The sequence below is a fragment of the Polynucleobacter sp. MWH-UH2A genome (genome assembly GCF_018687195.1).
Lineage (GTDB): Bacteria > Pseudomonadota > Gammaproteobacteria > Burkholderiales > Burkholderiaceae > Polynucleobacter.
This window is the reverse complement of the sequence record NZ_CP061321.1, coordinates 1,032,619-1,147,961: the sequence shown is the minus strand read 5'-3', so window position 1 is coordinate 1,147,961 and position 115,343 is coordinate 1,032,619. Positions and strand designations below refer to the sequence as shown.

Annotated in this window: 112 protein-coding genes, 5 tRNA genes and 1 riboswitch (2 of these 118 only partly in view); of the genes, 78 read left to right on the top strand and 39 right to left on the bottom strand. The window is 45.9% G+C overall.

Annotated elements, in window-relative coordinates:
- The 12 genes from soxA to mnmH form a co-directional block, all read left to right on the top strand.
- On the top strand, window positions 1–230 hold the final stretch of the coding sequence (soxA, locus tag IC571_RS06010; protein WP_215315436.1) for a sulfur oxidation c-type cytochrome SoxA. 583 nt of this gene lie to the left of the window's left edge; 230 of the gene's 813 nt are visible here — the last part of the coding sequence; the start codon falls outside the window, past its left edge; its stop codon occupies window positions 228–230.
- A gap of 19 nt (window positions 231–249) precedes the next feature.
- Complete coding sequence (soxX, locus tag IC571_RS06005; protein ID WP_215315435.1) at window positions 250–888, top strand: sulfur oxidation c-type cytochrome SoxX; 639 nt, start codon at window positions 250–252, stop codon at window positions 886–888.
- A gap of 44 nt (window positions 889–932) precedes the next feature.
- Window positions 933–2,663 carry a thiosulfohydrolase SoxB gene (gene soxB, locus IC571_RS06000; protein WP_215315434.1) on the top strand — a complete coding sequence of 577 codons (1,731 nt, stop codon included), beginning with the start codon at window positions 933–935 and terminating at the stop codon, window positions 2,661–2,663.
- A 19-nt stretch (window positions 2,664–2,682) separates the two neighbouring features.
- Window positions 2,683–3,123: a DsrE family protein gene (locus IC571_RS05995; protein ID WP_251373249.1), complete on the top strand. Its 441-nt coding sequence runs from the start codon at window positions 2,683–2,685 to the stop codon at window positions 3,121–3,123.
- Between the two features lie 8 nt (window positions 3,124–3,131).
- Complete coding sequence (locus IC571_RS05990) at window positions 3,132–4,100, top strand: MBL fold metallo-hydrolase (RefSeq protein WP_215315433.1); 969 nt, start codon at window positions 3,132–3,134, stop codon at window positions 4,098–4,100.
- A gap of 66 nt (window positions 4,101–4,166) precedes the next feature.
- Entirely contained in the window at window positions 4,167–4,484 is a 318-nt protein-coding gene (locus IC571_RS05985) for a hypothetical protein (protein WP_215315432.1), read from the top strand.
- A gap of 18 nt (window positions 4,485–4,502) precedes the next feature.
- A complete protein-coding gene (locus tag IC571_RS05980; RefSeq protein WP_215315431.1) occupies window positions 4,503–5,624 on the top strand; it encodes a YeeE/YedE family protein in 1,122 nt (373 codons plus the stop codon).
- A gap of 18 nt (window positions 5,625–5,642) precedes the next feature.
- Window positions 5,643–6,080, top strand: coding sequence for a YeeE/YedE family protein (locus tag IC571_RS05975; RefSeq protein WP_215315430.1), 438 nt, complete (start codon window positions 5,643–5,645; stop codon window positions 6,078–6,080).
- Window position 6,081: 1 nt separating this feature from the next.
- Window positions 6,082–6,522, top strand: a complete 441-nt coding sequence (locus IC571_RS05970; RefSeq protein WP_215315429.1) for a YeeE/YedE family protein — start codon at window positions 6,082–6,084, stop codon at window positions 6,520–6,522.
- An 82-nt stretch (window positions 6,523–6,604) separates the two neighbouring features.
- Complete coding sequence (locus IC571_RS05965) at window positions 6,605–6,949, top strand: TIGR01244 family sulfur transferase (RefSeq protein ID WP_215317836.1); 345 nt, start codon at window positions 6,605–6,607, stop codon at window positions 6,947–6,949.
- A 24-nt stretch (window positions 6,950–6,973) separates the two neighbouring features.
- Complete coding sequence (locus tag IC571_RS05960; RefSeq protein ID WP_215315428.1) at window positions 6,974–7,393, top strand: thioesterase family protein; 420 nt, start codon at window positions 6,974–6,976, stop codon at window positions 7,391–7,393.
- Between the two features lie 9 nt (window positions 7,394–7,402).
- The gene (gene mnmH, locus IC571_RS05955; RefSeq protein WP_215315427.1) at window positions 7,403–8,476 is read left to right on the top strand and encodes a tRNA 2-selenouridine(34) synthase MnmH; all 1,074 of its coding nucleotides are present in this window, start codon (window positions 7,403–7,405) and stop codon (window positions 8,474–8,476) included.
- Here the strand turns inward: mnmH and IC571_RS05950 are convergent, their stop codons facing one another.
- Window positions 8,477–9,655 (bottom strand): acyl-CoA dehydrogenase, encoded by a 1,179-nt coding sequence (locus tag IC571_RS05950; RefSeq protein ID WP_215315426.1) that lies wholly within the window; start codon window positions 9,653–9,655, stop codon window positions 8,477–8,479.
- 102 nt (window positions 9,656–9,757) lie between these two features.
- On the opposite strand from IC571_RS05950, the gene IC571_RS05945 reads away from it, so the two are divergent.
- Both IC571_RS05945 and IC571_RS05940 read left to right on the top strand, forming a co-directional pair.
- Complete coding sequence (locus IC571_RS05945) at window positions 9,758–10,468, top strand: queuosine precursor transporter (protein WP_215315425.1); 711 nt, start codon at window positions 9,758–9,760, stop codon at window positions 10,466–10,468.
- 140 nt (window positions 10,469–10,608) lie between these two features.
- Window positions 10,609–12,216, top strand: a complete 1,608-nt coding sequence (locus IC571_RS05940) for an ABC-F family ATPase (protein ID WP_215315424.1) — start codon at window positions 10,609–10,611, stop codon at window positions 12,214–12,216.
- A gap of 37 nt (window positions 12,217–12,253) precedes the next feature.
- Here the strand turns inward: IC571_RS05940 and IC571_RS05935 are convergent, their stop codons facing one another.
- The 3 genes from IC571_RS05935 to IC571_RS05925 are packed head-to-tail and all read right to left on the bottom strand — an operon-like array spanning window position 12,254 to window position 14,575.
- Window positions 12,254–12,508: a DUF1289 domain-containing protein gene (locus IC571_RS05935; protein WP_251373247.1), complete on the bottom strand. Its 255-nt coding sequence runs from the start codon at window positions 12,506–12,508 to the stop codon at window positions 12,254–12,256.
- 6 nt (window positions 12,509–12,514) lie between these two features.
- Window positions 12,515–12,901, bottom strand: a complete 387-nt coding sequence (gene gloA, locus IC571_RS05930; RefSeq protein WP_215315423.1) for a lactoylglutathione lyase — start codon at window positions 12,899–12,901, stop codon at window positions 12,515–12,517.
- A gap of 3 nt (window positions 12,902–12,904) precedes the next feature.
- Window positions 12,905–14,575 carry an electron transfer flavoprotein-ubiquinone oxidoreductase gene (locus IC571_RS05925; RefSeq protein WP_215315422.1) on the bottom strand — a complete coding sequence of 557 codons (1,671 nt, stop codon included), beginning with the start codon at window positions 14,573–14,575 and terminating at the stop codon, window positions 12,905–12,907.
- A 159-nt stretch (window positions 14,576–14,734) separates the two neighbouring features.
- On the opposite strand from IC571_RS05925, the gene IC571_RS05920 reads away from it, so the two are divergent.
- From IC571_RS05920 to IC571_RS05845, 16 genes are all read left to right on the top strand, one after another.
- Window positions 14,735–15,433, top strand: a complete 699-nt coding sequence (locus tag IC571_RS05920; RefSeq protein WP_215315421.1) for a CoA transferase subunit A — start codon at window positions 14,735–14,737, stop codon at window positions 15,431–15,433.
- Window positions 15,434–15,460: 27 nt separating this feature from the next.
- Window positions 15,461–16,111 (top strand): CoA transferase subunit B, encoded by a 651-nt coding sequence (locus IC571_RS05915; RefSeq protein WP_215315420.1) that lies wholly within the window; start codon window positions 15,461–15,463, stop codon window positions 16,109–16,111.
- Between the two features lie 35 nt (window positions 16,112–16,146).
- A complete protein-coding gene (locus IC571_RS10540) occupies window positions 16,147–18,015 on the top strand; it encodes an alpha/beta fold hydrolase (protein ID WP_215315419.1) in 1,869 nt (622 codons plus the stop codon).
- A gap of 21 nt (window positions 18,016–18,036) precedes the next feature.
- Complete coding sequence (locus tag IC571_RS05905) at window positions 18,037–20,061, top strand: bifunctional (p)ppGpp synthetase/guanosine-3',5'-bis(diphosphate) 3'-pyrophosphohydrolase (protein WP_215315417.1); 2,025 nt, start codon at window positions 18,037–18,039, stop codon at window positions 20,059–20,061.
- An 18-nt stretch (window positions 20,062–20,079) separates the two neighbouring features.
- A tRNA-Val gene (locus IC571_RS05900) sits at window positions 20,080–20,156 on the top strand.
- A gap of 101 nt (window positions 20,157–20,257) precedes the next feature.
- Window positions 20,258–22,180 carry a threonine--tRNA ligase gene (thrS, locus tag IC571_RS05895; RefSeq protein ID WP_215315415.1) on the top strand — a complete coding sequence of 641 codons (1,923 nt, stop codon included), beginning with the start codon at window positions 20,258–20,260 and terminating at the stop codon, window positions 22,178–22,180.
- Between the two features lie 55 nt (window positions 22,181–22,235).
- Entirely contained in the window at window positions 22,236–22,760 is a 525-nt protein-coding gene (infC, locus tag IC571_RS05890) for a translation initiation factor IF-3 (RefSeq protein WP_173956728.1), read from the top strand.
- A gap of 147 nt (window positions 22,761–22,907) precedes the next feature.
- Window positions 22,908–23,105, top strand: a complete 198-nt coding sequence (gene rpmI, locus IC571_RS05885; RefSeq protein WP_114691330.1) for a 50S ribosomal protein L35 — start codon at window positions 22,908–22,910, stop codon at window positions 23,103–23,105.
- Window positions 23,106–23,130: 25 nt separating this feature from the next.
- Window positions 23,131–23,496 (top strand): 50S ribosomal protein L20, encoded by a 366-nt coding sequence (gene rplT, locus IC571_RS05880; RefSeq protein WP_068948443.1) that lies wholly within the window; start codon window positions 23,131–23,133, stop codon window positions 23,494–23,496.
- A gap of 29 nt (window positions 23,497–23,525) precedes the next feature.
- Window positions 23,526–24,572: a phenylalanine--tRNA ligase subunit alpha gene (gene pheS / locus IC571_RS05875; protein ID WP_215315413.1), complete on the top strand. Its 1,047-nt coding sequence runs from the start codon at window positions 23,526–23,528 to the stop codon at window positions 24,570–24,572.
- A gap of 23 nt (window positions 24,573–24,595) precedes the next feature.
- Window positions 24,596–27,052, top strand: a complete 2,457-nt coding sequence (pheT, locus tag IC571_RS05870) for a phenylalanine--tRNA ligase subunit beta (RefSeq protein ID WP_215315412.1) — start codon at window positions 24,596–24,598, stop codon at window positions 27,050–27,052.
- A 58-nt stretch (window positions 27,053–27,110) separates the two neighbouring features.
- Window positions 27,111–27,434 (top strand): integration host factor subunit alpha, encoded by a 324-nt coding sequence (locus IC571_RS05865; protein ID WP_215315410.1) that lies wholly within the window; start codon window positions 27,111–27,113, stop codon window positions 27,432–27,434.
- A complete protein-coding gene (locus tag IC571_RS05860) occupies window positions 27,412–27,762 on the top strand; it encodes a MerR family transcriptional regulator (protein WP_215315409.1) in 351 nt (116 codons plus the stop codon). The genes IC571_RS05865 and IC571_RS05860 overlap by 23 nt, the downstream gene beginning before the upstream one ends.
- A 25-nt stretch (window positions 27,763–27,787) precedes the next feature.
- Window positions 27,788–27,864: transfer RNA gene (locus tag IC571_RS05855), tRNA-Pro, on the top strand.
- Between the two features lie 27 nt (window positions 27,865–27,891).
- A complete protein-coding gene (locus IC571_RS05850; protein ID WP_215315408.1) occupies window positions 27,892–28,311 on the top strand; it encodes a PaaI family thioesterase in 420 nt (139 codons plus the stop codon).
- A gap of 209 nt (window positions 28,312–28,520) precedes the next feature.
- A complete protein-coding gene (locus IC571_RS05845) occupies window positions 28,521–28,805 on the top strand; it encodes an H-NS family nucleoid-associated regulatory protein (protein ID WP_173955829.1) in 285 nt (94 codons plus the stop codon).
- 61 nt (window positions 28,806–28,866) lie between these two features.
- Here IC571_RS05845 and IC571_RS05840 read toward each other — a convergent pair whose 3' ends face one another.
- On the bottom strand, window positions 28,867–29,565 hold the full coding sequence (locus IC571_RS05840) for an excisionase family DNA-binding protein (protein WP_215315407.1): 699 nt from the start codon (window positions 29,563–29,565) through the stop codon (window positions 28,867–28,869).
- Between the two features lie 300 nt (window positions 29,566–29,865).
- Between IC571_RS05840 and IC571_RS05835 the strand changes: the two genes are divergently transcribed.
- The 9 genes from IC571_RS05835 to bamC all read left to right on the top strand — a co-directional run bounded on the left by IC571_RS05835 (window position 29,866) and on the right by bamC (window position 41,291).
- Window positions 29,866–32,721: a 2-oxoglutarate dehydrogenase E1 component gene (locus tag IC571_RS05835; RefSeq protein ID WP_215315406.1), complete on the top strand. Its 2,856-nt coding sequence runs from the start codon at window positions 29,866–29,868 to the stop codon at window positions 32,719–32,721.
- 43 nt (window positions 32,722–32,764) lie between these two features.
- On the top strand, window positions 32,765–33,979 hold the full coding sequence (odhB, locus tag IC571_RS05830; protein ID WP_215315405.1) for a 2-oxoglutarate dehydrogenase complex dihydrolipoyllysine-residue succinyltransferase: 1,215 nt from the start codon (window positions 32,765–32,767) through the stop codon (window positions 33,977–33,979).
- Window positions 33,980–33,991: 12 nt separating this feature from the next.
- Window positions 33,992–35,428: a dihydrolipoyl dehydrogenase gene (lpdA, locus tag IC571_RS05825; RefSeq protein WP_215315404.1), complete on the top strand. Its 1,437-nt coding sequence runs from the start codon at window positions 33,992–33,994 to the stop codon at window positions 35,426–35,428.
- Window positions 35,429–36,532: a cell division protein ZapE gene (gene zapE, locus IC571_RS05820; protein WP_215315403.1), complete on the top strand. Its 1,104-nt coding sequence runs from the start codon at window positions 35,429–35,431 to the stop codon at window positions 36,530–36,532.
- Between the two features lie 9 nt (window positions 36,533–36,541).
- Window positions 36,542–37,390: a 3',5'-nucleoside bisphosphate phosphatase gene (locus IC571_RS05815; RefSeq protein ID WP_215315402.1), complete on the top strand. Its 849-nt coding sequence runs from the start codon at window positions 36,542–36,544 to the stop codon at window positions 37,388–37,390.
- Window positions 37,391–37,419: 29 nt separating this feature from the next.
- Window positions 37,420–38,622: a tryptophan--tRNA ligase gene (locus IC571_RS05810; protein ID WP_215315401.1), complete on the top strand. Its 1,203-nt coding sequence runs from the start codon at window positions 37,420–37,422 to the stop codon at window positions 38,620–38,622.
- Window positions 38,594–39,163 (top strand): class I SAM-dependent methyltransferase, encoded by a 570-nt coding sequence (locus IC571_RS05805; protein WP_371742882.1) that lies wholly within the window; start codon window positions 38,594–38,596, stop codon window positions 39,161–39,163. The genes IC571_RS05810 and IC571_RS05805 overlap by 29 nt, the downstream gene beginning before the upstream one ends.
- Before the next feature lie 110 nt (window positions 39,164–39,273).
- Entirely contained in the window at window positions 39,274–40,146 is an 873-nt protein-coding gene (dapA, locus tag IC571_RS05800) for a 4-hydroxy-tetrahydrodipicolinate synthase (protein WP_215317833.1), read from the top strand.
- On the top strand, window positions 40,143–41,291 hold the full coding sequence (bamC, locus tag IC571_RS05795; protein ID WP_215315400.1) for an outer membrane protein assembly factor BamC: 1,149 nt from the start codon (window positions 40,143–40,145) through the stop codon (window positions 41,289–41,291). The genes dapA and bamC overlap by 4 nt, the downstream gene beginning before the upstream one ends.
- Before the next feature lie 78 nt (window positions 41,292–41,369).
- Here bamC and IC571_RS05790 read toward each other — a convergent pair whose 3' ends face one another.
- Both IC571_RS05790 and IC571_RS05785 read right to left on the bottom strand, forming a co-directional pair.
- Window positions 41,370–41,555, bottom strand: coding sequence for a hypothetical protein (locus IC571_RS05790; RefSeq protein WP_215315399.1), 186 nt, complete (start codon window positions 41,553–41,555; stop codon window positions 41,370–41,372).
- Between the two features lie 111 nt (window positions 41,556–41,666).
- Complete coding sequence (locus IC571_RS05785) at window positions 41,667–42,887, bottom strand: cupin domain-containing protein (RefSeq protein WP_215315398.1); 1,221 nt, start codon at window positions 42,885–42,887, stop codon at window positions 41,667–41,669.
- Window positions 42,888–42,983: 96 nt separating this feature from the next.
- On the opposite strand from IC571_RS05785, the gene IC571_RS05780 reads away from it, so the two are divergent.
- Window positions 42,984–43,607: a peptidylprolyl isomerase gene (locus IC571_RS05780; RefSeq protein ID WP_215315397.1), complete on the top strand. Its 624-nt coding sequence runs from the start codon at window positions 42,984–42,986 to the stop codon at window positions 43,605–43,607.
- Here the strand turns inward: IC571_RS05780 and cysE are convergent, their stop codons facing one another.
- The gene (gene cysE, locus IC571_RS05775) at window positions 43,608–44,366 is read right to left on the bottom strand and encodes a serine O-acetyltransferase (protein ID WP_215315396.1); all 759 of its coding nucleotides are present in this window, start codon (window positions 44,364–44,366) and stop codon (window positions 43,608–43,610) included.
- Window positions 44,367–44,389: 23 nt separating this feature from the next.
- The gene (locus tag IC571_RS05770) at window positions 44,390–45,139 is read right to left on the bottom strand and encodes an RNA methyltransferase (RefSeq protein WP_215315395.1); all 750 of its coding nucleotides are present in this window, start codon (window positions 45,137–45,139) and stop codon (window positions 44,390–44,392) included.
- A 120-nt stretch (window positions 45,140–45,259) separates the two neighbouring features.
- Between IC571_RS05770 and IC571_RS05765 the strand changes: the two genes are divergently transcribed.
- The gene (locus IC571_RS05765) at window positions 45,260–46,048 is read left to right on the top strand and encodes an inositol monophosphatase family protein (RefSeq protein WP_215315393.1); all 789 of its coding nucleotides are present in this window, start codon (window positions 45,260–45,262) and stop codon (window positions 46,046–46,048) included.
- Here IC571_RS05765 and IC571_RS05760 read toward each other — a convergent pair.
- Genes IC571_RS05760 through IC571_RS05750 form a run of 3 tightly spaced genes read right to left on the bottom strand, consistent with a single transcriptional unit; the run spans window position 46,045 to window position 48,198 of the window.
- Window positions 46,045–46,833 carry a UDP-2,3-diacylglucosamine diphosphatase gene (locus IC571_RS05760; protein ID WP_215315391.1) on the bottom strand — a complete coding sequence of 263 codons (789 nt, stop codon included), beginning with the start codon at window positions 46,831–46,833 and terminating at the stop codon, window positions 46,045–46,047. The two genes, IC571_RS05765 and IC571_RS05760, sit on opposite strands and share 4 nt — an antisense overlap.
- Complete coding sequence (locus IC571_RS05755; RefSeq protein ID WP_215315390.1) at window positions 46,830–47,333, bottom strand: peptidylprolyl isomerase; 504 nt, start codon at window positions 47,331–47,333, stop codon at window positions 46,830–46,832. The genes IC571_RS05760 and IC571_RS05755 overlap by 4 nt, the downstream gene beginning before the upstream one ends.
- Window positions 47,305–48,198: a M48 family metallopeptidase gene (locus IC571_RS05750; RefSeq protein ID WP_251373245.1), complete on the bottom strand. Its 894-nt coding sequence runs from the start codon at window positions 48,196–48,198 to the stop codon at window positions 47,305–47,307. The genes IC571_RS05755 and IC571_RS05750 overlap by 29 nt, the downstream gene beginning before the upstream one ends.
- Window positions 48,199–48,259: 61 nt before the next feature.
- Here IC571_RS05750 and cysS point away from each other — a divergent pair, with 61 nt between their 5' ends.
- From cysS to IC571_RS05715, 7 genes are all read left to right on the top strand, one after another.
- Window positions 48,260–49,681 (top strand): cysteine--tRNA ligase, encoded by a 1,422-nt coding sequence (gene cysS, locus IC571_RS05745; RefSeq protein ID WP_215315388.1) that lies wholly within the window; start codon window positions 48,260–48,262, stop codon window positions 49,679–49,681.
- On the top strand, window positions 49,666–50,337 hold the full coding sequence (locus tag IC571_RS05740) for a DNA-3-methyladenine glycosylase (RefSeq protein ID WP_215315386.1): 672 nt from the start codon (window positions 49,666–49,668) through the stop codon (window positions 50,335–50,337). The genes cysS and IC571_RS05740 overlap by 16 nt, the downstream gene beginning before the upstream one ends.
- Window positions 50,338–50,346: 9 nt before the next feature.
- On the top strand, window positions 50,347–51,318 hold the full coding sequence (locus IC571_RS05735; RefSeq protein WP_215315384.1) for an acetyl-CoA carboxylase carboxyltransferase subunit alpha: 972 nt from the start codon (window positions 50,347–50,349) through the stop codon (window positions 51,316–51,318).
- Window positions 51,284–52,591 (top strand): tRNA lysidine(34) synthetase TilS, encoded by a 1,308-nt coding sequence (gene tilS / locus IC571_RS05730; protein WP_215315382.1) that lies wholly within the window; start codon window positions 51,284–51,286, stop codon window positions 52,589–52,591. The genes IC571_RS05735 and tilS overlap by 35 nt, the downstream gene beginning before the upstream one ends.
- An 82-nt stretch (window positions 52,592–52,673) precedes the next feature.
- Window positions 52,674–53,924 (top strand): aspartate kinase, encoded by a 1,251-nt coding sequence (locus IC571_RS05725; protein WP_215315380.1) that lies wholly within the window; start codon window positions 52,674–52,676, stop codon window positions 53,922–53,924.
- A gap of 87 nt (window positions 53,925–54,011) precedes the next feature.
- A tRNA-Ser gene (locus tag IC571_RS05720) sits at window positions 54,012–54,106 on the top strand.
- 212 nt (window positions 54,107–54,318) lie between these two features.
- Window positions 54,319–54,891 carry a phasin family protein gene (locus IC571_RS05715; protein WP_215315378.1) on the top strand — a complete coding sequence of 191 codons (573 nt, stop codon included), beginning with the start codon at window positions 54,319–54,321 and terminating at the stop codon, window positions 54,889–54,891.
- A 95-nt stretch (window positions 54,892–54,986) separates the two neighbouring features.
- On the opposite strand, the gene IC571_RS05710 is transcribed toward IC571_RS05715, so the two are convergent.
- Window positions 54,987–55,526, bottom strand: coding sequence for a hypothetical protein (locus IC571_RS05710; protein ID WP_215315377.1), 540 nt, complete (start codon window positions 55,524–55,526; stop codon window positions 54,987–54,989).
- A gap of 372 nt (window positions 55,527–55,898) precedes the next feature.
- On the opposite strand from IC571_RS05710, the gene IC571_RS05705 reads away from it, so the two are divergent.
- Window positions 55,899–56,195: a hypothetical protein gene (locus IC571_RS05705; protein WP_215315375.1), complete on the top strand. Its 297-nt coding sequence runs from the start codon at window positions 55,899–55,901 to the stop codon at window positions 56,193–56,195.
- Between the two features lie 64 nt (window positions 56,196–56,259).
- Here IC571_RS05705 and IC571_RS05700 read toward each other — a convergent pair whose 3' ends face one another.
- Complete coding sequence (locus tag IC571_RS05700; protein ID WP_215315373.1) at window positions 56,260–57,354, bottom strand: alpha/beta fold hydrolase; 1,095 nt, start codon at window positions 57,352–57,354, stop codon at window positions 56,260–56,262.
- Between the two features lie 89 nt (window positions 57,355–57,443).
- Here IC571_RS05700 and IC571_RS05695 point away from each other — a divergent pair, with 89 nt between their 5' ends.
- Genes IC571_RS05695 through IC571_RS05675 form a run of 5 tightly spaced genes read left to right on the top strand, consistent with a single transcriptional unit; the run spans window position 57,444 to window position 60,568 of the window.
- Window positions 57,444–57,860 carry a Smr/MutS family protein gene (locus IC571_RS05695; RefSeq protein WP_251373243.1) on the top strand — a complete coding sequence of 139 codons (417 nt, stop codon included), beginning with the start codon at window positions 57,444–57,446 and terminating at the stop codon, window positions 57,858–57,860.
- A 26-nt stretch (window positions 57,861–57,886) separates the two neighbouring features.
- Entirely contained in the window at window positions 57,887–58,198 is a 312-nt protein-coding gene (locus tag IC571_RS05690) for a YqjD family protein (RefSeq protein ID WP_215315369.1), read from the top strand.
- Between the two features lie 6 nt (window positions 58,199–58,204).
- Entirely contained in the window at window positions 58,205–58,573 is a 369-nt protein-coding gene (locus tag IC571_RS05685; RefSeq protein WP_215315368.1) for a phage holin family protein, read from the top strand.
- A gap of 51 nt (window positions 58,574–58,624) precedes the next feature.
- Window positions 58,625–58,858 (top strand): YqjK-like family protein, encoded by a 234-nt coding sequence (locus tag IC571_RS05680; RefSeq protein WP_251373240.1) that lies wholly within the window; start codon window positions 58,625–58,627, stop codon window positions 58,856–58,858.
- Between the two features lie 42 nt (window positions 58,859–58,900).
- Entirely contained in the window at window positions 58,901–60,568 is a 1,668-nt protein-coding gene (locus IC571_RS05675) for an AMP-binding protein (RefSeq protein WP_215315364.1), read from the top strand.
- A 30-nt stretch (window positions 60,569–60,598) separates the two neighbouring features.
- Here the strand turns inward: IC571_RS05675 and IC571_RS05670 are convergent, their stop codons facing one another.
- The 5 genes from IC571_RS05670 to IC571_RS05650 form a co-directional block, all read right to left on the bottom strand.
- On the bottom strand, window positions 60,599–62,347 hold the full coding sequence (locus tag IC571_RS05670) for an IlvD/Edd family dehydratase (protein WP_215315362.1): 1,749 nt from the start codon (window positions 62,345–62,347) through the stop codon (window positions 60,599–60,601).
- Between the two features lie 89 nt (window positions 62,348–62,436).
- Entirely contained in the window at window positions 62,437–63,351 is a 915-nt protein-coding gene (locus tag IC571_RS05665) for a transporter (protein ID WP_215315360.1), read from the bottom strand.
- A 4-nt stretch (window positions 63,352–63,355) separates the two neighbouring features.
- Complete coding sequence (locus IC571_RS05660) at window positions 63,356–63,895, bottom strand: hypothetical protein (RefSeq protein WP_215315358.1); 540 nt, start codon at window positions 63,893–63,895, stop codon at window positions 63,356–63,358.
- 23 nt (window positions 63,896–63,918) lie between these two features.
- The gene (locus IC571_RS05655; RefSeq protein WP_215315356.1) at window positions 63,919–65,238 is read right to left on the bottom strand and encodes a U32 family peptidase; all 1,320 of its coding nucleotides are present in this window, start codon (window positions 65,236–65,238) and stop codon (window positions 63,919–63,921) included.
- A 110-nt stretch (window positions 65,239–65,348) separates the two neighbouring features.
- Window positions 65,349–66,218, bottom strand: a complete 870-nt coding sequence (locus tag IC571_RS05650; RefSeq protein ID WP_215315354.1) for a fumarylacetoacetate hydrolase family protein — start codon at window positions 66,216–66,218, stop codon at window positions 65,349–65,351.
- Window positions 66,219–66,383: 165 nt separating this feature from the next.
- Here IC571_RS05650 and IC571_RS05645 point away from each other — a divergent pair, with 165 nt between their 5' ends.
- Window positions 66,384–68,042, top strand: a complete 1,659-nt coding sequence (locus IC571_RS05645) for a thiamine pyrophosphate-binding protein (RefSeq protein ID WP_215315352.1) — start codon at window positions 66,384–66,386, stop codon at window positions 68,040–68,042.
- Between the two features lie 87 nt (window positions 68,043–68,129).
- Here the strand turns inward: IC571_RS05645 and IC571_RS05640 are convergent, their stop codons facing one another.
- A complete protein-coding gene (locus IC571_RS05640) occupies window positions 68,130–69,158 on the bottom strand; it encodes a tripartite tricarboxylate transporter substrate binding protein (RefSeq protein WP_215315350.1) in 1,029 nt (342 codons plus the stop codon).
- Window positions 69,159–69,281: 123 nt separating this feature from the next.
- Window positions 69,282–69,357: transfer RNA gene (locus tag IC571_RS05635), tRNA-Asn, on the bottom strand.
- Between the two features lie 21 nt (window positions 69,358–69,378).
- On the opposite strand from IC571_RS05635, the gene thiD reads away from it, so the two are divergent.
- On the top strand, window positions 69,379–70,263 hold the full coding sequence (gene thiD, locus IC571_RS05630) for a bifunctional hydroxymethylpyrimidine kinase/phosphomethylpyrimidine kinase (RefSeq protein WP_215315349.1): 885 nt from the start codon (window positions 69,379–69,381) through the stop codon (window positions 70,261–70,263).
- Between the two features lie 35 nt (window positions 70,264–70,298).
- Here the strand turns inward: thiD and thiE are convergent, their stop codons facing one another.
- The 9 genes from thiE to IC571_RS05585 all read right to left on the bottom strand — a co-directional run bounded on the left by thiE (window position 70,299) and on the right by IC571_RS05585 (window position 79,363).
- On the bottom strand, window positions 70,299–71,225 hold the full coding sequence (thiE, locus tag IC571_RS05625; RefSeq protein ID WP_215315347.1) for a thiamine phosphate synthase: 927 nt from the start codon (window positions 71,223–71,225) through the stop codon (window positions 70,299–70,301).
- Between the two features lie 26 nt (window positions 71,226–71,251).
- Complete coding sequence (locus IC571_RS05620) at window positions 71,252–72,070, bottom strand: thiazole synthase (RefSeq protein ID WP_371742881.1); 819 nt, start codon at window positions 72,068–72,070, stop codon at window positions 71,252–71,254.
- A 6-nt stretch (window positions 72,071–72,076) separates the two neighbouring features.
- A complete protein-coding gene (gene thiS, locus IC571_RS05615) occupies window positions 72,077–72,274 on the bottom strand; it encodes a sulfur carrier protein ThiS (protein ID WP_215315345.1) in 198 nt (65 codons plus the stop codon).
- The gene (locus IC571_RS05610) at window positions 72,265–73,404 is read right to left on the bottom strand and encodes an FAD-dependent oxidoreductase (RefSeq protein WP_215315343.1); all 1,140 of its coding nucleotides are present in this window, start codon (window positions 73,402–73,404) and stop codon (window positions 72,265–72,267) included. The genes thiS and IC571_RS05610 overlap by 10 nt, the downstream gene beginning before the upstream one ends.
- Before the next feature lie 9 nt (window positions 73,405–73,413).
- Window positions 73,414–75,336, bottom strand: coding sequence for a phosphomethylpyrimidine synthase ThiC (gene thiC, locus IC571_RS05605; RefSeq protein ID WP_251373238.1), 1,923 nt, complete (start codon window positions 75,334–75,336; stop codon window positions 73,414–73,416).
- 37 nt (window positions 75,337–75,373) lie between these two features.
- Window positions 75,374–75,482, bottom strand: a riboswitch (TPP riboswitch).
- A 74-nt stretch (window positions 75,483–75,556) separates the two neighbouring features.
- Window positions 75,557–76,390: an NUDIX hydrolase family protein gene (locus IC571_RS05600; RefSeq protein ID WP_215315341.1), complete on the bottom strand. Its 834-nt coding sequence runs from the start codon at window positions 76,388–76,390 to the stop codon at window positions 75,557–75,559.
- Window positions 76,391–76,626: 236 nt separating this feature from the next.
- Window positions 76,627–76,701, bottom strand: a tRNA-Arg gene (locus IC571_RS05595).
- A 212-nt stretch (window positions 76,702–76,913) separates the two neighbouring features.
- Window positions 76,914–78,143, bottom strand: coding sequence for an MFS transporter (locus IC571_RS05590; protein ID WP_215315339.1), 1,230 nt, complete (start codon window positions 78,141–78,143; stop codon window positions 76,914–76,916).
- Window positions 78,143–79,363 carry a CaiB/BaiF CoA-transferase family protein gene (locus IC571_RS05585; RefSeq protein ID WP_215317829.1) on the bottom strand — a complete coding sequence of 407 codons (1,221 nt, stop codon included), beginning with the start codon at window positions 79,361–79,363 and terminating at the stop codon, window positions 78,143–78,145. Before IC571_RS05585 ends, IC571_RS05590 begins: the two co-directional genes overlap by 1 nt.
- Before the next feature lie 77 nt (window positions 79,364–79,440).
- Here IC571_RS05585 and IC571_RS05580 point away from each other — a divergent pair, with 77 nt between their 5' ends.
- Both IC571_RS05580 and parC read left to right on the top strand, forming a co-directional pair.
- The gene (locus IC571_RS05580) at window positions 79,441–81,429 is read left to right on the top strand and encodes a DNA topoisomerase IV subunit B (protein WP_215315337.1); all 1,989 of its coding nucleotides are present in this window, start codon (window positions 79,441–79,443) and stop codon (window positions 81,427–81,429) included.
- 164 nt (window positions 81,430–81,593) lie between these two features.
- Complete coding sequence (gene parC, locus IC571_RS05575) at window positions 81,594–83,888, top strand: DNA topoisomerase IV subunit A (protein ID WP_215317828.1); 2,295 nt, start codon at window positions 81,594–81,596, stop codon at window positions 83,886–83,888.
- A gap of 30 nt (window positions 83,889–83,918) precedes the next feature.
- On the opposite strand, the gene IC571_RS05570 is transcribed toward parC, so the two are convergent.
- Complete coding sequence (locus IC571_RS05570) at window positions 83,919–84,878, bottom strand: XdhC family protein (RefSeq protein WP_215315335.1); 960 nt, start codon at window positions 84,876–84,878, stop codon at window positions 83,919–83,921.
- A 41-nt stretch (window positions 84,879–84,919) separates the two neighbouring features.
- Between IC571_RS05570 and IC571_RS05565 the strand changes: the two genes are divergently transcribed.
- Complete coding sequence (locus IC571_RS05565) at window positions 84,920–85,561, top strand: NTP transferase domain-containing protein (RefSeq protein WP_215315333.1); 642 nt, start codon at window positions 84,920–84,922, stop codon at window positions 85,559–85,561.
- Here IC571_RS05565 and IC571_RS05560 read toward each other — a convergent pair.
- The 3 genes from IC571_RS05560 to IC571_RS05550 are packed head-to-tail and all read right to left on the bottom strand — an operon-like array spanning window position 85,558 to window position 88,165.
- On the bottom strand, window positions 85,558–86,013 hold the full coding sequence (locus tag IC571_RS05560; RefSeq protein ID WP_371742911.1) for a RidA family protein: 456 nt from the start codon (window positions 86,011–86,013) through the stop codon (window positions 85,558–85,560). The genes IC571_RS05565 and IC571_RS05560 overlap by 4 nt on opposite strands.
- 60 nt (window positions 86,014–86,073) lie before the next feature.
- Window positions 86,074–87,249, bottom strand: a complete 1,176-nt coding sequence (locus IC571_RS05555) for a VWA domain-containing protein (RefSeq protein WP_215315329.1) — start codon at window positions 87,247–87,249, stop codon at window positions 86,074–86,076.
- 34 nt (window positions 87,250–87,283) lie between these two features.
- Window positions 87,284–88,165: a MoxR family ATPase gene (locus tag IC571_RS05550; protein ID WP_215315327.1), complete on the bottom strand. Its 882-nt coding sequence runs from the start codon at window positions 88,163–88,165 to the stop codon at window positions 87,284–87,286.
- 185 nt (window positions 88,166–88,350) lie between these two features.
- Between IC571_RS05550 and IC571_RS05545 the strand changes: the two genes are divergently transcribed.
- Both IC571_RS05545 and IC571_RS05540 read left to right on the top strand, forming a co-directional pair.
- Entirely contained in the window at window positions 88,351–88,716 is a 366-nt protein-coding gene (locus tag IC571_RS05545) for a cytochrome c (RefSeq protein ID WP_251373236.1), read from the top strand.
- 11 nt (window positions 88,717–88,727) lie between these two features.
- Window positions 88,728–89,081 carry a cytochrome c gene (locus IC571_RS05540; RefSeq protein ID WP_215315326.1) on the top strand — a complete coding sequence of 118 codons (354 nt, stop codon included), beginning with the start codon at window positions 88,728–88,730 and terminating at the stop codon, window positions 89,079–89,081.
- 119 nt (window positions 89,082–89,200) lie between these two features.
- Here the strand turns inward: IC571_RS05540 and IC571_RS05535 are convergent, their stop codons facing one another.
- The gene (locus tag IC571_RS05535; RefSeq protein WP_215315324.1) at window positions 89,201–89,839 is read right to left on the bottom strand and encodes a GntR family transcriptional regulator; all 639 of its coding nucleotides are present in this window, start codon (window positions 89,837–89,839) and stop codon (window positions 89,201–89,203) included.
- 67 nt (window positions 89,840–89,906) lie between these two features.
- Here IC571_RS05535 and scpA point away from each other — a divergent pair, with 67 nt between their 5' ends.
- Genes scpA through IC571_RS05495 form a run of 8 tightly spaced genes read left to right on the top strand, consistent with a single transcriptional unit; the run spans window position 89,907 to window position 99,054 of the window.
- A complete protein-coding gene (scpA, locus tag IC571_RS05530) occupies window positions 89,907–92,120 on the top strand; it encodes a methylmalonyl-CoA mutase (protein ID WP_371742880.1) in 2,214 nt (737 codons plus the stop codon).
- A 24-nt stretch (window positions 92,121–92,144) separates the two neighbouring features.
- A complete protein-coding gene (gene meaB, locus IC571_RS05525; RefSeq protein WP_215315320.1) occupies window positions 92,145–93,170 on the top strand; it encodes a methylmalonyl Co-A mutase-associated GTPase MeaB in 1,026 nt (341 codons plus the stop codon).
- A gap of 10 nt (window positions 93,171–93,180) precedes the next feature.
- Window positions 93,181–94,713 (top strand): acyl-CoA carboxylase subunit beta, encoded by a 1,533-nt coding sequence (locus IC571_RS05520; protein WP_215315318.1) that lies wholly within the window; start codon window positions 93,181–93,183, stop codon window positions 94,711–94,713.
- Window positions 94,714–94,739: 26 nt separating this feature from the next.
- Complete coding sequence (accC, locus tag IC571_RS05515) at window positions 94,740–96,764, top strand: acetyl-CoA carboxylase biotin carboxylase subunit (RefSeq protein WP_215317826.1); 2,025 nt, start codon at window positions 94,740–94,742, stop codon at window positions 96,762–96,764.
- 12 nt (window positions 96,765–96,776) lie between these two features.
- Window positions 96,777–97,244, top strand: a complete 468-nt coding sequence (locus tag IC571_RS05510; RefSeq protein WP_215315316.1) for a VOC family protein — start codon at window positions 96,777–96,779, stop codon at window positions 97,242–97,244.
- 33 nt (window positions 97,245–97,277) lie between these two features.
- Entirely contained in the window at window positions 97,278–98,006 is a 729-nt protein-coding gene (tsaB, locus tag IC571_RS05505) for a tRNA (adenosine(37)-N6)-threonylcarbamoyltransferase complex dimerization subunit type 1 TsaB (RefSeq protein WP_251373234.1), read from the top strand.
- 2 nt (window positions 98,007–98,008) lie between these two features.
- The gene (gene rimI, locus IC571_RS05500) at window positions 98,009–98,536 is read left to right on the top strand and encodes a ribosomal protein S18-alanine N-acetyltransferase (protein ID WP_215315314.1); all 528 of its coding nucleotides are present in this window, start codon (window positions 98,009–98,011) and stop codon (window positions 98,534–98,536) included.
- Window positions 98,533–99,054 (top strand): DNA polymerase III subunit psi, encoded by a 522-nt coding sequence (locus IC571_RS05495; protein ID WP_215315312.1) that lies wholly within the window; start codon window positions 98,533–98,535, stop codon window positions 99,052–99,054. Before rimI ends, IC571_RS05495 begins: the two co-directional genes overlap by 4 nt.
- 44 nt (window positions 99,055–99,098) lie before the next feature.
- On the opposite strand, the gene lplT is transcribed toward IC571_RS05495, so the two are convergent.
- On the bottom strand, window positions 99,099–100,418 hold the full coding sequence (gene lplT / locus IC571_RS05490) for a lysophospholipid transporter LplT (RefSeq protein ID WP_215315310.1): 1,320 nt from the start codon (window positions 100,416–100,418) through the stop codon (window positions 99,099–99,101).
- A 74-nt stretch (window positions 100,419–100,492) separates the two neighbouring features.
- On the opposite strand from lplT, the gene alr reads away from it, so the two are divergent.
- Window positions 100,493–101,593, top strand: a complete 1,101-nt coding sequence (gene alr, locus IC571_RS05485; protein ID WP_215317824.1) for an alanine racemase — start codon at window positions 100,493–100,495, stop codon at window positions 101,591–101,593.
- A 108-nt stretch (window positions 101,594–101,701) separates the two neighbouring features.
- Here the strand turns inward: alr and IC571_RS05480 are convergent, their stop codons facing one another.
- Window positions 101,702–102,547 (bottom strand): outer membrane protein assembly factor BamD, encoded by an 846-nt coding sequence (locus IC571_RS05480; RefSeq protein WP_215317823.1) that lies wholly within the window; start codon window positions 102,545–102,547, stop codon window positions 101,702–101,704.
- 20 nt (window positions 102,548–102,567) lie between these two features.
- Here IC571_RS05480 and IC571_RS05475 point away from each other — a divergent pair, with 20 nt between their 5' ends.
- The 7 genes from IC571_RS05475 (at window position 102,568) to IC571_RS05445 (ending at window position 110,237) form a co-directional block, all read left to right on the top strand.
- On the top strand, window positions 102,568–103,611 hold the full coding sequence (locus IC571_RS05475) for an RluA family pseudouridine synthase (RefSeq protein ID WP_251373232.1): 1,044 nt from the start codon (window positions 102,568–102,570) through the stop codon (window positions 103,609–103,611).
- On the top strand, window positions 103,608–104,369 hold the full coding sequence (pgeF, locus tag IC571_RS05470) for a peptidoglycan editing factor PgeF (protein ID WP_215315308.1): 762 nt from the start codon (window positions 103,608–103,610) through the stop codon (window positions 104,367–104,369). Before IC571_RS05475 ends, pgeF begins: the two co-directional genes overlap by 4 nt.
- A 153-nt stretch (window positions 104,370–104,522) precedes the next feature.
- Window positions 104,523–106,148, top strand: a complete 1,626-nt coding sequence (gene phaC / locus IC571_RS05465; RefSeq protein ID WP_215315306.1) for a class I poly(R)-hydroxyalkanoic acid synthase — start codon at window positions 104,523–104,525, stop codon at window positions 106,146–106,148.
- 48 nt (window positions 106,149–106,196) lie between these two features.
- Window positions 106,197–106,937: a 3-ketoacyl-ACP reductase gene (locus tag IC571_RS05460; protein ID WP_215315304.1), complete on the top strand. Its 741-nt coding sequence runs from the start codon at window positions 106,197–106,199 to the stop codon at window positions 106,935–106,937.
- A gap of 110 nt (window positions 106,938–107,047) precedes the next feature.
- The gene (gene phaR / locus IC571_RS05455; RefSeq protein WP_215315302.1) at window positions 107,048–107,608 is read left to right on the top strand and encodes a polyhydroxyalkanoate synthesis repressor PhaR; all 561 of its coding nucleotides are present in this window, start codon (window positions 107,048–107,050) and stop codon (window positions 107,606–107,608) included.
- A 2-nt stretch (window positions 107,609–107,610) separates the two neighbouring features.
- On the top strand, window positions 107,611–108,969 hold the full coding sequence (gene rimO / locus IC571_RS05450) for a 30S ribosomal protein S12 methylthiotransferase RimO (protein WP_215315300.1): 1,359 nt from the start codon (window positions 107,611–107,613) through the stop codon (window positions 108,967–108,969).
- An 83-nt stretch (window positions 108,970–109,052) separates the two neighbouring features.
- On the top strand, window positions 109,053–110,237 hold the full coding sequence (locus IC571_RS05445; RefSeq protein WP_215315298.1) for an acetyl-CoA C-acyltransferase family protein: 1,185 nt from the start codon (window positions 109,053–109,055) through the stop codon (window positions 110,235–110,237).
- Window positions 110,238–110,253: 16 nt separating this feature from the next.
- Here IC571_RS05445 and serB read toward each other — a convergent pair whose 3' ends face one another.
- The gene (serB, locus tag IC571_RS05440; protein WP_215315296.1) at window positions 110,254–111,144 is read right to left on the bottom strand and encodes a phosphoserine phosphatase SerB; all 891 of its coding nucleotides are present in this window, start codon (window positions 111,142–111,144) and stop codon (window positions 110,254–110,256) included.
- Between the two features lie 29 nt (window positions 111,145–111,173).
- Window positions 111,174–114,725 carry a transcription-repair coupling factor gene (gene mfd / locus IC571_RS05435; RefSeq protein WP_215315294.1) on the bottom strand — a complete coding sequence of 1,184 codons (3,552 nt, stop codon included), beginning with the start codon at window positions 114,723–114,725 and terminating at the stop codon, window positions 111,174–111,176.
- A gap of 23 nt (window positions 114,726–114,748) precedes the next feature.
- Here mfd and ispD point away from each other — a divergent pair, with 23 nt between their 5' ends.
- A protein-coding gene (ispD, locus tag IC571_RS05430; protein WP_215315292.1) for a 2-C-methyl-D-erythritol 4-phosphate cytidylyltransferase crosses the window boundary here: on the top strand, window positions 114,749–115,343 show its 5' portion. Its footprint extends 152 nt past the window's final position; only the first 595 of its 747 coding nucleotides appear in the window; its start codon is at window positions 114,749–114,751; its stop codon lies off the right edge, out of view.

The following is a 115,343-nucleotide window of genomic DNA, read 5'->3' as shown; positions in this document are numbered from 1 at the left end:
TGCCGAATTTGACCACGCAAAAAGGCGCAGCCTTGGGTTGGGGTTATTGGCCTGCATATCGTGTATCTAGCGGCCAGTTTTGGACAATGCAACAACGTTTAAATGATTGCTATCGCCAACAGCGCTTCCCGTTCCCTATTTACGGATCTGATCTGACTGTAGCCTTGTCAATGTATATGGCAAAGAATGCCAATGGCGGTACGGTTGAAACCCCAGGTTTAAAGCGTTAATGGATAAGAGACAGAGAATATGCATATGAAAAACATTAAATCCCTCTTAGCCCTTAGCGCGATTGCTATTTCAGTAATTGGTTTTCAAGGTTCTGTTCTTGCCCAGCAAGCGAATGATCCGAAATTTAACAAAATGATGAAGGATGGTTTCCGGGCAGAAGGTATTGCCGGCCTAGATCGCATCGATCAAGATGAAACCCAAAAGTTCTGCTCTGACCCTGTCTTTGCGAATAGCGATAAAGGTCAAGCGATGCGCGAAAAGATCCAGAAGATTAATATGGATAGCATCAAGCAGCCCTCAGATGGCAAATACATGGGGGATTGGAAGAAGGGTGAGGCGATTGCACAAAGTGGTCGTGGTGCCACTTGGACAGATAAAGCGGATACCCCGATTGGTGGTGGTTGCTATAACTGCCATCAAATCGATAAGAAGGAAATTTCTTATGGCACGATCGGGCCATCTCTTTGGAATTACGGCAAGTTGCGTGGAAACTCGCAGGAGTTGGTGGTCTACACCTGGAACCGTATCAATAATTCCAAGGCGTATAACGCTTGTAGCAATATGCCACGCTTTGCACACTTTAAGTTGCTGAATGAACAGCAGATTCAGGACTTAATGGCTCTATTACTGGATCCCGCCTCACCAGTAAATCAATAAAACAAAAGCAGGCCGTAAGGCCTGTTTTTTATCAGGGGAAATATATGTCTTTAAGTCGTCGCGATTTCTTGCAAGCGCTAGCTTTTGCTTCAGCGGGCGGAATGAGTTTGCAGTCTAATTTTGCTGGCGCACAAGTTGCGGCTCAAAAATTTTACGACCTGCCAAAGTTTGGCAATGTTCATCTGCTGCACTTTACTGATTGCCATGCGCAATTATTACCAATCTATTTTCGTGAGCCCAATGTCAATCTAGGCATTGGTGCGCAAGAAGGCAAAACACCGCATTTGGTTGGAGAGTATTTTCTAAAGGCAAATGGTATCGCTCCAGGTACACGTGATGCCCATGCCTTTACCTATTTGGACTTTGTTGCGGCAGCTCAAAACTACGGAAAGATGGGCGGCTTTGCGCATATGGCAACGCTCATCAAGCAATTAAAAGCAGGACGTCCTGGCGCGCAACTATTAGATGGCGGTGATACCTGGCAGGGATCAGGTACAGCACTATGGACTAATGGCCAAGATATGGTGGATGCAGCGCTTGCGTTAGGCGTGGATGTGATGACGCCTCACTGGGAAATGACGCTAGGTGAGAAGCGTGTGATGGAAATTGTGAATGGCGATTTCAAAGGAAAAGTGTCATTCATTGCGCAAAATATTAAAACATCCGATTTTGGCGATATGGTATTCAACCCATATGTCATGAAGAATATGAATGGCGTTCAAGTTGCCATCATCGGTCAAGCATTTCCATATACGCCAATCGCAAACCCAAGATATTTCACGCCAGATTGGACCTTTGGTATTCAAGAGGAAAATCTTCAAAAGACGATTGATGAGGTGAAATCAAAAGGCGCGAAAGTAGTGGTACTACTCTCGCACAATGGTATGGATGTGGACTTAAAAATGGCGTCACGTGTTAGTGGATTACATGCCATTTTGGGTGGCCATACGCATGATGGAGTACCTGTTCCAGTGCAGGTCAAGAATCGCGGTGGCATGACGCTCGTTACCAATGCTGGCTCAAATGGAAAATTTTTGGGTGTGCTCGATTTTGATGTTAAGGGCGGTAAGCCAGTTGATTTCCGATACAAGCTTTTACCAATCTTCTCAAATATGATTCCGGCTGATCCAACGATGTCGAAATTGATTGCGAAGGTAAGGGCGCCATTTGAGGCTAAGTTGGGAGAAAAATTGGCCACCACCGATGGGCTTCTGTATCGTCGCGGCAACTTCAACGGCAGCTTTGATCAATTAATCTTGGATGGATTAATGTCACAGAAAAATGCGGAGATTGCGTTCTCTCCTGGTTTCCGCTGGGGAACCAGCTTGTTACCTGGTCAGGCGATTACGCGTGAGAACCTCATGGATCAAACGGCAATTACCTATCCATACACCACCGTAACCAACATGACTGGTGAGACGATTAAAACCATCCTGGAAGACGTGGCGGATAACTTATTTAACCCAGACCCGTATTATCAGCAGGGCGGTGACATGGTTCGCGTTGGGGGCATGCAATACACAATTGATCCAGCACAGACTGCCGGTAATCGCATATCGGAAATGCGCCTTAACGGCAAGTCAATTGAAGCTGGAAAAACTTATAAAGTTGCGGGTTGGGCGCCGGTTAGTGAAGACGCCAAAAATGCAGGCGGCGAAGCAATTTGGGACGTGATCGAGCGCCACTTGAAAGAGGTGAAGACGGTCAAGGCTGTTAAGCTCAATGAGCCTGTAATCAAAGGCGTTGCTAATAATCCTGGCATGGTGTCAATTTAATCGGCTGACTAAGGTATATATGATTAAAAAAATCTTTCAATCAATGATTTGTTTTGCAATAGCAGTCGGTTGTATTGCGATTGCTTCTGCGCAGACTTCAGCTGGTTCAAAAGTGGTTTACCACATCGACGATGCTGAGTTACAGGGTATCAAAGGATTGCGCAATATTCGTAATCACTTGGATACCGCTCCAAACACCACCATTATTGTGGTCACCCATGCGAATGGCGTTGATATGTTGATCGAAGGCGCTAAGGATAAAAAGAACAATATCGAATATGCACCATTGGTTTCTGCGCTGAAATCACGTGGCGTTAAATTTGAGGTCTGTGAAATTACTCTGAAGAATCGCAAGCTCAATAAAGACCAATTCATATTGGATGCTGATTTCACGCCATCCGGCGTGGTACGGGTTGCCGATCTTCAATATAAAGATGGCTTTGCTTATATCAAGCCTTAATTTCTGAAATGGTAACTTGTATTCGCCTTATCCAGCTTCGCCTTGGGATCCTGATTGGGTCCTTTGTTTTCTGTGGGCTAGTCTTTGCTCAAAACACACTATTAGCTGATGAGGTTCTTGTCAAACCCGTTCAGGTGGCGGCTCATACCTATTTTGTTCAGGGTCGCCCAGAAATGGGTAGCAGTTCAAATCAAAACTTTATTTCGAATGCGGGTTTTGTTGTCACGCTTGGTGGAGTCGTTGTTGTAGATGCTCTTGGTTCTCCAGTGCTAGCAAAAAAATTAATCGCTGAAATTAAGAAGGTGACTAATCAGAAGATTGTTGCTGTTATTGTGAGTCACTACCACGCAGATCATATTTATGGATTGCAAGAATTTAAAAAGATCGGCGCAACCATTTACGCTCAGGGTGAAGGTCGGAACTATCTTTCTTCTGAGACGGCTATGCAACGATTAATTGCCTCGAGGGTGGATTTTGCGCCATGGGTTAACGAGAAGACGAGACTGGTTCCTGCGGATATTTGGATTGATAAAACATTTGTCCTCAAGGTTGGTGGGGTGAATTTCTTCATTACTAGGGTAGGTCCAGCACATGCACCTGAAGACTTAATGGTTTACGTGCCTTTAGAAAAAGTACTTTTTGCAGGAGATCTGGTTTTCCGCGGACGTATCCCATTTGTTGGAAATGCAGATAGTAAAGGTTGGTTGCAGGCTTTGGATGAAATTGAGAGGCTGAATCCGGATATAGTAATTCCAGGTCACGGCACATACTCTATCAAGCCAATTGAAGATATTGCATTTACACGAAGTTACTTGAAGTATTTGCGAGAATCTATGAGTGCCGCTGCTCTTAATTTAGATCCGTTCGAGGGGGTCTATCAGTCGACAGATTGGTCTGAATACGAAGGAATGCCATTATTTAGGGCCGCCAATCGAATGAATGCTTATAACGTCTACTTATCAATTCAGGCCGAGTAGGGCTTGAGGGCGAAATTGGCAAGAAGGCTCTAAAATAGCCTTTTGCCCGCGTAATGCCAATTTGTAATGAAATTTATCGTATTTTCTCGTCAGGTTTTTGCTTGCGCCATGATTGGTTTGAGCGCTAGCGCTATGGCGAACATCAATATTGAGAATGGCAGGCAAATTGACCAGAACAAGTGCTACGCTTGCCATGCCAAGAAAACTGGCTTTGGAAATGGGGACATGATTTATACCCGATCCGATAGCAAGGTGAACTCACTTGCGAAATTAAAAACGATGGTGGAGCGCTGTAATACTGAGTTACGTCTTGATTTATTTCCTGAAGACGAGGTAGATGTTGCTGCTTATTTAAATAAGCAGTTCTATAAATTTAAACAATAATTTTTTAATAAGTTTTCTATGGAAGCAGTAGATATACCTCTTTTAAGCAAAACGGTCCTTTGGGCAACGTTTGCAATTACGTTTGCTTTAGGTATGGTGATGCAAAAAACAGGATTTTGCAGCATGGGCGCTGTATCAGATGTTTTTATCATTTCCAACTGGAATCGTTTTAGACAATGGTTCTTAGCGATCGGTACTGCGATTCTTGGATTCACTTTTTTGGCGCACCTTGGATTGATTGATTCGCTTAAAACAATTTATACGGGTAATAAGTTTCTGTGGCTTTCGACTCTTTTAGGAAGCATTTTGTTCGGTTTTGGAATGGTGTTGGCTTCTGGATGTGGCAGCAAAACCTTAATACGTATTGGTGGGGGCAACCTAAAGTCAGTAATGGTCTTTATGGTTTTGGGCTTAACGGCTTACATGACATTGCGTGGATTTTTGGGGGTCATTCGTACAAATACTGTGGATCTCGTATTTGTCAGCTTTGCAACCCCGCAAGACTTGCCAAGTCTACTTGCTGGTCCCTTGGGGGTTGAGAGGGCGAATTTGCATTTAGCCCTTGGACTTTTTATTGGATGTGCATTTATTGTGTTTGCATTGGCTGATAAAGCATTCCGAAACTTTGAAAATCTCTTTGCTGGCATTTCAGTTGGTTTAGCAATTACCGCTGTATGGTGGGTTTCTGGTGCCTTGGGCCATGTTGCTGAGGATCCCAATACATTAGAAGAAGTATTTTTAGTAACAAATTCTGGTCGCATGGAAAGTTTATCTTTTGTAGCGCCATATGCCTATTCGTTGGATTGGCTGATGATGTACAGCGATACTTCGAAAGTGCTGACCGTTGGCATAGTAGCTGTTATAGGCATGATTTTGGGCTCTGCTGTAGTTGCCATTTCAAGCAAGACCTTTCGTTGGGAAACCTTCAGAAATGCAGAAGATACCGCCAATCATTTGGTGGGTGCGGCACTAATGGGATTTGGTGGCATCACAGCTTTGGGTTGCACGGTAGGTCAGGGTTTGAGTGGTATATCAACCTTGGCTTTGAGTTCTTTATTAGCATTACCCGGCTTTATTTTTGGTGGCTATCTCGGTGTTCGTTATCTTCAATTGCGATTAGCGCCTAATCCCTGCGCATAATTCCTCATAGGCATTTACATGCAAATTAATTGGCTCTCCTTTACACCCATTCCATCCTTATTGGGTGGAGTGATATTGGGCATTGCTGCAGCCCTATATGTTCTGCTTCATGGCAGGATTCTAGGTATCAGTGGAATTGTCTCGGGCCTGCTTCACCCCAAGCCAAATGATGTTGTGTGGCGCTTAAGTTTGGTGCTTGGGTTGCTGTCTGCGCCACTTTGGGCCGCCTTATTTTTCGATATTCGTCCAATTGTGCAAATCGATACAGATTGGTATGCAGTATTGGTGGCTGGATTACTTGTGGGTTTTGGTGCCCAGTATGGATCTGGTTGTACTAGTGGTCATGGAATCTGCGGTTTATCAAGATTATCCCCTCGTTCATTGGTAGCAACATTGACTTTCATGGGCGCAGGATTTTTGACGGTATTTGTTATGCGTCATTTGATAGGGGGTTGATATGAAAAAACATTTCGGCCTACTTAGTCAGTACGCTATTGGGGTGCTTTTTGGCTTTGGTTTAATTATTTCTGGAATGAGCAATCCCCAAAAGGTATTGGGCTTTTTAGATCTGGCTGGCCTATGGGACCCATCTTTGATTTTTGTAATGCTAGGCGCAATCCTGGTAGGCCTTGCAGGCTTCTATCTGGTTAAAAAGCGCAGCGAAGCATTTTTTGGTGGCGCTTTACATATTCCGACTAGAAGAGATATATCAAGAGCCTTAGTGATTGGCAGTTTTATTTTTGGTATTGGCTGGGGAATTGCTGGTATTTGCCCTGGCCCCGCGCTGGTAGCTTTGGGCGCTGGATACTTAAAGGCTTTAGCGTTTGTTGTGGCAATGCTGGTTGGTATGCGAGTTTGCGAGCGATTTTTTACCGCACATAAACAAGCGCCAAAGTAATCCATAGATGAATCGTTATTAAAATAGCGCCATACAGATTCAAATGAATTTTTTTAAAAACCTATTTAAATCAGAGGATGTCATGAGTCTTCCTATCGCATGTCATAACGACCAATTTGGTACTTTAGGCCAAATTGAACCAGCCCACTTGGCTGAAATCGTTAAGCAGGGATACAAAAGCGTTATCAACAATCGCCCAGATGGCGAGGGTGGTCCTGATCAGCCTAAAAACGCTGACATACAAGCAGAGGCAGAAAAATTAGGATTGAATTATGTATATCTGCCAGTTGTTTCTGGTGCTATCACGCCAGATCAAGTGATTGAGATGGCACGTTTGCTAAAAACCTTGCCTGGTCCTGTACTGGCTTTTTGTCGCTCTGGTGCGCGTTCAACAAATCTGTATCAACTTGCTTTGCAAGTAAAGTAAACGATCCATTAAGTCGACATACCAATGCGTATCGTCATCCCTGAAGATCGAAAACTAGTTCATGAAATGGTCGCACCAATTCGGTGGGGCGACATGGATGCATATGGGCATGTCAACAATACGATCTACTTTCGTTATATGGAGCAGGCTCGAGTAGAGTGGATCACTTCCTTGGGTTATCAGGTTGCGCCAGGTCGAGAATCGATGCTGATGATGAATGGCTTTTGCAATTTCTATAAACAACTCTCATATCCTGGGGATTTAATTCTGAAAACTTCAATTGGTGCTATCGGTCGCACCAGTATGGATGTCTATACCAGTATGGCTTTGACAACTACGCCTGATGAAGAGGTAGCCATTGGCGGTGCAACCATGGTCTGGGTTGATCTCACCACAAATAAATCAGCACCGTGGCCTGATCATATTTTGCAAAAGATTGGCTAACTGCGAGATATGCAGCCAAGCAATCCACAGATCTTAGCGCGAGATAAATTTGTAGCTGAGTTAGATTCTTTTGATTGCATCATTGATGTACGTTCGCCGGCTGAATTCGCTCAAGATCACATTCCTGGTGCAGTGAATTATCCCGTTCTAAATAACGAAGAGCGCGCTCAAATCGGTACTTTATATAAACAAGACTCACCATTTGCCGCTAAAAAACTGGGCGCTGCATTAGTCTCTCGCAATATTGCAAATCACCTAGAAAAACATTTTCAAGGCTTTCCACGCACCTGGCGTCCATTGATTTACTGCTGGCGTGGTGGCGAGCGTAGTGGGGCATTCACCCATATATTGAATCGTATTGGTTGGAAAGCCATGCAGTTAGAGGGTGGCTATCAATGTTTCCGGCGCACGGTGATTGATAGCTTGGACGAGGCTGCCAAACTTTTTTCTTTTCAGGTTATCTGTGGCATGACAGGAAGTGGAAAGACTCGGGTTCTGCAAGAGGCGAAAAATTATGGCGCCCAAATATTAGATCTAGAAGCTTTGGCGATACATCGAGGGTCTGTCTTAGGTAACGAGCCCAATATTGAGCAGCCAAGCCAAAAGGGATTTGAGACAGCTCTGTGGAATGCATTGCGAAATCTTGATCCGACCAAGCCTGTGTTAGTGGAATCGGAAAGCAAGAAAGTAGGCGGGCTTCACATACCTGATGCCCTAATGGAAAAGATTCGTGGTGGCGCTTGCATTGAGTTGAGATCAAGTCCGCAAACACGCGTTTCTTGGTTAATACGTGAATACCATCATTTTTTAACCGACACCAATAACTTTAAAAGTAAGTTAGCACTATTAACGGCCCATTACGGAAAAGTGCAAATAGCAAAATGGAATGAGGCTATTGATGCTGGGCAGTTCCCAAGCCTGGTGGAAGAGCTATTAATAAAGCACTACGACCCATCGTATCAATCTTCGATTGTGCGTAATTTTCCCGAGTATCGTGCTGATAATTATGTACAGCTAGAAAATGATAGCGACGAGGCCTTTGCAAAAGCAGCTAAGGCCATCGTCAATCAGCTTCAGTGCTGATTAACTGAAAGCTTGAATTCCCGTTTGAGCGCGACCTAAGATGAGAGCGTGAATATCATGTGTGCCCTCGTAGGTGTTAACAACTTCCAGATTCATCATATGACGCACAACGCCGTATTCATCGGAAATGCCGTTACCGCCATGCATATCACGTGCCATACGCGCAATATCTAATGATTTTCCGCAGGAGTTTCGTTTCATGATGGAGGTAATTTCAGGTGCAGCAATGCCTTCATCTTTCATGCGTCCTAAACGCAAGCAACCTTGCAGTGCGAGTGCGATTTCCGTTTGCATGTCTGCCAACTTTTTTTGAATCAGTTGATTGGACGCCAGCGGTTTGCCAAACTGCTTGCGATCCATGGTGTATTGGCGAGCTGCATGCCAGCACCATTCAGCAGCACCTAATGCGCCCCAAGAAATGCCATAGCGAGCTGAATTAAGGCAGGTGAATGGGCCTTTGAGGCCAGAAATTTCAGGGAATTCATTTTCATCAGGAACAAAGACCTCATCCATCACGATCTCACCAGTAATCGAGGCTCTTAAACCCATCTTGCCGCTGATCTTCGGAGCGCTTAAACCCTTCATGCCTTTCTCAAGAATGTAGCCGCGAATCACGCCTTCATCATTTTTGGCCCACACCACAAATACATCAGCAATCGGGGCATTAGAGATCCACATTTTTGAACCGGTTAGCGAGAAGCCTCCAGGCACTTTCTTGGCCCTGGTGATCATTCCGCCGGCATCGGAGCCGTAGTTAGGCTCTGTTAAACCAAAGCAGCCAATCCATTCGCCACTTGCAAGTTTTGGAAGATACTTTTGTTTTTGCGCTTCGCTGCCAAACTCATTGATGGGAATCATGACCAAAGAGGATTGAACGCTCATCATGGAGCGATAGCCAGAGTCGACTCGTTCGATTTCGCGGGCGATCAATCCATAAGAAACGTAATTGAGATTGGCTCCACCGTATTGTTCTGGAATCGTGATGCCTAACAGGCCCAGTTCACCCATTTCGCGGAAGATAGCGGGATCGGTGGTCTCATTGCGGTAGGCATCCAAAATGCGCGGCATCAGACGGCCTTGAGCGTATTCTGCTGCTGCATCACGCACCATGCGCTCATCTTCACTCAGTTGTGTATCCAGTAGAAGGGGGTCTTCCCAATTAAAGCTCGCTTTGCTCATCGTCTTTAGTCATCCTATTAATTGCTGGTATTCATTTATCCCACTTTCTGCGTACTTTGCTGAAAGGGGATATTCTTTCTCTATTATCCATTTTTTAAGCTTATGGACAGCCCGAGACGACACCATCGCTATTACGACTTGATTCTGGCATCTTTTGTAGTTGTCTTGCTGTGCTCGAACTTCATTGGCGCTGGTAAAGCCGCAGTAGTTGCCTTGCCTTATTTCGGTGAGTTGCCTTTTGGGGGCGGGATCTTATTTTTCCCCATCTCTTATTTCTTTGGCGATATTTTGACTGAGGTGTATGGCTATGCCTATGACCGGAGGGCGGTTTGGGTGGGATTTGCGGCGCTGCTATTTGCTGCAATCATGGCGCAAATTGTGATTGCTTTGCCTGTCGCACCTGGCGAGTACATGGCTAACTATCAACAGGGCTTAGAAACAGTGTTTGGAAACTCATGGCGTATCGCTTTGGCTTCGATGTTTTCATTCTGGTGCGGCAGTTTTACTAATAGCTTTGTTTTGGCCAAAATGAAAATTTGGACGCAAGGTCGTTATCTTTGGATGCGAACTATTGCTTCTACAGCGGTAGGTGAATTGGTCGACTCCTCTTTTTTCTATATGCTGGCCTTCTATGGCATTTGGCCGACACAGGAAGTGATTGCTGTGGCTTTGGCTCAATATGCTCTAAAAACTGGCTGGGAAGTATTGGCTACACCCGTAACGTATTGGGTCGTGAATTTCCTCAAACGCAAGGAAAACGAGGATTACTACGATATTCATACGAATTTCACGCCATTTCGGGTCAAAGTTTAAGCGGGCTACGTCCTTAGCCTTTTACCCCTTTAAACCGTTAAAATAACAGTCTTTGCCTCATATCCTCATATGGGGCCGCATTGCCAATGTGCTGTGCGCATTCGTTCCATTTGAATTTTTAGAAAGTTAGAGAAACATCCGTGCTGTCCGCATCTAATATCACCATGCAGTTTGGGGCGAAGCCTCTGTTTGAAAACATTTCCGTGAAATTTGGCGGTGGCAATCGTTACGGCCTAATTGGCGCTAATGGTTGCGGTAAATCGACTTTCATGAAAATCCTTGGTGGCGAGTTAGAACCATCAAGCGGTAACGTAAGCTTAGATCCAGGTATTCGTCTGGGTAAATTACGTCAGGATCAATTTGCTTACGAAGATGTACGTGTTCTCGATGTAGTGATGATGGGTCACGAAGAGATGTGGAAAGCCGCTGCTGAGCGCGATGCAATTTATGCGAACCCAGAAGCAACGGATGAAGATTACATGAAAGCTGCAGAACTTGAGGGTAAGTATGCAGAGTACGGCGGCTATACGGCAGAAGCAAAAGCGGGTGAGTTGTTATTAGGCATTGGAATTCCAATTGAGCAACACAATGGACCAATGAGTAATGTTGCGCCTGGCTGGAAATTGCGTGTGTTACTTGCGCAGGCTTTGTTCTCGGATCCTGATGTTCTATTGTTGGATGAGCCAACCAATAACTTGGATATTCACTCTATTCATTGGTTAGAAGAAATCCTCAATCAATTTAATAGCACCATCATCATCATTTCCCATGATCGCCATTTCTTAAATGAGGTGTGTACGCATATGGCCGACATGGACTACGGAACTCTAAAGGTTTATCCGGGGAACTATGATTCTTATATGTTGGCGTCTACCCAAGCAAGGGCTCAGCAATTAGCTTCCAACGCAAAAGCTAAAGAAAAAATTGCTGAATTACAGGCCTTCGTAAGCCGATTCTCGGCAAACGCTTCTAAGGCGCGCCAAGCAACATCACGTCAGCGTCAATTGGAAAAAATTGAGGTTGCTGAAATCAAGCCATCCTCTCGTCAAAACCCATTTATCCGTTTTGATTACGAAAAGAAGTTGCACAACATGGCAGTGGAATGCAATGCGCTTACTAAGGCTTATGACAGAACTATTTTCAAGAATCTGAAACTCGGTATTCGTGCGGGTGAGAAGATCGCCATTATTGGCCAAAATGGCGCTGGTAAGACTACGCTCTTAAAAACTATTCTGAGTAAACGCTTTGATGGTATCGCTGCTGATAGTGGGGATGTGAAGTGGGCCGAGAATGCAAATGTAGGCGTAATGCCGCAAGACAATACAGAACTCTTTGCTAAAGAAGAGACGCTCATGGAGTGGATGAGCTCTTGGCGTAACACTGGCGATGATGATCAGGTTGTACGCGGTACTCTAGGACGCTTGCTGTTCTCGGGCGATGACATTGGCAAATATGTCAAAGTCCTTTCCGGTGGTGAGAAGGGCCGTATGATTTGGGGCAAGCTGATGCTCCAAAAACATAACGTTCTCGCAATGGACGAGCCAACCAATCACATGGATATGGAGTCAATCGAGAGTTTGCAGATTGCGCTTGAGAAGTTTGAAGGCACCTTAATCTTTGTATCTCATGACCGTGAGTTTGTGCAGGCTTTAGCCAACCGCATTTTAGAAGTCAAAATGGATGGCACGGTTGAGGATTACTCGGGTACCTACGAAGAGTATTTACGCAGTCAAGCCTTAGCTGGTTGATACGGTTAATAGAGCTAAGTTAAAAATAAGCCCACCATTAAGTGGGCTTATTTTCTTTCTGCTGGCGCTGAAAACGCATTGCTGTTCCATCTGCGCGAATGCGTTTCCACACAGAAGCTTTTTCTTCGTCGGATAGAAATACCCAGTTACTAACTTCATTGAGCGTGCGGCCGCATCCCTGGCAGATCTCATCGTATAGGGTGGTGCATACACCGATACAAGGCGAATCAGACTCATCATCCCCGGTGGAGAGTGAGTGCGATCCGTCTTGTTGGGATTGTTGCTTGCTCATACAAAATTAGCGTTGAATTAACTCGATTTTGTATCCATCTGGGTCAGTTACAAAGGCTATGATGGTATCCCCGCCGGCTACAGGGCCAGCTTCACGAGTGACATTGCCGCCAGCCGCTTTAATCTTTTCGCAAGCAGCATAGGCATCAGGCACTCCAATCGCAATATGACCATAGGCGGTACCTAAATCATAGGAGTGAACACCATGGTTATAGGTCAACTCAATTTCCGCTTGACCATCTGCATTACCTTTACCAAAACCAACAAAAGCCAAAGAGTATTTTTGTGCTGGTCGTTCGGTAGTGCGCAAGAGATTCATGCCTAACACTTTGGTGTAAAAATCAATCGAACGCTGGAGATCGCCAACCCGCAGCATGGTGTGCAATAGCATCATGACTTACATAGCTCCGTAATTGGGGCCACCGCCACCTTCGGGCGTAACCCAAACAATGTTTTGACTTGGATCTTTGATGTCACAAGTCTTGCAGTGCACACAGTTCTGCGAGTTGATCTGAAGTTTGGGTTGACCATCTGCTTCAACATATTCATAAACGCCGGCAGGGCAGTAGCGTTGCTCAGGACCAGCGTAAGTTTTCAGATTAAGACTTACAGGAATAGCCGCATCTTTCAGGGTAAGGTGTATCGGCTGGCTCTCTGCATGGTTGGTATTGGAAATAAATACCGAGGACAGGCGATCAAAGCTGATCTTGCCATCTGGCTTTGGATAGTCAATTGGCTTGTGTTGTGATGCTGGCTCAAGGCACTCATGATCTGCATGTTTGAGGTGCACTGTCCATGGCATATTGCCACCTAAGACCTTTTGCTCTAGCCCCACCATCAAGGTGCCAAGATAAAGGCCTTTAGACATCCAAGCTTTGAAATTGCGCGCCTGATTGAGTTCGGTGTGTAGCCAGCTATTTTGAAATGCAGTAGGGTAGCCTGCGAGTACATCTGCTGAGCGATTGTCGGCTAATGCAGCAACGGCCGCCTCCGCGGCTAACATGCCAGTTTTGATAGCAGCATGACTACCTTTAATACGAGAGGCATTCAAGAAGCCCGCATCACAACCAATCAATGCGCCACCGGGAAAGACTGTCTTAGGTAAGCTATTAAGTCCACCAGCTGTTAATGCGCGCGCACCATAGGCAATGCGTTTACCGCCTTCAAAGGTTTCGCGAATCTTGGGGTGTAGCTTGTAGCGTTGAAATTCTTCAAAGGGTGATAGATAAGGATTCTTATAAGAGAGCCCAACAACAAGTCCAACGGCTACTTTGTTGTCTCCTAGGTGGTATAGAAAGGAGCCACCGTAGGTATCGCTTTCCAAAGGCCAGCCAGCGGTGTGAACAACCAAGCCAGGCTTGCTTTTAGACGGTTCGACTTCCCACAATTCCTTAATTCCTATGCCGTAGCTTTGAGGATCAGAGTCTTTATCTAAAGCAAATTTGGCAATCAATTGTTTGCCTAAGTGGCCGCGTGCACCTTCGGCGAAGAGGGTGTACTTACCGCGTAATTCCATGCCGAGTTGGAACTGATCAGTTGGGTTGCCTTCTTTGTCGAGCCCCATTGCTCCTGTAATCACACCGGCAACTGCACCTTGCTCGTTATACAAAACCTCTGCTGCAGGAAAGCCAGGGAAAATTTCAACACCAAGTGCTTCAGCTTGTTCGCCCAGCCAACGTGTCACATTAGCCAAGCTCACTATATAGTTGCCATGATTTTGGAAGCAATGTGGGAGCATCCAGTTGGGAACTTGATATGAATTGTCTTTGGTTAAAAAGAGAAATTGATCTTGGCAAACTTCAGTATCGAGAGGGGCACCTAACTCTTTCCAGTTTGGAAACAATTCAGTTAAGGCTTTGGGATCCATGACGGCACCAGACAATATGTGCGCGCCAATTTCAGAGCCTTTTTCTAGTACGCAGACACTAATTTCTTTCCCGGATTCGCTGGCGAGCTGCTTGGCCCGGATAGCGGCTGACAAACCAGCGGGTCCGCCCCCAACGATCACAAGGTCATAATCCATGGATTCACGTGGCCCGAATTGTTCTAGTAACTGCGCTGGATTCATGCAATTTCTCCGAGATTTCTTAAAAAATGGGGTATTTCAGCCCATCTAGTTTAGTTCCAAGTGTCCATAAATGGCTCACTACCAGGACTGGCTGGGCTTAGGTGCCTAAAGCGTTATGATTGCTTTTTTACCATTTTCGGCAATATTAGGACAAAAGTTATGAATAAAACTTACCCATCGGCAGTTGATGCCCTGAGGGATATTTTGAAGGACGGACAAAAAATCGCCGTAGGTGGCTTTGGTTTGTGCGGTATTCCTGAAGCACTGATTCAAGCGGTAAAGGATCTTGGTGCGCAAAATCTCACGGCGATTGCAAACAATGCGGGTGTAGATGGTTTTGGCTTGGGCTTGCTATTAAATTCACGCCAAGTTAAGAAAATGGTTGCCTCTTATGTTGGTGAAAATAAAGAGTTTGAGCGTCAATACTTAGCGGGTGAGTTGGAGTTGGAATTTACTCCACAAGGAACCTTGGCGGAGAAATTGCGTGCTGGTGGATGTGGTATTCCAGCGTTCTACACTAAAACTGGTGTAGGCACATTGGTTGCGGAAGGCAAAGAAGAAAAAGAATTCGATGGTGAGAAATACATCATGGAGCGTTCTATCGTTTCCGATATTTCTTTAGTGAAAGCTTGGAAAGCGGATAAGTCTGGAAACTTGGTATATCGCTACACTGCGCGTAACTTCAATCCAGTAGTGGCAATGGCGGGCAAGATCACCGTGGCTGAAGTAGAAGAGATTGTGGAGAACGGTCAATTACATCCTGATGAGATTCATACTCCAGGCATCTATGTGCACCGTTTAGTCATCAACAAAACTCCAGAGAAGCGTATCGAACAACGCACGCTCTCAGCCGCTTAATTATTGGAAAGAATTAGGAAGAACGACATGCCTTGGAATAGAGATGAGATGGCAGCACGTGCTGCAAAAGAATTAAAAGACGGTTACTACGTGAACTTGGGTATTGGTATGCCTACATTGGTAGCAAACCATGTGCCAAAAGATATGGAAGTATGGCTTCAGTCTGAAAACGGCTTATTAGGTATTGGCCCATTTCCAACGGAAGCAACGATTGATGCTGATTTGATTAACGCAGGCAAACAAACTGTTACAACCTTGCCTGGTTCTTCGATCTTTTCCTCAGCAGATTCTTTTGGGATGATTCGTGGTGGAAAAATTAACATTGCTATCTTGGGTGCAATGCAGGTGAGCGAGCATGGTGACTTAGCTAACTGGATGATTCCAGGAAAGATGGTTAAGGGCATGGGCGGAGCAATGGATTTGGTTGCTGGTGTAAAGCACGTAGTCGTTTTGATGGAGCACGTTGCCAAAAAGAAAGATGGCACTGAAGAGCTCAAGATTTTGCCGAAGTGTACATTGCCATTGACAGGTGTAAAGGTGATTAGCAAGATCATTACTGACCTCTGTGTATTGGATATCACCCCCAAAGGTCTGAAGTTGATTGAGTTGGCTCCTGGTGTTACCAAGGAAGAGGTTATCGCCAAAACAGGTGCCCCTGTTGATACAACGGGCTTCTAACAATCGTCATCATTTAATGGAATAATGGGTTCACCATGTCGGGATCCCATCATTTCCATTCAAGATCGCATAAGCACCAGGCTCACTCTGGTGTTGATCCCACCTTGCATGCGCATAAGAAGGGCGATGCAAAGCACTCCCATAGCAAAGAAGTCTCTAATCAAAACTTACTGCTGATTGCATTAGTTTTGACTCTTGGTTTTTCGGGGGTTGAGGGCGCTGCAGCCTATTTTGCAAATTCATTAGCCTTGATTTCAGATGCAGGTCATATGGTGACTGATGCAGCTGCATTAGGCCTCGCGCTTTTGGCGCAAATCATTTCTCGTCGTCCACCATCGCCAAAGCATTCGTTTGGTTTTGGTAGGGCGGAAGCGCTGGCTGCATTCGTCAACAGTATTGCGATGCTTGGCTTAGTTGTTTGGATTGTGATTGAGGCGATTAGTCGTTTTTATGATCCTCATAAAGTAGATGGTCTTACGGTAACTGTTGTTGCTGCGATTGGTTTGTTGATGAACATCGTGGTGGCATGGGTTCTATCGCGAGACAAAAAGAGTGTGAATACACGCGCTGCATTAGTCCATGTCATGGGCGACTTATTGGGCTCGATTGCAGCATTGGTGGCTGGTGTGGTGATTCAGTTGACTGGCTGGATGCCAATTGATGCCATCTTATCTATTATGGTTTCGCTGCTCATCCTGAAATCCACTATTTCAATTCTTCATGAGTCGTACCACTTCTTAATGGAAGGCGTTCCTCTGCATATTGATTACCTGCAGGTGGGCAAAGACTTAAAAGGTGTCCCTGGCGTACTTGCGGTCCACGATCTGCATGTTTGGGAAATGACTCCTAGTTTTCCAGCGCTGATTGGTCATATTGAAATAGCCAATATTCAAGAATGGCCAGAAATCATGACCAGAATTAATCAGATGCTTTTGGAAAAGCACGGCATTGATCACGTTACTCTGCAACCAGAAGAAGTGCATGCAGTGATTGATTGCGTTGAGGATGGTGATGCACACCAATTTCATCAGCAAGCCAACGTAATTCATGCGGGCGACACTTTCTATGTGCAATGTTCAAGTGGCGAATCTACTCATCGCATGGCCTATCACGCTTGGGGTGATCCCAGTAATACTAAAGTGCTTCTGTGTGTGCATGGCTTAACTCGTCGTGGTAGTGACTTTAAAACGCTTGCGCAAGCCATGTGCAAAGACTATTACGTGGTTTGTCCAGATGTTGTTGGCCGTGGCGACTCAGATCGCCTAAGCAATCCGATGCAATACGCTGTCCCGCAGTACGTTGCCGATATCGCGCAACTGGTTAAGCAACTAGGAGTAAGTCAAGTAGATTGGTTGGGTACATCCATGGGTGGCTTGATTGGCATGGTATACGCCGCGATGCCAAATTCACCCATCCGCAGAATGTTGATTAATGATGTTGGACCAAAGATCGAGCCAGATGCGATTAAGCGATTGGGTTCTTATGTTGGCCAGCCTTTTGTATTTGCCAATCGTGCCGACGCTTTAAGCCGCCTGAATCAAATCTGCGCTACTTTTGGTGAGCACACCCCTGAAGAGTGGGAAATTTATAACGGACCGATGTTGGTGCAACGCGATGGCCAATGGCTGATGCACTACGACCCTAATATTGCGGTTCCCTTTGCCTCTGTCAATCCCATCATGGCAAAAGCGGGTGAGGTGGCAATGTGGCATGCATTTAAGCAAATACACATACCCATGTTGATCGTTCGTGGCGCTGATTCTGATTTGCTCTCGGCAGCAACGGTTGCAGAGATGTGCAAAGTGAATCCTTATGCTCGCAGTATTGAGATTCCGAATGTCGGTCATGCGCCAGCATTTGTTAAGTCTGAACAAATTGCACTAGCAAAAGAATTCTTCAGTTAATCCCATTCATTAATTTTGCCTATGGCAAATACCTCTAGTAAACCCGCCATTTTTGTAGATGCCTGGTATGGCGAGCCATCGGAAATCCATGCTTTAGGTGTTGCGCAGATTTTGCAAGGGCTTAATCTTGATGAAGCGACTCTCGTTGCTGCGAATAATATCGCCCGCACTCACAATAAAGAGGCTCTCGTTAAGTTAATAGGTGAGGAGTCAGCAAAGTTATTGATTGGCTATCGCGGCTTACGTCAAGCCCAAGCCAAGCTTGTACGCGAGGATGGTGGTCTTAGTGTCTCAGGGCAAGAGGAGATGTTGCGCAAAATGCTGTTGGCATTTGGTGATGACTTACGAGTGGTACTTATTTACCTTGCCTCACGCTTACAAACACTGCGTTGGATCACACAAGAAAAGATTTCAGTGCCAACACGATGGGCACAAGAGATTTTGGATATCGATGCGTCATTAGCCAATCGCCTGGGTATATGGCAGATGAAATGGGAGATGGAAGACCTTGCCTTTAGGGCACTCTCGCCAGATACCTATCGTGATATCGCCAAGATGCTTGATGCGAAACGCATTGAGCGACAAGCTTTTATCGAGAAGATTGTGCAACAGCTTCAAGACGAATTAAGGGGCGCACAAATTGTTGGTGAAGTCTTTGGTAGGCCAAAACATATCTATAGTATTTGGAAAAAAATGCAGGGCAAGTCTCTAGACTTTGCCAATCTTTATGACGTTCGTGCATTTCGGGTATTGGTAGATGATGTCAAAACCTGCTATGCCGTTTTAGGAATCGTCCACAACATTTGGCAACCAGTGCCACGCGAGTTTGATGATTACATCGCTAGACCAAAACCGAACGGATATCAATCGCTTCATACCGTAGTGATGAATGAAGACGGTACCGCATTTGAAATTCAAGTACGTACCCATGAAATGCATCAACAAGCGGAGTTTGGTTTGGCTGCGCACTGGCGCTATAAGGAGGGTGCATATATTGGGATGGCAACTCCGCCAAACCAAGCCAAACCAAATCAAGGTAACAAGCCCCAAGTTACCCATCAAGCCGGAACACATAGTGCGGAAGTGGCCTATGAGCGCCAAATTGCGTGGGCGAGACAGTTAATCTCATGGAAGGAAGATGCTTGGGATCAACTGAAGCATCACGAGATTGATAACCATATCTATGTTCTCACTCCATTGGGTAAAGTGATTTCTTTGGAGAAGGGCTCAACGCCAATTGATTTTGCATATGCGGTGCATACCAACCTAGGTCATCGTTGTCGCGGAGCTCGGGTTGACGGCGCGATGGTGCCTCTGGAAACCGCACTCAAAAATGGACAAACCATTGAGATCATCGCCGTAAAAGATGGTGGTCCTTCACGAGATTGGATTAGTCCTGATAAACACTATGTTGGCTCTCAACGAGCACGTCAACGAGTGCGCGCCTGGTTCAATGCTCTAGATGATGTTGAGGCGCCTATTGTTCCAAAAGGTTCAGAGGCAAAAACAGAAGCTGCAGAAGCAAAAGTCATTACCCCCGAGATTGTTCTGCGCCACAGTAGTCGCAAAGCAGGTCAAGGTGGGGATGTGTTGGTAGTCGGGGTAGATTCATTACTTACGCAACTTGCAAGATGTTGCCGTCCTGTACCACCTGATGCCATTGCAGGTTTTGTTACGCAAGGTAGAGGCGTATCAATTCATCGTCGTTCATGCAAAACATTCAGAGGTTTATTGGATAGAGCGCCTGAACGCGTGATTCAAACTGCTTGGACTGCCTCAGCGGTCGATTCAGATGAAAAGTCGGACCAAAAACGTGTCTTCCCTGCGGATTTGCTTGTCTCGGGATTGGATCGTCCGGAGTTGATGCGTGAGTTATTTGAAATACTGACTCGCCAAGGCGTCCATGTGATTGATTTACGAAAATCTGCAAAAAAGGGCTTGGCCCAGATCCTTTTGACGGTCGAGGTTAAGGACTCTGAGGTGTTGCGGGTGGTTCAAAATAGCCTAGAAGAGCTTAAAGGGGTCACGCAAGTACGTCGCCGGTGATAAACTCTAGGGCTGTATAGGCTCGTAGCTCAGCTGGTTAGAGCACCACCTTGACATGGTGGGGGTCGTTGGTTCGAGTCCAATCGAGCCTACCAACGAATAATGACCCAAGATGCGCGGTTGCCCACAAGCTCCCGCGCTTTCTTTTTAGGTCTTTGTAGTGAAACTGGAGTTCAGTTAAGAAGATGGAGTTGTCATGCCAGTAGTTACTCTGCCAGATGGATCAAAACGAGAGTTTGAGGCCCCAGTTCGCGTTGCGGATTTGGCACAAAGCATTGGAAGTGGTCTAGCAAAAGCCGCTTTGGGCGGCATCGTTGATGGCAAGATGGTGGATACCAGTTTTGTAATTGATAAAGATGCTCAGCTCGCCATCATTACAGACAAAAGTCCAGAAGCTTTGGAGATAGTGCGTCATTCAACTGCACACTTACTGGCATACGCTGTTAAAGAATTATTTCCCGAAGCGCAAGTAACGATTGGTCCTGTTGTCGAGAATGGTTTTTACTATGACTTCTCGTATCACCGCCCATTCACGCCAGACGATCTAGTTGCTCTGGAAAAGAAGATGCTTGAGCTGGCCAAAAAAGACGATCCAGTAGTGCGCAGTGTTTTACCTCGTGACGAAGCAGTGAAATTCTTCAAAGATCAAGGCGAGCATTACAAAGCAGAAATTATTGCGAGCATTCCACAGGGAGAAGATGTCTCACTGTATGCGGAAGGTAAGTTCACTGATTTATGCCGTGGGCCGCACGTGCCTTCAACAGGCAAATTAAAAGTATTTAAGCTCATGAAGCTTGCTGGCGCCTATTGGCGTGGCGATAGCAAGAATGAGATGCTGCAACGTATTTACGGTACAGCTTGGTTACGCAAAGAAGATCAAGATGCTTATTTGCATATGCTTGAAGAGTCTGAAAAGCGTGATCATCGCCGGCTAGGTAAGCAATTAGATTTATTTCATTTCCAGGAAGAGGCACCGGGTTTAATTTTCTGGCATCCAAAAGGTTGGTCAATCTGGCAAGAGGTAGAGCAATACATGCGTCGCGTGTATCAGCAAGAGGGTTATCAAGAAGTGAAGGCCCCCCAAATTCTGGATCGCGCGCTTTGGGAGAAATCTGGCCACTGGGAAAACTACAAAGAAAACATGTTTACGACAGAGTCGGAAAATCGTGCGTATGCATTAAAGCCGATGAACTGTCCGGGTCATGTGCAAATTTATAACTCTGGTTTGCATAGCTATCGTGAGTTGCCATTGCGCTTCGGTGAGTTTGGTCAGTGCCACCGTAATGAACCTTCAGGCGCCTTGCATGGTTTGATGCGTGTACGCGGTTTTACTCAAGATGACGGACATATTTTTTGTACTGAAGATCAGATTCAGTCTGAGGTGGCTGATTTTGATAAAGCGGTACGCGCTGTTTATCAAGATTTTGGCTTTACCGAGGTTGCTGTCAAATTAGCCCTTCGTCCAGCTAAGCGAGTGGGTGATGATGCTATTTGGGATAAAGCTGAAGAAGCATTACGTGGGGCTCTGAAGGCGTCCGGTCAGGAATGGGAAGAATTGCCTGGAGAAGGGGCTTTTTATGGCCCCAAGATCGAATATCACCTTAAGGACTCTATTGGCCGTACTTGGCAGTGCGGCACCATTCAGGTGGATTTCTCAATGCCAGCTCGTTTAGGGGCGGAATACGTGGCTGAGGACAATAGCCGTAAGACTCCAGTGATGCTGCATAGAGCAATTGTGGGCTCTTTAGAGCGTTTTATCGGCATTTTGATCGAAAACCACGCTGGAAATATGCCAGTTTGGCTGGCTCCGACTCAGGCTGTAGTCCTTAATATCTCAGGAAATTCTGCTGCATATGCACAACAAGTCCAGCAAATCCTGAAAAAACAAGGGTTTAGAGTCGAAGCGGATTTGCGGAACGAGAAAATTACGTATAAAATACGCGAGCACGCATTACAGAAGATCCCATTTTTGCTTGTTGTAGGGGATAGGGAATCAGAAAGTAATTCGGTGGCCGTTCGTGCCCGTGGCGGAGTGGATTTGGGTGTAATGCCTATTGATGCCTTCGTTGCCCGACTCCAGCAGGATATTTCCCAGAAAGTCGGACCCGAGCCTAGCTAGGGCTCAGGTGGATATTTGTACGGTTTGTTATTGAATTTTTAAAGGAATTAAGAAGATCGCTACTGAAAAATTGCAGCGCATTAATCGGGAAATTACTGCTCCTGAAGTGCGTTTGATTGGAATCGATGGTGAACCCATCGGTGTAGTTAAGTTGAGTGAAGCCCTGGCTGCAGCAGAAGAGAAAGATACCGATTTGGTTGAAATTGCTCCTACAGCTGTTCCACCTGTAGTCCGCATCATGGACTTTGGCAAATTCAAATACCAAGAAGCCAAGCGTCAGCATGAAGCAAAGCTGAAGCAAAAAGTGATTCAGGTAAAGGAAGTGAAATTCCGTCCTGGTACTGATGATGGTGACTATGGTGTGAAACTACGCAATCTAATCCGCTTTTTAGAAGATGGCGATAAGACAAAAATTACCTTGCGGTTTCGTGGTCGAGAAATGGCTCACCAAGAAATCGGAGCAAGAATGTTGGAACGTTTGAAGTTGGACTTACAAGAGTATGGCCAAGTTGAGCAGTTTCCAAAGATGGAAGGCCGCCAGATGGTGATGGTATTGGCCCCCGTCCGTAAGGCTAAGTAACTGGGTTCGTAAGGAATCTAGTTCTTATGTAGGGAGGCATCCTCAGTAAATTACTGAAGATGCTGGCAGTAGAGAAGTGCTTCTGGGTACAGGAAGAGTAACCGTCGGTTACCACCTATGTTGCACAAGTAGAAGAAGGGGTGCTTTATGCCCAAGATGAAGAGCAAGAGTAGCGCTAAAAAGCGCTTCACGGTTCGCGCAGGCGGAACCATCAAACGAGGTCAGGCTTTCAAACGCCACATCCTCACCAAGAAGACCACTAAGAACAAGCGTCATTTACGTGGTTCCACAGAAGTTGCGAAATCTGATGTTAAGTCAATTCGCTCTATGCTTCCTTACGCTTAACCTCAGACTAGATTAGGAGAATTCAATGCCAAGAGTCAAACGTGGGGTTACTGCAAGAGCCCGTCATAAGAAAATTACCGATGCCGCAACAGGTTACCGCGGTCGTCGTAAAAACGTATTCCGTATTGCTAAGCAAGCGGTTATGCGTGCTGGTCAATATGCTTATCGTGACCGTCGTAATAAGAAACGTGTATTCCGTGCTTTGTGGATTGCCCGTATCAATGCGGCAGTGCGTGAGCACAATATGACCTATAGCGTATTCATGAATGGTATGAAGAAGGCTGCGATCGAGCTCGACCGCAAAGTACTTTCTGATATGGCCATTGCTGACAAAGCAGCTTTCGCTGCTTTGGTTACACGGATCAAATCCGTAGTAAACGCTGCAGCTTAATTCTTAGTTTCTAAGCGAACTAAGCTGCAATGGTTTCTCTCGACCAAATTGTCGAGGATGCCAAACGTGATTTCTCTGGAGCTGCCGATTCGGCGGCTCTTGAGGACGCGAAAGCCAGGTATCTCGGTAAATCAGGTGTTCTCACTGAGCGTTTAAAAGCGCTTGGTGGAATGTCGCCTGAGGAGCGCAAGAGTGCTGGCGCCCAAATTAATCAAATCAAAACTCAAGTAGAGACTGCATTACAAGAGCGTCGCCAAGCTTTGGCTGATGCCGTATTGCAACAGCGTCTCGCTGCTGAATCTATTGATGTGTCCTTGCCAGGGCGCGGTCAAGTGGTTGGTAGTTTGCATCCTGTAATGCGTACTTGGGAGCGCGTAGAAGAAATCTTTCGCTCCATTGGTTTTGATGTGGCTGATGGCCCTGAAATTGAAACTGATTGGTTTAATTTCACGGCACTCAATAGCCCGGAGAATCATCCTGCTCGTTCAATGCAGGATACCTTTTATATTGACGGCAAAGATTCCTTAGGAAAACCTTTGCTGTTGCGTACCCACACGAGTCCGATTCAGGTTCGTTATGCCAGTGAGCATGTGAAGAAATTTGCAAATGCAGATGTCATGCCTCCAATTAAGGTCATTGCACCCGGTAGAACATATCGCGTGGATAGTGATGCAACCCATTCACCGATGTTTCATCAGGTGGAGGGTTTGTGGATTGCCGAAAGCGTTTCATTTGCTGATCTCAAAGGGGTCTACACCGATTTCTTGAGAACCTTCTTTGAAACGAATGAGTTGCAAGTACGTTTCCGTCCATCGTATTTTCCCTTCACTGAACCATCTGCTGAAATCGATATGGCTTTTGGTAGCGGTAAGTTGGCTGGTCGTTGGTTAGAAATCTCTGGAGCTGGGCAAGTACACCCGAATGTGTTGCGCAATATGGGTATTGACCCAGAGCGATACACCGGCTTTGCTTTTGGATCGGGTCTTGAGCGCTTAACGATGTTGCGTTATGGCGTAGATGACTTGCGCCTCTTCTTTGAAAATGATCTGCGTTTCTTAGCGCAGTTCCCTGCATAACAAAATCATTATTAGAAAGCGCTATGCAATTTTCAGAATCCTGGCTACGTCAATATGTAAACCCATCGCTTGATAGTGATGCGTTGAGCCATGCTTTAACAATGGCAGGTCTTGAGGTGGAAGAGCAACACTCTGTAGCGCCAGCCTTTACTAAAGTCGTCGTTGCGCAAATTTTGTCTGCTGAGCAACATCCTGATGCGGATCGTTTACGTGTTTGCAAAGTCGATGCGGGTACAGGCCAAGAGTTGCAAATTGTTTGCGGCGCACCCAATGCTCGTGCTGGCATCAAGATTCCATGTGCCATGGTAGGGGCTGAGTTGCCCCCAGCAGAAGCGGGTGGTAAACCTTTTGTGATTAAAGTTGGCAAGCTACGCGGTGTAGAAAGCCAAGGAATGTTGTGCTCAGGTCGTGAGCTGGGCCTTGGCGATGATCATGAAGGTATTTTGGAATTGCCAGCCGATGCTCCGGTGGGTGAGGATATTCGCAAGTTTCTTGACCTAGATGATCAAATCTTTGTCATTAAATTGACCCCGAATAAAGCAGACTGCCTTTCTTTAATTGGTGTCGCTAGAGAAGTATCTGCAATTACAGGGGCTGCACTATGCACCCCGAAATGGAATGCACCGGTTGTCGCAATTGATGAAAAGCGCAAAGTTACTGTTGAAAATAAAGAGCTTTGCGGTCGATTTGCAGGGCGTGTGATTCGAGGTGTGAATCCTCAGGCTAAAACGCCTGATTGGATTGTGAAGCGTTTAGCCCGCGCTGGACAAAGAAGCATTTCCGCTTTGGTTGATTTATCAAACTATGTCATGCTTGAAATGGGTCAGCCAACCCATGTATTTGATATCGATAAGCTTGAAGGTGATATTTCCGTTCGCTGGGCTAAGGCGGATGAGAAGCTTGAGCTTTTGAATGAACAAACAGTTACTTTGCAGGGTCCTGACTCTGCAGGCAAGCTTCAGGAAGCTGGAGTGGTAGCAGATCAAAAAGGCCCCGTTGCCCTAGCAGGGGTCATGGGCGGCAATCATTGCGCAGTCAGCGATGACACTAAGAACATTTATGTTGAAGCAGCTTACTGGTTGCCATCTGCTATTCAAGGGCGCGCTCGCCGTTTTAACTTCAGCACTGACGCTGCACATCGCTTTGAACGTGGTGTTGATCCGCAGAATACTGTTCAATGTCTCGAATATCTATCGGCATTAATTCTGGAAGTGTGCGGTGGTCAAGCTGGTCCAGTAGATGATCAGATTTTGAATGTGCCAGAGCGCAAACAGGTCAAAATGCGTTTGGCTAGAGCTGAAAAAGTGATTGGGATTCCACTGACTAATGACATCGTCTTGGATGTGTTTAAGCGTCTTGGTTTTGAATTCAAACAAGATGGCGATGTATTTATTGTTACGCCTCCAAGCTATCGTTTTGACATCGAAATTGAAGAAGATTTGATTGAAGAAGTCGCACGTATGTATGGCTTTGAAAATATTCCTGATCAGCCTCCTGTTGCATCACTCAAGATGAACGCCAAGGTTGAGGCTAAGCGAGGTATCCATTTATTGCGTCAACGTTTGGCGCTTCAGGGTTATCAAGAGGCAGTTAATTTTGGATTTACTGATTTAGAGAGTGAGCAGCGTTTAACAGGCGCCACTGACAAAGATGTGATTGCAGTTCTCAATCCAATTGCCAATCAGTATGGCGTGATGCGCAGCACCTTGTGGGGTGGTTTGCTGTCTAACCTTAAATCAAACTTAAACCGTGGAATAGGGCGAGTACGCTTATTCGAAACCGGGCGAGTATTCAAACGAGATCCCAAAGTTCAAGAAGAAGCTGGCAAAGTTGCTGGTTTTACGCAGCCACAAAAAGTGGGTGGTATTGCTTACGGTACATTTGTGCCAGAGCAATGGGCGAATGCAACAAGAGCTGTTGATTTCTTTGATGTCAAGGGTGACCTTGAGCGCATTCTTGATCCTTTGCACATAGTTACCGAAGCAGCGCAGCACCCTGCATTACATCCTGGCCGCAGTGCGAAGGTTTTCTTGGTAACCCCCAAGAGTCGAATTGATGTGGGATGGATTGGTGAACTGCATCCTGGTTTGCAACAGGCCTACGAGTTACCCCTGGCTCCAGTGATGTTTGAGTTAGATTTAGAGCCGATTCGCAATCTAGGTTTGCCCGTACCTGAGGAATTAAGTAAATTTCCTGCAGTTCAACGTGATTTAGCTTTAGTGGTGAAACAAGCGGTTTCTGCCCAATCTCTATTAGATGCAATGACATCAAGTAAACAGAATTTTGTACGTGCTATTGAGCTTTTTGATGAGTTTAAGCCAAAAGCGGGTTCTAGCAGTATGGCAGATGATGAAAAGAGTTTGGCGTTTCGGGTAACCCTGTTAAATCCTGCGGAAACTTTGCAAGACGCTCAAATTGATGCTGTAATGAGCGCCTTATTAGGTGCCGTTGAGAAAAAGTGTGCGGCTCGTCTGCGCTAGGTTTAGTATTACAAAACATTAAAGAAAAAACAGAGACACTTCAGAAAAGAATCCGACGATGAGCGAACTAAATTCTAACGATACCGTAACCAAAAATGAGCTATCTGAAGCGCTCTTTGATCAAGTAGGTCTGAATAAGCGTGAAGCGAAAGATATGATCGATGCGTTTTTTGATCGCATTGGTCAATCGCTCGAGTCTGGCACGGAAGTGAAGATCTCAGGTTTTGGTAATTTTCAGTTGCGCAATAAATCGGCTCGTCCCGGCCGAAATCCAAAGACAGGTCAAATGATTCCAATCGCTGCTAGACGTGTAGTGACATTTCATGCAAGTCAAAAGCTCAAAGATGTAGTGGAGTCACATGCTCGAGAAAACCGAGTTTGATGCTAGCTCGGCGCTACCGAGCTCTCAACTTCCTCCCATCCCAGCTAAACGCTATTTCACGATTGGTGAGGTAGCCGATCTTTGTGGCGTTCGCTCTCATGTGTTGCGTTATTGGGAGCAGGAGTTTTCTCAATTAAGCCCTCAAAAACGCCGCGGTAATCGCCGTTACTATCAACATCACGAAGTAGTATTGATTCGTAAAATTCGAGCCTTACTTTATGAAGAAGGATTTACGATCAGTGGCGCCAGAAATCGTCTCGAGGAAGCGCGTGGAGAGCTACGTTTGCGTGATGAGTTGCTTGCAGTCTTGCAAATTCTATCCAAGTAGTTACTGATACAATTTTGTCTTTCGTCGGGGCGTAGCGCAGCCTGGTAGCGTACTTGCATGGGGTGCAAGTGGTCGGAGGTTCAAATCCTCTCGCCCCGACCATCAACGTATTGCGTTAATCTAAACAGTATGACTACATCTGACCCCAATACTCAAAAACATCAACGAACCACCTTTTTTGGTTTGGATATTCCATTCTTGGATCATCTTGGAGTGGTACCAATATCCTCGGAAAATGGCATAGTTCGCATTAGTTATGTTGTGCAACCTGAGCACACTAATAGCTTTCATGTAGCGCAGGGCGGGGTGATTATGACTCTTCTAGATTTTGCAATGGGGGCTGCGGCCCGTACCGCGTCGAATCATCAGCTCGGTGCAATTACTATCGATATGACAACGAGCTTTTTACGTCCCAGTTTGGGCAAGATCGTGGTTGAAGGAAAGCTTCTAAAAGCCGGTAAATCGATTAATTATTGCGAGGCCGTTGCTTTTAATGAGGCCGGGGAAATTACTGCAAAGGCCAGCGGCACTTTTGTTTTAAGACGTTAATTGGGCCGACTAATGGTTTAATTAATAATATTATTTAGAATGATTATGTTTATTTTATTATTATTGATAAACATAAACCCATGATAAATATAGGTTAATAAGCTAATTTTGAGGATATTTACCCATAATCGTGTTTCTATATATAATATTTAGTTGAAATATCGAATTAATATGTATTTCTATAACTTATTATCTGGAGAAACCCATCAATGTCTTCTTACAAAGAACTATTGGCTCAACGTGAGCAATTAGATAAGCAGATTAAAGAGGCAATTGCCCGTGAAAAAGCGGACGGAATTGCTAAAGCAAAGCTCATTATTGAGCAATATGGCTTATCCGCTTCTGACTTATTTAGTCGCAAAGCTGGCGGTAAAAGCGCTGGTGGCAAAGTAGCGCCAAAATACCGTAATCCATCCACTGGTGAAACATGGACAGGCCGCGGTAAGGCTCCAAAATGGATTGAGGGTAGAGATCGTAGTAATTACCTGATCTAATATACTGATTTAATTGATTTATTTAAAAAGGCCACCAAAGTGGCCTTTTTTATTGATCCTCCTAAATACACTTTCGTGACAATGCCTCCAGAAAAAGGGGTTCTAGTAATTCGTGGCGATTATCAGGGTTGAGTGCTGCATCCATCTCGGGATCGGTGGCGGGATATCCTATGATGAGCGGATTAAGGTCAATTAAGCCGTCTTCTAGCTCTTCCTTAAGCCCCTCTGTAATGCGGGATCGGGCCCCAGCGTTCTCATCGGCTAGGGTGACCACCCCTGGGTGCAGTTTGATAAATCCTTCATCTACTAGTATAGGAATACGCTGTGTGTCCTTGTTTTTGCTTAGGTAATGAATTAAATGAACCTGTTCAACGGGGGGTATCAGGGCGTCCAAGAAAATTAGGTCTGGCGCAATCGACACAGCCTTCATGAGGCCCTCTAGGCTATCTACTGCTACCTCCATTTCGACCTTGAGCTGCCAATCTTGAATCGCCTGCATAAGTGCAATGCTGTTTTCGGTACGACGAAAGATGCCCATGGCCACGCAATTTTGAGTACTTTTTTGACGCATAGCGCGTTTACGCCTCTGTAGTTGCTGTTCTAAAGAGCTTGCAAGGATGCGCCGGTGACCCCCGCGAGTCTTCCATGCGATTAATTCTCCTAATTCCACCATTTTTTGGACTGTTCCTAAGGAAACTTGTAAAACCTTGGCGCTTTGTCTGGTGCTTAGATATTCCATTTCAGGCGTAATTGCTTTCATATTTCCCCTTAATCTCATTAATTCACTTGAAGATTTAGAGAATAAAAATGAATTTCATTTGAATCTGTCCGTAAATATTGAAAGAGCGGTAGGAAATTTCTTATTCATTTTGATTTATAGGGATATACCCCCAAATCCCATGAAATCAGGGAAAGCCCTTTATATGCCTATGGTCACTCGTGTTAAATTACTGTCGTAGTACCAGTATTTGCACAGAGCAATTCGTGAAGCGGTACAGCCGTGTAACGGATGGTTATAACCACAGTTTTTATTCGGGAAACCCGATGAAAGGTGAGCATCATGATGCAGGATCAAAGAGATAAATCCTATCTCTTCGGCGGAAACGCCCCCTACGTAGAAGAACTCTACGAGTCTTATCTACACGACCCAGCCTCTGTTGAGGATCATTGGCGTGATTATTTCGATAATGTGAAACAAGTTCCAGCGGTCGATGGTTCATCGCGAACCGATATTGCTCACGGACCAATTGTTGCCTCATTTGCTGAGCGCGCTAAACAAGGTCCGATTAGAACGATTTCAGATTCGGCTGATTCCGAGTTGGGACGTAAACGCGTTGCAGTTCAACAGTTAATTGCCGCATATCGTAACGTCGGTAATCGTTGGGCTAACTTAGATCCTTTAAAGCGCACGGAACGCCAGGATATTCCTGAGCTTGATCCTGCCTTCTACGGATTTACTGATGGCGATATGGATATCGTCTTCAATACAAGCAATACATTCTTCGGCAAAAATGAAATGACTCTGCGCGATTTGCTGCAGGCATTGCGCGAAACATACTGCGGCACGATTGGTGTCGAATTTATGTTTATCGCTGACCAAAAGATTAAGAAGTGGTGGCAAGAAAAGCTGGAGTCCATTCGCTCAACCCCACGATTTAATGTGGATGAAAAGCGTCAGATTTTGGATCGCTTGACTGCTTCAGAAGGTCTAGAGCGTTACCTCCAGGCTAAATACGTAGGTCAAAAGCGTTTCTCACTAGAAGGTGGTGAGAGCTTTATCGCCTGTATGGATGAGCTCATCCGTGATTCGGGTAGCAAAGGCGTGCAAGAAATCGTCATTGGTATGGCTCACCGTGGTCGTCTCAACGTTTTGGTGAATACCTTAGGCAAGATGCCTAAAGATTTGTTCGCCGAATTCGAGCACAAAGGCCCTGAAACATTACCGGCAGGCGATGTGAAGTATCACCAAGGTTTCTCTAGCGATATTTCTACCCCAGGTGGCCCAGTTCACTTATCACTCGCTTTTAACCCATCTCACCTTGAAATCGTTAATCCTGTGGTTGAGGGATCTGCCCGTGCGCGTATGGAGCGTCGTGGCGATATGTTGGGTGAGCAGGTGATGCCTGTATTGGTTCACGGTGACGCTGCGATTGCAGGTCAAGGTGTGATGCAAGAAACTTTGGCGATGTCTGAGGTTCGTGGCTATTCCACGGGTGGCACGGTACATATCGTGATTAATAACCAGATTGGTTTTACGACATCTGATCCGCGCGATTTACGTTCTAGTTTGTACTGTACGGACATCATGAAGATTGTCGACGCCCCTGTGTTGCATGTGAATGGCGATGATCCTGAGGCGGTGGTATTGGCAACGAAGCTAGCGGTAGAGTTCCGTACTAAGTTCCATAAAGATGTAGCAATTGACATTATTTGCTTCCGTAAGTTGGGTCATAACGAGCAAGATACGCCCGCTATGACGCAGCCTTTGATGTACAAAATTATTGCGGCCCACCCTGGCACTCGTAAGTTATATGCTGACAAGTTAGAGGCCCAAGGCGTATTGCCTGCTGGTACTGGTGACTTGATGGTTAAGGAGTACCGTGCTGCGATGGATGAAGGTAAGCAGACATCTGATCCAGTTCTCAGCAACTTTAAAGGTAAGTTTGCGGTGGATTGGTCTCCATTCTTAAACAAGAAGTGGACTGATGAAGCTGATACCTCCATTCCATTAACGGAGTGGAAGCGCTTATCTGAAAAGATTTCTACCATTCCAGAAGGATTTAAAGCGCACCCATTGGTAGCGAAGGTCTACAACGATCGTGCTGCGATGGGTCGCGGTGAAGCGAATATCGACTGGGGTATGGGTGAGCACATGGCGTTTGCTTCGCTGGTTGCTAGTGGTTATCCAATTCGTCTATCGGGCGAGGACAGTGGTCGTGGCACATTTACCCACCGCCATGCAGTACTTCATGATCAAAATCGTGAGAAGTGGGATACCGGCACCTATGTAGCTTTGCAGCATGTCACTAAAGATCAAGCGCCATTTGTGGTGATTGACTCCATTCTTTCCGAAGAAGCAGTACTTGGTTTTGAATATGGTTATGCAGCAGCAGAGCCAAATACCTTAACCATTTGGGAAGCCCAGTTTGGCGACTTTGCAAACGGTGCGCAGGTTGTGATTGACCAGTTCATCGCCTCTGGCGAAGTGAAGTGGGGCCGTGCGAATGGCCTGGTCATGATGTTGCCACATGGATACGAAGGACAAGGTCCAGAGCACTCATCTGCACGTTTGGAGCGCTTCATGCAGTTATGTGCCGATACCAATATGCAGGTGATTCAGCCGACAACCGCATCACAAATTTTCCACGTGCTGCGTCGTCAAATGATCCGTCAATTCCGCAAGCCACTCATTTTGTTCACACCAAAATCATTGTTGCGTAATAAAGATGCCGCTTCTCCACTTTCAGAATTTACTAAAGGTGGATTCCAAACGGTAATTGGCGAGCGTGATGAAACAATTGACGCTAAGCAAGTGACCCGTTTGATTGCTTGCTCTGGCAAGGTGTATTACGACTTAGTTAAGCAACGCACTGAAAAGAAAGCAACTGACGTTGCCATTATTCGTGTTGAACAGTTGTATCCATTCCCACACAAGGCTTTGGCTGCAGAGTTGAAGAAATATCCAAAGCTAGAGGAAGTTGTTTGGTGTCAGGATGAGCCACAAAATCAAGGTGCATGGTTCTTTGTTCAGCACAATATCTTGGAAAACATGTCTGACGGTATGAAGTTGGCGTATGCAGGACGTCCTGCATCTGCTTCTCCTGCTTGCGGATATGCCCATTTGCACCAAGAACAACAGAAGTCTCTTCTCAATGCGGCGTTTGCCAAATTAAAAGGTTACGTGATCACGAAATAATCGTCTTCATTACTCATACACATATAGATAAACAGGATTAATCATGGCTATTTTTGAAGTTAAAGTTCCACAACTCTCTGAGTCAGTTGCTGAAGCAACATTGTTGCAATGGAAAAAGAAGGTCGGCGATGCGGTAGGTCAAGACGAGATCTTGATTGAAATCGAAACCGATAAAGTGGTTCTTGAAGTGCCAGCACCATCTGCTGGTGTGTTAACTGAAATCGTAGTTGCTGATGGCGGCACTGTAGTGGCTGATCAGTTAATTGCGAAGATCGATAGCACCGCTGTTGCATCAGCTGCCCCAGTAGCTGCAGCGCCTGCTCCCGCTCCTGCAGCTGCCCCAGCCACAGCACCTGCAAAAGCTGCTGCTCCTGCTAAGGCTTCTGGTGCTGCCGCCTCACCTTCAGCCGCAAAGATTTTGGCTGAAAAGAATGTGGATGCAGGTCAGGTAGCCGGTTCAGGACGTGATGGTCGTATTACTAAAGGTGATGCGTTAAACGCTTCTGCTGGCGGCGCTAAGTCTGCTGCATTACCAAGCGCGCCAATTCCAACGGGTGATCGTCCAGAAGAGCGAGTTCCAATGAGCCGCTTGCGTGCTCGTATTGCAGAACGCTTGTTAGAGTCTCAAGCAAACAACGCGATTTTGACAACATTCAATGAAGTCAATATGGGTCCAGTGATTGCGTTGCGCAATAAGTACAAAGATCAATTTGAGAAGACTCATGGCGTAAAACTCGGTTTCATGTCTTTCTTCGTTAAGGCAGCAACTCACGCATTGAAGAAATTCCCATTGTTGAATGCGTCTGTTGATGGAAATGACATTGTTTACCACGGTTACTTTGATATTGGTATCGCGGTGAGCTCACCGCGTGGTTTGGTGGTGCCTATCCTACGTGATGTTGATCAAATGAATTTGGCTGATATCGAGAAGAAGATTGCTGAATTTGGCGTGAAAGCACGCGAAGGTAAGTTGTCGATTGAAGAGTTGACCGGCGGCACATTCTCCATCTCTAACGGTGGCGTATTCGGCTCTATGCTCTCTACGCCAATCATTAATCCTCCTCAGTCTGCGATCTTGGGTATCCATGCAACCAAGGATCGTGCAGTGGTTGAGAATGGACAAGTAGTAGTTCGTCCAATTAACTATCTCGCTTTATCTTATGACCACCGCATTATTGATGGTCGCGAAGCGGTGCTTGGCTTGGTTGCCATGAAGGATGCTTTGGAAGATCCTTCACGTCTCCTTCTTGATTTGTAAGAAGGGAAGATCATGAGCCAAGCTTTTGATGTACTCGTAATTGGCGGTGGCCCAGGTGGCTACATCGCCGCCATTCGTGCGGCGCAACTAGGTTTCAAGGTTGCCTGCGCTGAATCGAATGCCTATGATGATCCAAAAGGTGAGCCACGCTTAGGCGGAACCTGCTTGAACGTTGGTTGTATTCCTTCAAAGGCTTTGTTAGCCTCATCTGAAGAGTTCGAGAAGATTGGTCATCACGCAGCAGACCATGGAATCAAAGTTGCTTCAGTCAGCATTGATTCCAAAAAAATGGTTTCTCGCAAAGATGATATCGTTACCAAGATGACTGGCGGTATCCAGTTTCTATTCCGCAAGAACAAAATTACCTTGTTAAAAGGCCATGCTTCATTTGAAGGCAAAGGCGCTGACGGATATCAAGTCAAGATTGATGGTAAAGATAAGGCAACGGTAACTGCTAAAAACGTGATTATCGCTACTGGTTCTAAAGCTCGTCATTTGCCTGGATTACCAGTTGATAACGTATTGATTTGCGATAACGAAGGCGCATTGAAGTTTGATTCTGTGCCTAAGAAATTGGGCGTGATTGGTGCTGGTGTTATCGGTCTAGAGCTCGGTTCTGTTTGGCGTCGTCTCGGCTCTGAAGTGACTGTGCTGGAAGCATTGCCTTCATTCTTGGCTGCTTGTGATGTCAGCATCGCTAAAGAAGCACAAAAGCTTTTCACCAAGCAGGGTTTGAACATCAATATGGGTGTGAAAATCGGCGATGTGAAGGCGGATAAAAAAGGTGTAGTCGTTAATTACACCGACAGTGCTGGTAAGGCAGCTAAATTGGAATGCGATCGTTTGATCGTTTCTGTTGGCCGCGTACCAAATACTGACAACTTGGGTTTAGACAAGATTGGTCTCAAAGTGGATGAGCGCGGCTTCATTCCAATTGACGATCATACTTGTGCCACTGCCGCACCTGGCGTATACGCCGTGGGTGATGTAGTACGTGGTCCAATGTTGGCGCATAAAGCTGAAGATGAGGGCGTATTGGCTGCTGAGGTCATTGCTGGTCAGAAGCCGCACATTGATTACAACTGCATTCCTTGGGTCATTTACACTGATCCAGAAATCGCTTGGGTTGGTAAAACAGAGCAGGCTTTGAAAGAGGCTGGCGTTGCATATAAGGCTGGCCAGTTCCCATTTATGGCTAACGGTCGCGCATTGGGTATGGGTCGCTCTGATGGTTTCGTTAAGGTTTTGGCTGATGCGAAGACCGATGAAATCCTGGGTGTTCATATCATTGGCCCAAATGCTTCTGATTTAATTGCCGAAGCAGCGGTTGCGATGGAATTCAAGGCGGCAGCTGAAGATATTGCACGTATCTGTCATCCACATCCAAGCTTATCGGAAGTGGTGCGCGAAGCAGCATTGGCGACAGATCAACGCGCACTCAACATGTAATTGAAAACCATTGAGTATTACCAGCAAGAGTTAAAGACGCGCGGGTATCAAAGTGATCCCGCGCAGCTTCATGCTGTTGAGCGTTTACAAAAATGTGAAGATGAGTGGATTGCCTATAAGGAAATCCGCAGCAACAATCTCAAGAAAAAATTATTTAAACCAACCCTGCCAAGGGGTTTGTATCTTTGGGGTGGCGTAGGTCGCGGCAAGTCATTCTTGATGGACTGCTTTTATGCTGCTTCCCCATTAGAAAAAAAGATTCGCATACATTTCCATGAATTCATGCGAGAAGTGCATCGGGAGTTGCATGAACTTTCAGGCTTAGCGGACCCCTTGGATGAGCTTTCCAAGCGAATTGCCAATCGTTATCGCCTGATTTGCTTCGATGAGTTTCATATCAATGACATCGCTGATGCCATGATTCTGTATCGATTACTCAATGCTCTATTTATGGATCGAGTGCAGTTTGTTATGACCTCTAATTACCGTCCTGACCAGCTCTATCCCAATGGCTTGCATCGAGATCGTTTACTTCCCGCAATTAAGTTGCTAGAAGAAAAACTCGATGTTTTAAATGTCGATGCGGGAAATGATTATCGTCGCGTACAAATGGCGCAAGTGGAAGCTTATCTGACCCCGGTCAACGCAGAAACTCAAGCTACCTTGGGGAAAATGTTTCAAACCTTGATTGGTAATCAAAAAGAAGCGCGCAATCCCGTTTTGAACATTGAGTCTCGCGAATTACGACCATTGCATATGGCTGACGGTGTGGTGTGGTTTGATTTTCAGACGCTCTGTTGCGGCCCGCGATCGCAAAATGATTATTTGGAAATCGCCAACCAATTTCATACGGTGATTTTGTCTGGGGTTCCTTATATGCCTCCGAAAATGACCAATGAGGCCCGTCGATTCATTTGGTTAATTGACGTTTTATACGATCATAAAATCAAGTTGATTATGTCTGCTGAGGTGCCGGCACCAGATTTATATACAGAAGGTCAAATTACTGCCGAATTCTCTAGAACCGTCTCCCGTTTGATTGAGATGCAGTCTCGTGACTACCTGGATGCTCCCCGCCGTGTCATTGACACAAGCTTGACCTAAAATAGGAGTATGAGCAGCTTTTCCACCCTAAACGCCGACTTACATTGCCATTCTGTGGTGTCTGATGGCACTCTCACGCCAGAAGCGTTGGCAGAGCGCGCGAAGCAAAATGGGGTTCATTTATGGGCGCTTACCGATCATGATGAATTGGGCGGGCAAGAGCGTGCCCGTGATGCTGCAAAAGCACTCAACATTGATTACGTATCTGGGGTGGAAATTTCAGTCACTTGGGCGGGTCAAACCATTCATATTGTCGGATTAGGAATTGATGCAAACCATCTGGGCATTATTGAAGGCTTGCGTCGCACTAGAGGTGGACGTGGTGAACGCGCTAAGTTGATGGCAGAGCAACTGTTAAAAGCTGGTATACCCGGGGCATACGAAGGCGCTTTGCATTTTGCTGGGAATTCTGAACTGATCTCTAGAACACACTTTGCACGATATCTAGTGGAGCAGGGGGTTTGTCGCGATACTGAAGAGGTATTTAAAAAATACTTAGTAGAAAATAAGCGAGGGTTTGTTCCACACCAGTGGGCATCTTTGGATGATGCGGTTGCGTGGATTAAATCTGCAGGTGGTGTGGCAGTCATTGCCCATCCTGGTCGCTATAATTTGAGCGCGCTGCAGATGAGCGAGCTGTACGAGCACTTTAAGGATATTGGCGGACTTGGGATTGAAGTCATTACCGGTAGTCACAGCCCAGACCAGTACAGCACTTACGGAAAAGTTGCGCAACAATACGGTTTCTTGGCCTCACGAGGGTCTGACTTTCATGATCCAGGGGAAAGCCATATTGACTTAGGTACTTTGCCACATCTTCCTGATCATCTGACCCCCGTTTGGTCAGTGTTTCATTAATTCATTTCACATTAAAGATAAGAAAAACAATGTTTGCTGAACGTGTTCTCTCTGGTATGCGACCTACGGGTAATTTACACCTTGGGCATTACCACGGCGTATTAAAAAATTGGGTGCGCTTGCAATCTGAATATCCTTGTTTTTTCTTTGTTGCAGATTGGCACGCTTTAACCACTCATTATGAATCTCCAGAAGTCATCGAGCAATCTGTATGGGATATGGTGATTGATTGGTTGGCGGCAGGTGTTGACCCTAATCAGGCGACTTTGTTTATTCAGAGCAAGGTGCCTGAGCATGCCGAGTTGTTTTTACTGCTCTCTATGGGCACGCCCTTGGGTTGGTTAGAGCGCGTTCCAACCTATAAAGATCAAATAGAGAAACTAAAAGAAAAAGACCTGCAGACATATGGATTCTTGGGCTATCCATTGCTTCAGGCGGCTGATATCTTAATTTACCGTGCGCAGCATGTTCCAGTGGGTGAGGATCAGGTTCCCCATGTAGAAATGACTCGTGAAGTAGCGCGTCGCTTTAACTATCTATATGGTCGTGAGCCTGGCTTTGAGGAAAAGGCGCTAGAAGCCACTAAGAAGTTAGGTAGTAAGCGCGCCAAAATGTATTTAGAATTACGCGTTGCATTTCAAGAGCGTGGCGATGAAGAGGCATTGGAGCAGGCAAAAGCGTTGCTACAAGAGTCACAAAGTTTGTCTATGGCCGATCGTGAAAGACTTTTTGGTTTCTTGGAAGGCGCGCGGAAAATTATTCTTCCCGAACCTCAGGCTCTCTTAACAACAGCATCCCGTATGCCAGGCATTGACGGCCAGAAAATGTCTAAGTCTTATGGCAATACGATTAGTGTTCGCGAGCAACCAGAAGATGTGATTAAAAAGATTCGGACTATGCCAACTGATCCTGCGCGCGTTCGTAGAACCGACGTAGGTGATCCTGCCCGTTGCCCGGTATGGCAGTTGCATACGGTTTATTCCAACGAAGAAACCAAGCAGTGGGTTGACAAAGGATGTAAGTCTGCAGGCATTGGCTGCTTAGAATGCAAGCAGCCCGTTATCGATGCGATTTTGGCAGAACAACAGCCAATGTTTGAGCGTGCCCAGAAGTATTTGGATGATCCTAGCCTGCTTAGATCGATCATTGCTGATGGATGCGATAAGGCGCGCAAAGTTGCACAAGAAACCATGAGGGAAGTGCGTGAAGCCATGGGGCTGGCATACGACTAAAGAATATATTTTGACAACCACCCATGTATCAATGGAGAGCGCTTCACCTTGGGTGAGGCGTTTTGCTTCTCAGATTCCTAAAACGGGTACCGTTTTAGATTTAGCCTGTGGAAGAGGGCGACATAGTTTTCTGTTGGCCCAAATGGGTTATGCGGTTTTGGCTGTTGATCAAGATATTCATCAAATTGAGAAAAGCAATAACTCCTTGATTTGCTCAAAAGCACTCAATTTAGAAGAGGAAGTTTGGCCTTTGGCGGAGAGCAAATTTAGTGGCATTGTGGTGACAAACTATCTCTATAGGCCCCACTTAGAGCGTCTGCCAGAAATGTTGGAGAAAAAAGGGGTTTTGATCTATGAAACCTTTGCGCAGGGGAACGAGCAATTTGGCAGACCCTCCAACCCAAATTTCCTTTTAAAAACAGGGGAATTGCTGGACTTAGCTCAAGGCCATGGTCTGAAAGTCCTTGCCTACGAGGATATTTACCAAGATGAGCCTAAACCAGCCATGGTTCAACGCCTTTGTGCTGTAAAAGAAGGGTAAAAAGCGCGCATTCCGTTACAATTTCAAGGTTAAGACAGCTAAAAATCGGTGTACATTCGGTGACAAATACAGCTCAATCCAAAGGTAGCAAAAAGACCATTTCTGGCAGCATGCCTGCCATCGTGACGCCGATGTTTGAGGATGGCAGTCTTGATTTTGGTGCACTTAAATCATTATTGGATTGGCATGTGGCCGAAGGCACTGATGGCATTGTGATTGTCGGCACCAGTGGCGAATCCCCTACAGTTTCTGTTGAAGAGCATTGCGAGTTAATTCGTGTGACTGTTGAGCACATTGCTGGCCGTATTCCAGTGATTGCAGGTACGGGCGGCAATTCCACTGCAGAAGCAATAGAGCTTACTGAGTTTGCGAAAAAAGTGGGCGCAGATGCAAGCCTACAAGTGGTTCCATACTACAACAAGCCAACTCAAGAGGGTATGTATGCCCACTTTAAAAAAATTGCAGAGTCTGTTGATCTCCCAGTGATTTTGTACAACGTTCCTGGTCGTACCGTAGCAGACTTGGCTGGCGATACCGTGGTTCGCTTGGCTGGTGTACCAGGCATTATTGGCATTAAGGATGCAACTGGTAGCTTAGAGCGGGGAACCTTATTGATTGCGGATCTCAAGCGTGCTGGCCACAGTGATTTTTCTGTATTTTCTGGCGATGATTTAACTGCGGCTATGTTGATGTTGATGGGTGGAAAAGGAAATATTTCCGTTACTGCAAACGTAGCGCCTCGCCTGATGCATGAACTCTGCGTGGCTGCTATGTCCGATGATGTGAAGCGTACCCGCGAAATTCAGTATCAATTAATCGCTGTTCATAAAGCCATGTTCACTGAAGCAAATCCAATTCCGGTGAAATGGGCGCTTCATGAAATGGGCAAGATTACCGCAGGCATTCGTTTGCCTTTAACCCCCCTAAGTAACGCATTAAGAGAGCCTTTGAAGGCGGCATTAAAACAGGCCAATTTACTATGAAGAATGTGTTTTCCTTGTCGCGCTTAGTGGCGTCCATTTTGACTATGCTTGCAGTAGCATTGGTCTTGAGTTCCTGTAAGTCAGTCACCAGCAATGATACTGTTGACTATAAGAGTTCAGGAGCAGTTCGTGGGCCTAATTTGTCTTACCCTCCTGATTTGATCACCGCCCAAGCGGATCGCCGTTACATTGTTCAGGATGGCACAGCAACTATGTCTGAGTACAACGCTGCCGTTAAGAAATCCGCACAAATGCGTAGCAATGTCATGACGGGTATTCCGGGTATGCGTATTGCTAAAGATGGAGAGCGCCGCTGGTTGGTAGTTGAGAAGCCTGCTGCAGAGCTGTATCCACAGGTAAAAGATTTTTGGCAAGAAAATGGATTCTTATTGGTAGTAGATTCACCTTCCACTGGAATCATGGAAACCGATTGGGCAGAGAACCGAGCCAAGATTGCACAAGACTGGATTCGTACTAATGTACTTGGTGTGTTTGGGGATTCTATTTACGACACTGGCGAGCGTGATAAATATAAGACGCGTCTAGAAGTAACTAAGCCCGGTGAAACCGAGATTTATATTACTCAGCGCGGCGCTATTGAGAAATGTACAACCGATTCAACTGGTGCCTGTCTCTCAACCATTTGGACGCCACGTCCAAATGATCCTGAGCTTGAGGCTGTTTTCTTGGCGCGCTTGATGGAACGTCTGGGCATGACTCAAGAGCAGGCAAAAGCCATGGTTGCAACACCTTTAGGGCCAAAGACACCTAAGGCGAAGTTCATTGAAGAGGGTGGCAATAAAGCCCATATTGAGCTCAGCGCTGGTTTTGATCGCTCTTGGAGGGATGTAGGCTTGGCGCTTGATCGATCGAACTTTACCGTGGAAGATCGCAATCGTTCTGCAGGCGTTTATTTTGTGCGCTACGTCAATGCGAAGGATGTGGGCGACTCGAAAGGCTTCTTTAGCAATCTCTTTAGTAGCAAAGATGATTCAAAACTACAGGCGAAGAAATATCAAGTTGTGGTTAAGAGTACCGGTGAAAATTCTGCGAATGTGTATGTTCAAGATGCCGATGGCAAGCCTGAAAATACTCCGGCTGGTTTACAGTTGCTAACGATCTTGACTGATCAGCTAACCAAGTAATTACAAATTACTAAACAAGCACATAATTTAGACAATAAAAAAGCCGCCCTAGAGCGGCTTTTTTCTTCATGAAGAAGATTACTTCTTAGCGTCAGCAGCAGGTGCAGCTGGAGCAGCAGGTGCAGCTGGAGCGGCAGCAGGAGCTTCAGCAGCAGGAGCGGCTGGAGCAGCAGCAGGAGCTTCAGCAGGTTTTGCTTCTTCTTTTTTACCGCAAGCGGCCAAAGCGATAGCTAACATAGCAGCGAATACGAGTGACTTCTTCATTTGTAATTTCCTCTTAAAAAAATTAAACATCAATTATCGATAATTGTTGTTGGATAAACCAAGGGCAAATCCCTAAGTATTTTCCTGTAATTATTATAGCCACGTCTTTATTTATTGCTCGAAAATCAGCCACCCAGCAAGATAGGCTTCATAAAGGCTTGAGCCTTGAATATCGCTCATGACGGAAGCTTTGAAAAGCTTATTAGCAGAAAGGGTGTTCCACGCCGCAATCACCTTAGGGGCTTGGTCTCTAGTGACGTCTTCACCATTGCAATAGACCGTTTTTCCTAGGCTTAAGATTCGAGTTTGCGGGCTTGGTTTTAGGTGCTTTTGCGACAGCTTTTTTAGAAAAGCGTTTGGATTCAGAGGTTTGCTAGGACCATCAAAAAAAGCCTGCTGCTTAGGTTCGGACAAGTAAGCAGTGACCCCAGGGAGAAATGCATCTATTTGGTGCAGCTTAAGTTTTTGTAGCTGAGTGCTCAGCTGTTTAATCAGCTCAGCGGGAAGTTGCTCCGCATTTGTAGTGGCAGTCTGTTTAGGATCGGCAAACTTTTGCTCGAGTTCTGGAATATTCTCAAGAGACTCTGCAAGGCGCCATAGACCCTCCTGCAGTAACTCCTTAAAGCTGGGCGAGCGAAACCCAACAGACCAAGTTTGGCAGCCGGCATCCAGTGCAACTCCGTCGTGGGCCACATGAGGCGGCAGATAAAGCATATCGCCTGGCTCTAAAACCCATTCCTGCTTGCATTGAAAGTTTTGTAAAATCTTTAAAGGCAATTTTTGGTTGAGGCTTAAATCCTTTTGCTCTGAGATTCGCCACTGCCTGCGCCCAGCCATCTGAATTAAAAATACATCATATGAATCGAAGTGTGGTCCAACGCCGCCACCAACGCCGGCAATGCTAATCATGAGGTCATCAAGACGGGCATCCGGTATAAAGCGAAACCAAGACAGAATATTTGCTGCAGCTGGGTGATGCGCTTCCATGCCTTGCAAGAGTAGCGTCCAGCTTGATTTTTTAAGACTCGGAATTGCTTTCTTTTGAAAGGGTCCATGCTCAAAGCGCCATGGTTGAGATTGGATCAAGCGGCTTTCGACTTCTTCTTGGCTGGCAAGCTGAATCAACTCCACATAAGAAATCGGACTTGCTAAAGTAGGCCCACCATTCTGAGAGGCCATTGAAAATGCCGGTATTGCACCTCTAATCAAAAGCGGTTTCTTTTGCCAGTAGTCCTGCATGAAGCGCTTGGGGCTAATTCCGCCAAATAGGGCCCATGGATCGCTAATAGGCAGGTTTTTGGGGGCTAGGGGCGGTTGATAGGGCTTGCTCAAGTAAAATACTCATCAATTAAAGGCCAAATAGCTGGCAATACAAGTCAGTGTAAAGCAGCAGTAAATCATTCAAAATAAATGTACGACAAATTGCGCATGAAGATTCAAAAGAATACGATCGTATCCCTTCGATATAAGCTCACCGATGCACAAAATAATGTGATTGAAGAGCCAGATTCACCAATGGTCTATCTGCATGGAGGTTATGAGGGGACTTTCCCGAAAATTGAGGCATTGCTCGACGGTCAGGATATTGGCTATGAAGCCACAATTCAGCTGGAGCCGAACGAGGCGTTTGGTGAGTATGATCCAGAGTTGCTCAAAATTGAACCGCGTGCTCGTTTTCCTGAGCCTCTAGAAGTGGGGATGCAGTTTGAGGGTGTTCCAGAGGTGGATGCGGAGTCTGATGATGCCACGCAAGAAGCCGGCGCAGAAGAGGATGAAGATGCTGAAGCGGAACCGTTGATTTATACGGTAACGGATGTTGCCGATAATCAAGTGGTTTTAGATGGTAATCATCCATTAGCTGGAATGGCGTTACGCTTTTGGGTTCGGGTTGAGGATGTTCGAGCTGCTACTGAAGATGAGATTGAAAATCGTCATCCAGAAGGGGGCGAGAATTTCACATTTGGTATGCCAAATGACGCTGAAGATGATGAGGAAGAGTTTTTAGAGAAAGCTCTCGGTCTTCAAGGTCATGCCTCAAGAACGCTTCACTAATTACTCTTTAAGCCATTCCTTAATGGCGCCAAGATCGCGTTTTGTATCGGTGACAGTGCCGACTTCAGCGGGGGTATTACTGAGTTTAGCGAGCGCTTTTTCTAGTTGAGCAATCTTCGCCTCTTGTTGGATCGTTGCATCGATTAACCCTTTGAGCGCCATAGATACAGGGTCATCGACATTGGGCGTAACGCCATAAGCCGAAAAATATTCTTTCGTTTTGCTATCTGTGCTTTGTGGCAAGTCAGGGTGTAGAACGCGTGCAGGTATGCCGACAGCAGTAGCGCCGGGCAGAATTTCTTTCAGAACAACTGCATTTGATCCAATGCGTGCGCCATCTCCAACGGTGAAGCCACCCAGCACCTTTGCTCCTGCGCTGACAACAACACCTTTACCTAATGTTGGGTGACGTTTAACGCCTTTATATAAAGAGGTGCCCCCTAAAGTAACCCCTTGATAGATGGTGCAGTCATCGCCAATTTCGGTGGTTTCGCCAATCACAATTCCTAGGCCGTGATCTAAAAATACGCGACGACCAATCTTTGCACCAGGATGAATTTCAATGCCGGTAATTAATCTGGAAAACATCGACAGAAATCGTGCGATCCACTTTAAGCCAAGATTCCAAAAAAAATGGGAGATGCGATGCAACCAGACGGCATGTAAACCCGGATAGCAGGTAATCACCTCGAGACGGTTTCTTGCAGCCGGATCTCGGACAATGATGGAGTCAACTTGGTCGAATAGTGAATTAAACATGGCTTGATTTTAACGGGGCTAGATTATTTTCTCAGGAGCATCTGTTTTGCGATACCCCGTAAAAGATCAATTTCCTCTTTTCGTAGTCTGCTGCGGGCAAATAGCGCTTCCAGTCTGGGCATCAGTTTTTTGGGATTAGATGGATCCAAATAGCCAATTGCTTCAAGCCCCGATCGCCAATGCTCAAGCATCGCAGTGATGGCGGCTGGGTCAGCTAAATCGAGGGTGGAATCTCGATTTTTAGAGGTGTCACCTGAGGCATTGTTTTGCAGTGTTTGCCGAAGGGTATAGGCGCAAGCCATTAGGGCTTGGGCAAGATTCAGAGAGGGGTAGTCTGGGTTGGCATCAAGCCATACCCGATGGGTACATAAAGATAGATGGTGATTTTCTAGGCCCGTTCTTTCTGGACCAAATACCAAAGCGGTTTTTGATTGATTTTGAGCATTTTCGGCAATTAGCTCTAGTGCAGATTGCCAGTCAAGAGCAGGCGGGCCAAATTCTCGATCTCTGCTGGTGAGGCCCAATACTAATGAGTAGCCTTGGACGGCTTGGTCAAGTGATTCATGTTCAGTTGCTAACTCAAGCAGGTTGGCTGCACCGCTGGCAAGGGCAATTGCCTCGGCTTCGTTACCAATTCCCTGAATTTTGGGTCTGATCAAGCGCAAATCATCAAAGCCCATTGTTTTCATGGCTCTGGCAGCTGACCCCACATTGCCGGGGTGGCTAGTTTCCACCAGAATCCAGCGTAGCAAATGGGCTTTATCAAGGTTCATGGTTTAGGTGCTGAGGGGGTAAAAGGGTAAATCGTTTAGAATCATGATATTAGCTTTGTATTGTCATGCAGTTTGGGCAATATTACAGCCCTGTTCTTATTTAATTTGTCCATCCAATCTATGCATCCCATGTTAAATGTGGCCGTCAAGGCCGCCCGTCGCGCAGGAACTGTAATCAATCGTGCATCTCTGAATTTAGAGAGGCTTCAGGTGGATCGCAAGCAGCACAATGATTTTGTGACTGAGGTGGACAAAGCTGCTGAAGCGGCCATCATTGAGACCTTAAGCGAAGCGTATCCAACACATGGTTTCTTAGCTGAAGAAACAGGCGAGCAAAACATTGATGCTGAAAACGTTTGGATCATTGATCCATTGGATGGCACAACGAATTTCATACATGGTTTTCCGCAATATGCCGTATCTATTGCTCTAGCGGTAAATGGTGTAACTCAACAAGCGGTTGTCTATGACCCTAACCGCGATGAATTATTTACAGCAACCCGCGGAGCAGGGGCTTATCTCGATCGCCGTCGTCTACGCGTAGCGACACAAGATCGCTTGAGTAATTCATTGATTGGTACGGGCTTTCCTTATCGTGAAGATCAAGATCTAGAAAAGTACTTAAAGATTTTTGCTGAGATGTCACGTCAGTGCGCTGGTTTACGTCGTCCAGGAGCAGCCTCATTGGATTTGGCTTATGTCGCAGCGGGTCGTTATGACGGATTCTTTGAGAGCGATCTTAAGCCTTGGGATATGGCCGCTGGTGCCTTGCTGATTACTGAAGCGGGTGGTTTAGTAGGCAACTACCGCGGAGAAGAGGGCTTCTTGAAGAGTGGTGAGGTAATGGCAGCTAACCCCCGAATTTATGCACAAATGGTGCAGTCGCTCTCAAAATATTCTGCCTGCTAGGCCTTTATTAAATCAATTGCGCGCACTCCTTGTGCGTTGATCAGTAGGGCATTTGCGCGCGGAGCAGCGGCTTCTGGGTGATCTAAGTCCCAGTCGGACAACACCCAGCGTTGCCAAGAGTGGTCGCCTAATGATTCATGATGGTGCGATGGCCTATGGGTGTGCCCATGAATTAATTTATTGCTTGAATGCGTACCTAGTAATGCCGCACATGCTTCCTTGGTGACATCCGTTTTTATTTGATTCTGCTGATAAGAGGCTTGAGCACCACGTTCATAATTCGCATGACTATTCATGCGTAACTGGTTGGCAATGGAGCGTCTCCAGGTGATCGGTAGAGTCAGAAACAATTTTTGCAGCCAAGGTTTTCTAACCCATCCACGAAATACTTGATACCCAATATCGGCAGTACACAAAGCATCACCATGAGCGAGGAGGTATTGGTTGCCAGCTACCTCAACTAGGGATGGATCTTTTAGTGCGGTCATTCCGGTTTTTTTTAAGAAGCTCGGTCCCAAAAGAAAATCACGGTTGCCGTGTAGGTAATAGGTCTTCACCTTGCTTGATAGATTTGCAAGGGCTTGCTTTACCTCGTGTTGAAAAGGGGAATGGTTTGCAGCATCATCGCCAACCCAATATTCAAACAGATCACCCAATATAAAGACTGCCTCGGCTTGCGAGGCGTCCTTTTCACAGAAGTCAAAAAAACGTTGCGCCGTCAAGGGCATTGACGGCGTCAGGTGTAAATCTGAAATGAGCAGTGCGCTCTTGTGTTGCGGGATCATTCCTCGAGAACGGTTGCCTTCTCAATGACGACGTCTTCGGTGGGAACGTCTTGATGAAAGCCGGCATTACCAGTCTTCACCTTGCGAATGGCGTCAACCACATCCATACCATCGGTCACATTGCCAAATACCGCGTAGCCCCAGCCTTGAGCATTCGGAGCGGTGTGGTTCAAGAAATCATTGTTGTTGATGTTAATAAAAAATTGCGCAGTCGCAGAATGGGGGTCGCTGGTACGAGCCATTGCGATGGAGCCGCGTTCATTTTTTAGACCATTATTAGCTTCGTTTTCAATCTCAGCGCCAGTAGGCTTTTGCTTCATGCCTGGTGCCATGCCGCCACCTTGGATCATAAAGTTATCAATGACGCGATGGAAGATCGTGCCGTCATAGTGACCACTTTTTACATATTGCAAAAAATTAGCAACGCTTTTAGGCGCTTTTACAGAGTCAAGAGAGAGGGTGATATCACCCTTATTGGTTTTTAGGAGTACCTTCGCCATTGCTTAATTTACCTTCTGGTGGGTTAGTTGAAGAATTCGATACGGGAGTAACTGCGTTATTGGCGCCTCTGGTTTGTGGCTTCAATAGATTTAATAGGTATTTGGCCCGATTGGTGTAGAGGCGTTGATTTAATTGGGTATTGGCGGCAGCGTCTTCATAGGCTTTCGCGGCTAGGCGAACATAGACTTCACCTAAATTAGCGGCAGCAAGGCTGTAGCTTGGTCTGAGCTTGAGTGCTAACTCAAGATAATCACGCGCTTCAATCCATTTACCTTGGTTGGCTGCAATTGCTGCAAGATTGTTGTAAGGCTCTGGTAGCTCTGGAAATTGTTGGGTGATTTCAATTAAGGTTTTCTTGGTGCCATCAAAGTCACGCAATTCAATTTGTAAACGTGCTTTTACATAACGTAACTGCACATTGCGTGGAGTCTTTTTCAGACGGTCATTAATTGCGTTGATTGCATCTTGATATTTGCGAGCCTTAACGAGTTTTTCAATATCTGACGGCACAGCATTTTTGGTCACCGGATCTGGCTCGATAATCAGAAACGATAAAAATGGAACACCAACTGTTTCTGACAATTCAGGATTCAATGGATCATAGGGCGCATCGGTTGATAGGCGAGGAGGATCTCCCGGACCGTAGCTGCCTAAATAAGCCTGAGTTTGTGCTTCCGGTGTTTTCGCTTCTTGTTTATTCACTGCTGCAATTTGGGCATCCGCTAGTTGTTGTGCAGGGGTGCTGCAAGCGCTAAGCACCGCTAAGCCTACAAGAATGGCAAAAGCCTTGAAAGGACTTGAAAATGGTACTAACGCTACTTTTCGGGACTCAAACATAGGGATGAAGGTGAAAAACTGGCTCATTCGATATACTCAGCGCTCAGTCTAACAAATTAGCACCGCCTTCCCCCTCCTTTATAGCCCTATGCTGCAAATCTATAACACTCTTAACCGTTCAAAACAGGTTTTTAAGCCCATCGAGCCGGGCAAGGTGAAGATGTATGTCTGTGGCATGACGGTCTATGATTTCTGTCATATTGGCCACGCTAGGGTCATGATCGTGTTTGACATGGTGGTTCGTTGGTTAAGAGCAAGCGGATATGAAGTGCTTTATGTACGCAATATCACCGATATCGACGACAAGATTATTAATCGCGCGCTAGAGAATGGCGAGCCAATCGCAGCATTAACCAATCGCTTTATCGATGCCATGCACGCTGATTCAGATGAGCTGGGTTTAATGCATCCAGATCAAGAGCCACGTGCAACTGACTACATTAAACAAATGCAAGGAATGATTGGTAAGTTGATTGAGAATGAGCTTGCTTATCAGGCGGAAGATGGCGATGTGAACTTCGCGGTTCGTTTGCTGCCGCGTTATGGCCAACTATCTGGCAAAACTTTAGATGAGCTCAATGCGGGTGAGCGCGTCGCTGTTGGAGGCGGTAAGCGCGATCCACTCGACTTTGTTTTGTGGAAGAGCGCGAAGCCAGAAGAGCCGGCTGATACCCGTTGGGCTTCCCCTTGGGGCGAAGGTCGACCAGGCTGGCATATTGAGTGCTCTGCAATGTCATGTGATTTATTGGGTGAGCATTTCGATATTCATGGTGGCGGTGCTGACTTACAGTTTCCGCATCATGAGAATGAGATCGCTCAAAGCGAAGGCGCTTTGTACGGGCAGAATCGCAAAGACAGTGATGCGCCATTTGTTAATTATTGGATGCATAACGGCCACATTCGCGTAAATGAAGAGAAGATGTCTAAATCATTAGGCAACTTTTTCTTGATTCGAGATGTATTAAAAAGTTTTGATCCGGAAGTATTGAGATTCTTCATGCTCAAAGCTCATTACCGTAGTCCAATCAATTACAGCGATGCACAATTAGAGGAAGCACGTTCTGGATTGGTGCGTTTGTATACCGCTTTAGCGCAGGCACCTGTCATCAGCAGTTTTTCATTAGACCCTAAAAGCTCGTGGGTTCAGCGTTTCACGGAGGCGATGAATGATGATTTCAATACACCAGAAGCAATAGCGGTTCTTTTTGAGCTGGCGAGCGAGGTGAATCGTGCGCAAGGTCAGGACAAGGTAACCCTTGCCGCCACCCTTAAGACGCTTGGGGGCATGCTCAATTTCTTGCAAAAAGATCCAACTGAATTTTTACAAATGGGGTCTAAGAGCGAAGATGGTTTACAAGCGGATTACATTGAAGAGCAAATTACTGCTCGAGTTGCAGCCAAGCAAGCCAAGGATTTTGCTAAGGCAGATCTCATTCGTAAAACCTTGCTAGAGCAGGGCGTTGTTCTAGAGGATAAGCCGGGTGGCGTTACCGAATGGCGAAGAGCGTAGTGGCAACAGTTAAAGAGAAGCGAATTCCTGTAGATGGTGCCCCCGAATATTGGGAGCAAGCTTGCCGTGAATTAATGAAGCAAGATCGGATCTTAAAAAAAATCATTCCTAAGTATGGATCTGGTTTTTTGGTAACACGTGGTGATGCTTTCACAACATTGGCAAGAGCAATTGTTGGTCAGCAAATTTCTGTAGCGGCAGCACAAGCTGTTTGGGATAGGGTGCTTATCGCCAGCAAGAAAAAGATGAACCCCAAAAATATTCTGGCGCTTTCGGTTGAAGAGTTGCGTGCCGCAGGCTTGTCTGGGCGCAAGGTGGAATACATCCAGGATTTGGCGGACCATTTTCATTCTGGGCGACTCCATGCCAATCAATGGCAAGATATGGACGATGAGAGCGTAATTCAGGAATTAAGCTCTATTCGGGGTATTGGGCGCTGGACTGCCGAGATGTTCCTCATTTTTAACCTGATTCGCCCTAATATCCTTCCTTTGGACGATGTTGGACTAATTAAGGCTATTTCCCTCAATTACTTCAGTGGCGAGCCTGTAAGCCGTCATGAAGCTAGGGAAGTGGCGGCTAATTGGGCCCCATGGCGTACGGTTGCCACTTGGTATATGTGGAGAAGTATCGACCCCATCCCGGTTGAATATTAAAATCAGACTATGAAAACGACTTTCCTGGATTTTGAGCAGCAAATCGCCGAATTAGAGTCAAAGATTGAAGAGCTGCGTTTTGTACAAGATGAATCATCGGTAGATATTTCCGATGAGATCAAAACGCTTTCTGAAAAGAGTCTTCAGCTCACTAAGGATGTCTATGCCAATTTAACCCCATGGCAAGTCTCTCAAGTTGCGCGACATCCTCAAAGACCTTACACCTTAGATTATGTGGGCGCACTATTTACTGATTTCCATGAGTTACATGGTGACCGCACTTTTGCAGACGATCAATCTATCATTGGCGGCTTAGCTCGATTTGATAATCAACCATGCATGGTCATTGGCCATCAAAAAGGTCGCGACACAAAAGAGCGTGCATTACGCAACTTTGGCATGAGTCGCCCTGAAGGTTATCGCAAGGCAATGCGTTTGATGCGTCTTGCTGAAAAATTTGGTATTCCGGTATTTACCTTTGTTGATACACCGGGTGCATTTCCCGGAATTGATGCTGAAGAGCGAAATCAATCTGAAGCAATTGGACGTAACTTGTATGTTCAAGCTGAATTAGAAGTTCCAATTATCGCCACCATTATTGGTGAGGGCGGTTCTGGAGGGGCTTTGGCAATTGCGATGGGTGATGTCGTCTTGATGCTGCAAAACTCTACTTATTCCGTGATCTCACCTGAGGGTTGTGCCTCGATTTTGTGGAAGACGGCAGATAAAGCTTCGGAGGCTGCTGAACAATTAGGCCTGACGGCTCAGCGCTTGAAGGCGCTTGGCTTAATTGACAAGATTGTTTCCGAGCCTATTGGGGGTGCGCATCGTGATTATGATGTGATGATGGGCAATATGCGCAAAGCACTTGCTGAATCCCTCAAAACTTTTGATGGCATGAAAACGGACGCGTTGCTTGAGCGTCGCCATGAGCGCTTAATGAGTTATGGCAAGTTCAAGGAAGTTGCGACTAAGTCCTAAAGCACCAAAACGAATTGCGGTTGCTTTAAGCGGTGGCCTTGATTCGGTGGTGTTACTCGATACGGCTTGTCGTTCACAGGCCAAGAGTAAAAATCCCGCTGTAGAAATCTACGCCTTTCATATTCATCACGGCTTGCAAAAGCCGGCTGATGATTGGTTGCTATTTTGTGAGAAGCTTGCAAAAAAATATCAAATCCATTTTGACTTTCGCCTACTACATCTAGCAGATCAAAAGAGTGAGGGCAATATTGAAGCAAGAGCTCGTAAGGGTAGGTATGATGCGCTGGCAGAGCTTTGTGAGGAGTATGGTATTGCTGACCTTCTCTTGGCACACCACCAGAACGATCAAGCTGAGACTGTTCTCTTGCAGTTGTTACGAGGCTCTGGTGTTGCCGGCTTATCTGGCATGCCGAATATTCGCGAGTTACAGACGCCAACCAATCAAATTACTTTATGGCGCCCGCTACTGAATCAAAGTCGCGCAGAATTAGAGTCTTATGCGAAAGAACATAAGCTTAAGTGGGTAGAGGACCCAAGTAATCAGAATGATGTCTTTAAGCGCAATGCTATTCGTAAGCAAATTATTCCTAAATTAGAAAAAATTCAACCTGAAGCAGTTGCGAATCTTTCCAGAAGTGCCAGCTTGATGAGTGAGTCTCAGATGTTGTTGGATCGCTTGGCTGAAATGGATGGTCAAGTGATCATCCAAGAAGAGGCTCTGGATAGCAAGCAACTGAAAGCCTTAGCCAATCGAGATTTACCGGCTGCAAACAATGTTATGCGTTATTGGCTCAAAACCAAGGGCCTTGGAATGCCTTCTCAAGAGCGGCTAGCCTCTTGGTGGCGCGATCTTGCTACGGTGAAGTCGGATGCGCAGTTGGAATGGATGCATGACGGTCAAATCATTCGACTTTGGAGGGGGCAGATACAAGTATCTGCAGAGCTGGATGGGGAGTGGATCTTTCAACCGGTTCCAATCAGAAGTAAAAAACCCGGATTAAGTGCTGCTTGGGTCAAAGAGGCTCAAAAGAAAGGTTTGATTTCCTTTAGGGTGAGATCGGGCGCTGAGAAATTACAAATCAAAGCTAATTCACCACGCAGATCCTTAAAAAATCTATTTCAGGAGAGCGATGTTCCGCCATGGCAACGTCATGCGCCTTTGCTCTATATCGATAAAGAGCTGATTGCGATCGCTGGAGTAGGGGTGAGCTATCCGCATTTAATGGATTCCGGGCCTCGGGTTTGGCCAGAGTGGCTGCAGACGTCTATCTAGGGTGTAAAACCCTGTAAAATAAGACCTTTTTAGATCCTCAGGAATACTTTTCCTGTTTTAAAAGACGGAACAGACAGTTTTTATGGCTCTTATTGTTCATAAGTATGGCGGCACCTCGATGGGTTCAGTTGAGCGCATCGCGAATGTTGCAAAGCGCGTTGCTAAATGGATGCGTGCTGGCCATCAAGTTGTGGTTGTGCCATCTGCTATGTCAGGCGAGACGAATCGCCTGCTCGGTTTGGCAAAAGAAATTAATCCAAATCCAAGTCCACGTGAGTTGGATCAAATTGCCTCTACAGGTGAGCAAGTTAGCTCAGGTCTGCTGGCATTAGCATTGATGAATGAGGGTATCGATGCAGTGAGTTACGCTGGTTGGCAGGTGACCGTGAATACGGATTCATCGTTTACCAAAGCGCGCATTAAGAGCATTGATGACAAGAAGATTCTGAATGATCTGAATGCGGGTCGTGCGGTTGTTGTCACTGGCTTTCAGGGTGTTGACCCAGATGGCAACATCACTACATTAGGTCGTGGTGGTTCGGATACGTCTGCTGTAGCAATGGCAGCCGCACTAAAAGCGGATGAGTGCTTAATCTATACCGACGTTGATGGTGTTTATACAACTGACCCACGTGTTTGCGAAGATGCGCGACGCTTGGATAAGATTACTTTCGAAGAAATGCTTGAGATGGCTAGCTTAGGCTCGAAGGTATTGCAGATTCGTTCTGTTGAGTTTGCTGGTAAGTACAAAGTTAAAACCCGTGTTCTGTCATCGTTGACAGATCCATTGATGCCTTTAGACCAAGAAATGAAGTCGGGCACCTTGATTACATTTGAAGAGGATAGCACTATGGAAGCCGCCGTTATTTCCGGTATCGCCTTTGCGCGTGATGAAGCGAAGATCACCGTACTTGGAGTTCCTGATCGCCCAGGCATCGCGTATCAAATCCTAGGACCAATCGCTGATGCAAATATTGATGTGGACATCATTATTCAGAATCAGTCTGTTGAAGGAAAGACAGATTTCACATTCACGGTACCACGTGCTGATTATCAAAAGGCTCTGGACATTCTGAAGAACACAGTGCAAGCGCACATTGAGGCTAAAGAAATTTCAGGGGATCCTAAAGTATCCAAAGTTTCTGTAGTCGGTGTTGGCATGCGTTCGCATGTTGGTATCGCTAGCAAAATGTTCCGCACCCTATCAGAAGAGGGTATCAATATCCTGATGATCTCTACTAGCGAAATCAAGATCTCTGTTGTGATCGATGAGAAATATATGGAATTGGCGGTACGAGCTCTACATAAGGCGTTTGAGTTGGATCAGAAGTAAGTCCCTCAAAAGGCTAGTAAAACCCCTCTGAAGCGGTTATCCGTTAAACTGTGGGGCGCATTTAGTAGTAAACAGTTGTAAAAGTACGGAGACGTGGCCGAGCTGGTCGAAGGCACTCCCCTGCTAAGGGAGCATCGGGGCTAAAACTCTGATCGGAGGTTCGAATCCTCTCGTCTCCGCCAGTACTTTTCAAATAAACCCAGTAAATCTATTGATTTTCTGGGTTTTTTGTTGCCTATTGTTAACTCCTAAGTCATTGAAAATAAACAATAAAATAATATATACCTATTAATTTGTTGCTAAGCAGCAAATAATTGTTGCAATACAGCAAAAAGTTTGGAACAATGGTGCATCGCAACAAAAAACGTAACCAAATTTTCTTAAAGGATTAATCATGTTCCAGAATCAATTAAACGATCAAATCGCTCAAGCTCAAGCTAAAGCTGTTGAGAATGCTAAACATTTGGCACAAGTAGCAGTTGAAAGTGCTCAAGAATTGGCAGAAATCAATCAAGCTGCTGCTAAAGATGCAATGGCTGCTGCACAAGATGCTAGCGCACAGTTGTTGGCTATTAAAGATGCTCAGCAATTAGCTAAGTTGGCTCAGCCAGAAGCTGCTCAAGAAGCTGCTAAATATGCTGCTGCTTACCAAGCCAAGGTAAACAAAGTTGTTCGCAATGGCAACAAAGAAGTTGCTCAAGTTGTTGATGCTTCTATCGATGATGCACGTGATGACTTAGTTAAGTTTGTTAAAGAAGCTACTAAATCTGCTCCTGCTGGTTCTGAGGCATTTGTTTCTGCATTCAAAACTGCTTTCGAAGCTTCTATTCAACAATTTGACCAAGTTCGTGCAACTGCTACTGACGCATTCGCTACTTTTGAAAAGAATGTTGATGCTGCATTGGCTAACTTTCAAGGTCAATACGCTGTAGCTAAGCCAGCTGCTAAAAGCCGCAAAGCTGCTTAATTAGTATTAGTTGTCAAAAGAAAAACCGCCTTCGGGCGGTTTTTTGTTGCTTCAAAAAAATCAAGCAAGGGCGGCAAGACCTTTACCACTAGGACCTAGTAAGCAACACCATCTACCGCTTTCAAGTATCCCTGTATGTACTGCGGTGGAATGTATACAACGCTTGTAACCCCAGCTTTAGAGCCAATCTTCAGTTCAAAACCATTTTTCATATTCTGTTTTAAGAATGCGTCAGTTACTTTGATGGATAGCAACTCCTTAAACATGCAACCTCTAGATTCGCAAAGTCCAGCCTCTTTTGAGATGACCTTAAAGCTGCTCACTGGTCCGTTAATGAGTCTTGCAGAGTTGTAGTCGCGCACCTGATTGAAATAGGTGAGATGTATCTGTAGTTCGTATGCCTTCGATCCTTGTAGCGATTCTGCTGAACGAAGATTAAACATTTCATAGGTATTAGACTCATCCATCGTATTAACTGATGGCCCTAGATAAGTTTTTCCACCAGTTGATGGATTTGGGGTAACGGTAGTGGATTGGTAAACATCATTTACCTCCCATGAGCTGATTTTTTTATCGTTGTTGGCACAAGCGCTTAGACCCAAGGCAAAAGAGATAAGCAAAGCAAGACGGTACATATATGGCTCCTTAGTTTCCCCAAATCATACTATTCCAATCACCCCAAGACTATTTCTGGGGTTTCCTGGATCACTTTTCGTCAATTTCAAAAAATGACACCGTTTATTAGGGTTTGTCATGATGAAATTACTATACTTCACAACTTCACAAGTTGTGAAGTTGTGTTATAGTCTATGAACTGGGAGATGAAATGAAGAGACAGATACCGAAAACACATCAAGCCTTGGAGTGGATAGGGAGGGGCATGAGCGCAGCTCAAGCCGCTAGAAAGATGGAGATTTCAGAATCCAGTGTGTATGCCGCTCTTAGAAAGACGAGAGCAAAAGATATGGGTTGCTGTCCAACATGTGGTCACAAAATAAGGAACTAAGATGAAAAAAACTCTATTAGCAGGTGTAACAATTTCACTTGCAGCATTTGCGTATGCAAGTACATCGTCCGATTCATCTGCGTTGGTAAGTCAGCAATGCAAAATTTCTGCTGAAGCAGTATCAACATTAAAAGGTCTGCAGTATGGCAATACATCCATTCGTAAGGATGTCGCTAGTTTGATTGAACGCCACCTCAAGACACCAGAAAATAAAGAGATGGCTTATAAAAAGTTGAATTTGATGGTGGATGATAAGTCTAGTAACGCAGCCACACTCGAGTCAAAGTACTGCTCTTAAGGCAATAAATAATTAACCCCGCAAATGGCGGGGTTGGTGTGTGTTGCTTGAAGGATTTCCTTGTCTACTGCTTTATGGTGGACAAAAAGGCTTTTACTGATTTATTTTGAAGATCGTTTTCAGCTTCAGTAATGCCAGCGCCAGATAGATGACCCATCGGTAGTCGATCATTAATTGCAATGTATTTTGCTCCAGGAATAAGCTTGGCGGTAGATTTGGCATCAGACTCTGGATTAAGTAAATCTCCAGTTCCCGCCAGAATTAATGTTTTTGCTTTAATAGATTTCAGTGCGGCGGTAGTGTTGCCATCAAATCCCTTGGTGAAGCCTACATCGTGTCGATCATAGGCTCGCGATTGCCATATCCAGTCATTAGCATCCATACGTTTCCAGCCGGCGTCTTGAATTTTTTTCAGGTATTCAATTTCGGCATTTGGGGTGGGGTTTAGTTGATCTTGATATGCAGGTGTTCTAACGATTACACCACTTAGCCATCCAGCCCAAAGCCGCATCCCTTGCTCAACAGGTTTATCGTATTTTCCGCCTTGGTATGTTGGGTCTGTCATGATGCTTTGACGAAGCATTTCAAGGACACCAGTAGTCCATGCGGGAGTTTTAGCCAAGGGGATTATTGGGATGACGGACTGCATAGCATCGGGATAAGAAACAGCCCACTGCAAGGCTTGCATACCACCCATAGAGGCGCCTATTACTGCTACCAGTTTATTAATGCCAAAATGATTTACAACTAATTGATGTTGGCTATTCACCATATCTCGTATGTTGAATTCAGGGAAGCTAATGTTTGGCTGAGCCTTGCTATTCGATGGGGAGGTTGTTAGTCCATTGCCAATTGCATCAGTACAAATCACAAAGTATTTATTAGTATCCAAAGCTTTACCTGGCCCAATCAGATAGTCAATGCGGTGATGGTTGCCTCCGATGGCGGTTACCATGAGGATGGCATTGCTCTTGTCGGAATTTAGGGTGCCTTGGGTGGTATAAGAAAGGCTAAAGTCTTGAATGACCGAACCATTTTCTAGTTGGAAATTTCCTTCGGGGTATTGCTGGTGCGGTGGGTCTGTGGGTTTGTGGGCAAGTGAAATGATCGGCACCAGGATGCAGGCTAGCGCAAGACCCTTGATAATGCTTCTATACATCTTTGTCTCCTTTTAATAGTTTATGTATTTATAGCAGGAATCATATGGGTCATGAATTTGAGTGCTCTGATTGTGGAAACCCCAGGCATATGATGGGTTCGTGCCAGTCTTGTGCCAGTACAGCGTTGCCTAATGTATTGACTGATGCATTTGAGTTCAATATTAAGCAGGGGTTTCCTACAGTAGAAGTGGCTCTTGATCAATTGACGGAATATCTTAGGGCGGCTCAGGATTTAGGAATCAAGGCAATCATCCTAATCCACGGGTATGGTTCATCCGGCCAGGGCGGCCATATTAAGAGAGCGATACATGAAGCTCTTGAAACTAATCGTTATGCAGACCGGGTGGGTGAGTATTTTTACGGAGAAAATGTTCCCTATGGAAGTCCTGCATATCACGATTTGATGAAGAAGCGCCCCAGTCTTAAGCGCTATTTGAGGCATTTCAAAGCCTCTAATGCTGGGATGACGGTGTTACTGCTTGGGTCTAGCTATAGAAGTGCTTAGAATAGACGTGATTACAGGAAACTATCATGACCGCAAAAAAATCCGAGCACGCAGATCAATTAATCGATGAATTCAAATCCCTAGTGGCGGATGCTGAAACGTTAATCAAGGCAACCCAAGATCACCCCGGTGAAACGATCGGTAATTTACGCAACAAGGCGCTGGAAACAATTTCTGGTGCAAAAGAGAAAATTTCCAGTCTTGAGGGCGATCTGACCGATAAGGCAAAAGCTGTAGCTGCTGGAGCGGACGATTTTGTGCATCGTAATCCCTGGGAGGCCATTGGAGTGGCCGCAGGATTAGGCTTATTGATCGGCCTTTTTATTCGTCGACGCTAGGTATTTATGTCACAAGAAAATTTACTTTCATCAATAAAAAATCTAGTTGCCACGGGCGCATCAATCGCCCAAACACGCTTAGAGTTACTCTCGGTAGATGTGCAAATCGCTAGAAGTAAGTTTCTGCAGTCTCTGGTGATGATCGTGTCAGCATTATTTTTTCTATTCTTTGGATTGGTGATGCTTGCGCTCTTAATCGTGATTTATAGTTGGGAGTCCGATCGAATGCTGGCACTTAGTTTATTGACAGGTGCTTTTATATCCATTGGTATTATTTTGTCCGCACTTGTGATTCAGTCTCTGCGTACGATGCCCAAACTATTTGAGGCGTCTATTGCAGAGTTGACAAAAGATGCTGAAGAGCTAAATCGTTAATTTATGAATCAAAAGCTAAAAAGCTTATTACTTAGGCGCTCGGAGCTTCAAATGCAATCACAGAAGGAGCGGCTTGAATTTGCAAGACACTTTACGCCTTGGGAAAAGCCTTTATCTTGGGCTGACAAGGGTATCGATGCATTTCATTTTGTTAGGGACAATCCTCTACTTTGGACAAGTGCTTTTGCAGCGCTAGCGCATTACAAGCCCAAATTGGCAAGCAAAGTTTTGGCTCTTGGATGGGGTGCCATTAAGGTTTTGAAAGGTGCCAAAAAGTTAGTTTAGGGAGCTAACTGATTAGCGTACTTATGAGAATTTGAAAACGGCATGAGCGCCTCAAAACCGTGGATTAAAAACTATCCTCCTGGAGTGGATCCAGAAATCGGCCCTTTGGCCTATTCATCGCTTCCAGAATTCTTTGAGACTTCATTTGACCACTTTGGTAACCGTAAGGCTGCCGAGTCAATGGGTAGATTTTTTACTTATCGCCAGATTGATCGGCTCTCAAAAGACTTTGCATCCTATTTGCAGGGTCTGAATCTCGAAAAGGGTGCGCGCATCGCCCTAATGTACCCCAATGTAATTGAGTATCTTGTATCGATGATTGGTGTATTGCGTGCTGGATATGTTGTAGTAAACATTAATCCCTTATATACAGCGCGAGAGCTAGAGACTCAGTTGCTCGATAGTGGAACAAGTGTATTAGTCATGATGGAAAATTTTGCTCATATCTATGAGCAAGTTGCCGATTCAATCCCTCTTAGAAAAGTCATTGTGAGCAGCCCTGGAGAGTTGCTGGGTTTAAAGGGATACATTATTAATTGGGTGGCGCGCAACATTAAGAAACTGATCCCCTTGTGGGATGTTGAGCACATTCGTTTCAAAGAGGCACTACGAGCGAGTGGTAAGCGTCAATTTCAGAGACCTGTTATTGGATTAGATGACATTGCTTTTTTGCAATACACCGGTGGTACTACCGGAATATCTAAAGGCGCTGTATTGCTCCATAGAAATATCTTGTCTAATTTAGCGCAAATTGAGATGTGGCTAAATCCAGGCCTCAAGAAAGCGGATCAGCAATTGCAATTTTTGTGTGCTCTGCCAATGACGCATATATTTGCATTGACTGCATGCGCATTTTTGGGCATCGCAAAGGGGGCTACCTTGATATTGGTAGCTAATCCACGAGATATCGATGGCTTTATTAAGTTGCTCATCAAACATCCCAATATCAATATCTTCCCGGGTGTAAATACCTTATTTCATGCGTTGATACATCGACCTGAATTCAAAAAGGTGAAGTTCTCTAATCTATTAGTCACGATTGGTGGCGGTATGGCTGTTCATAAAAAAACCGCTGACCACTGGCAAGCCATTACAGGTTGTCCAATTGCTCAAGGCTATGGTCTATCTGAAACCTCACCAGTCGTTTGTGTAAATAGCCCATTAGAAAGTCATTTCACTGGGCATATTGGGCCTCCCATGCCTAGTACAGACGTAGTTATTCTGGACGATGATGGGGTTCAGTTACCCAATGGCGCTCCTGGGGAGATCTGTATCAAAGGCCCTCAAGTAATGGCAGGCTATTGGAATAAGCCTGAAGAGACGTCACACTGCATGACTGCGGATGGCTACTTTAAATCAGGTGATATTGGACTCGTTACCGAGAGTGGTCATATTCAAATCGTGGACCGCAAGAAGGACATGATCGTAGTTGCTGGTTTTAAAGTTTTTCCGAATGATGTTGAGGATGTCTTGGCACAAATGCCCGGTGTACAAGAGTGCGCGGTGATTGGCGTTCCGCATCGAAAGCTCGGCGAGATAGTGAAGGCGTATATCGTCAAGTCTGACCATCACCTAACGGAAGCAGATGTATTGCAGTACTGCAAAGAAACCTTAACTAGCTATAAGAGGCCCAGAAAGGTTGTATTCGCGCATGAACTTCCCAAATCCAATGTTGGGAAGATATTACGGCGCGAACTCCGAAAACTATAAGATCTTGTGGCTTACGGGCGGCACGAGAATTTATCTCTTAGGCGTTTTGCCAACCATTTTTGCAGCTCGCAAGAAGTCAAAATCCACGCCTTTATCTGCTTGCGTCACCGTATCCAAGAATAATTTCTTGTAACCACGTTCTGCGGTTGGAATGGTGACAGGGTTGTCTTTAGCCCGTTTAGCCAGTTCTTCATCAGATATCAAAAGGCTGATCTCACGATTCTTGACCGATAAACGAATACGATCGCCATTGCGTACAAAAGCTAATGGACCGCCAATAGCGGATTCTGGAGTGACGTGCAGCACAATGGTGCCAAATGCTGTACCGCTCATGCGACCATCCGATACCCGCACAATATCTTTAACGCCAGCTCTTGCTAACTTCATCGGAATAGGGATATAACCTGCCTCAGGCATACCTGGAGCGCCTTTAGGTCCGATATTCTTGAGAACCAAAATATCATCCGCGGTGACATCTAAGTCTGGACTATCAATGCGGTTCGCCAAGTCTTCAGCATTTTCAAAGACAACCGCACGACCTTCATGCTCCATTAACTTTTCATTAGCAGCTGATTGTTTGATGATGGCGCCACCTGGAGCAAGGTTGCCGTGCAGAACGGCAATGCTGCCACGAGGGTAAATTGGGTCATTGAACTTACGCACGACATCTTGCTTGAAGCTAGCGGGTCCCGCATCAATCTCTTCACCTAGGGTTCTACCAGTAACGGTCATGGCATTGAGTTTGAGAAGGGGTTTGAGCTCGCGTAACAATGTGGTCATACCGCCCGCATCATGGAAGTTCTCCATGTAATGATCGCCTGATGGCTTTAGATCTAACAATACGGGAGTCTCATCACCCATCTTGTCTAGGGCATCGAGATCAATTTCTAGGCCCATGCGACCGGCAATCGCGGCTAGGTGAACAATGCCATTGGTTGAGCCACCAATGGCTAGCAATACACGCATAGCATTCTCAAAAGCATCAGCAGTCAAAATCTTGTCAATCGTGAGACCATCTTTGGCCATTTGAACGGCTCTGGTTCCTGTCTCCTCAGCAATCCGAATGCGATCAGCAGTTACTGCAGGAGGCGATGCGCCACCAGGTACGGTCATCCCTAAGGCCTCCGAGATACAAGCCATGGTGCTAGCGGTTCCCATGACGGAGCAGGTACCTACACTGGCGACCAATTGATCATTCACTTCATCCTTTTGTACTTCATCAATTTCACCAGCACGGAACTTGCCCCAATATCTACGGCAATCGGTGCAGGCGCCAACACGCTCGGAGCGATGAGAGCCGGTGAGCATAGAGCCAGTAATAAGTTGAATAGCTGGCAAGCCCGCAGAAGCTGCGCCCATCATTTGTGCTGGGACGGTCTTATCGCAACCACCAATCATGACTACGGCATCCATTGGTTGTGCACGCAGCATCTCTTCGGTATCCATCGACATCAGGTTGCGTAAATACATTGAAGTGGGGGAGGAAAAACTCTCATGAATAGAGATAGTGGGGAAGTCCATTGGTAGACCGCCGGCAAGCATGACTCCACGCTTCACTGCCTCAATCAATTGGGGCATATTACCGTGGCATGGGTTATATGAACTGCCAGTATTAATAATGCCAATGACGGGTCTATCTAAAGCGCTATTGGTGTACCCAGCACCTTTAATAAAGGCTTTACGTAGAAACAAAGAGAAGCCTTTGTCTCCATAGCTAGTAAGACCCTTACGAAGGCCGGTTTCGGGTGGAGTTTTAGGGTCTTTAGGTTTGGAATTCATGATTGTCTCGGTTTATTTCTAATAATGATGTAATTAACTCGATTGTAGCGATACCTACATTGCGGTGCCTAAGGGTTCAGGACTAAAGGCTAAGGGGTGCCACCCCAGCGATATTGCCAAGAAATACCAACCGCGTTGTAACTAGTGTCGGTTCGTGAGTAAACCCCTTTACTGCCACTTAGACGTATAGAATTATTTTTATCAATTGGATAAGACAGGGTGCTACCAAAACGCCAGTTCTCTTGTACGCCACTCACTGCCAGACCATTCACGTAGGTTTGGCCGCCAGTGTAATACGTAGCATCAGCAGAAATCCAGGCCGTATTAGGGAAGTAGTAAATAACATGAGTCTCACCTGAATACATTGGATTCTGAGAAAGCGTATTGTTCCCCATGAAATTGTTATTGCTTGTATAGATTGTTGCCATACCTGCAAGTTCTAATCTCCAGGGTCCAACTGCTTGAGAGAGCCCCATTGCTGGTTGAATGAGTGATCGATTGGCGCCAACATTAATCATCTGATTGCTGTTGTATTGCCCCCAGGGTATCGAGGCGGCAATGCTGGCGCCGATAATTAAATCCTGTCGGTAGCTCATGAACTCACTATTAGTAAGTGCTGGAGCCCCATAGAGATTCACTGAGGCTTTAATGAGAGGGTCTGATAGACCTTCTGCAGAAGCATTAATGGTTTGTGCGCCCACTTGACCGGTGCCCGTTAGCTCAGCATAGGGTAGAACTAATGTAAGTCTGCCTGATTGACCTGCCACATCAATCACATGAGTAAGACTTAAGGCTTGCGTATTAAGGGTGTAGGAACCACTCTTTGCTTGCGCCAGGCCGCCAGTAATAAAGTTCATGCCGATGGGGGCATTGGAGTAGGCTCGCGCTTCAATTTCTTGTGCGTATGTATTCAATGAAAGTAATAGCGCTACAAATAAAACTCCAGCCTGGAAAAACAATAATTGAAATGATGACCAAGATCTAGTCAGCAAATTCAATTTCATTAAGTTAGTTTCTACTTGAATTTTTGGAGCCAAAAAATAGACTCCAAATATGCTCTTTGCCTAACATTAATTGCATGCCGGCAAGCATTAGATACGGCCAAATAATGAGCCAATACACAAAAGAGAAGGCGACTATTTTCAATGGATTTGCTTGTCCAAAGGCGGTCACGGAGATTAAAAAGTTTTTCCCGTGAATGACACCATCAATGCCAGCCTCTACATAGTTCAAGCCCAAAACTATTGCGATGTAAATGAGTGATTCAACTAGAAGCGATCTCACAATGCCATGAGTTTTATTCACTGTAATGGGGTAAATAGCCTGCCCAATCAATAAAAACTTCGCAGTAATGCCGGCCTTGATTAACGCAAATCCAAAAATGCTAAGGGGGATGGGGCGCTCATCAAGTAAAGTTGCCGCCAAAAATGCAAGAGCGCAGAACCATGTGCCTAAATATAGAGTGAGAATAAATGCCTTCTTGGCTTCATCAACTAATTTTTCTTTAAAGGTTGATTTTGTTGGGTTGGCATCGAGGGCTGTATTCATATGTGGATTTCAATCAATCGGAATTAAGCGTTACAGCAGGATTCGCTATTCGAGCAAGAGGAGTTGGTCTCAATTGGTGCGGGATCGTTGGTGTAGCGCGCAATATATGCTTTATTACCTTTTGGTATTAATTTGATCCACACAAAATGGCCAGATCCTGGCGCAACAGAAATAGGCTCTCCATTCATGTTCCACATTTGATCTAAAACGATGTCTTGATTTCCATTGGGCTCAATGATCTCTAATTTGTCGCCCACAGAAAACCGATTCTTTACATCAATCCTTACTCGTCCATTTGTATGATCAATATCCAAAGTCTCGCCCACGTATAGGCTTCTTCCTGATAAAGAGTGGCCACGCATGTAGAGTTGATATTCCTTATCGTGATGACGTTCATAGAAGCCATCGGTGTATCCGCGATTGGCTAGACCTTCTAGATTCCCGAGTAATGTAGTATCGAATGACCTTCCAGCAACAGCATCATTAATCGCAGTGCGATATGCCTGGCAAGTACGAGCTACATAGTATGGTGATTTTGTGCGGCCTTCAATTTTGAAAGAATCCACACCCATTTTGGTCAGTCTTTCAATGTGCTCAATGGCGCGTAAATCCTTGGAGTTCATGATGTAAGTGCCATGCTCATCTTCTTCCATGGGCATTAAATCATCTGGTCGTCTAGCTTCTTGGAGTAAGACGACATCGCCACTTTGATTTTGTTGTCCGGGCTTTACCTTATAGTCCCAGCGACAAGCATTGGTGCATGCCCCTTGGTTAGAGTCGCGATGAGACATATAACCTGAAAGAAGGCAACGTCCAGAATAAGCAATACATAAAGCACCATGAACAAAAACCTCTAACTCCATCTCAGGACAGTCTTGGCGAACTTCTTCAATTTCATCAAAAGACAATTCACGAGACAGAATCACGCGACTGATGCCAACAGAACGCCAAAATTTAGCAGAAGCACCATTTACCGTATTAGCTTGAACCGATAAATGAATTGGCATATCCGGCCAAGCCTCTCTTGCCATCATGATGAGGCCAGGATCCGACATGATTAAAGCATCTGGTTTCAATGCCACTACAGGGGACATGTCGCGAATGTAAGTGCGAGTCTTTGCTCCGTGAGGCAATAGATTTGAGACTAAATAAAACTTCTTGCCTAAATCGTGAGCGGTATCAATACCTTGCTTTAAGACCTCTATTTTTCCAAAGTCATTATTTCGTACGCGTAAGGAGTAGCGTGGTTGGCCAGCGTAAATAGCATCTGCTCCAAAATCAAAAGCAGTTTGGAGCATCTGTAGGCTGCCCGCTGGGGCAAGGAGTTCAGGCGTTTTCATCATGACCCCATTTTAATGCTTGATTAGGGTGCTTGCCTGGCCAGAAACCACTCAAAATGCCGCTTTAAACAGCCTTAGAGAGTGTTTTGTATAGCCAACGATCAGCTTTGGGCTTACTCGTCAGCAATGGTGTTGCGCAATATGCCAATGGATTCAATCTCAATTTCGCAAATATCTCCAGCTTTCATAAAAACAGGAGGAGTTCTGGCATAGCCGACGCCTGCGGGGGTGCCGGTGATTACAACATCACCTGGCTCTAGAGTCATACATTCAGAGATCAGAACAATCGTCTCCGCAATCCCCCAAAGAAAATCCTTGGTATTTGCATTTTGCATCACTTGACCATTGAGTCGTGATTGGATATTTAGTCCGTTACATCCAGCGGGAAGTTCATCTGGCGTTACCAACCACGGACCAAATGCGCCGGTTTGATCAAAGTTTTTGCCGATAGTCCACTGCGTGGTTTTACGTTGGTAATCACGAATGCTGCCATCATTAAAAATGCTATAGCCAGCTACGCAATCTAATGCATTGTCTAAAGTGAGGTGACGCGCTTTTTTGCCAACAACAAATGCAAGTTCTGCTTCGTAATCTAGCTTGTCTGAAACGCGGGGTTTAATGATGGGGCCCAGGTGCGGGGTCAGTGAACTTGGCCCGCGCATAAAAAAGCTGGGGTACTCAGGCCTTGCATTTCCACCTTCTTTGGCATGATCTGCATAGTTCAGGCCCATGCAAACAATTTTTCCAGGTCTATCAATAGGAGTCTTGAATGCAATGGATTTGATATTGCCACGTACTGCTTTTGGATTCTTGAGGGCAGCATCAGCTCGACGCATTAGTTGTTCATCTTGAATAATCAACTGCAAGCTATTGGGTAGCTGTGTGTCGGTAGAGCATAGATCTATGAATTCATTATCGCTACCCTGAATTAGTGCGCCAACACTTTCCTTGCTGTCTGATGCTCGATAAGAAAAAAGCCTCATGTCCTTGTCTCCTGCTGAATTGGTCTAGTTTTTAATCGTTTTGCAAAGTATATGTCAGTCAAGGCTATGAATTCACTTGAATGGGGGCAAAGTGTGATAACTTTCAATAAACGCACCATAGACTTCAGTATCTATTAGATAGAATAAAGAGAAAGCATAAAAAGAATGGGGACATTAGGTAAGTCGCTTAATGGCGGCCAAATTTTGGCAAACGCTTTAGTGAGACAGGGAGTAGATGTCGCCTTTGGGGTGCCTGGGGAAAGTTTCCTGCCATTATTAAATGGCTTAGTGGATCATCCTCAATTCCAATTTATCACCTGTCGCCAAGAAGGCGGCGCCGCATACATGGCGGAAGCCTATGGAAAATTAACAGGCAAGCCAGGGGTGTTGATGGTCACTCGTGGTCCAGGCGCATCAAACGCGATGGTGGGAGTGCACACCGCATATCAAGATTCCACCCCAATGGTCTTATTGGTTGGCCAAGTGGGAACGGACATGGTTGAACGTGAGGCATTTCAGGAAGTTGACTATCGCCGTATGTATTCTGAATGCGCAAAATGGGTTGGCAGTATTGATCGTGTCGATCGTATCGATGAGTTTGTATCTCACGCATTTCATGTGGCGCAAGCAGGACGTAAGGGGCCCGTTGTATTAGCTTTGCCAGAGGATGTTCTTTATATGATTGGCGATGAACATCCGCTTGCTCCAGCCCATATCGTTCAGCCGGGGCTTGATGCAAAGGTATTTGATCAAGCGATGCAAGTTTTTGCTAATGCTCAACGCCCCATGGTGATTGCAGGGGGTGGAAATTGGAACCGCGCTGCATGCGATAGTTTAACGGCTTGGGCAAATCAAGAGGGCGTTCCCGTTGCCACCAGCTTTCGTTCGCAAGATCTTTTAGATAATCTGAATCCTGCATTTGCTGGTGATTTAGGTATTGGTGCCAATCCTGCATTGGTGAAACGGGTGCAAGACGCTGATGCTTTATTGGTGATTGGTGAGCGTCTTGGTGAAATGACAACTGCAGGCTATAGTGTATTAAGCGTTCCGAAAGCAAAAAATACATTAATACATGTGCATTCCGGTCCAGAGGAATTGGGCCGCGTTTATCGACCTGACTTTGCACTCAATTGCAGTCCAGAAAATTTTTGCGCTGCCTTAAATGGCGTAAAGATGGGCGGTAATCACAATCCAGATGAATTAAAAACGGCCCATGCTGAATATTTAGCATTTGCAAGTCCTGTAACCGTGCCCGGTGATTTGCAATTAGCCCAGATTATGAGTTCTTTGCCAAATTCCATTCCTCGCGACTCCATCGTTACGAATGGCGCGGGAAACTTTGCAACATGGGTACATCGTTTCTATCCCTACGGACCTTTTAAAACGCAGTTGGCTCCAGCCAACGGCTCAATGGGTTATGGCTTGCCGGCGGCAATTGCAGCAAAAATTGTTCATCCACATAAGGTGGTAATTGCAGTCTGTGGCGACGGGGATTTCATGATGAACTGCCAAGAGTTAGCTACCGCGGCAAGGTATGAAGCATTTCCAATCGTTTTTGTTGTAAACAATAGTATGTTGGGGACGATTCGCATGCATCAAGAGCGAGAATTTAAGTCCCGCGTTATTGCAACTGGTTTAACTAACCCTGATTTTGTAAAGTTTGCTGATAGCTTTGGCATTCCTGGCTTCAGGGTAAGCAAAACAGACGAATTTGCTCCCGCCTTTACCAAGGCTCTGGCAAGCAAGAAGGGCGCTCTCATCGAGCTGATCTTGGATCAAGAGGTCATATCACCAAGTAAATTATTGTCGCAATTGGGCAAATAGCCGGGGATGTCGTTAAGCAAGTAAAAAAGAGGGCAGTTAGCCCTCTTTTGTATTTAGCAATTCAGATTCAATTGCATTTCTTGTGGGTTAGTCAACTTTTGCGCCAGAGTCCTTAACAACCTTAGTCCATTTGGCGATTTCATTTTTGATGAAAGTGGAGAACTGCGCTGGCGTATTGCCAACCGGTTGTGCGCCCATAGCCAAATACTTTTCTCTCACAGATGGACTGTTGATTGCGGCCATTAATGTAGCGCTATCTTTATTGAGAATATCCACTGGCATATTGGCCGGGCCAACCACGCCAAACCAAGAGGTAGCCTCGTATCCTGGAAGATTAGCGGCTTCAGCAATAGTTGGTAAGTCTGGAAAGGCGGGCGAGCGCTTTGCGCTAGTGACTGCTAAGGCTTTTAAACGTCCTGCACGAATGTAGTTAATGCAAGAGGGTAGGTTATCGAACATGATGTCCACATTACCTGCAAGCAGATCAGTTACAGCCGGAGGGCTGCCTTTATAGGGGAGATGCACCATGTAGGTTTTGGTCATGGTTTTAAATAATTCACCCGCCATATGAATGGATGTGCCATTGCCACTAGATGCCATATTGATTTTTCCTGGATTGGCTTTTGCATAGGCAATTAAATCATTCACACTATTTATGTTATTTTTGGCAGCAAATTCGGGATTCAGAACCAGAACATTGGGTAATTCAGCCACTAAAGAAATAGGTGTGAAGTCCTTGATTGGGTCAAATGGCATTTTGCCGCCACCTTGGGTGTAGAGCGGCAGGTTAATCCCATGCGTTCCCACAGAAGCCATGAGCCATGTGTAACCATCAGGTGCAGATTTGGCAACAATCTCAGCGCCGATATTGCCGCCAGCCCCAGGCTTGTTATCAATCACTACATTCCATTTGAAGGAATTTAATAGTTCATTTTGTAATGGCCTTGCAATATTGTCAGTGGCACCACCAGCAGGAAACGGCACAACATAACGAATGGGCTTATTTGGGTAGTCTGATTGGGCAATAGAAGTTTGGTAGTAACCAAATAAGGCGACAAGTATTGCAAGGAATTGAATTGCGCGGATATGGGCTTTAAATGAACCACTTTGAATCATTGCTATCTCCTGTTAGTTCGAATCATTCTGATGATGACTTCTAGTTTGAATTTAAGCATAACAGAGCTGATTGAGGGCTCAAAATGAAAAAGGGCCTAGATTTCTCTAGACCCTTCACATATTTGGCTCCTCGACCTGGGCTCGAACCAGGGACCTACGGATTAACAGTCCGGCGCTCTACCGACTGAGCTATCGAGGAATAAGCCGATATTATAGCAAGATGGAAACACTTCTTCCCACTTCTGTGCAGATCCCCAAAGTACTGACAATTGCTGGCTCCGACAGTGGCGGTGGGGCTGGCTTACAGGCAGACCTCAAGGTCATAACTGCCTTGGGTGGCTATGGAATGTCGGTGATTACTGCCATCACGGCACAAAATACGCTCGGGGTTACACGTATTCAGGATGTTGAGTTGGACGTTGTTGAAGCGCAGATGGACGCTGTTTTGTCTGATATTGGCGCTGATATCGTGAAGATTGGGATGTTGGCTAGCCCGGAAATCGTACAAACGGTCGCAAAAACTTTACGCAAGCATGGGATAAAAAAAGTCGTTTTAGATCCAGTTTTGCGCGCAACATCTGGCGCTAGCTTAGGTGGTGACGATACAGCGCAAGCCATTATTCGTGATTTATTTCCCTTGGCCCTGCTGGTCACGCCGAATTTAGACGAAGCATCTTTATTATTGGGTCGCGATATTGTCGGCCCAGATGATTTCAAGTTAGCTGCGCAAGAGTTATTGGATATGGGTCCACAAGCTGTGTTGATCAAAGGTGGTCATCTTGATGCTACGCATACCCAAATTACTGATTATCTAATGTGGCGCACCATCGAAGATGGTCTCGAGGTGGTGCAGTCTAAAGAATTTAAACACTATCGAGTGAATACTCCCAATACGCACGGTACAGGATGCTCTCTGGCATCGGCAATAGCAACCTACCTCGCAGGTGGCCATGATTTACCTCATGCTGTAGCTAAAGCGATTGCTTATGTCGAGGCCGGTCTAGAGGCGGGGCGCTTTCTCAGTATTGGTGAAGGGCCAGGCCCTTTATGGCATATGCACGATTTCTACCCAACTGCTTTATTGGACGAAAAAGAAAAAGGGTAATCCAGCCCGTTATGTTGATGCGAAGAACTGATGCGCTAGGCGCGCATCAGTTCTTGCAGGTGCTTTACAGCGGCTTTGGGATCTTTAGCTTGCGTAATTGCGCGTACAACCGCGATAGAGCCAACGCCACTTTTGGCAACTGCATGAATGCTTTCTTGATCAATTCCACCAATCGCAACCAATGGATAGTGACTCATGAGTTTGGCGTATTGATATAGCCTACCCAATCCTTGAGGTGCCGTTGGCATTTTCTTGAGGTTGGTTGGAAAGACTGCCCCCATGGCAATGTAGCTTGGACAGAAGCGATCCGCATGAACCATTTCAGCATAGCCATGAGTGCTCAAGCCCAACCTAAGTCCAGCAGATCTAATTTGTTCTAGATCAGCGATCTCTAGGTCTTCTTGTCCGAGGTGAACCCCATAGGCTTCCGCATCAATTGCCTCTTCCCAGTAATCATTAATAAATAGCAGTGTCTTGCTACCTTCTGCTGCTTTTACCGCTTCTTTGATTTGTTTTCTGATTTTGTATCGATCTTCAGACTTAAACCGCAATTGGACCGTAGGGAGTTCAGCTTCCACCATGCGTTTTACCCAATCGGCATCTGGCATGACGCCGTAGAGACCAAGACGCTTTGGACACTCCTTAAATGCCTTAGGGTTCATATTGCGAGTCCATGGCAGCAAATCAAAATGTTCAGGTCTGCTCGGCCATTTAAAGGGATTAAAGCCGCCATCCTGAATCGTCATGCGTGACCACGCTTTTCCTAGCGTCTTGGCATCAGATTCTATAAAACCCATCTCAATAGCAGCGAGTGCTCCAGCAAGCTCGTAATGATCGGTTGCTAATTCATTATCAATTCTGGGCGGAGGTGAATTAATCGAGTATTGAGGAATTGGTAGACACAATTCATCATTGCGATGCGCTGAAATAATTTGATCGGCAAGATCTCTGACTAAACTCATATCGATCCCTATATCCCTTTATTCCTTTAGCTTTGGTGCCAAAAGGGCGTACCAACCAATGGAGTGCTAGCCTGTGCAGAGGATTGCGGTTTCATAGCGCCAGATAGGTAAGCGTTGCGCCCGGCATGTGTTGCCATTGCGAATGCTTTTGCCATTGCCACCGGATCTTCAGAAAGAGCCACTGCAGTATTGAGTAGTACACCGTCAAAACCCCATTCCATGACGCTGCATGCGTGCGATGGAAGGCCAAGACCTGCATCAACAATCAGAGGTACTTTGATGCGATCTCGCAATAGCTTCATGGCATATGGATTTAGTGGTCCTTGACCGGTGCCGATTGGAGCAGCCCATGGCATGATTGCTTGGCAGCCAACATCTACTAAACGTTGGCACAAGATTAAATCTTCAGTGCAATAAGGCAATACCTTAAAGCCGTCTTTAATTAAGGTTTCAGCAGTCTGTACTAAGCGTAAAGTATCAGGTTGTAAGGTGTAATCATCGCCAATGAGTTCTAACTTAATCCAATTGGTCTCGAATACTTCACGTGCCATCTGGGCTGTGGTAATGACCTCCTGAGGGCTATGACATCCTGCGGTATTGGGTAAGACGGGAACTTTCATTTTTTTTAGTAGTTCCCAAAAACCGCTATGTGCTTCAGTAGTGCTAGTGCCTTGGCGACGCAGACTCACCGTAATCATTGCGGGATTGGCATCCTGTACGGCATTCTCTAAAACCTGGGGGGATGGATAGCGCGAGGTGCCCAATAGCAATCGACTAGCAAAGCTCTCGCCGTATAAGACGAGTGCATCGGCATTATTGAGTTGGTTGGGCAATGGTGCTGTCATAGGTATTTATCCTCCAGTAACCGGAGCAATCACTTCTATCTGGTCGTTTTCTTGAAGGGCATGCAGCGTATATTGCGATTTTGGAACAAAGTTCAAATTCACGGCGACTGCAAAAGGTGGCTTTGCATTTACTAAGTTGAGTGCATCAGCAACCATGCTGTGTGATGGTAGATCGTATGCCACCTGGTTAACAGTTATGCGCATACGCTTGCCTCATGACTTATATTGTTAACGCTTAAGCCCAATTCGAGAGCTGTATTGCTTTGACCGCTTTCTAATAGCTCTATCGTTGCATCGAGTACCGCTGGAGAAATCATAAAGCCATGGCGATAGAGACCATTGATCATGATTAAATCCGCCAAGCCTTTTTCTTTTTTCACCAGCACTTCAGGAAGATTGTTTTTTAGGGTTGGACGGCATTGTGTTGCCATCTCCAGAATTCGTGCTTCCGCAAAGCCACTATGCACTGTGTAGACCGCGCTGAGTAATTCCATCGCAGAGCGAACGCTCATCTGCGATAAATCTTCAGATTCAATCTCAGTGGCACCAACAACATACACATCATTCTCTTTGGGGGCGATGTAGATAGGGTAGCGAGGATGTATTAAGCGAGTAGGCCTGCGAAGCTTCACTTCGGGGGCGTGTAGGCGGAGAACCTCGCCACGCACTCCACGCAGCCTATTTGCATTGGAAGACCATGCCTGCTTTGCCCCATTTCCACGGCAATCAATCACAGACTCATAAGAGGCATTATTTCTTAATGCCTCTGGGTCTACTTCGGTATTCCAATGGCATTGCACGCCCAGTGTAGTTAATTCAAGCAGTAGCGCATCTAGTAGTTGTCGATTATCCAACTGACCTTCATGCGGAAGATATAGTCCTTGGGTAAAACGATCTGCAACTTCCGGCTCAATACGATGTAATTCTTTAGAATCGAGACGACTGGGTGGAATTAACTGACTATTGTGTAAACAGTTTTTATCCAAATGACTGGTAAAACGTTCGGCTTCTGCGACATCCTGTCGATGCCACAGAATCAAAGTGCCGTCTTGCTGAAAAAATACAGGTGAGGATAGTTCCTCAATTAGCGTCTTCCAACGAGGCAGGCTGTAAATGCCCATCCGCACCACAGAATCCTCAGTAATCACGGATTCTGCAAGTGGGGCTAGCATCGCTGCAGCAACCCGGGCTGCGGAATCATTTGCGCACGCCTCACCACGCTCAAATAATTCAACCTTGGCACCAAGTTTTGCCAAGGCAAATGCTAGTAACCGACCCATCAGGCCGGCACCAACGATGGCAAAACGTTTTTGTGCGAAGGAGAGGCTGCTCATCTAAAGTGCTTACTGATAAATTTCACTGCCACGTTTGCGGAACTCTGCAGACATTTCTTCCATCCCTTTGCTTGGATCATTTGCTTGCGCAATGGGGATCACTTTGGCATCGGCATTGAGAGTGGCTGCGTAGTCACGAACCTCTTGTGTAATCTTCATTGAGCAGAACTTTGGCCCACACATTGAACAGAAGTGCGCAATTTTTGCTCCTTCAGCTGGTAGTGTTGCGTCATGATATTCACGCGCGCGTTCTGGGTCTAAGCCCAAATTAAATTGGTCTTCCCAGCGGAACTCAAAGCGCGCTTTAGAGAGTGCGTTATCGCGTACTTGGGCGCCAGGTAAGCCTTTAGCAAGGTCTGCGCCATGAGCCGCAATTTTGTAGGTGATGATGCCTTCGCGCACATCTTCCTTATCAGGAAGACCTAAGTGCTCCTTGGGAGTGACATAGCACAGCATTGCAGTGCCATACCAACCAATTTGCGCAGCGCCAATACCACTGGTGATGTGGTCATAGCCAGGAGCAATATCAGTAATCAATGGCCCAAGGGTATAGAAGGGCGCCTCTAAGCAATGCTTTAGCTCTTCAGTCATGTTCTCTTCGATGCGTTGCATTGGAACGTGACCGGGGCCCTCAATCATCACTTGAACATCATGCTTCCAGGCTTTGGCGGTTAGTTCGCCAAGCGTATGCAGCTCGCCAAACTGCGCAGCATCATTTGAGTCAGCAATACAGCCAGGACGCAAACCATCACCCAGGCTGAAAGAAACATCATAAGCCTTCATGATTTCGCAAATCTCATCAAACTTTGTATAAAGGAAGTTTTCCTTATGATGGGCTAAGCACCATTTCGCCATGATCGAGCCACCACGTGACACAATGCCGGTAATGCGATCTGCTGTTAATGGCACATAACGGAGAAGTACTCCAGCATGAATTGTGAAATAGTCAACACCTTGTTCTGCTTGCTCAACTAAAGTATCGCGGAACATTTCCCATGTGAGATCTTCAGCGATACCACCAGTCTTATCAAGAGCTTGATAAATTGGAACCGTGCCAATTGGTACGGGAGAGTTGCGAATAATCCATTCGCGCGTTTCATGAATATGCTTGCCGGTAGAGAGATCCATGATGGTGTCTGCGCCCCAACGAATAGACCAAACCATTTTCTCTACTTCCTCATTGATTGAGGAAGTCACCGCTGAATTACCAAGGTTACCGTTGATCTTCACGCGGAAGTTTCTGCCGATAATCATGGGCTCTAATTCTGGGTGATTGATGTTGGCCGGAATAATGGCGCGACCCGCAGCAATTTCAGAGCGTACGAATTCACCTGTAACGATTTCTGGAAGATTGGCTCCGTATGATTTGCCGGGATGCTGTTTGAGCAATTGCTTATATGCAGGGTCTTTGCGTAATTGCTCTAGACCCATGGATTCACGCAGGGCTACGTATTCCATTTCAGGCGTGACAATGCCTTTGCGTGCGTAATACATTTGGCTGACGTTATGACCAGCTTTGGCTACGCGTGGGGCGCTGATATGGGCAAATCGCAAACTTTGCGTTGCGGCATCATTAGCGCGCGCTACACCATAGTCAGAACTTGGCCCAGATAATTGTTCTGTGTCGTTGCGCTCAGCAATCCAAGCATCACGTAATCTTGGCAAACCTTTTTCCAGATTAATCACAATATCGGGATCACTGTAAGGGCCGGAAGTGTCATAAACCGGAACAGGAGGATTTGGGATAAGTTGTTCGCCAGCACGAGTTGGCAATTGATCAATCATGCGAATCGGCGCTTTGATATCAGCACGTGATCCCTGTAGATAGGTTTTAGTCGATGCGGGATATGCAAACTTTTGTCCGAAGTCGCGTTCCAAGCTCTTGAGGCTTGGGATTTCGTGTTTGCTTGATTTTGGGTTACCTGAACTCATGTCCATCTCCTTGCTGTTTTAGATGGACGAAACCGGGTGTCGGTCTGATGTAACTCCCCACGCCAGCATTACCTGGATCGGGTTTTAGGGTCTCTCTCAGCGCCTCTAAGCAAAATCCGCTTATAAGGGCACCCCTGTTTCATCCTTAGGGTAGATTTAACCACGAAAAGACGGCAGGGCATATGACCCTGGTCAATTGCCTACTTAGCGCTAGCTGAGCTTACTTATTGCGTCGCAAAATGAAGTCTGCTGTGACAAAGGCGGCATCGCTGGTGAATTCATCGGCCAAGATGCGGGCGGCAGCTTCTGTATAAGAAACCTCAATAAAACCGCTGACCTCACCATCATGGTTGGTTGGAATAAATTGCTTCGGAAGCTCTAAATCATAAATAAATAGTTGTTCATCATGAAACCCACGTCCATTTGCCATGCGGCGCATATGAATTCGTCCGATGGGCTCAATGTCATCTGCAATTTGCTCGGGTACCCCTGCTTCTTCCCATAATTCGCGGCGCGCGCTTACCCATGGTGTTTCATCGGCGCTAATGCCGCCGGCGGCAAGATTGTCTAATTTTCCAGGATCGGTGGGTTTGTTTTCGCTTCGTCGTCCGAGCCAAATGGTGTCAGCTTTTGTATAACCATTAATGTGCGTAGCCATACTGCGAAAACCAAAGGTTCTAAATGCGGAACGTTCTAGACGAAAGTATTTATGACCATTCTGGTCGACCCAGGCAAATTCTTCATTGCGCCAACCTGGAATGAAGCCACCTTGACGCATATGATTTGCTAAGAGGCTTAGTGTTGCTGATAATTCTTTTGGTCGACCCAGTTGAATGGAGAGTCGATCATGTGACATTCTCGCTAGATTTACAGCTTGTTTTTTAAATAACTCTTGCAAGTGAGGAATGAAGTCTGGGTTGAGGTGTCCGATCAGGAGGTCTTCCTGGTTGCCACGACAAAAATAGATGGGCATGAAATCCGCAGGGGCAGGCCTTGCGGTGTTTTGAAGCATTTCTTCAAGGGCTGCGATGGTGCTGGTAGTGAGAGCGGACATGCGGTTTAGTGTAAGGGAACTTCGGAAAATAGAGTGTTTTTTCAGGCTTTATTACCACAAATATTATTAGAAGTGATTAATATCCTTAGTAGTATCTTTTATAAGGATATTGAATTTTGTAGCAGAATCTTCTGCACACAAATTAAGCAAGCTAGGTCTCTCTATACAAATCCTCGACTTACGAAAACTTTTGTGGATTTATCCACATGGCCTGTGGATAAGTTCTGACAAATTAGTGGTCCCGCCGACAGGAATCGAACCTGTATCCCACGCTTAGGAGGCATGTGCACTATCCATTGTGCTACGGCGAGATGCATACTCATAGAAAGTATGCTAGGTAATTAAGTTGGAATGCTAACCGATAAAAGTAATCTCGCGCATCCTTCACCAACCGCAGAGCGCCCAAACCTGATTGGTAATTGACACCATCATTTCGGGGGCATAGTAGGCAGAAAATACTAATAGCAGTATCAGTAGTGCAAAACCATATGCAATGATTTTCCAATAAGAAGTATTGCTTAGCTTACGCATTGGCAACTCGATGTATGGCGCGCTCTTTAACTGGCAGGTTCACTAAGAATGCAAAAACTCCCAATCCAATGGCAAGTTGCCAAACGATAAGGTAAGAGCCAGTGTGATCAAACAAATAACCACCTAAAAAGGCTCCACAAAAACTACCTAGTTGGTGCGAGAAAAATACTAAGCCAGAAAGCATGGTGAGGTATTTGACTCCAAAGATTTGTGCAACGATGCCATTCGTCAGTGGAATGGTAGATAGCCAAAGGAATCCCATGATTGCGGCAAATATGTATGTTGTTGCAGGGCTCAGCGGCAATAATATAAATCCAGCAATTGCAATGGCGCGCCCGAGATAAATGCTCGATAACAGGTACCGCTTTGGAAATCGTTGCCCCAAAATGCCAGCACTATAGGTTCCAAAGATATTAAAGAGGCCAATGAGGGCTAGGGCAGTGGTAGCCACTGCGGGAGCACCCACTGCTGGATAAATAGAAGAAAGATCTTTCAGATAGGGTGCAAGGTGAACCGCAATAAAGACCACCTGAAATCCACAAACAAAATAGCCTAAAGTCAGTAAACGAAAACTAGGATTGTTAACCGCTTCTTTTAGCGCCTCTTTAATGGTTTGATCACCGTGGCTATGTTGATGTACAAAATTTTTCTCGCGTAATAGAAAGGCTGTCGGAATCATCAGGCTGGCCATTAACGCCAACATCAATAATGCATCTTGCGCTCCAAATGCACTTAATAATCCTTGCTCAGCCGGAATCATTAAGAACTGACCAAATGATCCTGCAGCAGCGGCAATGCCCATCGCCCATACCCGTTTATCTGCGGGAACGTTACGTCCCAAAATGCCGTAAATCACGCTATAGGTGGTTGCAGTTTGTGCAAGACCAATGAGTAAGCCGCCGGCCAGTGTGAAGTTGAGGGCATCTGTTGAGATCGCCATGCCAATCAAACCCAATGCATACAGTGCCCCACCTGCAATCATGATCTTAAACGCGCCATATCGATCAGCAAGAGCGCCTGTAACAGGTTGCACTGCACCCCAGATTAGGTTTTGCAGTGCAATGGTGAGCGCAAAGGTTTCGCGACCCCAACCGTTAGCCATAGTGATCGGGAGATTAAATAACCCAAAGCCATGGCGTATTCCCATGGACATCGTCACCATGAATCCGCCAAAGATCAACACTTGGGCCATAGTCAAGGATGGTTTTGGGTTTGCGCTCATTAAATAATTCCTTTTTCTCTTAGTTGAGCGATAGCGGCATCATCTAAGCGAAGACGCTCATGCAAGATTTCGTCGGTGTGCTGTCCTAATGTTGGTGGTGCCATGCGAACTTCCGTAGGTGTTTTAGATAATTTCATCGGACTTGCTACTAGTTTCATGGTTCCAACAGTAGGGTGCGGCACATCAATCTGCACTTTTCTAGCAATCACCTGTTCGTTCTCAAATACTTCTTTGAAGTTATTGATAGGGCCACAAGGTACATTGGCTTCTTCTAGCAGTGCAATCCATTCCCCTTTTGTTTTTTTGCGTGTCATCGCTTCAAGCAAAGGAACTAGTTGCTTGCGTTGCAAGACTCGATCAGGATTGGTGAGGTAAAGCGGGTTATCCGCTAGATGGGCTTCACCACCAGCAGTGACAAAGTGACGAAACTGACCATCATTGCCTGCACCAACAATCATCCAGCCATCTGAGGTTGGAAAAGTCTGATAGGGAACAATAATAGGTGAAGCATTTCCCCAGCGGCGCGGAACTTCACCTGAAGTTAAATAGGCGCTAGAAACATTGGCCATGACTGCCACTTGTGTATCAAGCAGGGACATATCAATATATTGACCTTCGCCTGTGTGATCGCGGTGCACTACGGCAGCTAGTATTGCAGTGGTGGCATACATGCCAGTAAAAATATCGGCGATGGCGACACCAGCCTTTTGCGGACTTGCCCCCACAACATCCTCAGCTTCACCGGTCACGCTCATGAAGCCGCCCATACCTTGAATGATGAAGTCATAGCCAGGTCGATGTGCATAGGGGCCGGTCTGACCAAATCCAGTGATGGAGCAATAAATCAGATTCGGTTTAACCTGCTTAAGACTTTCGTAATCCAAGCCGTATTTCGCAAGATCGCCCACCTTATAGTTTTCGATGACAACATCGGACTCAGCGGCTAGCTGACGAATCATGTCTTGACCTTCAGGTTTGCTGATGTCGATCGTAATTGAGCGTTTATTGCGATTGATGCAAATAAAATAGGCAGATTCTTCGGTATCTTGACCTTTAAGGCCTTTGGCGAAAGGAGGCCCCCAATGCCGAGTGTCGTCACCCACCTTTGGGCGCTCCACTTTGATGACATCCGCTCCCAGATCAGCTAGATTCTGAGCGCACCATGGACCTGCAAGCACGCGGCTGAGGTCTAAAACACGAATATGACTTAAGGCTCCCATACCCAATTTTGGCATGGATAGCAGGGGAATATCAGAAAAATCCGACCTCATCCCAGACATGGCTACAATTTTGGCGCATGGCTACCCGTAAAATTTCCGAATACAGCGAATCGTCGATTCAGGTCCTCAAAGGGCTGGAACCAGTCCGTCAGCGGCCTGGAATGTACACCCGAACCGACAATCCCCTTCATATCATTCAAGAGGTCTTGGATAACGCCTCCGATGAAGCGCTTGGCGGGTACGGCAAACAAATCATTGTGACCATGCACACGGATGGCAGTGTGAGCGTTGAGGATGATGGTCGCGGAATTCCAGTGGGAATTCACCCCACCGAAAAGTTGCCTGTAGTAGAAATCGTATTTACCCAATTGCATGCAGGCGGTAAATTTGAAAAGGGCACTGGTGGTGCTTACGCATTCTCAGGCGGTTTGCATGGTGTTGGTGTTTCTGTAACGAATGCACTCTCTAAGCGTCTTGAAGTGACTGTATGGCGTGATGGCCAAGTTTCCACACTCATCTTTGCTGATGGCAAGGTGATTGAAAAGCTCAAATCGAAGCCTGCAACAAAAGAAGATAAGTCTCACGGTACGCGTGTACGCGCCTGGCCTGATGGCAAATATTTTGATAGCTCTGCTATACCCATGGCCGATCTGGTTCGTCTACTTAGATCGAAGGCGGTCCTATTACCTGGTGTTAAGGTCACCCTCATTCAAGAGAAGTCTGGTGAGAGTCAGTCTTGGCAATACGCTCAAGGTTTGCGTGGCTATCTTAATGAAGCGATTGCTCAGGCAGGTCATGGCCCAGAAGTCATTCCGCCGTTTGAAGGTGAACAGTACGCAACGGGAACTGGTGAAGATGATTCCTTTGCTGAAGGTGAGGGCGCGGCTTGGGTGGTCTCTTGGACTGAAGATGGTGCCCCTGTTCGTGAGAGTTATGTGAACTTAATTCCAACGCCCGCTGGCGGTACGCATGAAAGTGGTCTGCGCGAAGGATTGTTTAATGCGGTAAAAGGTTTTATTGAGATGCATGCATTGCAACCAAAGGGTGTGAAACTGATGCCTGAAGATGTATTTGCTCGCGCCTCATTTATTTTGTCTGCCAAAGTTTTAGATCCTCAATTTCAAGGACAGATTAAAGAGCGATTAAATTCGCGTGATGCAGTGCGCTTGGTGTCTGGCTATGCAAAATCAGCACTTGAGCTGTGGCTCAATCAACATGTCGACTATGGTCGCAAACTGGCTGATTTGGTTATCAAGCAAGCACAAGCCCGTACACGTGCCGGACAAAAGGTGGAGAAGAAAAAATCTTCCGGAGTGGCGGTATTGCCAGGCAAATTAACTGATTGCGAGAGCGAAGATATTGCTCAAAATGAGATCTTCCTTGTAGAGGGTGATTCCGCTGGTGGTTCTGCCAAGATGGGGCGTAATAAAGAATATCAAGCCATTCTGCCTTTGCGTGGCAAGGTATTAAATACTTGGGAGGCTGAGCGCGATCGTTTATTTGCCAATAACGAGGTGCACGACATCGCAGTTGCTATTGGTGTGGATCCCCATGGTCCCAATGACAATCCTGATTTATCTAATTTGCGCTATGGCAAGATTTGCATTCTTTCTGATGCGGACGTGGATGGTGCGCATATCCAGGTCTTGCTCCTCACTTTGTTCTATAAACATTTCCCCAAGTTAATCGATTTAGGTCACGTGCACGTTTCGAGGCCGCCCTTGTTTAGGGTGGATGCACCTGCTAGAGGTAAAAAACCAGCTCAAAAGATTTACGCTTTGGATGCCAGCGAGCTTCAAGCGATTGAGGATAAATTGCGTAAGGACGGTGTGAAAGAAACAGCGTGGCAAATCTCTCGCTTTAAAGGCCTGGGAGAGATGAGCGCTGAACAATTGTGGGACACCACATTGAATCCGGATACGCGTCGTTTACTCCCAGTAACTCTAGGCTCTTGGACGGAAGACGAGACATTTAAAACCATGGATATGTTGATGGGTAAATCAGAATCTGGTGCGCGTCGCGATTGGCTAGAAGAGCGCGGCAATGAAGTTGAGGCGGATATCTAATGGCAACTAAGAAGACACCAGGCAAGAATAAGCCTGATCAACAGGCAGATTTATTTACTAACGCCATCGAAGAGATGGATGTTGTTGAAATCGATGAATCGCCTAAGGTGGCTACATCCTCTAGTGGTTCTAATGGACCCAAAGACCCTCATGATTCCAAGACAATGGACTTAAATGAGGACAACAAAGACAGCCTGACGCTGGCAGTGTATGCCGAGCGAGCTTATCTGGATTACGCGATTAGTGTTGTCAAAGGCCGCGCGTTACCAGAAGTTGCTGACGGTCAAAAACCAGTTCAGCGCCGCATTCTGTTCTCGATGAATGAGATGGGTCTGCGCGCTGATGCTAAGCCTGTTAAAAGCGCTCGTGTAGTTGGTGATGTATTGGGTAAGTTTCATCCACATGGTGACCAATCTGCTTACGATGCATTAGTACGCTTGGCTCAAAGCTTTTCTCTACGCTATCCACTAATTGATGGTCAGGGTAACTTTGGTTCACGTGATGGTGATGGTGCCGCTGCGATGCGTTATACGGAGGCGCGCTTAACCAAAATTGCGGGCTTGCTCTTAAGTGAAATAGACGAAGGTACGGTAGATTTTGCGCCCAACTATGATGGTTCATTCCAAGAGCCGAAATTGTTGCCTGCGCGTTTGCCATTTGTTCTGCTAAATGGTGCGTCTGGTATTGCTGTGGGTATGGCAACGGAAATTCCTTCACACAATTTACGTGAAGTAGCGTCTGCAGCAATTGCTTTGATGAAGTCGCCAAAACTATCTACTGCTGATTTACTAGAAATCATGCCAGGGCCTGACTATCCAGGTGGCGGGCAAATTATTTCATCTACAGCAGAGATAGCGCAGATTTATGAGACTGGACGGGGTAGCCTTAAGGTGCGCGCTCGTTGGTCTATTGAGGAGTTAGCGCGTGGTCAATGGCAAATCGTCGTTAATGAATTGCCACCTTCAACATCTTCGCAACGTGTCTTGCAAGAAATCGAAGAGATTACCAATCCAAAGGTAAAAGTTGGCAAGAAGACATTAACTCCCGAACAGAATAATCTGAAGTCCACCATTTTGAATGTGCTTGATGGTGTACGCGATGAGTCTAGCAAGGACGCCCCAGTTCGTTTGGTGTTTGAGCCCAAGAGCAAGAACATTGATGTGAATGAGTTCATTAATCTTTTGTTAGCGCATACCTCGCTTGAGTCTAATGCGCCGATGAATTTGGTAATGATCGGTAATGATGGTCGTCCACGCCAAAAGGGCTTGAAAGAAATTATCTCAGAGTGGATTGAGTTCAGGGTGGCTACCGTCACGCGCCGTACCCAGTTCCGCTTAGGCAAGGTTAAAGACCGGATGCATATCTTAGAAGGGCGATTAACCGTTCTTCTGAATATCGATAAGGTCATCAAGATCATTCGCAACAGCGATGAACCAAAAGCCGATTTGATCAAAGAGTTCAAGCTTACCGATCGTCAAGCTGAAGATATTTTGGATATCCGCCTGCGTCAATTGGCTCGCTTAGAAGGTATCAAGATTGAGCAAGAGCTCAAAGAGCTCAAGTCAGAGCGTGATGACTTAGAGGGGTTGTTACAGAGTGATACTGTTTTACGTAAACGAATCATCAAAGAGATCGAAGCAGATATTAAAGATTTTGGCGATGATCGTCGAACGCTGATACAGGAAGACAAGCGCGCCGTTGCCGAAACAAAAGTAATAGATGAGCCAGTAACGGTGATCGTTTCACAAAAGGGTTGGGTGCGTGTTCGCCAGGGTCATGAACATGATGCAATGCAGTTCAGCTTCAAAGCCGGCGATGCTCTCTATGCTACGTTTGAAGTGCGTACCGTCGACGTAATTCAGGGCTTTGGCAGCGATGGCCGTGTATACACAGTGCCTGTGAGCGAGCTGCCAGGTGCGCGTGGTGATGGCTCTCCGCTAACCAGCTTTGTCAATCTAGCAGCGGGATCACAGATGGTCGCCTATTACGCTGGCCAGTCTGATGACTTGGTATTGCTTTCCACAAAAGCAGGTTATGGATTCTTGGCAAATGTAGCTGACATGAGTACGCGCAATAAGGCGGGCAAGTCATTCATTAGCATCGATGCAAAAGTTGCTGGTGATGCACCGCTTGGCGCTGCTAAGGTAGAGGTGGGCATGAAGCAAGTGGCTTGCTTGTCAGCTGCCTCGAAGTTGCTGGTGTTCCCATTGGATGAGTTAAAGCGTTTGCCTACAGGCGGTAAAGGCGTCATTCTGATGGGGCTCGATGATAAAGAATTTATGTCATCAGCTATCGCAGTAGGCCCAAATGGCGCAAGCTATTCTGGTGCAGGACGTGCTGGTAAGCCAACCGAACTCAGCTTAGATGCGAAAACTCTCAAATCGTTTGCTGGTAATCGTGCTCGTAAAGGCCACTTTGTTGAGCCACGCTTGAAAGACGGCAAGCTAAAAGCTAATTAATCGGCTGCCTAAGAAAGCTAACTAAGAAAGTTATCCTTTTTTAGGTAGGCTGGCACCGTATTTGACGGCAATCACTTCCGCCAGAATAGAAACAGCAATTTCTGGTGGGGTGAGCGCCCCAATCGATAGTCCGACAGGGCCATACAGTCTTTCTACCTCTTCATTACTAACGTCAAATTCTAGTAAACGCTCTTTGCGTTTCTGGGTATTTTTGCGACTACCTAAAGCGCCTACATAAAACGCGGAAGATTTGAGAGCTTCCATGAGCGCCATATCATCCAGTTTGGGGTCATGGGTAAGGGCTACCACCGCGGTGTGAGGATCTACACCAATCTCAAGCAAGACATCATCAGGCATACCTTGAATAAAGGTGACGTCGGAGCGATTTAAACCCTCGGCATATTCTTCCCGAGGGTCGATGACGATGACTTCAAAGTCAGAGGCGATTGCAAAGTCTGCCGTGTACTGGGAGAGTTGGCCGGCGCCAATAATCACCATGCGCCATCGTGGTCCATAGGTAGTTTGCATCTCAGTAGCGCTACAAATAAATTCGTCGTTACGCGTACCTGGTTCTAAAGTAGATTTGCCTGTTGCAATATTGACGGATCGTTTGGTAATTTGATGGGAGCTAATGCATTCCAAGAGCTTTTCCAGAATGGTAAGTTCAGGCTTAGGCTCAACCAATAGTCGCAAGGTGCCACCACAAGGCAAGCCAAAGCGCGCCGCTTCCTCTTGGCTTACACCATAGACCACTATCTCAGGGGTATCGCGAGTCAAAATTTCAGTTTGTACGCGGCTAATGAGGTCGTCTTCCACGCATCCGCCAGAGACAGAACCGGCAACTTGTCCGTCATCCCGAATGGCGAGCCATGATCCTATAGGGCGTGGGGCTGAACCCCAGGTTTGCACAACGGTTGCAATGGCAACAGAATGACCTGTTTGAAGCCAGTTCACGGCGGATTTGAGTACGCTCAGATCGGTGCTATTCATGCGTTATCTTTATATTTAAATTCTTATTTATTATCACTCTAATGACTTTATTACGTAAACCTTCTGATCTACGGCTGGCAGTTGTCCTATTGGCGGCTGGGGAGGGTAGTCGTATGGGCTCTATACCGAAGGCATTACTACAAAAGGATGGCAAAAGCCTAGTAGAGAGATTTTGCACTTCAATCAAATCATTTGATCCAGTTCAGTTCATTGTCATTACCGGATTTCATGCGTTGCCAATAGAGCAAGAGCTTAATAGATTGGCTAAGTTGATGGATCTATCCATCACTATCATTCATAACCCAAATGCTTCTGCCGGCCAAGCCTCATCGGTAAGGCTTGCTCTTGAATCTTTAGATGGCGCATTTGACGTAGTGGCTATGTGTTTAAGTGATCAACCCCAGATTGGTGAAGATGAACTAATTACCTTGCTAAATCAATTTATTGATCGTGAGCCGCATCAAGATGTGTTGATGCCGATGGTGGGTGGTCAGCGTGGCAATCCCGCGCTATTCTCCAAAAAATCGGTAGAAGAGATGTTGATAGCACCGGGAATGGTATGCCGAACCTTTATGGATCAGCATCCAGCACGAATCAAAATATTTAATTCTGATAATGACGCATATATTCTGGATGTCGATACAGATGCGGACATCCAGAACCTTGGTGTTACGCGAGCTTAAATCTCGGCAATCAATTCAATCTCAACGCAAGCTCCTAGCGGAATTTGCGCAACTCCAAATGCGCTGCGAGCATGCCTGCCTGCCTCCCCAAAGACCTCGAACAATAATTCAGAACAGCCATTAATTACAAGGTGTTGTTCTGTATATTCACTAGTAGAGTTCACTAAGCCCATTACTTTCACAATGCGTTTGACTTTATCGAGTGAGCCAAGATGATTTTGTAGTGTAGAGATGAGATCAATGGCAATAGATCTTGCGGCAGCCTTACCAGTTTCGGTATTCATATCTTTACCAAGCTTACCAACCCAGGGTTTGCCATCCTGTTTGGCAATGTGTCCAGACAGAAATACAGTGTTGCCAGTAGTCGACGCCATGACATAGGCTGCAGCGGGTGGTCCCGGAGGCGGTAAATCAATACCCAGGGTTTTTAGTCGATTGTTGATAGTGCTCATCATTTTCTCGGTCAATGGTTAATAAAAAGAGAGGGGCTAAATGTAAATCTTACTGATAGTTTATTTTGAGAGTTGTCGCATAGCAGCCTCTAGCCCAGTTAAGGTAACGGGATACATGCGGTCTTTCATGAGATTTTTCATGATGTCGATGGATTGACGATATTCCCAAATGGATTCAGGTTCGGGATTGAGCCAAGCAAAGCGTGGAAAGTGTTCAAGGAGGCGGTTGATCCATACTGCGCCAGCCTCTTTATTGTTGTACTCAACCGATCCATTAGGGCTGAGAATTTCATATGGAGACATGGTGGCATCGCCGACAAAAATTAATTTATAGTCTGGGCCATACTTATTAATAATGTCCTGTGTAGCGGTAACTTGATCTCTGCGACGACGATTGCTTTGCCAAAGGTTTTCATAAACACAGTTATGGAAATAGTAGTGCTCTAAGTGCTTAAACTCCGCTTTGGCTGCCGAAAATAGCTCACCAATCCGGAGTATGTGGTCATCCATTGAGCCACCAACATCCATCAGAAGTAATACTTTGACTTGGTTATGACGTTCTGGCCGCATTTGAATGTCAAGCATGCCAGCGTTAGCTGCAGTCGAATGAATCGTTTTGTCTAAATCAAGCTCAAGTGCGGAGCCTTGCCTAGCAAAACGACGTAATCGCCTGAGAGCTACTTTGATATTTCTGGTGCCAAGGGCCAAGTTGCTATCGTAATCCTTAAATTCACGCGCTTCCCAAACTTTGATGGCCGTGCGATTGCCAGCACTCTCGCCACCAATACGAATACCCTCTGGGTGGTAGCCACTATGGCCGAAAGGGGACGAGCCGCCAGCGCCTATCCATTTATTGCCCCCACCGTGCCATTCCTTTTGCTCTTTGAGTAACTCCTCAAGTCGCTTTCGAAGTGCATCAGGGCCGCCGAGTTTTTGCAGTGCTGCTTTCTCTTCCTCAGACAAAACCCGCTGCAATTTTTTCTCTAGCCAATCCTCCGGTATATCCTGTGATAGGGCGATGATTTGTTCTATACCCTTAAAGCAACTGCCAAACACTTGATCAAAGCGATCAAAGTACTGTTCATCTTTCACTAGTGTCATACGTGAGAGTTGATAAAACTCATCAATAGATGGAGCAATTACACCCGACTTCAATGCTTCTAATAAGGTTAAAAACTCTCTAACGGAAACAGGCACCTTAGCCTCTTTGAGTTTCAGAAAGAATGGAATCAACATTGCTTTAGTTTGTTATTAAGGCAAGACAGAAGCATTAACGATGGTTGCGATTCATCATTACAAGACGCTCAAATAGATGAATATCTTGCTCATTTTTGAGCAAAGCTCCATGTAGGGGTGGCACCACAATTTTGTCATCTTGTGAGTAGAGTGCCTCTGGTGGAATATCTTCTGCAAGCAAGAGCTTAAGCCAGTCAATTAACTCAGAGGTGGAGGGCTTTTTCTTTAGCCCAGGCAAAGCACGGATTTGATAAAAGGCTTTTAAAGCCGCATCGAGTAAATCCTGCTTGATATTGGGGTGATGTACATCCACAATACTTTGCATTGTGCCTGCATCTGGAAAACTAATGTAATGAAAGAAGCATCGACGCAAGAATGCATCTGGTAATTCTTTCTCATTATTCGATGTGATAATGACTAAGGGACGATGTTTTGCTTTAATGAGTTCGCGAGTTTCATATACATAAAACTCCATACGATCAATTTCACGCAAAAGATCATTTGGGAATTCAATATCTGCTTTATCGATCTCATCAATGAGTAACACAGTGGGTTGATCTGCTTCAAATGCTTGCCACAAGACGCCTTTCACAATGTAGTTGCGAATGTCTTTTACCTTTTCATCGCCTAACTGGGAATCACGTAAGCGACTAACCGCGTCGTATTCATAGAGTCCTTGCTGCGCTTTTGTGGTGGATTTAATATGCCATTGCAGGAGCGGCATATTGAGGGCGGCAGCCACTTCTTCAGCCAACATCGTTTTACCCGTACCAGGCTCTCCTTTAATCAGGAGAGGTCGTTGAAGCGCCATGGCAGCATTTACAGCCAATTTGAGGTCATCAGTTGCCACATATTGTTGGCTTCCATCGAAGCGCTTTGGGGTATTAGGGTTCTTAGTCTTCTGTGCTGAGCTCATTTTGGCCAATCAAAATCCGTTCCATGGGGTGTTCCAGTATAGGTAAATGGCGTCAGTTTTTCAGTATTTCTACTGATTTTTGGCGCCGTAAGGGCCAAAGTCTGGCTCAAATGCGGGTTAAATGACGTACTCTCCGCTATACTCTCCCCAGTTGATTTAAATCAAACTCATTAATACTGATTTCTATGAAAAAACTCTCCATTCTTTCGAAATTGTTTGTCTGTGCTGGCCTAGCTTTTGCTGGATTTGCAGTCCAGGCTGATGAAATTAAGGGTAATGCTAGCGCAGGTAACGCCAAGGTATGGCTCTGTGTAGGCTGCCATTCAATTCCTGATTACCGTGCTGATTATCCATTGGTATATCGAGTGCCAATGTTGGGCGGTCAAAATGCCGCTTATATTGCTACTGCTTTGTCTGAGTACAAGAAGGGTGAAAGAAAGCATCCAACAATGCGTTCTATTGCAGCGAGCTTGTCTGATCAAGATATGGCTGACATTGGCGAATACTATGCTGCGCAAACTGCCAGCTCACCGAATAACCCATTGAAGTAATAGAGGCGTTTATGAAATTTGCACTAGTTACAGCAGTATTGCTATCCAGTATTGGTATGGTAGGTGCGGCCAATGCTGCAAGCGTTGAAAAAGGACAGGCTTTGGTAGAGAAGGCAAATTGCGCTTCTTGTCATGGTGCTGGATTAAATGCCCCGATCTTGCCCGCTTATCCTAAGCTCGCCGGCCAATACCCTGACTATATTTACTACGCATTAAAGGCTTACAAAGTAGGCAATGGCAATGCGCAATTTGGCCGCAACAATGCGGTGATGGGCTCTCAGGTTCAGTCTTTCTCTGATGCTGACTTGCACGACATTGCTGCGTACGTGGCATCTTTACCAGGGAATTTTGTAAACAAGAAGTAATTCTTTTTGATCGCAGTAAAAAGCAAAGGCTTAGATAAACTTCTAAGCCTTTGTTGTTTTCAGGGCTACTAAAGACTCGTTTACCAAGCAACTTGTTTATCAAACTTAACTAGGCAGGCTTACCTAAGCGCTTCTAGTCCTCGTTCCACGTGTTTCCGCATTGCCATCTCTGCACCTGTCTGATCACGCTTTAGAAGAGCTTTCAGAATTTCTCGGTGCTCAAGCAGGGAATTTTGAAGTCTTCCTGTGCTCGTAAGAGAGTCACGGCGGTGTAACCTCAACACCTTGCGAAGATCTGCGATGACACCATTCATCCAACGATTACCAGCAATTTCCTGAATGAGCTCGTGGAATTTCCCGTTGATTTCAAAAAATTGCTCAATGTCCCTATCGGCCGCAGCTTTTTCTAAGCGGTGATGCCAATAGTCAAGTTGGTTGAGTTCTTCCTCTGATGCCTTGAGAGCAGTCTGTTTTGCCGCTTCGCCTTCAAGCAGGGAGAGAATGGTAAAAATTTGTTCTAAGTCGCTTCTAGCAATCTCGGTGACATAAGCCCCGCGACGCATTTTGATGGTTACTAGCCCCTCAGACGCCAAAACCTTGATGGCTTCTCGCATGGGGGTGCGACTGATACCAAATTGATCCGCCAAGCTTTGCTCATCTAACCAGCTTCCTGGGGCAAGCTGTTTGGCGAAAATCTGCTCCCGAAGCCGATCTGCAACGTCTTCATATAGGGGTCTATTATTCAGTTTTGTATTCATAATTATGAATACATGATATCTAGACAAATGACAAATAGTCAAGCAGAATTAGAGAATCTTATATGCAATGCAACAAAAAACTAGGGAGTGTTTTGTGAGTTCAGAAAAGAAAAATCCATCTAACAAAGAATGGCCATCATTTCCGGATGTCAATTTAGATTCGTGGAATAAAGCAGCGCAAAAGTCTGCGCCCAATGGAGATGTTGATCAGCTTGGCTGGAAAACTCCTGACGGAATTCATCTCAAAGCACTTTACACATCTTCTGACGCTAAAGATCTTAACTACACAGATACTTTACCGGGATTTGAACCATTTATACGTGGCCCTCAGGCAACAATGTATTCAGTCCGTCCTTGGACGATTCGCCAGTATGCCGGTTTCTCAACTGCAGAAGAATCAAATGCTTTTTATCGCAAAGCCTTAGAGGCTGGTGGTCAAGGTGTTTCTGTTGCATTTGACTTGGCTACACACCGTGGCTATGACTCTGATCATCCTCGCGTAACTGGTGACGTTGGTAAAGCTGGTGTAGCCATTGATTCTGTGGAAGATATGAAGATCTTGTTTGATGGCATACCGTTAGATAAGGTATCCGTATCAATGACGATGAACGGCGCGGTATTGCCTGTATTGGCAGGATACATTGTTGCTGGCGAGGAACAAGGGGTTAAACAAGAGCAACTGTCTGGGACGATTCAGAATGACATTCTGAAAGAGTTCATGGTGCGTAACACCTATATTTACCCACCTGAGCCTTCGATGCGAATCATCGGTGACATTATTGAATACACCGCAAAGAACATGCCAAAGTTCAACTCGATTTCCATTTCGGGTTATCACATGCAAGAGGCGGGCGCTAATCAAGTATTGGAATTGGCGTTTACTTTGGCTGACGGTAAAGAGTATGTAAAAACAGCATTGGCAAAAGGTCTGGATGTAGACGGTTTTGCTGGACGTCTTTCATTCTTCTTTGCTATTGGCATGAACTTCTATCTTGAAGTGGCTAAGTTGCGCGCGGCACGATTACTGTGGTGGCGCATTATGAAGTCCTTTGAACCAAAAAATCCAAAATCATTGATGTTGCGTACGCACTGTCAAACATCGGGCTGGTCTTTGACTGAGCAAGATCCGTATAACAATGTGGTGAGAACAACTGTTGAGGCGATGGCTGCCGTATTTGGTGGCACGCAGTCTTTGCATACCAATTCTTTGGATGAGGCGATTGCCTTGCCATCGGAGTTCTCAAGCCGTATCGCCCGTAATACACAGCTTATCCTACAAGAAGAGACTCACATCACTAGCGTAATCGACCCTTGGGCTGGTTCATACATGATGGAAAGTTTGACCCAGGAAATGGCAGACAAAGCATGGGAGATTATTCAAGAGGTTGATGCAATGGGCGGCATGACCAAGGCTGTTGAAAGTGGTTGGGCAAAGCTCAAAATTGAAGCAGCTGCTGCTGAGAAGCAAGCAAAAATCGATTCTGGTTCTGATGTGATTGTTGGCGTGAATAAATACAAGCTAGCGAAAGAGGATCTAGTTGACGTATTAATGATTGATAACGACAAGGTTCGCGATGGACAGGTAGCGCGTCTAAAGAATATCAAGGCAAAGCGTGATAGTAAAAAGGTAGAAGCTGCATTGCTGGCCTTAACTAAAGCCGCCGAGGAGGGCACAGGCAATTTATTGGAACTTTCTGTGAATGCAATTCGATTGCGTGCGACAGTTGGTGAAGTGTCTGATGCTTTGGAAAAAGTTTACGGGCGCCATCGCGCCGATACTCAAAAGGTGACCGGAGTGTATGCAGCTGCTTATGACTCAGCAGAGGGCTGGGCAAAATTACAAACAGAAATCGCTGATTTCGCAAAAGAGTTTGGCCGCCGTCCGCGCGTGATGATTGCCAAGCTTGGTCAAGACGGCCATGATCGCGGGGCAAAGGTTGTGGCAACTGCTTATGCCGATCTTGGATTTGACGTGGATATTGGACCTCTATTCCAAACTCCTGAAGAGTGCGCGCGACAAGCAATTGAAAACGACGTGCATGCATTGGGTGTATCTACACTCGCAGCTGGCCACAAGACCTTAGTGCCAGCAATCATTGCTGAGTTAAAAAAGCAAGGATCTGACGACATTATCGTATTCGTGGGTGGCGTTATCCCAAGACAGGACTATGAGTTCCTGTACGAAGCGGGAGTTAAAGGTATTTATGGTCCCGGCACACCGATTCCAGCTTCAGCAAAAGACGTGCTTGAGCAAATTCGTAAATCAGTTAAACCTGCTTAATACGATCTAGGCGGGATAGACAAAATGCTCGAAGCAGTTGATCAGGCTTTAGTGAATGAACTCACTGGCGCTCCTTCGCTTAAACAGCGTCGAGCGCTAGCGAAAGTCATCACTCTGCTTGAGTCGACTCGTCTGGATCATCGCAAGCGTGCCGATGAAGTGCTTAATGCCTTGTTGCCAAAAACGGGGAAGTCTTTTCGTTTGGGTATTTCTGGGGTTCCGGGGGTTGGCAAATCAACCCTGATTGAATCACTTGGGCTGTATTTGATTGAAAAAGGTCATCGGGTTGCGGTACTAGCAATTGATCCTTCATCTAGCTTATCTGGCGGCTCAATCCTTGGCGACAAAACTCGCATGGAGCGCCTCTCGGTATTGGAGAATGCTTTTATACGGCCCAGCCCATCGTCCTTAACCTTAGGTGGTGTTGCTGAGAAAACCCGTGAGGCAATGTTAGTGGCTGAGGCTGCAGGCTTTGATGTTGTCATCGTTGAGACAGTGGGTGTTGGCCAAAGTGAAATAGCGGTAGCGGGTATGACGGATATGTTCTTGTTACTTCAGTTGCCTAATGCTGGTGATGATTTACAGGCGATCAAAAAAGGCGTCATGGAAATCGCAGACTTAATCGTGATTAATAAAGTCGATATTGATCCCGATGCCGCAATGCGTGCACAGCTCTTTATTACCAGTTCATTGCGCTTATTGGGCTTTCAAGGAAATCCAGACCATGCTTCCCACGATGCTGATTTTTGGCATCCAACTGTAATGACTTTGAGTGCCCTTGAGGGTAGAGGTGTGCCGGAATTGTGGGGGAAGATTTCTCATTTTGAAAGGCTACAGAAGGCAAACGGCAAGTTCGACTCGCGCCGTAAGAATCAAGCTGGTGCATGGATGTGGGACCGTATTGATGCTGGTCTGAAGAACGCATTTCGTAGTAATGAAGCGGTACAAGCGCTTCTACCAAATTTAGTTGCAGAAGTTAATCAAGGAACCATGGCGCCTTCAGTAGCAGCAAGACGCTTGTTGGAGTCCATGGGTCATGAATTTTTCTAAGGAGTAGGTAATGAAGGAAATCATTCAACAACTAGAGGCAAAGCGCGAGCTGGCACGCCTTGGTGGTGGGCAAAAGCGTATTCAGGCTCAGCACTCAAAGGGTAAGTTGACAGCCCGTGAGCGTATTGAGCTCTTGCTTGATGCGGGCACATTTGAAGAGTGGGATATGTTTGTTGAACACCGTTGCCACGACTTTGGCATGGGTGACCAAACTGTTCCTGGTGATGGCGTAGTCACTGGTTATGGAATGATTAACGGACGCCTGGTATTTGTGTTCTCACAGGATTTCACAGTCTTAGGTGGTTCTTTGTCTGAAGCGCATGCTGAAAAGATTTGCAAGATCATGGATCAGGCCATGAAAGTAGGGGCACCAGTGATTGGTTTGAATGACTCTGGCGGCGCTCGTATTCAGGAGGGTGTAGCCTCTCTGGGCGGCTATGCAGAAATTTTCCAGCGTAACGTCACTGCTTCTGGTGTGATTCCGCAGATTTCCTTGATCATGGGGCCATCTGCCGGTGGCGCCGTGTACTCACCGGCACTGACCGACTTCATCTTTATGGTGAAAGACAGTTCATATATGTTCGTAACAGGTCCTGAAGTGGTGAAAACAGTGACACATGAAGATGTCACTGCTGAAGAGTTGGGTGGTGCTGTGACGCATTCAACCGTATCGGGCGTGTGTGATTTGGCTTTTGACAATGATGTCGATGCCATCATGATGTTGCGCCGCTTTTTTAACTATCTACCTTTATCTAACCGTGAGAAACCGCCACTGATTAAAGGCGCGAACCGTACTGAAGAGCCAGATTTCTCCTTAGATACGTTAGTTCCTTCTAACCCTAATCAACCTTATGACATGAAGGAGTTGATTGAGAAGATTGTGGATGATGGTGAGTTTTTTGAGCTCCAGCCAGATTACGCAAAGAATATCGTAATCGGGTTTGCTCGCATGGAAGGTCGCTCAATCGGTATCGTGGCGAACCAACCCTTAGTGCTTGCAGGTTGCCTGGATATTAAGGCATCCATCAAAGCTGCACGTTTTGTACGTTTCTGCGATGCTTTCAATATTCCAGTCGTGACATTGGTTGACGTTCCTGGATTCATGCCTGGTACAGCCCAAGAGTACGGCGGCATCATTAAACATGGCGCGAAGTTGCTTTATGCGTATGCGGACTGCACAGTGCCGAAAGTCACCTTGATTACTCGTAAGGCTTATGGCGGCGCATATGACGTAATGGCTTCCAAGCACTTACGTGGTGATGTCAACTTTGCTTGGCCTTCTGCTGAGATTGCAGTAATGGGACCAAAGGGCGCAGTGGAAATTATTTTCCGGGAAGAGAAATCAGACCCCGAAAAGATTGCCGCGCGCGAAGCGGAATACAAATCGAAGTTTGCAAATCCTTTTGTCGCAGGTCGGCGTGGATATATTGATGACGTCATTCTTCCGCATGAGACCCGTAAACGTATCGCCCGCTCTTTGGCAATGCTAAAAGATAAAGACTTGAAAAATCCTGCGCGTAAACACGGCAATATTCCTCTGTAAAGGCGCTGATAAAAATGACTACGAAAATGTTTAAGAAAATTTTGATTGCTAACCGCGGTGAAATTGCTTGCCGTGTGATGAAAACCGCCAAAAAGATGGGTATCAAAACGGTTGCCGTGTATTCAGAGGCGGATAAAGAAGCTCGACACGTACAGCTCGCCGATGAAGCAGTTTGTATTGGGCCTGCTCCATCAAGAGAGTCCTATCTGGTGATAGATCGAATCATTCAGGCTTGTAAAGATACAGGCGCAGAAGCAGTTCATCCTGGTTATGGCTTCTTGTCTGAGAATGAGCAATTTGCAAAGCGCTGCGAACAAGAGGGTATTACCTTTATTGGTCCTAAGCATCAGTCTATTGCAGCCATGGGTGACAAAATCGCTTCTAAGAAATTAGCACAAGAGGCTAAAGTCAATACAATCCCCGGTTACAACGATGCAATTGATACCACTGAAGAGGCTGTCAAGATTGCTCAAGGCATTGGCTATCCAGTCATGATTAAAGCATCTGCAGGTGGCGGCGGTAAAGGCCTGCGTGTTGCATTTAATGATAAAGAAGCAGCCGAAGGTTTTGCGGCCTGTAAGACTGAGGCAATGAATAGTTTCGGTGACGACCGGATCTTTATTGAAAAATTTGTCGAAGGCCCAAGACATATTGAGATTCAGGTGTTGGGTGATTCACATGGCAATGTAGTGTATTTGAATGAGCGTGATTGCTCTATTCAGCGTCGCCATCAAAAGGTCATTGAAGAAGCGCCATCCCCATTTATTGATCCTGCGACACGTAAGGCTATGGGTGAGCAAGCTGTTGCACTCGCAAAAGCTGTTAACTATCAGTCTGCTGGAACGGTGGAATTTGTAGTTGGTAAAGACAAGTCTTTCTACTTCCTTGAAATGAATACTCGCTTGCAGGTAGAGCATCCAGTTACCGAAAGTATCACTGGGCTGGATTTGGTGGAGCAAATGATTCGTGTTGCTGCTGGCGAAAAATTGGCATTCAAACAGGAAGATGTGAAATTAGACGGTTGGTCAATGGAGTGCCGTATTAACGCGGATGACCCATTCCGTAATTTCTTGCCTTCAACAGGACGCCTTGTGAAATATCGTCCACCAGAGTCTGTGAATGGCGTTCGCGTGGATACTGGCGTATACGAAGGTGGCGAGATTCCGATGTACTACGACTCCATGATTGCGAAGTTGATTGTGCATGGTAAAGATCGTAGTGAGGCCATTGAGAAAATGCGCTCTGCACTGAATGATTTTGTGATTCGCGGCATTCATTCCAATATTCCTTTCCAGGCGGCCTTGTTGCAACATCCGCGATTTGTGAATGGCGATTTCACTACAGGTTTTGTTGCTGAAGAATACCCAGAGGGCTTTAAGAAGGATTCGGTACAACCTGCTGACCCTAAGCGATTAGCCGCATTGGCTGCATTTATGCGCTATCGTTACCTTGAGCACATCAAGATGATCGATGGACAGTTGGCGGGTCATGAGATGGTGATTGCTAAGAAATTTGTCGTTGTAACGGGCAAAAAAACGGGCTCAATGACTGATCCGTACGAGGTTCCAATTCGTGTTGAGCTAAAAGACGGTGTCTATTCTGTTTATATCGATGAAAAAGACGGTGTTAGCCGTTATGACATCGTGAGTGATTGGAGGCCCGGTCAAATTTGTCTTAATGCGACCATTAATGGCACCCAAAAAATCACTGCTCAAGTGGAGCGCAAGGGTGTAAAGTTTTATTTAGTTCTTGATGGCGCGCATTATGAGTGCATGGTTCTCAGTCCTTTGGGTGCTGAATTGCAACGTCGTATGCCAGTGAAACTTCCACCAGACACTTCTAAACTAATCATGTCACCAATGCCTGGTTTGCTTACGAAGATAGCTGTGAAGGTGGGCGAATCTGTGACAGCAGGTCAAAAGCTAGCTTCTATTGAGGCAATGAAGATGGAGAATACGATTTCTGCTGTTCAGGATGGTGTTGTCGCTGAGATTTGCGCCAAAGAAGGCGACAGTTTGGCGGTTGATCAATTGATTATTCGTTTTGAATAAGAGGCAAATCAAATGACAGCAAAGCCTTTTAAGATTCTCGGGATTCAACAAATTGCTATTGGTGGCGAAAATAAGGATCGCCTAAAGAAACTTTGGGTTGATTTGTTTGGTTTTGAGTACAAAAGCACTTTTGTTTCTGAGCGTGAGAATGTGGATGAAGATATTTGTGCTATTGGCAGTGGCGTACATGAGATCGAGGTTGACCTCATGCAGCCGCTAGATATCAATAAAAAACCAGCTGTACATCAAACTCCACTAAATCATATTGGCCTATGGGTTGATGATCTGCCAAAGGCGGTTGAGTGGTTATCCGCGAATGGCTTGCGTTTTGCGCCTGGTGGTATTCGCAAAGGCGCCGGTGGTCACGACATCACCTTCGTCCATCCCAAGGGAAATGACGAGTTTCCGATGAGTGGTGAAGGGGTGTTAATTGAACTGGTTCAAGCACCTCCAGAGGTGATTGTAGGTTTGCGTTCATAATTTGGGTTTTGGCCAACGCAAAAAGAGTTTGATTTGACGCGCATATTGGCCATCGACACCTCTTCAGCTTGGTGTTCGGTGGCTTTATCTTTAGGTGATTCAGAGCCTACATTTCGACACCAGCCGGTTGCCGCTGGTGCCAGTCAATTGCTATTGCCTTGGATTGAAGAGTTACTTCTAGAGTCTAAGCTTGCCATTGCAGATTTAGATGCGGTTGCTGTTGGTGTTGGCCCTGGCGCATTCACCGGCGTGCGCTTGGGGGTTGCTGCTGTTCAAGGATTGGCAGTAGCTGCAAACTTGCCAGTGATTCCTGTTGCAAGCCTAGATTCAATTGCAATGCAGTTGATAGCCAATCCAAACTTTCAAAAAGTACACCCAAGTCAATTTGTCATTGCCATAGATGCACGTATGGATGAAATTTACTGGGCAAAATATGAATATAAGTCTCCAGGAATAGCCCCCAAGAGATTGGGTGATATTCATCTGAGTAGTCCCGAGTCAATTGATCTTAATGGTGCAGAGTATTTAGCTGGTAGTGCAATACCTGCTTTCGGCAATCGCTTATTTAAGCATCGTGAGTTACCTAAGGATCGTCTGGATGGGGATATCAATGTATCTGCCTTGGGCGTATTAAATTGCGCCATACCAAAGTTTGCGAGTGGCAAACATATTTCCGTTCATGAATTAGAGCCGCTTTATGTTCGCAATAAGGTAGCTCTTACTACTGAAGAGCGTGAGCAGGCGTTTAAGAAAAGCGAATAACAATGACAAGCCCAAAAGACGTGGCTGAGCTTTCTTTTATGCCAATGCAGCTAACTGATTTAGATGCTGTATTAGCGATTGAGGCCGTTTCTCACTTACATCCTTGGACCAGGGGAAATTTCTCTGACTCATTGGCCGCCGCGCATTGGGCATATTGCATTAGACCAAGCCTTAGTAAAGATGAAGAAGTTCCGGGTACCTTTCTGGATTCTCAGGCCCTATGGGCCTACTGCATTCTGTATCCTGCGGTAGATGAGCTTCATCTTCTGAATATTACTGTCTCACCCGAATTAAGAAAGCTAGGGTTGGGCGCTCGCATGATGGAGGCAATTGAAGGGGTTGCGGCTCAACAAAAAATGCCTCGAATTATTTTAGAAGTGCGACCTACTAATGAGCCGGCATTGTCTTTATATCAAAAACTAGGCTTTGAGCAGATCGGTCTTCGTAAAGGCTACTACCCAGCCAGTCAAGAGACAGGTATTCGTGAAGATGCAATTGTGATGGCAAAATCCATTAAGCTAGAGCCATGAGCCATACACACGCAAGCTATCTAAAGGAAATGGGAATCACAGAGTGGGTGTCCCGTGATACCACTGCGTCTTCTGTGCTTGCACCAGAAGCTTCACCTGAAGCCTCAGTGCCACAAGACAGCGAGCCTTCCCCTCGTTCACATTGGTGGTTTTTTGGATCTAAGCCGCAGGGTGATGCTCAGCTTTTGTTTCAGAATGTGATCAAGGTTTTGGGTTTGTCATCTCATGAATGGTCATGGAGACTTCCGGCCGATGATTTATCTCAGTTGAAATTACCAGAGGATGGTTTGCCTGTTATTGCGGTTGCCTTTGGAGGTCCGGCTGCGCAAAAGATCACGGGTGAACGAGATCTTTTGCCTCAATTGCGTGAAACCATACTGGCCTTAAATACCGGTAACGATGATGAGATTCCGGTAGTGGCATCGCAAGACCTGGCGCAAGTCGTTAATAAGCCGCAAGAGAAGGCCTCGCTTTGGCAAGACTTGTTATTAGCTAAATCTGTTTTGCAAAATAGTTAATTGCGCCAATAGCTACTAAGTGGTACTTAATAAGTACTGAATAATTAGTGTTTATGCTCACCGATGAGATGCATGGAATCATATTCCGCTTGGTTGCGAGCGTGACGCTTGATTACAAGCCACATGATCCCACTGACAGCAAGCCCAAAGCCAACTATGACACCTTGAACAGGTGCATCTAGCCAAATTAGCAAGGAGTAGATTGCCAACATTGCTAGAACGGAAATATTCTCATTGAAGTTTTGTACTGCAATAGAGTGGCCCGCCGACATCAATACATGTCCGCGATGCTGCAACAGAGCGTTCATGGGCACCACAAAGTAACCAGCAAGCCAGCCAACCAAAATGAGCAATCCATATGCAGGCAATAAGTTCAATGTAACTTGCAATTTTCCGATTGTCACGAGTGGTGTATTAGGTAGTAGATCCGAGTTGTAGATAGCCATTACACAAACTACTAAGCCCATGGCGATGCCGTATGGCAATACATTGAGAGAGTTTCGTAGTGGAACGCGCCAAGCGGCCCATACAGCTCCTCCAGCCACTCCTACCGCTGAAATGGCTTGCAATATTGCACCCTGAGAAAGATTCATATGCAAGGCAACCTGCGCCCATTTAATAACAATGAATTGCAAAGTCGCGCCAGCACCCCAAAACAAGGTGGTCACCGCTAGCGAGATTTGTCCAAGACGATCGTTCCAAAGTGTTTTAAAACATATGGAAAAATCTTTAATCAGTGCAATGGGATTTGTCTTTTGAGAGACGTAGCGTGCCCCTGTATCCGGAATCTTGAGGTTAATCAGGGCTGCAACGACATAAATCATCATGATGATGAGAATTGCAGATTCCGCTGGAGTATCGATGCCGGTATCAAAACTTGGCATATCTAATGCAAGTAAGCTTTGTGAAACAGTGCTGCTAATTAATACACCACCTAGTACTGTACCCAAAATAATAGAGCCAACAGTGAGACCTTCAATCCAGCCATTTGCGGCTACTAATTTTTCTGCAGGGAGGAGTTCAGTCAGAATTCCGTATTTAGCAGGAGAGTATGCCGCAGCACCTAAGCCAACAATCGCATAGGACAGTAATGGGTGCCCACCAAAAAGCATCGCAACGCAACCAATGAATTTAATAGTATTGGTAATGAACATAACATTGCCTTTTGGGCGGGAATCCGCAAAGGCGCCAACAAATGCGGCGAGCACTACGTAGGACAATACGAAGAATAATTTGAGCAAAGGAGTCATCCAGGCCGGAGCGCTAAGCTGGGCCAGAAGAGCAATTGCTGCAATGAGCAGGGCGTTATCAGCTAGCGACGAAAAAAATTGCGCCGCCATAATGATGTAAAAACTACGGTTCATTCGTACAATCTAGTCATTAATACAATTAAAACATGAAAGGAGGGGTGGATATGGGTGCTTCAGCTAATGGCTTGATTAATAGACCAATTTTGGCATCTATTGATACCCAGGCCTTTGCGCACAATTTGAGCCGTGTCCGCGAGCTTGCTCCTGAGTCGAAAATTTGGGCAGTCATAAAGGCGCGTTCCTACGGCCATTCGTTTGAGGCCGCCCTCAAGGGGCTTGGCTCTACTGACGGTTTTGCGCTTCTAGACATCCAAGATGCTGTCTGGCTTAGAGAGCATGGTTGGCAGGGTCGTATTTTGCTCCTGGAAGGACTTTTTCATGAAAATGAATTGGATCTAGCCCAAGAGTTGCATTGTGACTTGGTAGTGCATTGTGATGCTCAGGTGGACTGGTTAGAGCGGTACGCCGATAAAGTCCATAAGACTATTAGTGTTTTTTTGAAGATGAACACCGGCATGAATCGCCTGGGATTCAAACCAGAAAATTACAGAACGATTTTCCATCGATTGCATGTAGCCGGTTATCACATGCATCACATGACACATTTTGCTAATGCCGATCAAATTAATCAGGCGCCTACCGTAGGAAGTCAGCTTGAAATATTTAGCCAAGCTACCGACGGTCTTGCAGGTTCTACTTCATTAGCAAACTCAGCTGCTATCTTGTGGCACCGTAATGCACTCGGTGACTGGGTTCGCCCCGGAATCATGCTCTATGGCGCTTCACCAACCGGCCTATATTCAGATATTGAGCATGCTCACCTGAAGCCAGTCATGCAGCTTCGTAGCGAAATCATTGATATACAAGATCTCCACAAGGGAGATCGAATTGGTTATGGCGGTCGTTTTATTGCTCCCGAGGATATGCGCATAGGCATTATTGCCTGCGGCTATGCTGACGGTTACCCGCGTCACGCAAAAGATGGTACACCTGTATGGGTGGGTAATTCAATTGACTCTAATGGCGGTGTTATATGTCCGCTTGTTGGACGTGTATCGATGGATATGCTGACAGTTGATTTGCGAAATGCGTCTGATGCCAAAATTGGTAGCGTAGTCGAGTTATGGGGAAGCAAGGTACCAGTAGATGAAGTGGCGAGGATGAGTGACACTATTGGCTACGAATTACTTTGCGCTGTGGCACCTAGAGTTCCAGTATCAATTAAATAGCTTATTAAATAAATGAAAGCATCCAATTTACTGATTGGCATGCAGCAATAAAAAATCCTCTATAAAAGAGGATTTTTTATTAACTCAGCAAAGATAAATTGCTTGGATTTATTTATTCCAGATCTGCCACCAACGACGTTCTTTCTGAACTCGTTGCCCAGTTTCCATCATTTGGCTGTCTGGGAAGTTCAGTTTAAAGACCCGTAATGTGTCATTACTTAACTGGGTTAGACCTAGCTTTTCATAAGACTTCGTTAGGATGTACAGGGCCTCCTCAACCGCGGGGGCTCGGTCATAATCTTTAATCACTAGCTGAGCTCTATTGGCCGCCGCTAGATAAGCGCCACGCTGGTAGTAGAAGCGAGCCACGATGACATCCGCTTCAGCCAACGAGTTCACGATGTAACGCATGCGATCTAAGGAGTCGGGGGCGTATTTACTGTTAGGGAAACGCTCAACTACGGTTTTGAATGATTCAAATGCTTCTTTGGCCGCTTTAGGATCGCGTTCGCTTAAATCTTGACCAGTAAACTTTCCAAGCCAACCCAAGTCATCATTAAAGGTAATTAAGCCTTTGAGGTAATAGGCGTAATCTAAGGTTGGACTGCCTTGATGTAATTTAATAAAGCGATCAATTGCAACTAAGGCCTGGGTTTGCTCTTGAGCTTTCCAGTAGCAGTAGGCTGCATTAATTTGCGCTTGTTGTGAATAAGGGCCAAAGGGGAAGCGTGCTTCAAGTTTGTCAAAGTATTTTCCGCACTTAGCAAAATCGCCATCGTTAAGCTTATCGGTTGCCTCTGAATACAACTTAGACTCTGACCAGATATCGGTGTCATCTTTTTGGCCATCGCTGCCAGCACAACCGCCTAGGAGGAGTGCGCTGCAGATAAGCATGGCTAGTAGCCCAAAAGATCCAGTAAGCCTTAAACTGGCGTCTGATATTGCTCCGGACATAACTGAAAGGCTCTTTAAGCGTGGCATTGCCGCAAACTCCTGATTCGAATCCCATTGATTATATCGATGAAGAGGATTTCATCTCTCTAGAAATGCCTATGGAGATGGCCGGTGAACGCCTAGATAAGGCGCTGGCGGTATCTTTGCCGGATTATTCCCGTAATCGCCTCAAAACATGGGTCGAGGCAGGCGCTGTCATGGTAGATGGCAAGGTAACCAAAGCGCGCTATTTATTAAGGGGTGGAGAGAGTATTAAGGTATTTCCGCAGGAGATGCCTGAGCAACATGCTTTTAGTCCTCAAGACATTCTTCTTGACGTGGTTTATGAGGATGAATCCCTGATTGTGATCAATAAGCCACCTGGCTTGGTGGTTCATCCTGCCGCTGGCAATTGGTCGGGGACTTTATTGAATGGTTTGCTATTTAGATACCCAGAACTCAAATTGCTGCCACGTGCAGGCATTGTTCATCGCTTAGATAAAGATACTTCTGGCTTGATGGTGGTGGCACGAACCTCTCATGCTCAGACTGCATTGGTTCGTCAATTACAAGATCGAACGGTAGGGCGTCGATATTTGGCCTGGGTTTGGGGTGATACACCCGCTCAAGGTAAGGTGCTGGCATCGGTGGGTCGAGATCAACGTGATCGACTAAAGATGTCTGCCGCTAGCCCACAAGGCAAACCTGCGGCAACTGCCTATCGTAGGCTGGCAAAGGGAACATTTCTGGAGCATCCCGTTTCCTTGCTTGAGTGCCGCCTTGAAACTGGACGCACACATCAAATTCGGGTGCATCTTGAGTCATTAGGATTTCCTTTGCTGGGTGATCCTGTATATCGCAAGAAAACTCCTGGGGCAGCACAGTCTTTGCCATTTACACGACAAGCATTACATGCCTTTGCGCTCAGTTTGCAACATCCTCAGACCCATGAGCTTGTGAGTTGGTTTAGGGATCCTCAAACAGATTTAATGAAGCTATTGCCAAAGATAGGCATGTCGAGCGTAGATCTTCCGCAAGAGCAGGTGGTATTAGCCACGATTCATCAGGGCCAAGACGCTAAATGAGCGATGCCAAACCAAGAGTCCAATTGCTTCTCCCTATGTGGCCTGCGCCATTACAGGTACGCACGGCTATAACTTGCAGAGCCGGAGGGTATAGTCTAGCTCCATACCATTCTCTTAACTTAGGGGGTCACGTTGGTGATGATCCTAAAACGGTTTTATTAAATCGTGCTTTATTACAAGAGTCTCTTCCAAGTAATCCTATTTGGTTAAAGCAAGTGCATGGAGTAAATGTTAGTGTTCCGAGTTCCCGCCTCGATGAAGCGGATGCGATTGTGACGAATCAAGTGAGTGAAGTTTTGGCAATCATGACTGCTGACTGTTTGCCCGTTTTATTCACTAACGATTCGGGTAGTGTCATTGGTGCTGCGCACGCAGGATGGCGAGGCTTATGTAATGGCGTACTAGAAAACACCGTAAAAGAAATGCAAATTTTGTCCGGGGTGAATTCTGCGAGGGGTATATTGGCCTATTTGGGCCCTGCTATCGGACCCCAGGCTTTTGAGGTTGGCGTAGATGTCCTAGAGGCTTTTCAAGATGCAGAAATTCCATTTCCAGATGAATCCTTCACGGCTATACCAAATAAACCAGGTAAATATTTGGCCAATTTGTATCTATTGGCGCGCAGTCGCTTAGAGTCAATTGGCCTTCAGCAGGTTTACGGTGGCAACTATTGCACTGTTACCCAAGCAGAACAATTTTTTTCCTACCGTAGGGATGGGGTAACAGGTAGGTTTGCAAGTTTGATTTGGATATCCTAGTCTTAGTAGTCTGATTTATCTTCTGGTTTGTTTTCTAAGCATTACCTATGCACTGAGGGTTATTACTAGCTTAACCCTACTTCTAGGGTTATTGCGTATAACTCAATTGCATATACAGGTGGAGAATGCTCTTAATAAATAGAAGAGAAGACTATGTTTGCAGGCATGAATACAGGTGCGACGCCATCTTTGGCACCGCACCATATGGCGTTAATCCCTCAAGAACGTTTGGCAGAAATCCAAAAGGAATATTTTGCGGAGTTGGCGCATCTCGCCACTAATCCCGAGGCGATTGAAGTAAAGGATCGTCGGTTTGCTGGCAAAGCATGGCATTCCTCTTGGAGCAAAGTCATTGCTGCCACATATTTACTCAATTCAAAGCATTTAATGTCTCTTGCAAAAGCAGTTGAGACGGACGAGAAGACGCGTCAAAAAATCTTGTTCACTACTGAGCAAATGATTGATGCATTATCACCTTCAAATTTTATTGCTACCAACCCAGAGGTGCTAGAAAACATCATTAGCACGCAAGGGCAATCCATCCAAAAGGGTATCGTCAATTTGCTCGGCGATATGAAAAAAGGTAAGGTCTCGATTACGGATGAGAGTGCATTTGAGGTTGGTAAAAATATTGCCACTACTGAAGGGTATGTGGTCTTTCGAAATGAGTTATTTGAGCTGATTCAGTACACGCCATTAACTGAGACAGTCTTTGAGCGCCCCTATCTGATGGTGCCACCTTGCATTAATAAGTATTACATCCTTGATTTACAACCTGATAACTCTGTAGTTCGCCATATGGTGGCTCAGGGCCACACGGTATTCCTGGTTTCTTGGAAGAACCCAGACGCATCGATGGCTGAAGTCAGCTGGGATGATTACGTAGGCAAGGGCGTGATCAAAGCAATTGATGTTGTTCAAGAAATCAGCGAGTCTAAGAAGATTAATATCTTGGGCTTCTGTGTAGGCGGCACCTTAACCACTTCTGCGCTGGCTGTATTGGCTGCTAAGGATCAACACCCTGCAGCAAGTTTGACTTTATTTACCACCTTATTGGACTTCACTAACACTGGTATTTTGGATGTCTTCATTGATGAAGCGATGGTGGAGTTACGCGAAAACACGATTGGTGGCAAAACAGGCAATTACGGCATGATGTCTGGCTTAGATTTAGGCAATACCTTTTCTTTCTTGCGCCCCAATGATTTAGTTTGGAACTATGTCGTTGAGAATTACCTTAAAGGAAATTCACCACCCCCATTTGATTTGCTTTATTGGAACGGTGACTCTACAAACTTACCGGGCAATATGTATTGCTGGTATCTACGTCACACCTATTTGCAAAATGACTTGATCAAACCGGGTAAGGTCACCATTTGCGGTGAAAAGATTGATCTGGGCAAGATCAAATGCCCAGCCTATTTATATGCGTCACAGGAAGATCACATTGTGCCGTGGCAATCCGCATATGAATCCACTCATATCCTTAAGGGCAACAACCGCTTTGTTTTAGGCGCGTCTGGTCATATTGCAGGAGTGATTAATCCACCTGCGAAGAATAAGCGCTATTGGTTTGAAAACAATGCTATTGCTCCAACAGCGCATGAGTGGTTCGAAGGAGCAAAACAAATTCCGGGAAGCTGGTGGCCAAATTACACCGAATGGCTGGAGAAGCATGCTGGTGAACGTAAACCTGCAAGCGACACCTATGGCAATGAAAAGCATAAAAAGAAAGAGGCTGCGCCAGGTGTTTATGTCAAAGAAAAAATTTCTAAGTAGAACAAACAACATCACAATTTAACGAAGGTTTTTTACAAGGGGAAAGTAATGTCGCAAAAAGTCGCATATGTAACTGGTGGTATGGGTGGTATCGGTACCGCCATCTGCCAACGTTTGGCTAAAGATGGCTTTAAGGTAATCGCGGGTTGCGGTCCTAATTCGCCGCGTAAAGACCGTTGGCTTGGTGAGCAGAAGGCTTTGGGTTATGACTTCATTGCTTCTGAGGGTAATGTGTCTGATTGGGATAGCACTGTAGCTGCCTTCGAAAAAGTAAAGGCAGAAGTGGGCCGTGTGGATGTATTAGTTAATAACGCGGGCATTACTCGTGACAGCGTATTTCGTAAGATGACTCCAGATGCATGGAAGGCTGTAATTGATACCAACCTTAACTCCTTGTTCAATGTCACCAAGCAAGTGATTGATGGCATGGTTGATAACAACTGGGGCCGCATCATCAATATTTCTTCTGTGAATGGTCAAAAGGGCCAGTTTGGTCAATGTAACTATTCCACTGCTAAGGCTGGCTTGCATGGTTTCACGATGGCTTTGGCTCAAGAAGTGGCAACTAAAGGCGTAACTGTTAATACTGTTTCTCCTGGCTACATCGGCACAGATATGGTTAAGGCCATTCGCGAGGACGTCCTTGAGAAGATTGTTTCTGGCATTCCAGTGAAGCGTTTGGGCACCCCAGAAGAAATCGCATCTATCTGCTGCTGGATTGCTTCAGATGATGGTGGCTACGCTACGGGCGCAGACTTCTCGCTAAACGGCGGTATCCATACAGGTTAATTTGGCCAAAATTGCTGTATTGAAGGGGCGCAAATCAGCTTGTTTACCTTTTGTTCAAACTAAGGCTAAACTATGCTGATGTTGCGTTGCAGTAATCTGTAAGGAAAAAAATGGTTACCCGTTCCAAAAAAGCTGGTGAAGATCGGCTTATTAAGAAGTACCCAAATCGTCGCCTCTACGACACACAAACTAGTACTTATGTCACCTTAGCCGACATCAAAGGCTTGGTGATGACAAGTGAAAATTTTAAGGTTGTAGATGCCAAGACGGACGAAGATCTAACGCGCAATATTCTGCTGCAAATTATTTTGGAAGAAGAGGCTGGTGGTGCACCAGTATTTTCAACCCAAATGCTTTCCCAAATCATTCGTTTTTATGGCAATTCTATGCAGGGCCTCATGGGGAACTATTTAGAAAAGACAATGCAGTCTTTTGTGGATATTCACAACAAACTAGGTGACCAGACTAAAGGTCTTGGTGCCGGCAGTACTCCAGAAGCTTGGGCGCAAATGCTCAACTTGCAAAACCCGCTGATGCAAAATCTGATGGGCAACTACATGGAGCAAAGCAAGGATTTGTTCGTGAAGATGCAAGAACAAATGCAAGGCTCGCACAATATGTTTGGTAGCTTTCCATTTGCACAACAGTCGAATAAATCTGAAAAAGAATAGTTGTGGCTGGAAAAATTGGTTTTGTCTCCTTGGGTTGCCCCAAGGCATTAGTTGATTCTGAGCTGATTCTGACGCAATTGAGTGCGGAGGGGTATCAAACCGCAAAAGATTATTCTGGCGCAGATCTTGTTGTGGTTAATACTTGTGGTTTTATAGATTCTGCTGTTGAGGAAAGTCTCTCCGCAATCGGAGAAGCCTTGGCAGAAAATGGCAAAGTTATCGTAACTGGTTGTCTTGGTGCTAGAAAGAATGCCGACGGTAGCGATTTAATTCAAAGCATTCACCCTAAAGTGCTAGCAGTTACTGGGCCCCATGCCACTGATGAAGTCATGCAGGCGATCCATCTGCATTTGCCTAAGCCACATGATCCATTTACGGATTTAGTTCCTCCTGCAGGTGTCAAACTTACCCCCAAGCACTACGCTTATCTGAAGATTTCTGAGGGCTGCAACCATCGATGCACTTTCTGCATCATTCCGAATTTACGCGGCGATTTAGTATCACGACCGATTGGTGAAGTTTTATTGGAAGCGAAGCGCTTATTTGAGTCAGGCGTTAAAGAATTACTGGTTGTATCCCAAGATACAAGTGCCTATGGCGTAGATATTCAATATCGAACAGGCTTTTGGGATGGCAAGCCAGTCAAAACCAGGATGTTTGATTTGGTGAATGCCTTAAACAAGATTGCGCGCGAGCATCAGGCATGGGTGAGATTGCATTATGTTTATCCCTATCCTCACGTGGATGATGTGTTGCCTTTAATGGCTGAGTTTTCTGAACATGGTTATGGGGTGTTGCCATACTTGGATATCCCTTTGCAACACGCTCATCCAGATGTACTCAAGCGCATGAAACGTCCCGCGAGTGGCGAGAAAAATCTAGAGCGTATCTTGGCATGGCGTAAAGCTTGCCCAGATTTAGTCATTCGCAGCACTTTCATTGCTGGCTTTCCTGGAGAAACCGAAGAAGAATTTCAATATTTATTGGATTTCTTGGACGAGGCGCAAATCGATCGTGCGGGATGTTTTGCCTATTCACCAGTGGATGGCGCTTTAGCAAATCAGCTAGATAACCCAGTTCCTGATGCTATTCGAGAGGAGCGTAGGGCTCGATTCATGGCCAAGGCAGAAGAAATATCAATTCGCCGTCTATCTCAAAAGGTGGGCAAGCGCATCCAGGTACTAATTGATTCTTTAGATGACTCAGGCGGCATCGGCCGAACTATCGGTGATGCCCCTGAAATTGATGGTTTGGTGAGGGTTTTACCCCCCAGCAAGCCTTCCAAACGCTATCGGACAGGTGAAATCATCCGCGCTACGGTGATTAGCTCCCAAGGGCATGACCTAATAGCCGAAACTTGACTAATGCAATAAAACTGGTGTTTTGGCTGTTTTAGTACTAATTTGGCCCAATGGATGGGCTTATTCACCGTAAGGGGATTGTTATGAGTCGTGATGTCGTTGTCTTAAGTGCAGTTCGTTCCGCAATTGGTAGCTTTAACGGTTCGCTCAGTAGCTTTGAGCCCTCCGAGCTTGGCGGAATCGTCATGAAAGAGGCGGTTGCCCGCTCTGGAGTAGATCCCGCAAAAATTAATTACGTAACTGTTGGCAATACCATTCCAACAGATAGCCGCTATGCCTACGTAGCGCGCGTCGCCGCGATTCAAGCAGGTTTGCCAATGGAGTCTGTAGCAATGGCATTGAACCGTTTGTGTAGCTCTGGCTTGCAAGCGATTGTGACAACTGCTCAACAAATCATGTTGGGTGATTGCGATTATGGCGTTGGTGGTGGTGTTGAAGTCATGTCTCGTGGCATGTATGGCTCACCAGCAATGCGTAGTGGTGCTCGCATGGGTGATACCAAGATGCTCGATTTGATGGTTTCTGTTTTGACAGATCCGTTTGGCGTAGGTCATATGGGTGTGACTGCAGAGAACTTAGTTGAAAAATGGAAATTGACTCGTGAAGAGCAAGACGCCCTTGCTGTGGAGTCTCATCGCCGCGCAGCAAACGCCATCAAAGAAGGCCGCTTTAAGTCTCAGATTGTTCCCATTACGATCAAAACTCGTAAGGGTGACGTGGTATTTGATACAGATGAGCACTGCAAGCCTGAAACCACTATGGAAACACTCGGCAAAATGAAAGCCGTGTTCAAAAAAGAGGGCGGCTCTGTTACTGCTGGTAATGCATCGGGCATTAATGATGGCGCTGCGTTCTTTGTATTGGCTGATGCTGAGACAGCCAAAAAGGCTGGTCATAAGCCAATCGCACGTCTCGTTTCTTATGCGGTTGCTGGCGTGCCAAATCACATTATGGGTGAAGGCCCGATTCCTGCGACCAAGCTTGCATTAGAGCGCGCTGGCTTAAAGTTAGATCAAATGGATGTGATTGAGTCTAACGAAGCGTTTGCGGCGCAAGCACTTGCGGTTACTAAAGGACTGGGATTGGATCCTGCTAAGACCAACGTCAATGGTGGTGCAATCGCTTTAGGTCACCCTATTGGTTGTTCAGGTGCGGCAATTGCGACAAAAGCAATTCATGAGCTACAACGTGTTCAAGGTAAATATGCTTTGGTAACGATGTGTATTGGTGGTGGTCAAGGTATTGCCACCATTTTTGAGCGCATGTAATGAGCTAATTGGCTAGCTAGCCAATTAAGAGTAGAGCAGCATCCAAGCCGACGTGGTCAAAAGCCGCGTCGGCTTTTTCTTTGACTACTGGTTTAGCTTGATAAGCCACGCTAATGCCTGAGCCATTCATCATGATGAGATCGTTAGCGCCATCACCCATGGTGATGGCATTTGCTCTAGTGCAGCCCAAACGTTGACAAGCATCATCTAGGTGAGCAGCTTTGGCGAGGCCATCAACAATGTCACCCAAAACTCTGCCGGTAAGCTTGCCATCAATAATTTCTAAGGTATTGGCTTGAGTTTGTTTGAATCCAAGTCTTTCACGAAGTTTTTCTGTGAAGAAGGTGAACCCTCCTGAAACTAGAAGGGTATACAGGCCACGTTGTTGAGCGCCCGCAAGCAACTCAACTGCGCCAGGGTTTGGGCGCAGACGCTCGCGATATACAGCCTCAAGGGCATCCGCATGGATTCCTTCTAGTAAGGCAACGCGTTTTCTCAGGCTTTCCTTAAAGTCTTTAATTTCGCCGCGCATTGTGGCTTCGGTAATTTCCGCAACCGCTGATTTTTTGCCTGTGAAATCGGCAATCTCATCAATGCATTCGATGTTTATCAGCGTGGAGTCCATATCCATTGCCAATATACGAATATCTTTGGGTGACAAACTTGCATTTAAAAAACAAAGATCGGCTTTGTGTTGATAGCAGAGCGATCGAAGCAGTTCCCTCTGTAATACATCAAGATGTTGGCTGCAAGCCCAGCGTTCAGAGTGATAAGTACCATTATTGATTTGACCGCCAAGCGTATGCAAGGTGGCGCCAAACTGAGAGGCCTGACTCTTCATTTCAAAAACGAGCTTTTCTGAAATAGGCTCTCGCGACAAGGCTACAAGGGTTTGGTGTTCGGTCATGACTTAATAATAGATGAGAAAGGTATTTTTTAATTCACTTTGGCCGCACTCAATACTGCGGAGTCGTTCAGGCGCCGAAGCACTTGTCGTATGGCCTCAAGACGCTGCTCTAATTTCTCAAAGTCACGCTCCTTTTGTGGAGTAATCTTCAACTTATCTTGTCCATTCAATTGAACGTGTTTAGATGACTGAATGAGTTGAATAATCTTCATTGAGTCAATAGGTGGGTTTGGAATAAATTGAATTTGGATTGAGAGTGGACTTGCATCTATCTTCTTAATGCCAAAACCTTGCATCTCTAAACGTAAACGATGGGTTTCATAAAACGATTTCGCTTGGTCCGGCAGATCTCCAAAGCGGTCAACCAATTCTTCACGTAAACCCATTAACTCAGAAAAATCATTGCAATTGGCAAATCGTTTGTATAGAGAAAGGCGCTCATGCACATCGGGGCAATAGTCATTAGGCAAAAGCGCTGGAATACCTAGGTTCACATCAGTTGTAGCTTGTAGCGGTGAGAGTAGGTCAGGTTCTTTGCCGCTACGTAGGGATTTAACGGCTCGATTGAGCATCTCCGTATAGAGTTGAAAGCCAATTTCATGGATTTCGCCGGATTGTTTATCGCCCAGCACCTCGCCAGCACCGCGAATTTCTAAGTCATGCATCGCCAAATAAAAGCCCGAACCTAACTCTTCCATCGCTTGAATAGCATTTAAGCGTAATTGTGCTTGCTTGCTTAGGGCTTCCGGATCTGGAACGAGAAGATATGCATAGGCTTGATGGTGGGATCGGCCGACACGTCCTCGCAATTGATGGAGTTGAGCTAAACCAAATTTATCGGCCCGATGCATGATGATGGTATTCGCTGTTGGCACATCAATGCCCGTTTCAATAATGGTAGTACATAGCAATATGTTGGTGCGTTGCGTCACAAACTCACGCATAACAGCTTCTAACTCGCGCTCATGCATTTGTCCGTGGGCTACGCTGATTCGTGCTTCAGGGATGAGCTCTTGTAGCGCATGTTTTCGATTTTCAATCGTTTCAACTTCGTTATGCAAGAAGTAGACTTGACCGCCACGCTTGATTTCACGAAGGACTGCCTCCCGAATTACGCCATCGCCTTCACGGCGCACAAACGTTTTGATGGCAAGGCGCTTTTGAGGTGCTGTCGCGATAATGGAGAACTCACGCAAGCCTTCCATGGCCATACCCAAGGTTCTTGGTATTGGAGTTGCTGTAAGGGTGAGGATATCAACCTCTGCCCGTAAAGCTTTAAGGGCATCCTTCTGCCTCACACCAAAGCGATGTTCTTCATCAACAATCACAAGACCTAGATTGGCGAATTGCGTTTCTTTAGATAGCAATTTGTGAGTGCCAATAATGATGTCGGCCTCACCCTTGGCGATTGCCTCTAAAGCACTATTAATTTCTTTGGTAGTTTTAAATCGTGATAGCTCAACAATTCTGACGGGCCAGTCGGCAAACCGATCTTTCCATGTGGATACATGTTGCTCTGCCAAAAGAGTGGTCGGAGCAAGGATGGCTACTTGCTTGCCGCCCATTACCGCTACAAAGCTTGCTCGCAATGCAACTTCCGTCTTGCCAAACCCAACGTCACCGCATACCAGTCGATCCATTGGTGTACCGCTGGTCATATCGCCTATAACGGCGGCAATAGCATTAGCTTGATCTGGGGTTTCTTCAAAACCAAAACTTTCAGCAAATGCTGCATAGTCATGCGCAGAAAATTCAAATGCATGGCCCTTGCGAATTGCCCGTGCTGCATACAGACCTAAAAGCTCGGCAGCAGTGTCCCGAATTTGTTGTGCTGCTTTGCGTTTTGCTTTATCCCATTGACCTGAACCTAGTTGATGCAAGGGGGCAGAATCCGGATCTGACCCCGCATAACGAGTAACCATCTGTAATTGTTGAACAGGTACATACAGCGTGGCATCACCCGCATATTGCAAATGAAGGAATTCTTCAAAAACAGGCGCTTCTTTTGGTGTCGCTAAGTTCAGCAATACTAAGCCTTGATAGCGTCCTATGCCATGCTCGGAATGAACTACGGGATCCCCAATTTTGAGCTCTGATAAATCTTTAAAGAGCATATCGGGGTCGGCATTTTCACTGCCTTTACCCTTACGTCTCTGTCTTGCAGTTGAGGTAAATAATTCAGCCTCAGTTAAAACTAGTAAGTTTTCTGAAGTCCAAAGAAAGCCATTAAAGAGTGGGGCGGTTACTAAGCCAAAGCGTGAATCACTCTTGATGAAGTCAGCAATACCATCAAAACCTTCTGGCAAAAGCGAATAAAGGGGTTTGCCATCTTGTCCTGCAACCCCGTTACTTTCATCTAAAAGCTGACGAATGGATTCCTTTCGTCCGGCACTATCAGCACAAATTAATACGCGTAGCTTCTCTTGGGAAACAATGCTACGTAAACGGGCAATCGGATCGTTATCGCGTCGGTGAACTGCAACATCTGGCACAGCTTGAAAAGCGCTGGAATCTGAATTGTTGTCAGAAGCATTTTCTAAGGCTAATCGTGCATAGGTCTTTGCGTTAGTGAAGAATTCATCAGCATTCAAAAATAATTGATTGGGCGGGAGAATTGGTCGATCAAGGTCGTGCTTCAGAAATTCATAACGCGACTGAGTATCTTTCCAAAAGTTTTTGATTGATTGCTCTACATCGCCAATATTCACTAGCCATACAGGATCCCCGGATCTAGGGAGATAGTCAAAAAGGCAGGACTGCTCATCAAAAAAGAGTGGTAAGTACGATTCGATGCCCGCACTAGGAATACCTAAGTTTGCATCTTTGTAAATGGAGCAACGTGTTGGGTCACCCTCAAAGACTTCTCTCCAGCGACCCCGAAAGGCTGTGCGTGCCTCATCATCAAAGGGAAACTCATGCCCCGGGAGAATGCGGACTTCTTTAACGGGGTAGAGGCTGCGTTGCGTGTCAGGATCAAATGCTCTAATTTGTTCAATTTCATCGCCAAACAAATCTAGTCGATAAGGTAGGCTAGAGCCCATTGGGAACAAATCGATTAAGCCACCACGAATACTGTACTCGCCAGGACGCATTACCGCGCTAACGGGGTCGTAGCCTGCTTGCTGTAATTGAAGTTTTAATGCAGCTTCATTGAGCTTGTCATTCTGTCTAAAAAAGAAAGTGTGACCAGATAGAAATTGTGGTGGGCCGAGTCTTTGTAATACTGTTGTCACAGGTACCAAGACAATGTCACAGCTTCCATTAAGAAGTTCATATAGCGTCGCTAAACGCTCAGACACCAAATCTTGGTGTGGCGAAAAATGATCGTAGGGAAGGATCTCCCAGTCAGGCAATAGGCGAACCTTTAGCTGGGGCGCAAATGCAGGGATTTCTTCTACAAGTCTTTGCGCTTCCTGAGCTTGGGCACAGAAAACCACCATGACAGAGAAATCATTGCGGTAACGAATGGCAGATTGAGCTATCAGGGCGGCATCCGCTGAGCCGACTAGCCCTGAAAAGGTAAAGCGCTGCCCAGCCCGGGGAGCGGGTATGGGGGGTGCTAGATTTAATGCATCAGACATCTAGGCTCATTATAGAATCAGGTATGAGCACTGGAAACCAAGCGCCAAATCAATCCAATCGTTGCCACGCAGTTTTGCCAACTGCCGGTACTGGTTCTCGGTTAGGTGGTGAGCTACCAAAGCAATTTCAGCAATTAGCCGGCAAGCCTATGCTGGCGTATGCATTAAGTGCGTTTGCTCAATGTCCGCAGATTGAGTCTATTTGGGTGGGTGTTTCACCGCACTTTATTGATCATCCCATTTTGAAGGGCATATCTAATATCGGTAAGCCCATTAATTTTCTGCCAACAGGTGGGTCTACTAGACAAGAAACAGTGCGCAATACATTAGCTGCATTAATGCATGCAGGAATCCACTCGGAAGACTGGGTATTGGTGCATGATGCAGCACGGCCTGGAATTACTCCAGCCTTGATTGAAAAACTGATAAAGGCCGTTCAAGGTACGTGTTCTGGAGGCTTGCTGGCGATGCCTTTGGCGGATACATTGAAGCAAGCCGATCTCAACTCTGTTGTTGCTGGAAACTTTCCGCATTCCGTGAAGACGATTCCACGCGAGCACTTATGGCAAGCGCAAACTCCTCAAATGTTTGGTCTAAGAAATCTACATGCGGCTTTAG

Bases quoted from the DNA above. Each gene is read 5' to 3' on its own strand.
- cysE (WP_215315396.1), bottom strand. From the start codon at position 44,366: ATGTTTAATTCACTATTCGACCAAGTTGACTCCATCATTGTCCGAGAT.
- IC571_RS05660 (WP_215315358.1), bottom strand. From the start codon at position 63,895: ATGAATACAGCCCTCGATGCCAACCCAACAAAATCAACCTTTAAAGAA.
- pheT (WP_215315412.1), top strand. From the start codon at position 24,596: ATGCAATTTTCAGAATCCTGGCTACGTCAATATGTAAACCCATCGCTT.
- IC571_RS05925 (WP_215315422.1), bottom strand. From the start codon at position 14,575: ATGAATCCAGCGCAGTTACTAGAACAATTCGGGCCACGTGAATCCATG.
- IC571_RS05620 (WP_371742881.1), bottom strand. From the start codon at position 72,070: ATGACAGCACCATTGCCCAACCAACTCAATAATGCCGATGCACTCGTC.
- IC571_RS05980 (WP_215315431.1), top strand. From the start codon at position 4,503: ATGGAAGCAGTAGATATACCTCTTTTAAGCAAAACGGTCCTTTGGGCA.
- lpdA (WP_215315404.1), top strand. From the start codon at position 33,992: ATGAGCCAAGCTTTTGATGTACTCGTAATTGGCGGTGGCCCAGGTGGC.
- IC571_RS05995 (WP_251373249.1), top strand. From the start codon at position 2,683: ATGATTAAAAAAATCTTTCAATCAATGATTTGTTTTGCAATAGCAGTC.
- IC571_RS05650 (WP_215315354.1), bottom strand. From the start codon at position 66,218: ATGAGGCTTTTTTCTTATCGAGCATCAGACAGCAAGGAAAGTGTTGGC.
- lplT (WP_215315310.1), bottom strand. From the start codon at position 100,418: ATGAACCGTAGTTTTTACATCATTATGGCGGCGCAATTTTTTTCGTCG.
- IC571_RS05640 (WP_215315350.1), bottom strand. From the start codon at position 69,158: ATGATTCAAAGTGGTTCATTTAAAGCCCATATCCGCGCAATTCAATTC.
- rpmI (WP_114691330.1), top strand. From the start codon at position 22,908: ATGCCCAAGATGAAGAGCAAGAGTAGCGCTAAAAAGCGCTTCACGGTT.
- IC571_RS05735 (WP_215315384.1), top strand. From the start codon at position 50,347: ATGAAAACGACTTTCCTGGATTTTGAGCAGCAAATCGCCGAATTAGAG.
- IC571_RS05960 (WP_215315428.1), top strand. From the start codon at position 6,974: ATGCGTATCGTCATCCCTGAAGATCGAAAACTAGTTCATGAAATGGTC.
- thiC (WP_251373238.1), bottom strand. From the start codon at position 75,336: ATGAGTTCAGGTAACCCAAAATCAAGCAAACACGAAATCCCAAGCCTC.
- mfd (WP_215315294.1), bottom strand. From the start codon at position 114,725: ATGTCTGATGCATTAAATCTAGCACCCCCCATACCCGCTCCCCGGGCT.
- IC571_RS05990 (WP_215315433.1), top strand. From the start codon at position 3,132: ATGGTAACTTGTATTCGCCTTATCCAGCTTCGCCTTGGGATCCTGATT.
- thiS (WP_215315345.1), bottom strand. From the start codon at position 72,274: ATGCGCATAACTGTTAACCAGGTGGCATACGATCTACCATCACACAGC.
- thrS (WP_215315415.1), top strand. From the start codon at position 20,258: ATGCCAGTAGTTACTCTGCCAGATGGATCAAAACGAGAGTTTGAGGCC.
- gloA (WP_215315423.1), bottom strand. From the start codon at position 12,901: ATGATGCTATTGCACACCATGCTGCGGGTTGGCGATCTCCAGCGTTCG.
- IC571_RS05555 (WP_215315329.1), bottom strand. From the start codon at position 87,249: ATGTTGATTCCATTCTTTCTGAAACTCAAAGAGGCTAAGGTGCCTGTT.
- rimI (WP_215315314.1), top strand. From the start codon at position 98,009: ATGACAAGCCCAAAAGACGTGGCTGAGCTTTCTTTTATGCCAATGCAG.
- pgeF (WP_215315308.1), top strand. From the start codon at position 103,608: ATGAGCGATGCCAAACCAAGAGTCCAATTGCTTCTCCCTATGTGGCCT.
- tilS (WP_215315382.1), top strand. From the start codon at position 51,284: ATGGCAAGTTCAAGGAAGTTGCGACTAAGTCCTAAAGCACCAAAACGA.
- IC571_RS05565 (WP_215315333.1), top strand. From the start codon at position 84,920: ATGACTTTATTACGTAAACCTTCTGATCTACGGCTGGCAGTTGTCCTA.
- IC571_RS05545 (WP_251373236.1), top strand. From the start codon at position 88,351: ATGAAAAAACTCTCCATTCTTTCGAAATTGTTTGTCTGTGCTGGCCTA.
- IC571_RS05750 (WP_251373245.1), bottom strand. From the start codon at position 48,198: ATGAGCCAGTTTTTCACCTTCATCCCTATGTTTGAGTCCCGAAAAGTA.
- IC571_RS05970 (WP_215315429.1), top strand. From the start codon at position 6,082: ATGAAAAAACATTTCGGCCTACTTAGTCAGTACGCTATTGGGGTGCTT.
- parC (WP_215317828.1), top strand. From the start codon at position 81,594: ATGGACTTAAATGAGGACAACAAAGACAGCCTGACGCTGGCAGTGTAT.
- IC571_RS05550 (WP_215315327.1), bottom strand. From the start codon at position 88,165: ATGAGCTCAGCACAGAAGACTAAGAACCCTAATACCCCAAAGCGCTTC.
- dapA (WP_215317833.1), top strand. From the start codon at position 39,274: ATGCCTGCCATCGTGACGCCGATGTTTGAGGATGGCAGTCTTGATTTT.
- IC571_RS05835 (WP_215315406.1), top strand. From the start codon at position 29,866: ATGATGCAGGATCAAAGAGATAAATCCTATCTCTTCGGCGGAAACGCC.
- soxX (WP_215315435.1), top strand. From the start codon at position 250: ATGCATATGAAAAACATTAAATCCCTCTTAGCCCTTAGCGCGATTGCT.
- IC571_RS05760 (WP_215315391.1), bottom strand. From the start codon at position 46,833: ATGATCCCGCAACACAAGAGCGCACTGCTCATTTCAGATTTACACCTG.
- IC571_RS05675 (WP_215315364.1), top strand. From the start codon at position 58,901: ATGAGCGCCTCAAAACCGTGGATTAAAAACTATCCTCCTGGAGTGGAT.
- IC571_RS05520 (WP_215315318.1), top strand. From the start codon at position 93,181: ATGAAGGAAATCATTCAACAACTAGAGGCAAAGCGCGAGCTGGCACGC.
- rplT (WP_068948443.1), top strand. From the start codon at position 23,131: ATGCCAAGAGTCAAACGTGGGGTTACTGCAAGAGCCCGTCATAAGAAA.
- IC571_RS05845 (WP_173955829.1), top strand. From the start codon at position 28,521: ATGTCTTCTTACAAAGAACTATTGGCTCAACGTGAGCAATTAGATAAG.
- IC571_RS05540 (WP_215315326.1), top strand. From the start codon at position 88,728: ATGAAATTTGCACTAGTTACAGCAGTATTGCTATCCAGTATTGGTATG.
- IC571_RS05945 (WP_215315425.1), top strand. From the start codon at position 9,758: ATGGACAGCCCGAGACGACACCATCGCTATTACGACTTGATTCTGGCA.
- IC571_RS05480 (WP_215317823.1), bottom strand. From the start codon at position 102,547: ATGTCCGGAGCAATATCAGACGCCAGTTTAAGGCTTACTGGATCTTTT.
- IC571_RS05665 (WP_215315360.1), bottom strand. From the start codon at position 63,351: ATGAAATTGAATTTGCTGACTAGATCTTGGTCATCATTTCAATTATTG.
- serB (WP_215315296.1), bottom strand. From the start codon at position 111,144: ATGACCGAACACCAAACCCTTGTAGCCTTGTCGCGAGAGCCTATTTCA.
- IC571_RS05495 (WP_215315312.1), top strand. From the start codon at position 98,533: ATGAGCCATACACACGCAAGCTATCTAAAGGAAATGGGAATCACAGAG.
- IC571_RS05810 (WP_215315401.1), top strand. From the start codon at position 37,420: ATGTTTGCTGAACGTGTTCTCTCTGGTATGCGACCTACGGGTAATTTA.
- IC571_RS05905 (WP_215315417.1), top strand. From the start codon at position 18,037: ATGGCAAATACCTCTAGTAAACCCGCCATTTTTGTAGATGCCTGGTAT.
- phaR (WP_215315302.1), top strand. From the start codon at position 107,048: ATGGTTACCCGTTCCAAAAAAGCTGGTGAAGATCGGCTTATTAAGAAG.
- IC571_RS05670 (WP_215315362.1), bottom strand. From the start codon at position 62,347: ATGAATTCCAAACCTAAAGACCCTAAAACTCCACCCGAAACCGGCCTT.
- IC571_RS05815 (WP_215315402.1), top strand. From the start codon at position 36,542: ATGAGCAGCTTTTCCACCCTAAACGCCGACTTACATTGCCATTCTGTG.
- IC571_RS05645 (WP_215315352.1), top strand. From the start codon at position 66,384: ATGGGGACATTAGGTAAGTCGCTTAATGGCGGCCAAATTTTGGCAAAC.
- IC571_RS05560 (WP_371742911.1), bottom strand. From the start codon at position 86,013: ATGAGCACTATCAACAATCGACTAAAAACCCTGGGTATTGATTTACCG.
- bamC (WP_215315400.1), top strand. From the start codon at position 40,143: ATGAAGAATGTGTTTTCCTTGTCGCGCTTAGTGGCGTCCATTTTGACT.
- IC571_RS05680 (WP_251373240.1), top strand. From the start codon at position 58,625: ATGCAATCACAGAAGGAGCGGCTTGAATTTGCAAGACACTTTACGCCT.
- soxB (WP_215315434.1), top strand. From the start codon at position 933: ATGTCTTTAAGTCGTCGCGATTTCTTGCAAGCGCTAGCTTTTGCTTCA.
- accC (WP_215317826.1), top strand. From the start codon at position 94,740: ATGTTTAAGAAAATTTTGATTGCTAACCGCGGTGAAATTGCTTGCCGT.
- IC571_RS05695 (WP_251373243.1), top strand. From the start codon at position 57,444: ATGATGGGTTCGTGCCAGTCTTGTGCCAGTACAGCGTTGCCTAATGTA.
- IC571_RS10540 (WP_215315419.1), top strand. From the start codon at position 16,147: ATGTCGGGATCCCATCATTTCCATTCAAGATCGCATAAGCACCAGGCT.
- IC571_RS05780 (WP_215315397.1), top strand. From the start codon at position 42,984: ATGAAGATTCAAAAGAATACGATCGTATCCCTTCGATATAAGCTCACC.
- meaB (WP_215315320.1), top strand. From the start codon at position 92,145: ATGCTCGAAGCAGTTGATCAGGCTTTAGTGAATGAACTCACTGGCGCT.
- IC571_RS05600 (WP_215315341.1), bottom strand. From the start codon at position 76,390: ATGTCCGCTCTCACTACCAGCACCATCGCAGCCCTTGAAGAAATGCTT.
- IC571_RS05840 (WP_215315407.1), bottom strand. From the start codon at position 29,565: ATGAAAGCAATTACGCCTGAAATGGAATATCTAAGCACCAGACAAAGC.
- IC571_RS05715 (WP_215315378.1), top strand. From the start codon at position 54,319: ATGTTCCAGAATCAATTAAACGATCAAATCGCTCAAGCTCAAGCTAAA.
- scpA (WP_371742880.1), top strand. From the start codon at position 89,907: ATGCAACAAAAAACTAGGGAGTGTTTTGTGAGTTCAGAAAAGAAAAAT.
- IC571_RS05535 (WP_215315324.1), bottom strand. From the start codon at position 89,839: ATGAATACAAAACTGAATAATAGACCCCTATATGAAGACGTTGCAGAT.
- IC571_RS05985 (WP_215315432.1), top strand. From the start codon at position 4,167: ATGAAATTTATCGTATTTTCTCGTCAGGTTTTTGCTTGCGCCATGATT.
- IC571_RS05590 (WP_215315339.1), bottom strand. From the start codon at position 78,143: ATGAGCGCAAACCCAAAACCATCCTTGACTATGGCCCAAGTGTTGATC.
- IC571_RS05655 (WP_215315356.1), bottom strand. From the start codon at position 65,238: ATGATGAAAACGCCTGAACTCCTTGCCCCAGCGGGCAGCCTACAGATG.
- thiD (WP_215315349.1), top strand. From the start codon at position 69,379: ATGGAAACACTTCTTCCCACTTCTGTGCAGATCCCCAAAGTACTGACA.
- IC571_RS05865 (WP_215315410.1), top strand. From the start codon at position 27,111: ATGAGCGAACTAAATTCTAACGATACCGTAACCAAAAATGAGCTATCT.
- mnmH (WP_215315427.1), top strand. From the start codon at position 7,403: ATGCAGCCAAGCAATCCACAGATCTTAGCGCGAGATAAATTTGTAGCT.
- thiE (WP_215315347.1), bottom strand. From the start codon at position 71,225: ATGAGTTTAGTCAGAGATCTTGCCGATCAAATTATTTCAGCGCATCGC.
- IC571_RS05690 (WP_215315369.1), top strand. From the start codon at position 57,887: ATGACCGCAAAAAAATCCGAGCACGCAGATCAATTAATCGATGAATTC.
- IC571_RS05445 (WP_215315298.1), top strand. From the start codon at position 109,053: ATGAGTCGTGATGTCGTTGTCTTAAGTGCAGTTCGTTCCGCAATTGGT.
- IC571_RS05585 (WP_215317829.1), bottom strand. From the start codon at position 79,363: ATGGGAGCCTTAAGTCATATTCGTGTTTTAGACCTCAGCCGCGTGCTT.
- IC571_RS05610 (WP_215315343.1), bottom strand. From the start codon at position 73,404: ATGAGCAGCCTCTCCTTCGCACAAAAACGTTTTGCCATCGTTGGTGCC.
- IC571_RS05755 (WP_215315390.1), bottom strand. From the start codon at position 47,333: ATGGCGAAGGTACTCCTAAAAACCAATAAGGGTGATATCACCCTCTCT.
- IC571_RS05950 (WP_215315426.1), bottom strand. From the start codon at position 9,655: ATGAGCAAAGCGAGCTTTAATTGGGAAGACCCCCTTCTACTGGATACA.
- pheS (WP_215315413.1), top strand. From the start codon at position 23,526: ATGGTTTCTCTCGACCAAATTGTCGAGGATGCCAAACGTGATTTCTCT.
- IC571_RS05860 (WP_215315409.1), top strand. From the start codon at position 27,412: ATGCTCGAGAAAACCGAGTTTGATGCTAGCTCGGCGCTACCGAGCTCT.
- IC571_RS05725 (WP_215315380.1), top strand. From the start codon at position 52,674: ATGGCTCTTATTGTTCATAAGTATGGCGGCACCTCGATGGGTTCAGTT.
- IC571_RS05790 (WP_215315399.1), bottom strand. From the start codon at position 41,555: ATGAAGAAGTCACTCGTATTCGCTGCTATGTTAGCTATCGCTTTGGCC.
- IC571_RS05570 (WP_215315335.1), bottom strand. From the start codon at position 84,878: ATGAATAGCACCGATCTGAGCGTACTCAAATCCGCCGTGAACTGGCTT.
- IC571_RS05770 (WP_215315395.1), bottom strand. From the start codon at position 45,139: ATGAACCTTGATAAAGCCCATTTGCTACGCTGGATTCTGGTGGAAACT.
- IC571_RS05975 (WP_215315430.1), top strand. From the start codon at position 5,643: ATGCAAATTAATTGGCTCTCCTTTACACCCATTCCATCCTTATTGGGT.
- IC571_RS05920 (WP_215315421.1), top strand. From the start codon at position 14,735: ATGAATAAAACTTACCCATCGGCAGTTGATGCCCTGAGGGATATTTTG.
- IC571_RS05460 (WP_215315304.1), top strand. From the start codon at position 106,197: ATGTCGCAAAAAGTCGCATATGTAACTGGTGGTATGGGTGGTATCGGT.
- IC571_RS05765 (WP_215315393.1), top strand. From the start codon at position 45,260: ATGCATCCCATGTTAAATGTGGCCGTCAAGGCCGCCCGTCGCGCAGGA.
- IC571_RS05685 (WP_215315368.1), top strand. From the start codon at position 58,205: ATGTCACAAGAAAATTTACTTTCATCAATAAAAAATCTAGTTGCCACG.
- odhB (WP_215315405.1), top strand. From the start codon at position 32,765: ATGGCTATTTTTGAAGTTAAAGTTCCACAACTCTCTGAGTCAGTTGCT.
- IC571_RS05935 (WP_251373247.1), bottom strand. From the start codon at position 12,508: ATGAGCAAGCAACAATCCCAACAAGACGGATCGCACTCACTCTCCACC.
- IC571_RS05510 (WP_215315316.1), top strand. From the start codon at position 96,777: ATGACAGCAAAGCCTTTTAAGATTCTCGGGATTCAACAAATTGCTATT.
- IC571_RS05915 (WP_215315420.1), top strand. From the start codon at position 15,461: ATGCCTTGGAATAGAGATGAGATGGCAGCACGTGCTGCAAAAGAATTA.
- phaC (WP_215315306.1), top strand. From the start codon at position 104,523: ATGTTTGCAGGCATGAATACAGGTGCGACGCCATCTTTGGCACCGCAC.
- IC571_RS05700 (WP_215315373.1), bottom strand. From the start codon at position 57,354: ATGTATAGAAGCATTATCAAGGGTCTTGCGCTAGCCTGCATCCTGGTG.
- IC571_RS05705 (WP_215315375.1), top strand. From the start codon at position 55,899: ATGAAAAAAACTCTATTAGCAGGTGTAACAATTTCACTTGCAGCATTT.
- cysS (WP_215315388.1), top strand. From the start codon at position 48,260: ATGCTGCAAATCTATAACACTCTTAACCGTTCAAAACAGGTTTTTAAG.
- IC571_RS05740 (WP_215315386.1), top strand. From the start codon at position 49,666: ATGGCGAAGAGCGTAGTGGCAACAGTTAAAGAGAAGCGAATTCCTGTA.
- IC571_RS05965 (WP_215317836.1), top strand. From the start codon at position 6,605: ATGAGTCTTCCTATCGCATGTCATAACGACCAATTTGGTACTTTAGGC.
- IC571_RS05710 (WP_215315377.1), bottom strand. From the start codon at position 55,526: ATGTACCGTCTTGCTTTGCTTATCTCTTTTGCCTTGGGTCTAAGCGCT.
- IC571_RS05580 (WP_215315337.1), top strand. From the start codon at position 79,441: ATGGCTACCCGTAAAATTTCCGAATACAGCGAATCGTCGATTCAGGTC.
- IC571_RS05850 (WP_215315408.1), top strand. From the start codon at position 27,892: ATGACTACATCTGACCCCAATACTCAAAAACATCAACGAACCACCTTT.